92 protein-coding genes and 2 tRNA genes (2 of these 94 running past the window's edge) are annotated in these 115,343 nt (G+C 38.5%); 46 read left to right on the plus strand and 48 right to left on the minus strand.

The window, feature by feature from the left end:
• The 3 genes from E4O04_RS03420 to nifJ all read right to left on the minus strand — a co-directional run.
• On the minus strand, positions 1–102 hold the beginning of the coding sequence (locus E4O04_RS03420) for a hypothetical protein (RefSeq protein WP_253707688.1). It extends 321 nt beyond the left edge of the window; the window shows 102 of its 423 coding nt (coding positions 1–102); its start codon is at positions 100–102; its stop codon lies beyond the left edge, outside the window.
• 9 nt (positions 103–111) lie between these two features.
• Positions 112–876 carry a ParA family protein gene (locus tag E4O04_RS03425; RefSeq protein WP_253707689.1) on the minus strand — a complete coding sequence of 255 codons (765 nt, stop codon included), beginning with the start codon at positions 874–876 and terminating at the stop codon, positions 112–114.
• A gap of 255 nt (positions 877–1,131) precedes the next feature.
• Complete coding sequence (gene nifJ / locus E4O04_RS03430) at positions 1,132–4,692, minus strand: pyruvate:ferredoxin (flavodoxin) oxidoreductase (RefSeq protein ID WP_253709896.1); 3,561 nt, start codon at positions 4,690–4,692, stop codon at positions 1,132–1,134.
• Between the two features lie 228 nt (positions 4,693–4,920).
• Here nifJ and E4O04_RS03435 point away from each other — a divergent pair, with 228 nt between their 5' ends.
• The 3 genes from E4O04_RS03435 (at position 4,921) to E4O04_RS03445 (ending at position 10,727) form a co-directional block, all read left to right on the plus strand.
• Positions 4,921–5,859: a tetratricopeptide repeat protein gene (locus tag E4O04_RS03435; RefSeq protein ID WP_253685507.1), complete on the plus strand. Its 939-nt coding sequence runs from the start codon at positions 4,921–4,923 to the stop codon at positions 5,857–5,859.
• A gap of 18 nt (positions 5,860–5,877) precedes the next feature.
• Complete coding sequence (gene greA, locus E4O04_RS03440; RefSeq protein WP_253709899.1) at positions 5,878–8,601, plus strand: transcription elongation factor GreA; 2,724 nt, start codon at positions 5,878–5,880, stop codon at positions 8,599–8,601.
• A gap of 71 nt (positions 8,602–8,672) precedes the next feature.
• Positions 8,673–10,727 carry a vWA domain-containing protein gene (locus tag E4O04_RS03445; protein WP_253685503.1) on the plus strand — a complete coding sequence of 685 codons (2,055 nt, stop codon included), beginning with the start codon at positions 8,673–8,675 and terminating at the stop codon, positions 10,725–10,727.
• A 51-nt stretch (positions 10,728–10,778) separates the two neighbouring features.
• On the opposite strand, the gene E4O04_RS03450 is transcribed toward E4O04_RS03445, so the two are convergent.
• Both E4O04_RS03450 and E4O04_RS03455 read right to left on the minus strand, forming a co-directional pair.
• The gene (locus E4O04_RS03450; RefSeq protein WP_253685501.1) at positions 10,779–13,580 is read right to left on the minus strand and encodes an ankyrin repeat domain-containing protein; all 2,802 of its coding nucleotides are present in this window, start codon (positions 13,578–13,580) and stop codon (positions 10,779–10,781) included.
• A gap of 109 nt (positions 13,581–13,689) precedes the next feature.
• Positions 13,690–15,300, minus strand: a complete 1,611-nt coding sequence (locus tag E4O04_RS03455) for a CTP synthase (RefSeq protein ID WP_253685499.1) — start codon at positions 15,298–15,300, stop codon at positions 13,690–13,692.
• 178 nt (positions 15,301–15,478) lie between these two features.
• Between E4O04_RS03455 and E4O04_RS03460 the strand changes: the two genes are divergently transcribed.
• The 8 genes from E4O04_RS03460 (at position 15,479) to E4O04_RS03495 (ending at position 23,287) form a co-directional block, all read left to right on the plus strand.
• Entirely contained in the window at positions 15,479–16,537 is a 1,059-nt protein-coding gene (locus tag E4O04_RS03460) for a pyridoxal phosphate-dependent aminotransferase (RefSeq protein WP_253685497.1), read from the plus strand.
• 69 nt (positions 16,538–16,606) lie between these two features.
• Complete coding sequence (flhF, locus tag E4O04_RS03465; RefSeq protein WP_253685495.1) at positions 16,607–17,944, plus strand: flagellar biosynthesis GTPase FlhF; 1,338 nt, start codon at positions 16,607–16,609, stop codon at positions 17,942–17,944.
• Position 17,945: 1 nt separating this feature from the next.
• Entirely contained in the window at positions 17,946–18,839 is an 894-nt protein-coding gene (locus tag E4O04_RS03470) for a MinD/ParA family protein (protein WP_253685493.1), read from the plus strand.
• A 42-nt stretch (positions 18,840–18,881) separates the two neighbouring features.
• Positions 18,882–19,556, plus strand: coding sequence for a hypothetical protein (locus tag E4O04_RS03475; protein WP_253685491.1), 675 nt, complete (start codon positions 18,882–18,884; stop codon positions 19,554–19,556).
• A 24-nt stretch (positions 19,557–19,580) separates the two neighbouring features.
• Positions 19,581–20,369, plus strand: a complete 789-nt coding sequence (gene whiG / locus E4O04_RS03480) for an RNA polymerase sigma factor WhiG (protein ID WP_253685489.1) — start codon at positions 19,581–19,583, stop codon at positions 20,367–20,369.
• Between the two features lie 8 nt (positions 20,370–20,377).
• Positions 20,378–22,348 (plus strand): FapA family protein, encoded by a 1,971-nt coding sequence (locus E4O04_RS03485; RefSeq protein WP_253709902.1) that lies wholly within the window; start codon positions 20,378–20,380, stop codon positions 22,346–22,348.
• Positions 22,329–22,667, plus strand: a complete 339-nt coding sequence (locus E4O04_RS03490) for a hypothetical protein (RefSeq protein ID WP_253685485.1) — start codon at positions 22,329–22,331, stop codon at positions 22,665–22,667. Before E4O04_RS03485 ends, E4O04_RS03490 begins: the two co-directional genes overlap by 20 nt.
• Positions 22,664–23,287: a hypothetical protein gene (locus E4O04_RS03495; protein ID WP_253685483.1), complete on the plus strand. Its 624-nt coding sequence runs from the start codon at positions 22,664–22,666 to the stop codon at positions 23,285–23,287. Before E4O04_RS03490 ends, E4O04_RS03495 begins: the two co-directional genes overlap by 4 nt.
• Here E4O04_RS03495 and E4O04_RS03500 read toward each other — a convergent pair.
• Positions 23,284–24,171, minus strand: coding sequence for a DUF4349 domain-containing protein (locus E4O04_RS03500; RefSeq protein ID WP_253709905.1), 888 nt, complete (start codon positions 24,169–24,171; stop codon positions 23,284–23,286). The two genes, E4O04_RS03495 and E4O04_RS03500, sit on opposite strands and share 4 nt — an antisense overlap.
• A 150-nt stretch (positions 24,172–24,321) precedes the next feature.
• Between E4O04_RS03500 and E4O04_RS03505 the strand changes: the two genes are divergently transcribed.
• Positions 24,322–27,900 (plus strand): alpha-amylase family glycosyl hydrolase, encoded by a 3,579-nt coding sequence (locus E4O04_RS03505; RefSeq protein WP_253709908.1) that lies wholly within the window; start codon positions 24,322–24,324, stop codon positions 27,898–27,900.
• Here the strand turns inward: E4O04_RS03505 and E4O04_RS14075 are convergent.
• From E4O04_RS14075 to E4O04_RS03515, 3 genes are read right to left on the minus strand one after another with little or no spacing between them, the layout of a single operon-like run.
• On the minus strand, positions 27,897–28,031 hold the full coding sequence (locus tag E4O04_RS14075; RefSeq protein WP_010689391.1) for a hypothetical protein: 135 nt from the start codon (positions 28,029–28,031) through the stop codon (positions 27,897–27,899). The genes E4O04_RS03505 and E4O04_RS14075 overlap by 4 nt on opposite strands.
• 5 nt (positions 28,032–28,036) lie before the next feature.
• Complete coding sequence (locus tag E4O04_RS03510; RefSeq protein ID WP_253709909.1) at positions 28,037–29,350, minus strand: PALP domain-containing protein; 1,314 nt, start codon at positions 29,348–29,350, stop codon at positions 28,037–28,039.
• 20 nt (positions 29,351–29,370) lie between these two features.
• Positions 29,371–30,261 (minus strand): DUF2156 domain-containing protein, encoded by an 891-nt coding sequence (locus E4O04_RS03515; protein WP_253709911.1) that lies wholly within the window; start codon positions 30,259–30,261, stop codon positions 29,371–29,373.
• 144 nt (positions 30,262–30,405) lie between these two features.
• On the opposite strand from E4O04_RS03515, the gene E4O04_RS03520 reads away from it, so the two are divergent.
• Together E4O04_RS03520 and E4O04_RS03525 are read left to right on the plus strand one after the other, a co-directional pair.
• Positions 30,406–31,227 carry a hypothetical protein gene (locus tag E4O04_RS03520; protein ID WP_253709914.1) on the plus strand — a complete coding sequence of 274 codons (822 nt, stop codon included), beginning with the start codon at positions 30,406–30,408 and terminating at the stop codon, positions 31,225–31,227.
• Between the two features lie 107 nt (positions 31,228–31,334).
• Complete coding sequence (locus E4O04_RS03525) at positions 31,335–32,042, plus strand: DUF2715 domain-containing protein (protein WP_253709916.1); 708 nt, start codon at positions 31,335–31,337, stop codon at positions 32,040–32,042.
• Between the two features lie 66 nt (positions 32,043–32,108).
• On the opposite strand, the gene E4O04_RS03530 is transcribed toward E4O04_RS03525, so the two are convergent.
• Positions 32,109–33,449 carry a tetratricopeptide repeat protein gene (locus tag E4O04_RS03530; protein WP_253709918.1) on the minus strand — a complete coding sequence of 447 codons (1,341 nt, stop codon included), beginning with the start codon at positions 33,447–33,449 and terminating at the stop codon, positions 32,109–32,111.
• Positions 33,450–33,585: 136 nt separating this feature from the next.
• On the opposite strand from E4O04_RS03530, the gene E4O04_RS03535 reads away from it, so the two are divergent.
• From E4O04_RS03535 to E4O04_RS03560, 6 genes are all read left to right on the plus strand, one after another.
• Positions 33,586–35,577 carry a DUF4139 domain-containing protein gene (locus E4O04_RS03535; protein WP_253709929.1) on the plus strand — a complete coding sequence of 664 codons (1,992 nt, stop codon included), beginning with the start codon at positions 33,586–33,588 and terminating at the stop codon, positions 35,575–35,577.
• Between the two features lie 109 nt (positions 35,578–35,686).
• The gene (locus E4O04_RS03540) at positions 35,687–36,754 is read left to right on the plus strand and encodes an MraY family glycosyltransferase (RefSeq protein WP_253685463.1); all 1,068 of its coding nucleotides are present in this window, start codon (positions 35,687–35,689) and stop codon (positions 36,752–36,754) included.
• A 23-nt stretch (positions 36,755–36,777) separates the two neighbouring features.
• Entirely contained in the window at positions 36,778–37,560 is a 783-nt protein-coding gene (locus E4O04_RS03545; protein ID WP_253709931.1) for a CDP-alcohol phosphatidyltransferase family protein, read from the plus strand.
• A gap of 93 nt (positions 37,561–37,653) precedes the next feature.
• Complete coding sequence (locus E4O04_RS03550) at positions 37,654–39,174, plus strand: glycine hydroxymethyltransferase (protein ID WP_253685459.1); 1,521 nt, start codon at positions 37,654–37,656, stop codon at positions 39,172–39,174.
• 91 nt (positions 39,175–39,265) lie between these two features.
• Complete coding sequence (locus E4O04_RS03555; RefSeq protein ID WP_253685457.1) at positions 39,266–39,997, plus strand: carbon-nitrogen hydrolase family protein; 732 nt, start codon at positions 39,266–39,268, stop codon at positions 39,995–39,997.
• Between the two features lie 83 nt (positions 39,998–40,080).
• A complete protein-coding gene (locus E4O04_RS03560; protein WP_253685455.1) occupies positions 40,081–40,887 on the plus strand; it encodes a phosphohydrolase in 807 nt (268 codons plus the stop codon).
• 20 nt (positions 40,888–40,907) lie between these two features.
• Here E4O04_RS03560 and E4O04_RS03565 read toward each other — a convergent pair whose 3' ends face one another.
• Positions 40,908–42,422, minus strand: a complete 1,515-nt coding sequence (locus E4O04_RS03565; protein ID WP_253685453.1) for an IMP dehydrogenase — start codon at positions 42,420–42,422, stop codon at positions 40,908–40,910.
• Between the two features lie 149 nt (positions 42,423–42,571).
• Between E4O04_RS03565 and ileS the strand changes: the two genes are divergently transcribed.
• The 4 genes from ileS to E4O04_RS03585 are packed head-to-tail and all read left to right on the plus strand — an operon-like array spanning position 42,572 to position 47,335.
• Positions 42,572–45,874 (plus strand): isoleucine--tRNA ligase, encoded by a 3,303-nt coding sequence (ileS, locus tag E4O04_RS03570; RefSeq protein WP_253709934.1) that lies wholly within the window; start codon positions 42,572–42,574, stop codon positions 45,872–45,874.
• Complete coding sequence (locus E4O04_RS03575) at positions 45,858–46,703, plus strand: hypothetical protein (RefSeq protein ID WP_253709936.1); 846 nt, start codon at positions 45,858–45,860, stop codon at positions 46,701–46,703. Before ileS ends, E4O04_RS03575 begins: the two co-directional genes overlap by 17 nt.
• A 17-nt stretch (positions 46,704–46,720) precedes the next feature.
• Positions 46,721–46,969 (plus strand): FmdB family zinc ribbon protein, encoded by a 249-nt coding sequence (locus tag E4O04_RS03580; RefSeq protein ID WP_253709938.1) that lies wholly within the window; start codon positions 46,721–46,723, stop codon positions 46,967–46,969.
• 6 nt (positions 46,970–46,975) lie between these two features.
• Positions 46,976–47,335 (plus strand): zinc ribbon domain-containing protein, encoded by a 360-nt coding sequence (locus E4O04_RS03585; RefSeq protein ID WP_253709940.1) that lies wholly within the window; start codon positions 46,976–46,978, stop codon positions 47,333–47,335.
• A gap of 2 nt (positions 47,336–47,337) precedes the next feature.
• Here the strand turns inward: E4O04_RS03585 and E4O04_RS03590 are convergent, their stop codons facing one another.
• From E4O04_RS03590 to E4O04_RS03610, 5 genes are all read right to left on the minus strand, one after another.
• Positions 47,338–48,591: an HD domain-containing phosphohydrolase gene (locus E4O04_RS03590; protein WP_253685443.1), complete on the minus strand. Its 1,254-nt coding sequence runs from the start codon at positions 48,589–48,591 to the stop codon at positions 47,338–47,340.
• Between the two features lie 63 nt (positions 48,592–48,654).
• Positions 48,655–49,944 (minus strand): cobyrinic acid a,c-diamide synthase CobB, encoded by a 1,290-nt coding sequence (locus E4O04_RS03595; protein ID WP_253709943.1) that lies wholly within the window; start codon positions 49,942–49,944, stop codon positions 48,655–48,657.
• Positions 49,941–50,603: a precorrin-2 C(20)-methyltransferase gene (locus E4O04_RS03600; protein ID WP_253685439.1), complete on the minus strand. Its 663-nt coding sequence runs from the start codon at positions 50,601–50,603 to the stop codon at positions 49,941–49,943. The genes E4O04_RS03595 and E4O04_RS03600 overlap by 4 nt, the downstream gene beginning before the upstream one ends.
• Before the next feature lies 1 nt (position 50,604).
• Positions 50,605–51,360 carry a sirohydrochlorin cobaltochelatase gene (locus tag E4O04_RS03605; protein WP_371922277.1) on the minus strand — a complete coding sequence of 252 codons (756 nt, stop codon included), beginning with the start codon at positions 51,358–51,360 and terminating at the stop codon, positions 50,605–50,607.
• A gap of 119 nt (positions 51,361–51,479) precedes the next feature.
• Positions 51,480–52,772 (minus strand): MFS transporter, encoded by a 1,293-nt coding sequence (locus E4O04_RS03610; RefSeq protein WP_253709946.1) that lies wholly within the window; start codon positions 52,770–52,772, stop codon positions 51,480–51,482.
• Positions 52,773–52,896: 124 nt separating this feature from the next.
• Between E4O04_RS03610 and E4O04_RS03615 the strand changes: the two genes are divergently transcribed.
• From E4O04_RS03615 to E4O04_RS03625, 3 genes are read left to right on the plus strand one after another with little or no spacing between them, the layout of a single operon-like run.
• Positions 52,897–53,262: a GntR family transcriptional regulator gene (locus E4O04_RS03615; RefSeq protein WP_253709952.1), complete on the plus strand. Its 366-nt coding sequence runs from the start codon at positions 52,897–52,899 to the stop codon at positions 53,260–53,262.
• Between the two features lie 15 nt (positions 53,263–53,277).
• Positions 53,278–54,147 (plus strand): ABC transporter ATP-binding protein, encoded by an 870-nt coding sequence (locus E4O04_RS03620; RefSeq protein WP_253709954.1) that lies wholly within the window; start codon positions 53,278–53,280, stop codon positions 54,145–54,147.
• Position 54,148: 1 nt separating this feature from the next.
• The gene (locus E4O04_RS03625) at positions 54,149–54,832 is read left to right on the plus strand and encodes a hypothetical protein (protein ID WP_253709956.1); all 684 of its coding nucleotides are present in this window, start codon (positions 54,149–54,151) and stop codon (positions 54,830–54,832) included.
• A 47-nt stretch (positions 54,833–54,879) separates the two neighbouring features.
• On the opposite strand, the gene E4O04_RS03630 is transcribed toward E4O04_RS03625, so the two are convergent.
• The 4 genes from E4O04_RS03630 to E4O04_RS03645 are packed head-to-tail and all read right to left on the minus strand — an operon-like array spanning position 54,880 to position 58,691.
• Entirely contained in the window at positions 54,880–55,482 is a 603-nt protein-coding gene (locus E4O04_RS03630; protein ID WP_253709958.1) for an ATP-binding cassette domain-containing protein, read from the minus strand.
• A 56-nt stretch (positions 55,483–55,538) separates the two neighbouring features.
• The gene (locus E4O04_RS03635) at positions 55,539–55,925 is read right to left on the minus strand and encodes a DUF1667 domain-containing protein (protein WP_253709961.1); all 387 of its coding nucleotides are present in this window, start codon (positions 55,923–55,925) and stop codon (positions 55,539–55,541) included.
• On the minus strand, positions 55,918–57,225 hold the full coding sequence (locus E4O04_RS03640) for an NAD(P)/FAD-dependent oxidoreductase (protein ID WP_253709964.1): 1,308 nt from the start codon (positions 57,223–57,225) through the stop codon (positions 55,918–55,920). Before E4O04_RS03640 ends, E4O04_RS03635 begins: the two co-directional genes overlap by 8 nt.
• Complete coding sequence (locus E4O04_RS03645; RefSeq protein ID WP_253709967.1) at positions 57,222–58,691, minus strand: NAD(P)/FAD-dependent oxidoreductase; 1,470 nt, start codon at positions 58,689–58,691, stop codon at positions 57,222–57,224. The genes E4O04_RS03640 and E4O04_RS03645 overlap by 4 nt, the downstream gene beginning before the upstream one ends.
• 115 nt (positions 58,692–58,806) lie before the next feature.
• Between E4O04_RS03645 and E4O04_RS03650 the strand changes: the two genes are divergently transcribed.
• Positions 58,807–58,879: transfer RNA gene (locus E4O04_RS03650), tRNA-Lys, on the plus strand.
• Between the two features lie 56 nt (positions 58,880–58,935).
• Here E4O04_RS03650 and E4O04_RS03655 read toward each other — a convergent pair.
• The 3 genes from E4O04_RS03655 to pepF form a co-directional block, all read right to left on the minus strand.
• Positions 58,936–59,916 (minus strand): Fic family protein, encoded by a 981-nt coding sequence (locus E4O04_RS03655; RefSeq protein WP_253709969.1) that lies wholly within the window; start codon positions 59,914–59,916, stop codon positions 58,936–58,938.
• Between the two features lie 189 nt (positions 59,917–60,105).
• Entirely contained in the window at positions 60,106–61,041 is a 936-nt protein-coding gene (locus E4O04_RS03660) for a M28 family peptidase (protein WP_253709972.1), read from the minus strand.
• Between the two features lie 21 nt (positions 61,042–61,062).
• Positions 61,063–62,901 carry an oligoendopeptidase F gene (gene pepF / locus E4O04_RS03665; protein WP_253709975.1) on the minus strand — a complete coding sequence of 613 codons (1,839 nt, stop codon included), beginning with the start codon at positions 62,899–62,901 and terminating at the stop codon, positions 61,063–61,065.
• Positions 62,902–63,004: 103 nt separating this feature from the next.
• Between pepF and E4O04_RS03670 the strand changes: the two genes are divergently transcribed.
• Positions 63,005–63,577 (plus strand): 2'-5' RNA ligase family protein, encoded by a 573-nt coding sequence (locus E4O04_RS03670; RefSeq protein WP_253709977.1) that lies wholly within the window; start codon positions 63,005–63,007, stop codon positions 63,575–63,577.
• Positions 63,578–63,603: 26 nt separating this feature from the next.
• Here the strand turns inward: E4O04_RS03670 and E4O04_RS03675 are convergent, their stop codons facing one another.
• The 4 genes from E4O04_RS03675 to E4O04_RS03690 all read right to left on the minus strand — a co-directional run bounded on the left by E4O04_RS03675 (position 63,604) and on the right by E4O04_RS03690 (position 66,622).
• Complete coding sequence (locus E4O04_RS03675) at positions 63,604–63,984, minus strand: PIN domain-containing protein (RefSeq protein WP_253685405.1); 381 nt, start codon at positions 63,982–63,984, stop codon at positions 63,604–63,606.
• Positions 63,981–64,205 (minus strand): hypothetical protein, encoded by a 225-nt coding sequence (locus tag E4O04_RS03680; RefSeq protein ID WP_253685403.1) that lies wholly within the window; start codon positions 64,203–64,205, stop codon positions 63,981–63,983. The genes E4O04_RS03675 and E4O04_RS03680 overlap by 4 nt, the downstream gene beginning before the upstream one ends.
• A gap of 288 nt (positions 64,206–64,493) precedes the next feature.
• The gene (locus E4O04_RS03685; RefSeq protein ID WP_253709980.1) at positions 64,494–65,729 is read right to left on the minus strand and encodes a class I SAM-dependent RNA methyltransferase; all 1,236 of its coding nucleotides are present in this window, start codon (positions 65,727–65,729) and stop codon (positions 64,494–64,496) included.
• A gap of 23 nt (positions 65,730–65,752) precedes the next feature.
• Entirely contained in the window at positions 65,753–66,622 is an 870-nt protein-coding gene (locus E4O04_RS03690) for a PHP domain-containing protein (protein WP_253709982.1), read from the minus strand.
• A gap of 97 nt (positions 66,623–66,719) precedes the next feature.
• Between E4O04_RS03690 and E4O04_RS03695 the strand changes: the two genes are divergently transcribed.
• From E4O04_RS03695 to E4O04_RS03710, 4 genes are read left to right on the plus strand one after another with little or no spacing between them, the layout of a single operon-like run.
• Positions 66,720–67,721 (plus strand): cyclic nucleotide-binding domain-containing protein, encoded by a 1,002-nt coding sequence (locus E4O04_RS03695; RefSeq protein ID WP_253685397.1) that lies wholly within the window; start codon positions 66,720–66,722, stop codon positions 67,719–67,721.
• A gap of 3 nt (positions 67,722–67,724) precedes the next feature.
• Positions 67,725–68,384 (plus strand): Crp/Fnr family transcriptional regulator, encoded by a 660-nt coding sequence (locus E4O04_RS03700; protein WP_253685395.1) that lies wholly within the window; start codon positions 67,725–67,727, stop codon positions 68,382–68,384.
• Positions 68,385–68,395: 11 nt separating this feature from the next.
• Positions 68,396–68,917, plus strand: a complete 522-nt coding sequence (gene lspA / locus E4O04_RS03705) for a signal peptidase II (protein WP_253685393.1) — start codon at positions 68,396–68,398, stop codon at positions 68,915–68,917.
• Between the two features lie 16 nt (positions 68,918–68,933).
• Positions 68,934–70,040, plus strand: coding sequence for an FAD:protein FMN transferase (locus tag E4O04_RS03710; protein ID WP_253709985.1), 1,107 nt, complete (start codon positions 68,934–68,936; stop codon positions 70,038–70,040).
• Positions 70,041–70,249: 209 nt separating this feature from the next.
• Here E4O04_RS03710 and E4O04_RS03715 read toward each other — a convergent pair whose 3' ends face one another.
• The 6 genes from E4O04_RS03715 to E4O04_RS03740 all read right to left on the minus strand — a co-directional run bounded on the left by E4O04_RS03715 (position 70,250) and on the right by E4O04_RS03740 (position 77,414).
• Positions 70,250–70,675 (minus strand): Holliday junction resolvase-like protein, encoded by a 426-nt coding sequence (locus E4O04_RS03715; RefSeq protein WP_253685389.1) that lies wholly within the window; start codon positions 70,673–70,675, stop codon positions 70,250–70,252.
• The gene (locus tag E4O04_RS03720) at positions 70,668–71,879 is read right to left on the minus strand and encodes a M15 family metallopeptidase (RefSeq protein ID WP_371921922.1); all 1,212 of its coding nucleotides are present in this window, start codon (positions 71,877–71,879) and stop codon (positions 70,668–70,670) included. Before E4O04_RS03720 ends, E4O04_RS03715 begins: the two co-directional genes overlap by 8 nt.
• The gene (locus tag E4O04_RS03725) at positions 71,860–73,983 is read right to left on the minus strand and encodes a hypothetical protein (RefSeq protein WP_253709988.1); all 2,124 of its coding nucleotides are present in this window, start codon (positions 73,981–73,983) and stop codon (positions 71,860–71,862) included. The genes E4O04_RS03720 and E4O04_RS03725 overlap by 20 nt, the downstream gene beginning before the upstream one ends.
• A gap of 148 nt (positions 73,984–74,131) precedes the next feature.
• Entirely contained in the window at positions 74,132–75,580 is a 1,449-nt protein-coding gene (locus E4O04_RS03730) for a MiaB/RimO family radical SAM methylthiotransferase (RefSeq protein ID WP_253710800.1), read from the minus strand.
• A 26-nt stretch (positions 75,581–75,606) separates the two neighbouring features.
• Complete coding sequence (locus E4O04_RS03735; RefSeq protein WP_253685383.1) at positions 75,607–76,725, minus strand: helix-turn-helix domain-containing protein; 1,119 nt, start codon at positions 76,723–76,725, stop codon at positions 75,607–75,609.
• 20 nt (positions 76,726–76,745) lie between these two features.
• On the minus strand, positions 76,746–77,414 hold the full coding sequence (locus E4O04_RS03740; RefSeq protein ID WP_253685381.1) for a LolA family protein: 669 nt from the start codon (positions 77,412–77,414) through the stop codon (positions 76,746–76,748).
• A 167-nt stretch (positions 77,415–77,581) separates the two neighbouring features.
• Here E4O04_RS03740 and E4O04_RS03745 point away from each other — a divergent pair, with 167 nt between their 5' ends.
• Positions 77,582–79,744, plus strand: coding sequence for a methyl-accepting chemotaxis protein (locus E4O04_RS03745; RefSeq protein ID WP_253709991.1), 2,163 nt, complete (start codon positions 77,582–77,584; stop codon positions 79,742–79,744).
• 26 nt (positions 79,745–79,770) lie between these two features.
• Positions 79,771–81,933, plus strand: a complete 2,163-nt coding sequence (locus tag E4O04_RS03750; protein ID WP_253709994.1) for a methyl-accepting chemotaxis protein — start codon at positions 79,771–79,773, stop codon at positions 81,931–81,933.
• Between the two features lie 24 nt (positions 81,934–81,957).
• On the opposite strand, the gene E4O04_RS03755 is transcribed toward E4O04_RS03750, so the two are convergent.
• The 6 genes from E4O04_RS03755 to E4O04_RS03780 form a co-directional block, all read right to left on the minus strand.
• Positions 81,958–82,560 (minus strand): class I SAM-dependent methyltransferase, encoded by a 603-nt coding sequence (locus tag E4O04_RS03755; protein ID WP_253709996.1) that lies wholly within the window; start codon positions 82,558–82,560, stop codon positions 81,958–81,960.
• A 91-nt stretch (positions 82,561–82,651) separates the two neighbouring features.
• Complete coding sequence (locus tag E4O04_RS03760; RefSeq protein WP_253710008.1) at positions 82,652–84,676, minus strand: urocanate hydratase; 2,025 nt, start codon at positions 84,674–84,676, stop codon at positions 82,652–82,654.
• 37 nt (positions 84,677–84,713) lie between these two features.
• Positions 84,714–85,025, minus strand: a complete 312-nt coding sequence (locus E4O04_RS03765; protein WP_253685371.1) for a YbjQ family protein — start codon at positions 85,023–85,025, stop codon at positions 84,714–84,716.
• A 124-nt stretch (positions 85,026–85,149) separates the two neighbouring features.
• Complete coding sequence (locus E4O04_RS03770; RefSeq protein ID WP_253710011.1) at positions 85,150–86,499, minus strand: YjiH family protein; 1,350 nt, start codon at positions 86,497–86,499, stop codon at positions 85,150–85,152.
• A 168-nt stretch (positions 86,500–86,667) separates the two neighbouring features.
• Positions 86,668–87,342 (minus strand): class I SAM-dependent methyltransferase, encoded by a 675-nt coding sequence (locus E4O04_RS03775; RefSeq protein WP_253710012.1) that lies wholly within the window; start codon positions 87,340–87,342, stop codon positions 86,668–86,670.
• Between the two features lie 237 nt (positions 87,343–87,579).
• A complete protein-coding gene (locus E4O04_RS03780) occupies positions 87,580–88,827 on the minus strand; it encodes an ATP-binding protein (RefSeq protein WP_253710014.1) in 1,248 nt (415 codons plus the stop codon).
• Positions 88,828–89,099: 272 nt separating this feature from the next.
• Here E4O04_RS03780 and E4O04_RS03785 point away from each other — a divergent pair, with 272 nt between their 5' ends.
• The gene (locus tag E4O04_RS03785; protein ID WP_371922278.1) at positions 89,100–90,557 is read left to right on the plus strand and encodes a S41 family peptidase; all 1,458 of its coding nucleotides are present in this window, start codon (positions 89,100–89,102) and stop codon (positions 90,555–90,557) included.
• Between the two features lie 405 nt (positions 90,558–90,962).
• Here the strand turns inward: E4O04_RS03785 and E4O04_RS03790 are convergent, their stop codons facing one another.
• The 5 genes from E4O04_RS03790 to E4O04_RS03810 all read right to left on the minus strand — a co-directional run bounded on the left by E4O04_RS03790 (position 90,963) and on the right by E4O04_RS03810 (position 102,271).
• Positions 90,963–91,838 (minus strand): PD-(D/E)XK nuclease family transposase, encoded by an 876-nt coding sequence (locus tag E4O04_RS03790; RefSeq protein ID WP_253685361.1) that lies wholly within the window; start codon positions 91,836–91,838, stop codon positions 90,963–90,965.
• A gap of 229 nt (positions 91,839–92,067) precedes the next feature.
• Entirely contained in the window at positions 92,068–94,731 is a 2,664-nt protein-coding gene (gene mutS, locus E4O04_RS03795; RefSeq protein ID WP_253710803.1) for a DNA mismatch repair protein MutS, read from the minus strand.
• Positions 94,732–94,744: 13 nt separating this feature from the next.
• Complete coding sequence (locus E4O04_RS03800) at positions 94,745–95,272, minus strand: OmpH/Skp family outer membrane protein (RefSeq protein ID WP_253710018.1); 528 nt, start codon at positions 95,270–95,272, stop codon at positions 94,745–94,747.
• A gap of 10 nt (positions 95,273–95,282) precedes the next feature.
• Positions 95,283–97,772, minus strand: coding sequence for an outer membrane protein assembly factor BamA (gene bamA, locus E4O04_RS03805; RefSeq protein WP_253710020.1), 2,490 nt, complete (start codon positions 97,770–97,772; stop codon positions 95,283–95,285).
• On the minus strand, positions 97,754–102,271 hold the full coding sequence (locus E4O04_RS03810) for a translocation/assembly module TamB domain-containing protein (protein ID WP_253710022.1): 4,518 nt from the start codon (positions 102,269–102,271) through the stop codon (positions 97,754–97,756). Before E4O04_RS03810 ends, bamA begins: the two co-directional genes overlap by 19 nt.
• A 32-nt stretch (positions 102,272–102,303) precedes the next feature.
• On the opposite strand from E4O04_RS03810, the gene tmk reads away from it, so the two are divergent.
• From tmk to E4O04_RS03840, 6 genes are read left to right on the plus strand one after another with little or no spacing between them, the layout of a single operon-like run.
• Positions 102,304–102,945 (plus strand): dTMP kinase, encoded by a 642-nt coding sequence (gene tmk, locus E4O04_RS03815; protein WP_371922262.1) that lies wholly within the window; start codon positions 102,304–102,306, stop codon positions 102,943–102,945.
• Positions 102,946–102,948: 3 nt separating this feature from the next.
• Positions 102,949–103,557, plus strand: coding sequence for a hypothetical protein (locus tag E4O04_RS03820; protein ID WP_253685351.1), 609 nt, complete (start codon positions 102,949–102,951; stop codon positions 103,555–103,557).
• Between the two features lie 53 nt (positions 103,558–103,610).
• Positions 103,611–104,240, plus strand: a complete 630-nt coding sequence (rpe, locus tag E4O04_RS03825; RefSeq protein ID WP_253710028.1) for a ribulose-phosphate 3-epimerase — start codon at positions 103,611–103,613, stop codon at positions 104,238–104,240.
• Positions 104,237–105,199 (plus strand): tetratricopeptide repeat protein, encoded by a 963-nt coding sequence (locus tag E4O04_RS03830; protein WP_253685347.1) that lies wholly within the window; start codon positions 104,237–104,239, stop codon positions 105,197–105,199. The genes rpe and E4O04_RS03830 overlap by 4 nt, the downstream gene beginning before the upstream one ends.
• On the plus strand, positions 105,196–106,248 hold the full coding sequence (locus E4O04_RS03835; RefSeq protein WP_253710030.1) for a hypothetical protein: 1,053 nt from the start codon (positions 105,196–105,198) through the stop codon (positions 106,246–106,248). Before E4O04_RS03830 ends, E4O04_RS03835 begins: the two co-directional genes overlap by 4 nt.
• 3 nt (positions 106,249–106,251) lie before the next feature.
• A complete protein-coding gene (locus E4O04_RS03840; RefSeq protein ID WP_253685343.1) occupies positions 106,252–107,352 on the plus strand; it encodes a tetratricopeptide repeat protein in 1,101 nt (366 codons plus the stop codon).
• On the opposite strand, the gene E4O04_RS03845 is transcribed toward E4O04_RS03840, so the two are convergent.
• The 3 genes from E4O04_RS03845 to E4O04_RS03855 form a co-directional block, all read right to left on the minus strand.
• A complete protein-coding gene (locus tag E4O04_RS03845; protein ID WP_253685341.1) occupies positions 107,349–108,485 on the minus strand; it encodes a sigma 54-interacting transcriptional regulator in 1,137 nt (378 codons plus the stop codon). The genes E4O04_RS03840 and E4O04_RS03845 overlap by 4 nt on opposite strands.
• Before the next feature lie 101 nt (positions 108,486–108,586).
• Positions 108,587–109,225, minus strand: a complete 639-nt coding sequence (locus tag E4O04_RS03850; RefSeq protein WP_253685339.1) for a DbpA RNA binding domain-containing protein — start codon at positions 109,223–109,225, stop codon at positions 108,587–108,589.
• Positions 109,226–109,314: 89 nt separating this feature from the next.
• A complete protein-coding gene (locus E4O04_RS03855) occupies positions 109,315–109,710 on the minus strand; it encodes a rhodanese-like domain-containing protein (protein ID WP_253685337.1) in 396 nt (131 codons plus the stop codon).
• A gap of 152 nt (positions 109,711–109,862) precedes the next feature.
• On the opposite strand from E4O04_RS03855, the gene E4O04_RS03860 reads away from it, so the two are divergent.
• The gene (locus E4O04_RS03860; RefSeq protein ID WP_253685335.1) at positions 109,863–111,275 is read left to right on the plus strand and encodes an aminopeptidase; all 1,413 of its coding nucleotides are present in this window, start codon (positions 109,863–109,865) and stop codon (positions 111,273–111,275) included.
• 210 nt (positions 111,276–111,485) lie between these two features.
• Positions 111,486–111,568, plus strand: a tRNA-Leu gene (locus E4O04_RS03865).
• Positions 111,569–111,636: 68 nt separating this feature from the next.
• Here the strand turns inward: E4O04_RS03865 and E4O04_RS03870 are convergent.
• The gene (locus E4O04_RS03870; protein ID WP_253685333.1) at positions 111,637–112,656 is read right to left on the minus strand and encodes an endonuclease/exonuclease/phosphatase family protein; all 1,020 of its coding nucleotides are present in this window, start codon (positions 112,654–112,656) and stop codon (positions 111,637–111,639) included.
• A gap of 150 nt (positions 112,657–112,806) precedes the next feature.
• On the opposite strand from E4O04_RS03870, the gene dnaX reads away from it, so the two are divergent.
• Both dnaX and E4O04_RS03880 read left to right on the plus strand, forming a co-directional pair.
• Entirely contained in the window at positions 112,807–114,636 is a 1,830-nt protein-coding gene (gene dnaX / locus E4O04_RS03875; protein WP_253685331.1) for a DNA polymerase III subunit gamma/tau, read from the plus strand.
• Positions 114,584–115,343, plus strand: partial view of a methyl-accepting chemotaxis protein gene (locus tag E4O04_RS03880; RefSeq protein WP_371921918.1) — the beginning only. It continues 1,577 nt past the right edge of the window; the window shows 760 of its 2,337 coding nt (coding positions 1–760); the start codon lies at positions 114,584–114,586; its stop codon lies off the right edge, out of view. The genes dnaX and E4O04_RS03880 overlap by 53 nt, the downstream gene beginning before the upstream one ends.

Below are 115,343 nucleotides of genomic sequence, written 5' to 3' on the forward strand. Positions count from 1 at the left end.
AATTTTTTCAAGCAGCTTTTTTGCCTGTTTAGAAATCGGTTTAAGTGAATCTTTTGCAAACTCTTCTTTTAAGGATTTGTATAGTTTTTCATATAGTGTCATAATTTACCCCTAAAATTTTTCAGGACGAATTTCTTCGTCCATAATGACGGAACATAAATCACATACGGATTTATGAAGTTTTAGAGTCTGTCCTTTGTTTTGAATTATTTCGCCGGCATCGGCGAATTTCCTTATGTTTCTAGTGAATGGGAATGTAATATCTAATACTTTTGTTCCGAAAGTTTCATTTTGTTTAAAAAGTTCTTTATACTGGTTTTGTAAACTTTCAGGATTTTCATCATAACGGCTTTCATGGCCGTTAAAAAACAAGAACCATTTATCAAAATGGTCCGTTTCCATTCTGAGCTTTTGCCCTAAAAAAATTGAAGAGTTAAAATCAAACTGAGAGTAATTTATCGGTGTTATAACATAATCGGAAGCGTTCACAGCATTCAGTACGATGTTGTCGTAAGTTGGTGCCGTGTCAATAGTTACTACATCATAGGAATTTTCAAGGCTTGGGATAAGTCTTTTCAAGACATTTACAGACATAGCTCTCAAGTCTACAAGTCTAAGACTGGAGGGGATTATATCAACACCTTTGTTTGTATGGATGGTAAAATCAAGAAGAGATTCACCTTGCAAAGCATAGGCGATGTTTTTTCTTTCACTTTCATTACCATCTTCTAAAAAATAGAATGACATTGAATTATTAATGTCCATGTCTATTGTCAATACTCGCTTTCCAGCTGCTTTTAAAGCCATCGATACTATAATTGCAACCGATGACTTCCCTGTTCCGCCTTTAAGGCTGGAAAATGTTACTACTACCACAAAAAAACTCCATAAATAAAGAAAGGGCACGCAGAACGTCTCTTGGGTTGTCCTACGTGCCGCTTCAGCCGAAAACCGGCCAAAAAAGTAACCCAAGAACCTTTTTTGGATGGTTTTTCTAATGAGAGTTTTTTTCAACTGTTTTTTCTACTTTTGTGGAGTTTTTATTTTGATGGTTTTATAATTTTATATCTGATATAGAGTTAGGGGAAAGGAAAACTTTTATCCGAAAAAGTTTTCCTTTCCCCCTAAGTTTTAGAAGGGCCTGTCAGCCAAATACTTGTATTCCTGCCACTGCCTCTTAGCCTTAGCAACAGCCTTATCCAAGAGCATCTGAGCTCTTGCTGGATCGGCGTTCTTTAAGGTCTTGAAGCGGACTTCTTTGTACATAAAGTCGGCAAGATTAAAGTCGGGTTCCTTGCTGTCAAGCTGGAAGGGGTTTTTGCCCTGCTCGACGAGTCTCGGATCGTATCTGTAAAGGGGCCATAAACCGCATGTTACAGCTTCTTTTTGGTTTGTCATACCCTTGGTCATGTTGATACCGTGGTTGATACAGTGACTGTAAGCGATGATAATCGAAGGTCCGTCATAGCTTTCGGCTTCGCGGAAGGCTTTGATTACCTGGCTCATATTTGCACCCATCGAAATGTGGGCAACATAAACATAGCCGTAGCTCATAGCCATCATGCCTAAGTCTTTTTTGCTTATATCCTTACCGGAAGCTGCAAATTTTGCAACGGCACCGATAGGAGTTGCCTTTGACATCTGTCCGCCGGTATTTGAGTAAACTTCAGTGTCCATTACAAGAACATTGATGTTTTTGCCTGAGGCAAGAACATGATCCAAACCGCCGTAACCGATATCGTAGGCCCATCCGTCTCCTCCGAGGATCCAAACGGAGCGCTTGATAAAGTGGTCGGTTAAAGAATCCAATTCCTTGGCCAACTCGTCTTTTGAACCGGCCAGTTCTTTTTTGAGCTCTGCAACGAAGCTTCTCTGATCTTCGATAGCGGCATCATCTTCTTGAGTGTTATTGAGAATCTTGTCGATTACGCCGGCTGCAATTCCCTTTTCCTTTACCTTAGCGGCAACTTCACGGGCATAAACTGCAAGCTTATCGCTTGTTAATCTCATACCGTAACCGAACTCTGCTGCATCTTCAAACAAGGAGTTAGACCATGCAGGTCCTCTTCCGTCGCATCGTTTTGCATAAGGTGTGGTCGGCAAGTTTCCGCCGTAAATTGAAGAACAGCCTGTTGCGTTTGCAATAATGGCTCTGTCTCCGAAAAGCTGTGAAAGAAGTTTTACGTAGGGAGTTTCACCGCAGCCTGCACAAGCTCCGGAGAACTCGAAGAGCGGGCGCTTCATACCGATACCCTTGGGAACGCTCAAGTTAAGTTTCTTTACATCCGGATCCGGAATATCGTTGAAGAAGAAGTCCCAGTTAGCAGCTTCCTGCTTTCGGTTTTCAACAAAGTTTTCCATGTTGATAGCCTTGATTTCGGGATTTTCCTTGGACTTTGCAGGACACTGTTGAACGCAAAGGCCGCAGCCTGTACAATCTTCAACCGAAACTTGAATTGTGAACTTGGCGCCTTCAAATTCCTTGCCCTTATAATCGCAGGATTTAAAGCCCTGAGGTGCCTTTGCCAAGAGAGAGCCGTCATAGGCCTTCATTCTGATACAGGCATGAGGACAAACAACAGTACACTGACCGCACTGAATGCAGAGATCGCTCTTCCATATCGGAACATGTTCTGCGATAGCTCTCTTTTCATATTGAGTAGTGGCTGTGGGGAAGGTTCCGTCTTCAGGCATTTCGCTTACCTTGATATCGTCGCCTTTTTGGATAGCAACCTTGCCCAAAACATTCTTTACAAAGTCGGGTGCATTGCCTGTGATTGCAGGGTGCATCTTGAGCTTGCTTGTTGCTGTCTTGGGATAGTCAACCTTTTCAACTCCTTCAAGAGCCATATCTATGGTTTTGATGTTCTTTTGAACGATTTCGGGGCCTTTCTTTCCGTAGGATTTTTCAATGAATTTTTTGATTAGGTCTACGGCTTCGGCTTCAGGCAAGATTCCGAAGATTTTGAAGAAGGCTGTCTGCATAACAACGTTGATTCGGTTGCCCATGCCGGCATTTTCTGCAATCTTGATAGCATCGATTACATAGAATTTTGCTTCTTTTTCGATAATCTGCTTTTGAACCTCGATGGGCATATTATCCCAAATCTCGTTCTTTCCGTAAGGAGCGTTCAAGAGGAAGGTTCCGCCTTTTTTAAGGCTGTGGAGCATATCGTAGGTTTCAAGATAGCTGAACTTATGGCAGGCAACGAAGTCTGCATTTGTAATTAAGTAGGGCTTTCGGATTGAGTGTTTTCCGAATCTCAAGTGAGAGATCGTAAAACCGCCCGATTTTTTACTGTCATAGGAGAAGTAGGCCTGAGCCTTGTTGTCTGTAGCTTCACCGATGATCTTAATTGAGTTTTTGTTGGCGCCTACAGTACCGTCTGAACCGAGACCGAAGAACATAGCCTGATGCATGTCCTTGTCTTCAAGCTTGAAGTTGGGATCGTACTTGATGCTTGTGTTTGTAACGTCATCTTCGATACCTACAGAGAAATTATTTTTCTTTTCGCCTTCAAGGTTGTCGAATACTCCCTTAACCATGGCCGGTGTAAATTCTTTTGAACCGAGACCGTAGCGCCCGCCGATGATAACGGGATAGTGGGTAAAGGGGCATTTTTTTGCAGCCTGCATTTCGCCGATTGCTGTTCTTACATCTTCGTAGAGGGGTTCACCGAGAGAACCGGGTTCCTTACATCTGTCAAGAACTGCGATACCCTTTACTGTTGCAGGAAGGGCTTTTACAAAGTGTTCGGCACTGAAGGGTCTGTAAAGCCTTACTTTTAAAAGACCGTATTTTCCTCCCTTTGCATTGAGCTCATCTACCGTTTCTTCAACAGTGTCGGCTCCGGAGCCCATAATGATGATAACCTGTTCGGCATCCTTTGCTCCGTAATAGTCGTAAAGGTGATATTGTCTTCCGGTAAGTTTTGCATACTTATCCATTTGTTTTTGAACAATTTCGGGAGTAGCAAGGTAGTATTTGTTTACAGCTTCTCTTCCCTGGAAGTAAATGTCCGGGTTTTGTGCAGTTCCGCGAAGCTCGGGATTTTCAGGGGTTAAACCGCGCTTTCGGTGAGCTCGAACAAGTTCATCGCTTACCATCTGGCGCATAATATCGTAAGAAACTTCTTCTATCTTTTGAATCTCGTGAGAAGTTCTAAATCCGTCAAAAAAGTGGAGGAAGGGAACTCTTGCTTCTAAAGTAGATGCATGTGAAATAATGGCAAGGTCCATAACTTCCTGAACCGAGTTGGATGCCAACATAGCCCAACCTGTCTGGCGGCAAGCCATTACGTCTTGGTGATCTCCGAAGATAGAAAGAGCACTGCAAGCTACGGCACGGGCAGCAATGTGGAAAACAGTGCTGGTCAATTCGCCGGCTATTTTGTACATATTCGGTATCATCAAGAGCAAGCCCTGAGATGCGGTAAATGTTGAGGAAAGGGCTCCTGTGGTTAAGGCACCGTGTACGGCACCTGCAGCACCTCCTTCGGATTGAAGCTCAACAACATCGGGAACAGTGCCCCAAATATTTTCTCTTCCGCGGGCTGAATATTCATCAGCGACCTCACCCATCGGACTTGACGGTGTGATCGGGTAAATGGCAATTACCTCGCTTAAGGCGTGGGCAACGTGACCGGCAGCAGTATTACCGTCGATCATTACAAGTTTTTTTTCTTGGCTCATAAAAACCGTCCTTATAAAAGTATTAGGGATTATTCAAGTCTATTATATAAAGGAGAAAATATGATTTAAAAGCATACTGCATATAACGAAAATGAACATTCCCGATTGCATACTTTAACATAAATTGTATATTTTTTCAAGAGAGTAAAGCATATTATAGAAAAATGAGTTAATATGCACAATTGACTAAAATCGTTTTTTTATGTACAATAATAAATTGAGGATATTATGAGTGAGAGACCCGTACAGAGTAAATTGAATAATGCATTAAACATCCTCAAGCAGGGAGATCTAAGAGGGTCCTATGCCGAGCTTGAAAGGTTATTAAGGGATGACTTGGAGAATGCAGAAATCGACTATACTCTAAAGGGCGTGCGGTTTTGGGAGGATAAGCTTGAAAAAGCAAAAAAAGCTTCGACTCCATTAGAAAGGGCTGAGATGATGATTTCTCAGTGGAAGCCTTTTTTAGCTTATATTCACCGCCAGGGAGAAGAAAAAGAATCTATCATATATTCTTTAAAATGTGCCGTTTTTACGATTGCTTTGGAATTTTACGCAGACCTATTTAATGAAGAGTCAGAGCTGCCCGATGCAGAGCCTTACCGTAAAATAGGTCTTTGTTATAAGGTTCTCGGAAACTATGAAAGGGCCCTTGATTTTTTGAGGTATGCCGCCGAGATAGACAAGAATTCGGGAGCGGTTTTAGCAGATTTGGCCGATTGTTACGCCCTATATGGGGAAATAAAATTTGCAAAAGCTTTTTTTCGGGAAGCCTTTTTTATAAATCCTGAAGGGATTGAGCTGCAATTTCTTGAATCGGAAATTATTTGCAGGCTTATTCATAGAGTTTATAATCTTGGCTATAAGGTTGAAGATATCGCTTATTGGCTGCCTGTTTACGGCGTTATTGACGGGGTCTTTAATGTAAAGCGGGAGCTTAGGGCTTTTGAAGTAGGGCAGCTAAAGCAAAATATCTTTTTGATGGAAGGCGAGGTTCAAAATGCCTCTCAAGAACAAAAACATAAGCTTGTTCCGCGTTTAATAAATCATTATTTTTGGCTGATAGACCATTATGTGAGTGTAAATGAAAGCAAGTCAAAAATAGATGACCTGCTTTTGCGGATAAAAGTATTAGATCAAAATATATATAATTGCTATATGAGATAGCAGATTTTCGGAGGATTTATGTCTGATATACAAAAACAATTGATAGAGATGCTCAATGAAGAAAAATGGACCAGAGCAGCTATAGGCAACTACACAACAAAGAATTTTGAAGATCTATATAAATTAGTATCTACGGCAAAAAAAGAAAATGTTGTGGATGAAATCAAAGAAATATGTGATGAGCATTTAACACATACGAAAAACAGTATAATAGCCCTTTATATTTCAAGTATAATTTCTCTTTCAAATCAGCTTTTGGATGATTCAAATGTTGTAAGCTTAATCGGAATATTTACCGACAACCACAGAACGCAAATAGTTGAATATCTTTGTAAAAAGGTTCTCGAATACGGAGAATCTAAATTTGCCCTCCGCACCTTGGCTGAATGTTACAAGGCTGCAGGAAGTGAAGACCTTTATGATATTTGGGAGCGCTTGGTAAAGGTTGATTATGATGAGGCTGAGATTGCTAAACTTTTAGCCGAAAAATATGAAAAAGACGGCAATACCGAAAAATCGATAGAGTACTACAAAAAGGCCTTGTACCGCTTTATCAACCGCAAGCAAATAAACGGTGTAAAAGAAATCTGGTCAAAACTTGTAACCTTAATACCTGATGAAATTGACTTCTTCTTCCGCATACAGGCTAAGATTACCGGTGTTATGGATAACAGCCGTAATTCCATATTGATGCAGGATGTTTATCAGTATTACAGGGAAAATGAAAATTGGAACATCTGTATCGATATTTTAAAGCTTATTCTTTCTTACGACGAAAAGGACAACTGGGCTCGTGAAGAAATTACCGAATGTTTTAAAAATAAGTATAAAGATCACAGCCAGCTTGCAGAATGTATTAAGGTATCAGATATAACCCAGCCTTGGAGACCTGTTTTTGATGCTATAGCAGACTTTGAAAAGCATATTTCGTTTGATACGGGTTCCTTCGTATTCCACCGTACATGGGGTGTGGGACACATTAAATCAATCAAAGATGATGAACTTTTAATAAGATTTGCAAAAAAACAAAAACAGGGAGAAGAAAATATCCACTCTATGAGTCTTAAAATGGGTATTACAGCCCTCCAAACCTTGGACAGAGAGCATATATGGGTATTAAAATCTACAATAAGCAAGGAAATTCTTACAAAAAAAATAAAGAGTGATCCCGAGTGGGCTTTGAAGATTATAATAAAGAGCTTTGACAATAACTGCGATATGAAAAGGATAAAACAGGAGCTTGTTCCTTCCCTTTTGACAGCTGGTGAATGGACCAGCTGGAATACAAAGGCTAGAAAGGTCTTAAAAGAGAATCCTATGTTCGGTATCAATCCGGATAATATCGACTTTTACAGCGTAAGGGAGCGTCCTATTGCCGCTGAAGAAAAACTTTCAAACGAATTTAAGGCTCAAAAGAACTTTTTTGCCAGAATTGAACTTCTTAATGCCTATGATACCTCGGAAGCCTGCGATGACGAATCCGATACCTTCAGAGAAATGCTTGATTACTTTGAAGGCTTCTTAAAAGCCTTTAGTCAGGTAAATGAGCAAGTTATTTGTGCCTATATTCTTGTTAAAGAATTTATTGCAGACAAGCAGCTGATCTCGGCCGTAAAGCAATATAACTTCGCAGAGCTTTACAGCCGTATTGAAGATCCGATGGAGGTCTATGCTCAAATAAAGGATAAGGTTTCGATAAAGGGACAGACCCTTCGTCAAAAATTCTTAAAGTACATAAAAAATCTTATTCCTAATTGGGAAAAAGAATATATAAGACTCTTCCCCACGGTTTTATCTTCAGAGATCTTGGATGCTCTGATAGAAGCCGGTTCTACCGACGATGTAAAGAATTTGGTCAAGGATTGTTTTGAAAACTACCGAATATACAGAAGTGCCGTTATTTGGTTCTTTAAAAATATTCAGGAAGAGGAATGGTTTAAGGAACTTGGTATCAGCGTAGAACAGCAGCTCATAGTGCTTATCCACATTCTTGATATTACATACCGAGAAATTGCATCGAGAAGAAATACAACCGAAAACCGAAAAATCAATCATCAAGTACATACAATCCTATTCGGTAAGGATGAGCTTTTGCAAAACTTCATAATTGAAAGCGATGTGGATACAATAACAAGGCTTTATACCCTTATAGGGGACATAAAAGATCTGGATCCTGTGATTAAGATGAATATTAGAGCTAAAATTGTTGAAAAACATAAGGACTTTAAATTCTTCGATATTGAGGAAAAGAGTGTTACAGCTCACGGCTTGATTGTTACGGCTAAGATGCTTGATCTTAAGAACAAGGAGCTTATCGAAATCAGAGATGTTAAAATTCCGCAAAATGCGAAGGACATCGGTTTTGCTCTTTCGCTCGGAGACTTGCGGGAAAATGCCGAGTATAAGGCTGCAAAAGAAGAGCAGACCCGCTTAAACAATGCTCTTACAAGATTACAAGATGAACTTGACAGGGCTCAAATTTTTGACCCCACCACTGCAACTGCAAAGAAAGTTTACTTTGGAAGCCGGGTAAAAATCTTAAACAATTTGACAAATAATGAAGAAGAGTATACAATTTTAGGACCATGGGAATCTGATCCTGCAAACGGTATCATTTCTTATATGTCGCCTTTAGGAAACGGATTGTTCAACCGCAAAAAAGGAGAAGAGGTTGAATTTGAAGTCAATGACGAAAAAAGGAGCTATAAGATTATAGATATTTCTATCGCGGATTTGAAATAATTTAGTTGAGACTTGCAGGTTTTGGTTTAAGGCCTGCAAGTCTTCTAACTGCATCCCGAAAGGAGGAAAAAATGTTTAAAAGAGTTTCTCTGTGTTTGTTTTTGTTTGTTCTTTTTACGCCCATCTTTGCTCAAAATACTGCAAAGACAAATGCTGAAATTGTCATCTTAATGGATACGTCAGGAACTATCCTTCCCTACTATGAAGACATTAATAATCGTGTCTTGACTGAAATTAACGATAAATTTGTAAGAAAAGGTGATACTGTTCATGTTTTATCCTTTAATGCAGATGCACGTTATGAAATGTCGCAAAAAATTAACAGCGAAAAGGATATGTCCCGAGTCGTTTCAAGGTTTTTACTTTTGTACCAGTTGGGAAAAAGCTCGGACTTTTTGACGGGACTTCAATACGCCCGCCAATACGGTTCAAATTTACCGGATAAAAAAGAAAAAATACTGATTATAATTTCAGACGGAATCTTTAATCCTCCTGCATCAAGTCCTTATAAAAATTATACTGATGATCAGATAAAAAATGAAATAGGGCTCCTTGCAGGAAGTATCAGAAAAAAAGGCTGGAAGGTTTATTATGTTAAACTTCCTTATCCTGCCGATGCCGTAATACGGGGATTGGACGGTGAAGAATTTTACAATTCCGGCAGCGGATATGCAGGAGGAAGCAGCGGCGGTTCCGGGGCTCAGGGTACCGGCAGCTCTGCAGGAGGAAGCTCATCCTCAGGAACCTCAGGTTCTTCTTCGGGAGGAGGCGGTTATGCGGGAGGTTCTTCCGGCTCAGGAAGTTACGGCGGTTCGGGTACTTCTCAGGGCGGCTCAGGTGATGCAGGAACAGGGCAGGGAAGTCTTACCGATGTTTCAAAAGACTTTAAAGAAGCCTCCGGTGCTGCAGGCAGTGAACTTTCTAAGGATAAGAATGACAAATTTACAATTACGGAAAATGCGGAAAATTTACCTTTTATCCATTTTCCTGATGGCGGTCTTGAAGCTCAGGGTAATAAACTTGATTTTTCCTTTGAGGTAACGAATAACTCCGATGAAGATGTAGAGCTTCATTTAACTCATATTGTGATTGATAACGGTGCCAATATCAGTAAAATACCTGTCGATTCACAAAATACAAAGGTAAAATCCGGTGAAAAGGATGTAGTGATCCGGGTTTCGGCCCTTCTTCCTCCGGAATACAAGGAAGGTAATTATAATCTTATTATGAGGCTTGAATTTGCAGATGGAAAGCGAGTTTTACCTCAGGTTATGGAAACTTCCTTAGCAGTCTTCCCCACAGGTTTTCAAAGACTTAAAGATTCAAATGCTCTTTGGTTTATCCTTCTTGCAATTATCTTGCTTCTTCTTCTGATATTCTTGATTGTCTTCTTTGCAAGGAGAAGAGGTTCAAGCTCATCTTCCAATCAGGCCCGCTATGCTGCAGGCAGTCAGCCGAATTATCAGGAAGAGGATAAAAGATATCCTCATCAACTTTCTGAGGAAGATGATCATGCAAGCCGCTTAAATGCTTTTAACTCTGCATCGAATACTTCAATATATTCCGAAAATAAAAACTTTGCAGGAGATGGAAGTTCGATGTATTCGGCGGATAATTTGGATCGCATAGCCGCTCAAAAACAAGATGATGAAGTACTTCGCAGGCGTGTCTTAGCGGCTTCTTTTGCCGCAAAGGAGCCGAGGGGCACCTATATGTCTCCGGCTAACTTTTTTGAAACAATCGAAATAAAACGCAATCAGTCGGGCATGACCGAGATTTATGTTCTAAACCAAAATAGGAATATAGGAAGGCGTAATATTCACATTATGAAGCCCGGCACAAGCTTGACCTTGGGAGGAGGTAAGACAGATCATTTCTTAATTTTCTTAGTTCCATTTCCTTCTCATCTGGCTCAGGTTAGGTATGACGGACAAGATTATCATCTGGCTATTCTTAAGCCTAAGTATTTCCCATATGAGCAGTCAAACATTGTAAATAACTGTATAGGTAAAACCGTTACCCTCGTATCGGATAAGGGATACCATGTTTACTTTACCTTTAGGGAGTATGAAAGCCCGACGGAAAAATTAAACAGTATTTTAACATCTATAAAGTACGATAAGTAAATGTTTGGATTATAAAAAACCCGTAATCTTTAAGATTACGGGTTTTTTATTTTATTCCGTTTTTAAAAGTTCTGCTATTTCACTTCTATTCCATCTGAGGGCAACCTGATAAGGTGTTTCTCCTGCCGTATTTTTTACATCAAGCTTGATACCGGGTAGTGAAATTAAGTCTTTGACAGTTTGTACATCTGCAAATTTGGCTGCGTAGTGCAGCATTCCTTCTCCAAGTGTATCCGTCTGCTTTAATGAGAATTCGGCGGCTATCGGCGCAAAGTCGGGATGATTTGTAAAAATCTCTGTTATAGCAGAAACTCCCTTATTGTTGACTATAAAAGGATCTGCTCCTTCTGCTAAAAGTGCCCTTGTTATTTCTTTTTGATTGTTTTGAACTGCAAGTAAAAGAGCTGTTTCTCCGTTTTTGTTTCGTTTATTTAAAGGATATCGTTTTTTCATAACTCTTTGGAAATAATCGAGACTTATCCTTTCCTTTACCGCTATATGAAGGGGTGTGTCTCCGTCAGTATCGGTTAAAAGGCTGTCATTGCCCAGCACAAGATCTACAGTTCTTATGTTTTTATTCAGGGCGAGGACGAAGGGAGTTTTTCCGTAGGCATCTCTGGCTAAGGGGTTGCCGCCTGCATTCCTTACAAGGCTGAGGCTTTCTTCCGAAATTTCTACAGCCTCATGCAGGGCTGTCCTTCCGTACATATCCTGTTGAACGGGTGAGGCTCCGTTTTTTAGCAATAAGCCGATAGCTTCGATTTGATTTGCAAGTACGGCTTCGGATAAGGGAGAACGGCCTGTTTCATCCGCAGTGTTTATGTCCACCTTGGCTTTTAAAAAGATATTTATGAATTTTATTTCACCCTGCTTGGCGGCTTCATGTAAAACCGTCTTTCCTGCAAGATTTTTTGCATTTATAAGCCTTACATATTCTTCCGTATCCTTGCTTAAAATAAAATCGGCGGATTTATATGCTGACCATCTTACAGCTGCATGTAAAATCGTATTTCCCAAAAAGTCTCTTGCATCCAAGTCGGCTTTTTTTGATCCGCTGCCTAACAAGGCTTTTACGGCCTCGGGACTGTCGGTTCTAACTGCGTTAAATAGAGGTGTTTCATTATTTGCATTTCTTGCATTTATATCCGCTCCCTTATCGATTAAATAAGGTATCATCGGTAAAATCTGCCATTCTGCAGCAAGATGAAGAGGCGTGTTTCCGGCTCCGTCTCCGGCACCTATTGTGTGAGAGTTTATCATCCAATCTTCTCTGCCTTCACCTAAGGTCAGGGCAAATTTTAAGGGGCTGTCTCCGCTCAGGTTTGCGTAAAATATATCTGCATTATTTGCTATCAATATTTCTCCTGCTTCGCGGTAGTTTTTTTCGGCAGCTATATGAAGGGGGGTATTTCCAAGTTTATTGCGTGTATTTATTAAACTCTTTTTTTCTACCAGATAATAAATAATATCTGAACTAGCCCTATGGCTTACTGCTATGTGAAGCGGGGTCGAGCCTTCGGAATCTCTTTCGGTAATGTTTTTTTCGGTGACTACGTGCTCTACCATGGGTAGACCTGCGCTTATGGAATGGATGAAGGCAGATTCGCCCGACTTGTCTTCGGCATGTATATCGGCTCCATGATTGATCAAAAAGTCCACTTGCTGTGTTTGATTTCTTTCGATAGCCAAAATAAGAGGGGTTTGTCCTTTTTTATTGCGTTCATTTATATCGGCTCCGGCTTTTAGCAGCTGATCGAGGATGTCATCATTCATACCGATTCGTGCAGCAATGTGAAGAGGCGTTTCTCCATAGTTATCTTTAAGGTTTGGATTGGCTCCGGCAGTAATAAGCTCGCTAAATAGTTTTGAGCGAGAGGCCTCCGGCATAACTAGGTGGAGGGCTGTGTTTCCGGATGAGTTACGGCTGTTTGGATCGGCTCCGGCTTGTAAGAGTAAGATTGCGGCCTCGATATTTCCGTTATAAACGGCTTCCTGTATTGCCGTTGAGCTTGAAATATCCTTTACATCGATAGGAACCTTGCTTTTAATTAAAAATTTTAAAAATCCCGTATAACCCTTTCTTGCAAAAATATGGAGCAGGGTTTCGCCGTCAGCGAAACGCATTGAGTAGTTTCGGGCAAGGGTTGCCGTTTCAAATTCATTAAAATCCTTTCCCATTGGGTGTATGCCTGCAAGTAGAAGTATGGAGGCAATTTCGGCTGAAGCTTCAAAATCGTTGTATTTGTATGCTATACCAAGGGGGCTAAGATTTTCTTTATTGTATTTGGTTTCAAGGGATTCTATAGCTAGAATTTGCTCCGTAAGCTGCTTATCTATAGCCTTTACTGCAAGGTGCAGGGCTGTATCGTGATTTTCATCTTTTTGCTTTAAGGTCTGAGCCGTCAAAATCAAGTTAGGAACATTGTTTTTGCAGGCTATATAGAAGGGCTTTTCGCCCTCATTATCTTTTGCAAATATATTTGCATTGTACTCAATGAGAACCTTAACGGCATCATAAGATGCATTGCTTAGAGCTGCTGCAAGAGGTGTTGACCCCGTATTATTTTGTGCTTCTATGTCGGCATCCATGTTTATTAATAAGCGCACAATCATGGGATCGTTTTTTACGGCGGCAATATGTAAAAGACTGTTTCCCTCTTCATCCTTCATATTTAAGGCAGAGCTGTTAAGTCTTTCCTGTAGTTCTTCCGATTTTCCTGCCTTTATAAGATCAATCAGGGTTTCTTCCTTAGGTTCAGGAGCGGTTTTACATGACATAAAATTTACCGTAATCAAAATCAAAATAAATGCAGATATAAATATTTTTTTTGTTGTGAGAATTATGTTTTGCATAAGCGTATAGCCTCCCCGCTTTAATATCGGCTTTAATCAATACCCTCTTTAGAATGGAATCCTTTATAAAGAATTCCTTTGTCAAAGGGTATTTGAGGCTATCGGCCGGCTATCGGCCGGTTTTGTTGTCGACTGCTGCCTTGATAAAGTCTCTAAAGAGTGGATGGGGCTTGTTGGGCCTTGAGGCAAATTCCGGATGGAATTGGACAGCCACAAACCAAGGATGGCTTTTTAGCTCTACGATTTCCACCAAATTGCGTTCAGGATTAAGCCCCGAAAAAATCATATCCGAGTTATCGAATTTTTCTCTATAAAGGTTGTTAAACTCGTATCTGTGGCGGTGTCTTTCTTGGATTTCGTGGGATTTATAGGCTTTTTCTGCAAGGGAGCCTTCGGCTATCATACATCGGTAAAGCCCTAAGCGGAGGGTGCCGCCGATTTTTACATCTTTTTGATCGGGCATTAGGTCGATGACCGGATTTTTAGCGTTTTTATCGAATTCGGAAGAATTGGCTTCTTCAATGTGCAGGGCATTTAAGGCATATTCTATGGCGGCAATCTGCATACCTAAACAAATTCCAAAGTAGGGGATTTTATTTTCTCGGGCAAATTGGGCCGTTAAAAGCATACCGTTGATGCCCCTGTCGCCGAAGCCTCCCGGCACGATAATTCCGTCTGCATCCTTTAAAAAGTTTGCTGCATCTTCTTTGCTTTCTATCTTTTTGGAGTCAACCCAAAGAAGTTTGATTGAGGTTTTATGATAAATACCGGCTGCCGTAAGTGCTTCGGCAACGCTGAGGTAGGCATCCGGGAGTTCTACATATTTTCCTACTAAGGCTATGGTTATTTCTTTTTCAGGCTTGTAATAAGTTTGAACCATTTTTTTCCATTCTTCTAAATTAGGCTCTTTATTTTCAATATTGAAGAGTTTGCAAAGAACCTTGCCGAGGCCGGCCTCTTCTAGCATAAGCGGAACTTCGTAGATAGATTTTGCTGTTAAGTTTTCGATTATCGCATCCTGAGGTATATTCGAGAAAAGACTTAGTTTTTCGCGTGTCGATTTTGAAAGATGTTTTTCGCTTCGGCAAATTAAAATGTCGGGCTGAATACCGAAGCCTAAAAGCTCTTTTACACTGTGCTGCATGGGCTTTGTTTTTATCTCGCCGCATTCTTTTAAGTAGGGTAAAAGGCCTAAGTGAACGAACATGCAGTTTTCTTTTCCTACAGTGTAGCGGATTTGGCGGATGGCCTCGATAAAGGGGAGGGCTTCGATATCGCCCACAGTGCCGCCTATCTCGGAAATAATAAAATCCGCTCCGGTTTGTTCGGCTGTTCCTATAATGCGGGACTGGATTTCGTCGGTAACGTGGGGAACTACTTGAACGGTTCCTCCGTTGTAGCCTCCGGCCCTTTCCCTGTCCAAGATGGCAAGGTAAACCTTTCCGGCGGAGGTGCTGTTAAATTTGTGCAGGGGAACATCGGTAAATCTTTCGTAGTGGCCGAGGTCGAGGTCGGTTTCTCCCCCGTCTTCGGTAACGAAAACTTCACCGTGCTGGTAGGGGTTCATGGTACCCGGATCTACGTTTAAGTACGGATCAAATTTTTGATTGACTACGGAATATCCGCGGCTTTTTAAAAGCATTCCTATAGAAGCTGCCGTTAGACCCTTGCCTAAAGATGAAACAACACCGCCTGTAACAAAGATAAACTTGGATTTCATAATTTTTCCCCTCGACCAAAAAAAAACGGTTGAGCTTTTTTTTAGCCTCTCAACCGTGCTTTAGTATAGCCTATTTTTGACTTATTCGCAAGAGGGGTATTGCGGTTAAATTTAATCCCTTTGCCATTATCTTAAAAATCTGTTATAATCCTTACCATACTAAAAAAGGCAGGCAGTTTTGGAACACGGCGGGGTTTTGTCCTATAAAAAAAGAGACGAGGTTTTAATCGATTTTAGCAGCAATATCAATCCTCTCATGGCACCTAAGGGTTTAAAAAAGGCTTTAAGTGCATCGTTTGATAATCTCTTGGTTTATCCCGACATTCGCTACCGTTCCTTAAAAAAGATCACGGCTAAGTACTTAAAATGCGGGTGTGAAAATATTGTTTTGGGGAACGGGGCTGTAGAAATAATCGATAACTTTTGTTTTCTTTTTAAGAGGGTTATCGTTTTTACCCCTTCCTTTTCGGAATACGGCTTGCGAGCCCTTGTTCATAAAAAGCCGTTAGTTGAAATTCCTTTTCTTTCAGATTTTTCTATCGATATTGCAGGGCTTGAAAAAAACTTGAGGGCCGGCGACCTTCTCATCTTGGGAAACCCGAATAATCCAACGGGCTTGCGTATTGAAAAGAACCGCCTTTTACAAATTTATAATCTTGTACAAAAAACAGGAGCTTTTTTACTTTTGGATGAGGCATTTTACGAGTTTTGTCCGCCTGATTACGACAGCATAAATCTTTTTAAAAAAGCCGGATACAAAAATATCTGTATAATCAGGGCTGCAACCAAATTTTTTGCTCTGCCCGGTATTAGGCTGGGCTATGCCTGTACTTCGCCTGAGACGGTTTCCGCCCTTTCTAAGATTGAAATAGTCTGGCACATAAATGCCTTTGCTGAAGCTGCCGCCCCTGCAATCTTTTTTGACGAGGATTTTATAAAAAAGAGCAAGGCCTATATTCAAAAAGAAAGAACTTTTTTGCTCGAAAATATCGAAAAATACGGCACAAGCGGAGCGATAAAATTACAAGCCTATAAAAGTCATTGCAATTTTATCCTTCTTAAAGTTTTAAATGCAAAAGATGAAGATGCCTTAAAATTCTTTGAAAAAAAAGAAATTTTGGTAAGAACCTGCACAAGCTTTAAAAGCCTCGGGGATAATCATATAAGAATTGCTGTACGCTCTCATAAAGATAATTGTAAATTTATTAAGGCAATTAGCTCTAAAAGGTCAAAATAAACATATTGTATCTGTATTGTAAAATTTATAAAAATGTTTTATAATGGCTTCGGGTGGTATAAAGTTTATATGGAAACATTTGTCGAAGAAGCTTCAACATACGAAAAGTGTATTCAAAAAATTCACGAACAGTACGGACCGAATATTGTTGTTACTCGACGCGAAGTAAAAAGCTATGAAGGTTTTTTTAATCTTTTTAACAAGAAGACGGTAAGACTTACCTTTACTATACAAGATGGGGCCTTTGTGCCCAAATTATCCGATGAAGAAGAAAAACCTGTTCAACTAAGGTCCAAGCCCCTAACAAATTACTCACCTATGAACGTTGAAGAAGAACGCCTAAAAATAATCAAGCTTGCTGCATCTCAATCGGAAGAAATGGCCGAAAAGATGATGCCCTACATAGAAAAGCTTGAAAATCAAACATCCTACGCGTCAAAATCCGATACTGAATATAAGGAGCTTAAAAATCTTGCACAAACAGTGGAAAGGCTGGTAGAAGAAATAAAGCTAAAAAATTCGCCTTCCCAAGAGCATGAAAATATTGTAAAAATTGCAGAAATTTTACAAGAAAACGATTTTACTCTTAAATATATACGATCCATAAAAGAAAAGATATCCAACAATTTGAGCTTGGCAGAATTAAACGATTTTGAACTTGTCCAAAAAAAAGTACTTGAGTGGATAGCTTCCTCCATACAGATAAAACTTGAAGATGTAAATAAGGATGATTCCGCTAAAAAGCAAAAGCTGATTGCCCTGGTCGGACCTACAGGTATAGGCAAGACCACAACTCTTGCAAAGCTTGCTGCCTACTACATTTTGGCTGTTTCAAAACTTGAAGGCCGGTCTCTTGATGTGAGGGTTATTACCCTTGACCAATTTAGAATAGGTGCCGCCTTTCAAATAAAAAAATACTGCGAGCACATGGGCATTCCCCTTATCATAGCTACCGATCCTCTGGATTTACATAAATATCTCGATCTATATAAGGATTCTGCCGATATTATATGTATAGATACGACAGGGCGAAGTCCGGCCGATCCTGAAAAGATACTTGAAATGCAGAAGTATTTCGATGAGATAGAGCCGGGCCGGATTGAAACCCATCTTGTAGTAAGTGCCGTAACTAAGGCTGCCGATATAAGCGAAATAATAAAACAATATTCCGTTTTTGACTTTTCGAGCCTTATAGTTACAAAACTTGATGAAACAGCTCATGTAGGCAGTATTATCAGTGTATTGGATGAATACAAGATACCCGTCGCCTATATAACCGAAGGCCAAACAGTACCCAAGGATATAGCTAAGGCTTCAAAGCTTGCTTTTCTAAGAAAACTTACAGGGTTCTCTTTGGATTATATCAACGAAAATTTCAATGATGAGATTTCTATAGTATGGAGCTAAGATGACGGATCAGGCAGAAGATTTAAAAACATTGATGAAGAATAAAAACAGCAGTGATAAGGCGGTGCTTTCAGACCTTCCTCCTAAACGAAAGACAAGAATAATTGCCGTAACCAGCGGAAAGGGCGGAGTCGGAAAAACAAATATTTCTACAAACATGGCTATTGCTTACGCCAAGATGGGAAAAAACGTTATTGTAATAGATGCGGATCTGGGGCTTGCAAACGTAAATGTCATGATGAACATAATTCCGAAATTCAATCTTTATCATGTAATGAAAAAACAAAAGAAAATGTCGGACATCATCATCGATACTGAATACGGAATAAAATTTATTGCAGGAGCTTCAGGCTTTTCAAAAATTGCAAATATGGAAGAAGCCGAAAGGTCCGATTTTATTAAAGAATTATACACCCTTGCGGAAGCCGATATAATAATAATAGATACAAGCGCCGGGGTTTCCAAAAACGTTCTCAGTTTTGTAGCCGCCGCCGATGAGGTTGTAATCGTTACTACTTCGGAACCTACAGCAATAACCGATGCTTACGGAATTATAAAAATAATAGCAACTGAAGTTGAAAACTATGATTTAAACCTAAAAATGGTTGTAAACCGTGTAAATTCCGCTCTTGAAGGCAAAAAAATAGCCGAACGGATGATACAGATTGTTGCCCAATTTTTAAATTTAAAAGTCGAGTACTTGGGCTTTATTTATAATGACCCGGCTGTCGAACAGGCTGTTTTAAAGCAAAAGCCCTTCTTTATATATGCTCCAAAAAGTAAAGCGGCAGGTTGTTTGCGCCACATAGTTGCAAAACTTGAAAAAACGGATTATAATGAATATTCAGGCTTTTCCGGCTTTTTACAAAAACTTTTTGGAAGAAAGTGGGAATAAACTTAGGTCCTTGAATTTTAAAAATAGGAGGTTATCAGGGTCGTGGCAAAATTTAGAATTCCCATTATATGTGCAATAGCTGCATTGGCTCTGTCTTTCCTATTGGGCCTGATAAGCGGGGTGCGCTTTTCTACGATACTTTTGCGTTCACTTATCATCTCTTTGATAAGCGGAGGCTTTGTTTTAGGAGCTCAAATTCTTCTGGATCATTTTGTGCCGGACTTGTTTCAGTCTCTTGACTCACAGGAATCCGAAAAAAAAGAAACCGGTAAAAATTTGAATATAAGTATCGATGAACCGGTGGAAGTACCGTTTATGGATGATGAAGAAAGAGCCGATTTAGACTCCGGCATGGTAAATGCTGAACCGGTAGATGAAAATTCGATATTGGATGATACTAATGAACCGAGTGATGAGGATCTAATCGACGAAGATTTTGCGAGTATAAAGGATGACTCACAAGCTTCTGCATCAAAAAATGTTTTTTCAGACGGAACCGAAAAAAAACAAGAAAAAAATACTGTAAAAGAATTGGAAGAACTTCCCGACTTGCAGGATTTTATACCTGAGGATGAACCGGAGGAAGGCGATGATCAAATGGATTTTACTCAGAGAGGAACAGCTGCATTTGATGTATCGACGGATTTAGCAGGTTCAGGAATGGATACGAATACAATGGTAAATGCTATTCGTACCGTGCTTAAACGGGATTCATAAATTAGAAAATAAAAGGTGTGGGTAATGGCAAATACGGATTATGAAAATATACCTGAAGAAGAACTTTGGGATAAATACAAAAAAACCTCAGATCCTAAAATCAGAGAATATTTTATTTTAAAGTATGCTCCATTGGTAAAATATGTTGCCGGAAAGGTCGGAATAGGGATGCCTACAAATGTAGAATTTGACGACTTAGTCGGTTACGGCGTTTTCGGCCTCTTGGATGCTATAGAAAAATATGATCTCGATAAAAACGTTAAATTTAATACCTATGCCGTTAATAGAATAAGGGGAGCTATCTTTGATGAGCTGAGATCTATAGACTGGGTTCCCCGCTCGGTACGCCAAAAAAGCCGTGAAATTGAAGAAACGATAGCCGACTTGGAAGCTCGTCTAGGCCGCTCTGCCTCGAACGAGGAGATAGCCGGAGCGATGGGCTTGGATATTGAAGAATATAACTCTCTCTTGCTTAAAATATCTGCAACAAGCGTTATTTCTTTGACGGACTTGAGGTTTTCGAATGATGATTCGGAAGAATTCTCAGTAGGAGACATAATTGAAGCACCTTCTTCTTTAAACCCTGATGTAATTGTAGAACGTGAAGATATAAAGAGGGTAATAGTCGATGCTATTAAAGAATTACCCGACAGAGAAAAAAAAGTTTTAATTATGTATTATTATGAGGACATGACTCTCAGGGAAATAGGAGAGGTTCTGCATGTAACAGAATCTCGAGTATCTCAGATACATACAAGTGCAAATATAAAGTTAAGAGCTAAGCTTTCTAATGTTACAAAGGGCATAAAATAGGGGGGATTATGATTAGGCTTAATCAAATACAGGAAAAAATGTCTGAAATGCACGAACTGGATTCCGGCCGTTTTTTTGTTGATATAAGCGGAGAAACCCTTGATGAAGCCCTTGCGAATGCAGCGATACAATTAGGGATGCCTGTTTCGTCGATAGACTATGAAATCTTACAAAAAGGTGCTTCCGGTTTTTTTGCTATAATTCCAAAAGAATGGAAGATAAGGGCTTATGAAACCATAAAGGTAAAGAAGCAGCAAAATATCGAAGAGGAGACAGTTGAAACTGAAGATATAATTGAAGGCGAGGTAATTATCAATCGGGACGGAATGGGATATGTCTTCTGTGCTGCCGATGGTATTTACTTTAAGGTAACACCTCCTTCAGGAACAGGCCGCTCTTTCGATATAAAGGCTGCCAGAGACAGGTTTAGGGACAGAGCTCTCCCCATCCCTGAAGACGATGTTCTTTCTGCAATATTGGATGAAAAAAACGGTGAATATGTCAGAGTAGCTCCTTATAAACGTATTCCGGGTAATGACGCTGCAATGGCTGTCAACATAAGCGATGATGAAATGAGGGCTTACCTTTATGTAACTCCGCCGACGGCCGGAGGTGTAGATCTTTCGGCAGACACTATTATCGCATTTTTAAAGAATAACAGAATAATTGTAGGAATAAATGAAGAGAGGGTAAGGCAATTCCAAGACTCCCCTGTTTACCGTGAAGATTATCTGGTGGCAGAAGGTATAGCCCCGCAAAACGGTGCCGATGCAAAGATTCTTTATAACTTTGAGGTAGATAATACTCAAGTCCGCTTACAGGAAACCCGCTCAGGCCAGATCAATTTTAAAGAATTAAATCTTATTCAAAATGTTGTCGAAGGACAGCCTGTGGCTCAAAAGGTTCCTGCTCAAAGAGGAAAGCCGGGTAAGACCGTTACGGGAAAGTATCTTGATGCTCTTAACGGAAAAGATATTGTAATGCCTGTTGGTAAAAACACAAAGATTGCCGCTGACGGCCTAACTATAGTTGCTGAGGTAAACGGACAGGTTCTTTTAGTAAAAAATAAGATTACGGTACAGGAAATCTATGTAGTTGAAGGCGACGTTTCAATCAGAACCGGAAACATTACCTTCTTGGGTTCCGTCTTTGTAAACGGAAATGTTGACGACGGCTTTGTTATAAAGGCTTCAGGAAATATAGAGGTTAAGGGCTCGGTCGGAAGGGCAGAGCTGGATACCGAGGGCGATATAGTTGTAAGCCAGGGTATTATGGGCAAGGAAGGCGGTGCCATAAGGGCCGGAAAATCTATTTGGGCTAAATTTATTCAAAATACAGATGTTGTTGAAGCCGGAGACATGGTAATTGTTTCGGATGGTATCATAAAATCGAACGTAATGGCTAACCGTAAAATTATATGCCGCGGAAAGAAGGCCGATATAATAAGCGGTAATTTAAGTGCTTCCGAATCCGTTTCGGCAAGGAATTTAGGAAGCGTTTCAGGAGGAAACGATCTTGTTGTAAGTGTAGGCTTTGACCCGAAAAGCAAGGAGCGCTTAAACTTCTTGCTGCAAAAACAAGAAATGGATCAAAAAACCTTGGAGGACTTAAAGCTTAATCTGATGAGCCTTGAAGAGCTTAAATCAAAGCGGGGAGAGCTGCCCAAGGACAAGGAAGAAAACTATAACAAGATGAGCGAGTATAAGTATACTCTCCAAACGGAAATTCATGAGGTACAAAAAGAAATAGCCCAAATAAAAGAGTACTTAAATACATTGAAGAATCAGGGCCGGGTTTCCGCTTCCGGACACGTATATCCGGGAGTACGCATAGTTATAAGGGATACTGTCGAGGATGTAAGAATGGATTGTAAGGCTACTACATTCTATCTCGACAAGGGAATTGTGCGTTACGGAAAATATCAAGAAGAAAACGAAGAGGATGTTAAGAAGGTTCCAAGTGGCTATTCAACCAATTGATCTACAAACTCTATATGCTCAAATGGCTAAGGTCGGGAAACAGCAGGGCGCCGAACAGCAGGTCGCTTCTATGGTTCGGGATGCCCAGCAGCAGCAAAATAAAATCGATGCACAAAAAAAACTGAGCTCTGTTCAGGTTGTAGACTCCGACAGCAATAAGAATCTTAGAATCAATAAGGACGGCAGGTCTCCCGATGAGGAAAATAAGGGAGGCGAAAATGCAAAAAAGCAAAACACTCCTCAAACCGACCAAGAACTAAATAATGAAGAATATATAAAAGACCCTTCTTTGGGCCAAAGAGTGGATATTTCGGGATGATGACTATTATTGCTATCGTGTTGTTAATATTAAATCTCTTGATGATGTTCATTTTTTATTTAAAACTTAAAAATCAATTTTCGGATAGGGCTTCAGTCAATAATATAAAAAATGAAACGCAAAAACTCGTGGCTCAGATTGCCTTTCAAACGGATCAGTCCGTTACGATAATGGAAGACAAGATTAAAGAAGTGAACGGCCTTATGTCCGAATTGGACAAGCGTATCCTGCTTACAGGAAGAGAAGAAGAAAAACGGAGTGCAGCCGAGAGGGTCTATCAAAGCCTGGCTGAAACCGCTAAGGCTAATGCCTTATCAGGGTTTGATCCGGAAGTTCTTGTAAAAACTAAAAAGCCCGTAATTTCAAATGAGAATTTACGGGATACAAGTCTTTCAGAACAAGTAAGTAAAAAAGAAAATTCACATATTGAAGATGAGCCTATTAAGATATATACAAAACAAATTCTTGCTCCCAAAGCCGGGATTGTTCCCGACCAAACTGCTTCAATGAAAGAACAGATAATTGAAATGGCTAAAAAGGGACTTTCAATAGAGCTCATAGCCGAAAAAATTCCCCTTCCTACCGGAGAAATTGAGCTCATTATTTCGATGAATACTTAATCCAAATCTTGCTTCATTTTGGCTTTTTTGCTGCGTCTTTTTTTGATGATGATTATCAAAATTAGTGCAATTATAAGTATAAATATCCAAAGATAAAGAATACTGATTATTATATCGCTAAAAAGGCTTATTCCGTCTTCTAAGGCATCAACGGCTTTGCTAAAAAATGAAGGTTTTTCTATATCGCTGTTTATTTGATACATTGAAATATTTAAGGTGCTGTAATTTACGGATTTTTGTAAATAACGTAAACGGCCTTCAATTGCCTCAATGTCTGAACGTAAATCTTGAATTTGGTTTTGTACTTCTAAAATATCTTTTACCGTTTTAGCCTGAGTCAAAATTTTTAGATAAGTTTGTTCGGTTTCCTTTTTTACTTTTAGGCGGGCAATGCTGTCTACGAATTCTTCCGTAACATCTTCAACCGTAATAGTTTTATTATCCAATTTTTTAATTCCCGCCGTAACTTCGTTTAAAAAATTATCAAAATTTTCTTTTGGTATTCTAATACTGATTGTCTGTCTGATACCGGAATAAAAATGTTTTTCATCTTCTTGACTTATGTAGGCTTGATATTTCAATACAAGGTTTTCGATTATTTCCCTTGTTTTTTTTATATCATCAGTTTCAAATTCTATAAGACCTGTTTTTATAAGTTTTCTTTCGATATCTTTATCATTTAAGCCGGCGTCATTGACATCTTTTATTTTTTGATCGGCTGTTATTTCAGAATCATAACTGATTGATTTACTTTTGGCCTCTGCACTATAACCGTTGTGTCGGCTTTCTTTGCTATCGCCATAAGAATCTTTTTTTGCACTACAAGAAGTAAAAACAACTAATACACAGCTTAAGCATAAAAATTGTAAAATTCGTTTTTTCATTTTACCGGCCTCACTTGTCAAAAGTTTAACACAATTTGCTTTATTTTACAATGGGAACCTTTGCGCTCTCTGTGTCTTTACGGTTAAATAAGAAAATGTATTACCGATTTCCGGCTTGCGTTTTGAGCCTATTAATGTTATACTTAATTCATGGATATAAACTCTTTTTTTCAGGCAATGGAATTTCATATAAATGGAGATGTCCGTAAAAAGTGTAATTTAAAGTCTTCTCTTTTTTCTTCATGCGGAAATGCCGTATTTGAAAACATATCTGAAGTTCATAGCTTCGTTTTTAATTTTAATTCTCTTGTAAAGGAAGGCCTTTTTGGGAAGGCTCAAAAGCATTTGCAGGCAGGGGAATTGAACGCTATGGGAATTTTTGATGAGGTCCTCCATTATGTTTTAAGGCTTTACCGCCAAAATATTGATGCCGATTTTTTTGTAAAAGGATATGAATTTATCGATAAAGAATTTAAGAGCAAAAATTTTCATAGTCTTGATTTTTTACTAAAAGATTTTTGTAAAGATTTTCCTCCTAAGGATGTTTATACCGATAAAATTTCCTTGGATGAATGGTTTGAATCAAATGATGAATTATCAAATGTACCGAACAAATTGCTCGCCTTTGAAGAACTTATCCTACTCTGCCTTGCAAATAGAAATCCTGCAAACTCAAAGTTTGAAGTTTTATTTAATGACTCCAATTTAAAAACAATCGACTCATACGGTATTTTTTGGGAAACGGCAAAAAAGTGGTCAAAAAAAAATAAGCCTATAGGGAGCAGATTAGGAAAGGACCAAGGGCGGCTGGATATTCTTTCTTTTTTGGAAGAGCCTATAAAGCGATGTCCCAACAGCATTTTAGGTCAGCTTAAATATATAAAAGAGCATTGGGCTAGGTTTACTCAAAATCTTTTGTTGAAAGTCTTGGGTGCAGAGGATCTTATCCGTGAAGAGGAAAAAGCCGGCTGGGCTCCGCCAAAGGGCGGAAGCTTTGATGTCCCGGCCCCCACCTTTGAAAATTTATTAAAAGAGTATGAGGCCTTTACAGCCGATAAAAATTGGATGCCCAACCTTGTTCTAATAGCAAAGAGCACCTTAGTTTGGCTGGATCAGCTGAGTAAAAAATATTCTGCTTCCATCACACGTCTAGACCAAATTCCCGATGAAGAGCTTAAATTCTTTGCGGATGCAGGAATAACGGGACTTTGGCTGATCGGCGTTTGGCAGCGCTCTGAGGCAAGCCGCCGTATTAAAGAAATTTGCGGAAATTCGGATGCGGCCGCAAGTGCATACAGTATCTACGACTATGACATTGCAGAGGAACTTGGCGGCTGGTCGGCTCTGGCTAATTTACGGGAAAGAGCCTGGAAATTCGGAATCAGAATGGCGGCCGATATGGTTCCCAATCATACAGGCCTTGATTCCAAATGGATTATGGAAGAGCCGAATCTTTTTTTGCAGACAAGGGAATCACCCTTTCCTGCGTATAATTACGATACCGAAAACCTTTCCCGTGATGGGAGAACAAGTGTTTATCTTGAAAGAGGCTATTATTCGAAAACCGATTGCGCTGTAGTTTTTAAACGTGTCGATAACTATTCCGGGGATGTACGCTATATCTATCATGGAAATGACGGCACGGGTCTCCCATGGAACGATACGGCCCAAATAGATTTTTTAAACAAGGAAGCCCGCGAAAAGGTTATCCAAAAGATTCTCCATGTTGCGCGTAATTTTCCCATAATACGCTTTGATGCGGCGATGGTGCTTGCCAAAAAACATATCCGCCGTCTATGGTATCCGGCCCCCGGTTCAGGCGGAGATATTGCGAGCCGCTCCCGCCATGCTCTTTCCATATCGGAATTTGAAAAAAGAATCCCCGAAGAGTTTTGGAGGGAAGTTGTAGACCGCTGTGCAAAAGAAGCTCCCGACACCCTCCTGCTTGCCGAAGCTTTTTGGATGATGGAAGGCTACTTTGTGCGCACCCTCGGAATGCACCGCGTATATAATTCCGCCTTTATGAACATGCTCAAAAAAGAAGAAAATGCAAAATACAGGGAAACAATTAAAAACACTCTTGAGTTCGATCCCGAAGTCCTTAGACGGTATGTAAACTTTATGAACAACCCCGATGAAGAAACCGCCGTAGCCCAGTTCGGAGACGGAGATAAATACTTCGGCATTTGTACAATGATGTCGGCGATGCCTGGGCTTCCCATGTTCGGGCACGGCCAGCTCGAAGGCTTTACCGAAAAATATGGAATGGAGTACAGAAGAGCGTATAAGGATGAGGCTGTAAACCGGGGCTTGCTTGAAAGGCATAAAAACGAAATATTTCCTCTTTTAAAAAAGCGCCGTATTTTTTCGGGGGTTGAAAAATTCAGACTATTTGATTTTTGGAATGAGGGAAACGTAAACGAAAATGTCTTTGCTTGGTCAAACTTTTTTGACGGGGAGCGTTCATTGATATTTTATAATAATGCCTATGAAAGAGCTTCGGGCTGGATTAAGCTTTCAGCTGCCTTTGCCTTAAAAAACGCAAAAAACGAAAAGGAATTAAGACAGGAAACTCTTATGACCTCTCTTAATCTAAATTCAGGAGAGGCCTATTTTACGGTGTTTTATGAACAGCGCTCTTCCTTATTCTTTTTAAGAAAAAATTCCGAACTTGCAGAAAAGGGCTTTTTTGCAGCCTTAGACGGGTACCAATGCCAAGTCTTTTTAAATATATATGAGCTGAAAGATGATGGAGGCTATTATAAGGTGCTTTATGAAAAAGCAGAGGGTCGAGGTTTTAAGAATTTGGAATTTGAAATCAATAAATGTAAATACGGAAGCCTTTACAATACTATTCAAGACCTATGCTCTAAGGAACTCTTCCCTCAAGTTTCAAATTATTGCGATATCGGTGAAAAAGGAAAAAAGACACTTGAAGATGTATCGAAAAAACTTTATCCGAGGTTCTTGGATTTTTTTGATGCCTTTGAAGAAGTGTTTTTTGAAACCTTTCCTTACGATGAAGAAAAAGAAAGCTTAAAAAATCTTAAAGAAAAAAGCAAGACCTGTGCATTGTGCTTGAAAAAAGCTATGGATTGCTTTTTATGCCTTTGCCCAAACGAGCCTTCGTTAATTGATGAAAATATTAAAACTGAAGAAGTTCTCTTATTTATAAAAGATCTTAAATCATTGGTGTTTGACAGTAAAGAGAGTGTTCTTTTGTATACGGCCGGGCTTTTATTGTCGGCCTTGTTTAAATTATTCCCTGAAGAAAAAATTAAAATGTTCCGTCTTGACTACGTCCTTAGCGAACTGCTTTGCTCTTGCGGACTCTCAGAAGCCGATTCAAAAAGTACCTTATTTTTGTTAAGCCGCTTATTTTGTTTGACCGAAAAAGAGGAAGAGTTTTTTGAAAATTTAGGTTCAAGCATGAACTGTATTAAAGCTCTTACGGACTTTTGTTTACATGATGAAGTAATAAAAAACTATTTAGGCTTAAACGAGTGGGACGGGGAAGTTTGGTTTAATAAAGAATCTACAGAGAGGCTGATTCTGATACATATTTTATTTAAACTTTTATGGGAAGAAAGGCCGGAAGATAGTGTGCATAAATGCAATATTTTGTCTTTAAACTTTTATGCGTGTATTTATTCGGATATGAGCAAGATGTTTTCTGCTGCCGAATATAAGCTAAAAAATATTATTGATTTTTCAAATGAAAAGACCTAGTCTTTTTCGGCGTTTTCTTCGGCATATTTTTTAAATTCCTCCTCACTCATCTTATCTGCATAAATAGGGTAGAGGGCTTCTACCAGTTCTTCAAGTGTGGGGAATTTGGCTCCATCAAGTTTATATGACATAAAAACTACCTCTCCATATATTGTAGCATATTTTCAATTTCTTTTTTAGAGGCCTGTATCTTTTTTATATTTTTTATAGGCCTGTCTAAGCCCTTCATGTATTCCGGTTGATTGGTTTTTTCGCCGCAGGCCTCTTCAATTATGTCGGCTTCAAAGGCCGGATGATCTTTTGAAATCAGTACAAGGGTTTCCGGTCCCTTATTTTCGAGAATTTTGCTTTTTATTGCAGCTCCATAGGCTGCAGCTGTCGAAGTATCTATCATAATACCATATCTTTGATAGGCTTTTCTAATAAGCTCCTTATAATTTTTTGACTCTACCTGCTTAGGAAAAATCAAAGCCTTCATAATTGCAGGGCTTATTTCAAAAATTTGTTCCAAACGCTCAATATTTGAGGGGCTTACAGGATCTGCTGCACTTCTTTGGCCTAAAGGAATTTCCATTGTTTTGCAAAAGCAATCCCCGTCCTTGTTTACGGATAGTTCAGGCGTAGAATCGGTAATAAAACCGTTGAGAGAAAGGCCGCTCTTCCATGCAAAAAGGCCTGCTGAAAGGTTTCCGTAATTACCGGAGTGGAGGGCATAGTAAATTTCGCCGAAACTATGCTTTTTAAAACGGGTAAAAGCAAAAAAATAAAAGAAAATTTGTGGCAAAAGCCGTCCTATGTTTACCGTATTTGCCAAGGTTAGCCCATATTTTTCTACAAGCTCCCTGTCAAGATATACTGACCTTTTTAAGTTTTCGACATCTCTTATGTCTCCATCACACTCTACAGAGTATATCGAACCTCCGTTTTCGGCCAAATATTTTTCGGGGATTCCGCAAGCATAACCCCTGGGATGAATCAAGAGGGTCTTCACTCTTTTTTTGTTGCCGAAAGCGGCTGCCATACTTTGCCCGTTCTTTTTTGTGCCAGTTCCTAAAACTATGGCGTTTTTATCGGTTATGGTTAAAATATGCTCAAGAACTGAGGCGAACCATAAAAAGCCGAAATCTCTGTGGCAGCCGGTCGGTCCGTGAAAAAGGTCCAGCAAAAAGAGCCTTTCATCCAATTGCCTTACTCTGGGACTGTAGTTTCCGAAGGCGGAGACGGCAATACGCTCCGAAACGGCCGGGCTGAATTCCTTTTGAAGTATTGCAGAGGTTAAGGTTCCCGCAATAGATGTAAAACTTGAGGTTTCGTTAAGGTGACAGGTCCAATCGCTTAAGTCCAAGGCTTCTTTCGGTATATAAAGCCCTCCGTCAGCCGGCATACAGTTTGTTACAGCCTCATAAAAGGATACTATCTTATTGTTGTTTCGTGTACTTACTAAATCCATGTTTTCCTATTGTATCATATTTAAGATAAAATTCTATACTTTTTTATGAATTTTATCGGTTTATATGTCATTTTTGCTTGTCTCAGGCCCTCATTGCCTAAATCCTGCTCTCTGTTGATAAATTCTATATGCTCAGGCAGATAACCTGCAAAGGCATAATTAATGTACTGAAAGCTTCCCTTGTAAGATGCCAATGCCTTTTCAAATAGAACCACTGCTGTTTTATTGTTTTGTGTTATTTCTGCAAGGGTCCAAGCTACAGGCTCATCCCAAACATAGAGAATAATGCCCATCATTGATGTGCGGCTCAAGATAGAAAGGGCTTCCAAGGCTGCTTCATAGTCGGAATTTTCAGGATTTGAGTCCGGTTTTGTACTATTCCATTCTTCAAGTACTTTTTTGGCATCTTCTACATTTTCAAGAGTGAGAGGTTCAATTTTTATTTTGTCGTAGGATTTTTCAAATTTGTTTACATGGGTCTTTTTTTTATGAAAGTCCTTACCCTTTAGCTCGGCTAAATTCTTTCTCAAATAAATATAGTCAAAATTGTCTCTATCTTCTTCGATTTTTAACTCTTTTAGAAAAGGAAGGTTGAATGCATTGATGTTGTTATCTAAAAAAGATTTTGAAAGAATCATCCATCTTTTGTATTTTGCCAATAATTCCTTTGTTATTTCGACATCCACTGTACAGCAGGGTGTAATAAAAAAGCTTTCACCCTTATACTCCCCTATTATTATCAATAGTTTGTCGGTTTTTGCTGCTTGATATTTATAATTATGCCTAAAAAGATATAAATTCAAAAAAGTCAGCTCCGATATTCCGTCAGGAAGTCTTTTTAAGTAAAATTCCATTTCGGCCTGCATGTCCAGAGAAATGGGTTTAAATTCAGGATACTGCGGTATACTCATGTATATATCCTACTATTTTTAAGCAAAAACGGCAATAGATATAAAAAATACTTAGAACTGATTGAAAATATGTTAATACCGGGCTATACTTATAGAAAACATACAATTATGCTTTTAAATAAAATTTTATCTTGGAGGATAATTATGAAAAAAATTATTTTTATTATTTTAGCTTTTGGCTGTATGCTTTCCTTGTCGGCCTTCGATGTTATGGATATTTCCGGCGATATAGGATTAGGTTATATGAACCATAATATGGTGACAGTATATAATGATTCGCTTAAAACTAATTTGGCCGGAGGCTTGGAAGCGGCCTTAGGTGAGGGAAACCTTACCATGGATGCTCCAAGGTCTGTTGATTCATATAATGCCTTAGCCCTAGGTTTAAAACTTAAAGTAAGTTACGTGTATGCTAATATCAGCGTAGGCTTTCCCTTTACACAGGTACCTACAGGTGATGATCCCTTAGGAGAAAAATTAAAGGCAATGGGTGCTACAAATAGGTTAAACAATTCCGTTATTGTAGATAGTCAGATAGGCTTGGGTATTAATATTTTAAAGAGCTTACCGGTTAATATTTTTGTGGGCGGAGGTCTTGGTATAAATTATATTCAGACAAAAAGAAAGCTTCCCGATGAATTTGTACAAACTATAGTAGATCCTATTACTGGAAATCCTGTAGCAAAGGAACTTAACGAGACACGAAGCATAGCTATGTCCGGCTTAGGATTTACTGTTGCATTAAACTATTATTTTACAAAGAATATAGGTATTTCCTTTGATATCAAAGATACCGTATATTTTATTCCGATGTCAAACAAGAGGTATTACAAAGGAAAAGCAATAAACGGAAGCGGTTTTACTTATACAATTACCAAAGAAAAAAAGCAGGATATCCAATCCCTTATAAAATATTCATGGGCTAATAACCTTGCATTAAGGTTGGCTGTTGCTTTCAAGCTTTAAAAAAGGTTTAGTTTTAATAAAATTGTAACAAAGTCTGACTATATGCGTTTTAGAATTGGTTCTGCTTATGATTAAGCAGGTAAAATGTGTTTTATAGGAGGTTTATTATGAAGCACAAGAAGATAATTTTTGTTTTGATTATTTCGGTTGCATTTGCTGCTTTTGCATTTGCAGATTTTGCAATTTCTTTCGGCCCTGCCTTTACAAATTATTTTGTACACACTAAAAATGAGGGCAAGTTTGATGTATTTCATGCAGATATACAAGAGTCAATAAAAAATGCCAAAGATGAAAAGAATAATGCCGCAGGCGTTGCTGTAGATCTAAGAGCCGGATTTCTTTATTTAATGGCCCAAATTGCCTTTCCCGGAAAAAACCATAGCGATCTCATAAAGGGTTCGACTTCACAAAAAGATGAGTTTTTAAAGACAAATGCCTTTATCCTTGATACTCAGCTTGGTGCCGGTTTAACCTTGTTTAAGAAAACACGTTTTAACCTCTTTTTAGGAGGCGGACTTGGATTAAACGCTATGAAGGCAACTCAGTCTGTTTCTATGTACGGACAAGAGTTTAAGTATGAAAAATTAGATGTTATGTTCGGTTTAGGTGCAAATATTTTGGCAAGTTTTTATTTTACCGATATGATAGGTATTTACGGCGGTATTGCCGATACTGTTTATTTTGCTCCTTTAAAAGTTCAAAAAACATTTAAAGTTGGAAATGAATCATATACAGTTTCCAACACTGACGGCAACATAAAGGATATTATTGCTAACAGTGTAAACTTAAAGTTAGGTCTTTCTATCAGGTTATAGATTTTAATTATTTTGCACAAAAAGGCAGCCGGTATGAGCTGCCTTTTTTATTGAACAAACAAAGTTTTATTTTAACGAGTTTAAAACGCTTGAAAGTCTTGTTTTGTCGTATAAGTCCAGCGGCCGTCCTTCAGAAAACCTAACAGCTTCTTCAGTAAAGGTTCCGGCACTCATACATATCCCTGTCCCGCCCTTTACTTCTTTTAGCCGTGCATGAAGCTCTCTAAGGAGCAGCTCTCCTACCGTTCCCTGAGATCTAAAAAACCTAAAAATAACCGTATCCGAAAAACGCGGTGTATCTATTTCGGCTACTATATCGGTGTAGGCGGCCAATACTGAAATATCCAGTATTTTTACCTTTGCCTTCGGATAAAAACGGGCTACTATTTTGCGGCAAAGAGCTACGAATTCGCTTTGACCGGACATCAGATATATCTGTAAGTTCTTGTTTTTGTTTAACTCTTGATATCTCATTATCAAGGTTGCTGCATCTTTGTATCCCGGGCTTATGTTCTGGATTTCTTTTAAAAGATGGAGAGCTTGACCTATTTCTTGAGTTTTTATATAGGCTTGAGCTAATCTGTACTTTAGTTCGTTGGAAATATCCACCGGTGTTCCGGTATGCTTTAAACCTATTTGGAAGTCTTCAATTGCTCTTTCTAACTGATCGGCCTTTGCTCTTATCATACCTGTATATAATGAAGCCTGAGGTCCGAAAACAGGGTCTACCCTAAGGTGGTTTAATATCTTTAGGCAGCGGTCTGTTGCCTCCGTTTCATAAAAACATTCGCCCATTGCAAACAAAACTTCCTTATCATCGGGCTTAAAATCCAAGGCTTTTTTTAACGCGGGCAAGGCCTCATTGTATTTATGCAAATGCTTAAACGTATATCCAAGATACTTTGTTGCCAAAAAACTGTTTGGTTCAATTATTAAGGCTCTTTTGAAAAATTTAACGGCTTTTTCATACTCTTTTTCGAGATAATAGATATAACCTAAATTATAGCTTACATCAAGATTTTTAGAATTGATTGTCTCTGCAAGAAGGAAGCCTTTTTTTGCCTCAGGAATCCTATTTGTTTTTAAGGCGCAGGTACCGTACCTGATAGCAACATCCAGCTGCTTACTCATTTCAAGAGGCTTCATCCTATCCAATAAGGCAGAGTATGCAGTGTATGCTTTTTCCCAGTCTTGGTCTTGATAATAAATATCTCCCATTATAAATAGACCTTCAACGTCGTGAGGATTTTGAGCTAAGCGGCGTGAGGCTTCTTTCATTAACACTGCCCTGCCTTTAACTTTTTTTCTTCCCCCTGAAGACGATGTTTTGGTTCTTGTGGCTATGAGAACAATAATAACAACAGCAATAACAATAATAAAAAAGGAAATAATAATAGTTGATACCATTCTCTCATTATGCGTTTTATTTTGAGATATGTCAATGGAAGGTGAATTGAATTTTTAATAATACTGTAAAATCTACCCTAGTCAGCAACTCTTGTATGTGATATAATAGTGATGATATTGTTTCCTTGGAGGAGGTATGAAAAAATTATTTTTTATGTTAATTTCATTAATGTGTATGACTACAGTATTTTCTGATTCGGTAATCGGGTTTAATGAGGATGATATTCCTTTAAAAAAGGTAACCCTTTATTCGTCAGGAGTTGCTCATTATGAGCATGAAGGCAGGGTAAGCGGCAGCGGAAAAATAGAGATGCTGTTTTTACCTTCCCAAATAAGCGATGTGTTAAAATCTATTTTTGTAAAAGATCCTGCCGCAAAGAATTTATCGATAAATTATCAATCGGAAGACACCCTTAAAAAAACTATGCAAAGTTTAAAGATAGATTTATCTGCAAATAACTCTATTTTTAAGATCCTTAACTCGCAGAAGGGAGCCGAAATTGAAGTTTATACGCCGAGTAAGATCATCGGTAAAATTTTAAGCGTGGATAAAATTGAAGAGTCTAAGGCTGATATAATTTTGTCGATTGCTGCGGCAGACGGTGTTAAGATAATATCCTTAAAAGATGTACAATCTTTTAAATTTACGGACCCTCAGCGGAATGATGACTTACAAAAGGCATTGAGTCTAATTTTAGAAGCCTCTGCAAAAGAAAGGAAGCTGATTTCGATTGATATAGAATCGACAGGAGAGCGTAATATAGGGGTGTCGTATGTTATGGAAGCTCCTATTTGGAAGCCGACATATAGGCTTGATATGGGCAATACAAGTGCAGCATTTCAAGCTTGGGCTGTAATAGATAACTCCACGGATCTTGATTGGAAGGATGTAAAACTTACCCTTACAAGCGGCCGTCCTGTAGGTTTTAAACAAAATTTGTATGAACCCTATTATACTCACCGTGAAACTATTCCCATCCTTGCAGGACAGGCAGCCAGCCCTGAAACCTTTGATTCCGCTTATGATAATTCTGCCGATTATAAGGTAGAAGAAAGAAAAGCTCCTATGAAAATGCAAAAACAGCCTTATTATGAGAGTATTGAACTTTCTATGACTGAGGCTGAAGAAGATGCTTATTTTGAAAATCAGACTGTTGCCACGAGTACTGCTGGGGAAATGTTTGCTTTTACCCCCGTTAAGCCCGTTAATTTGCCGAGACAAAAAAGCACGATGATTCCTTTAAGCCTTGCTTCTCTTCCGGCTCAAAAATATTCGGTTTTTTCTAATATACCCTATGGGGCTGATGTGCATCCTAAGTTATGCATCAGTATCGAGAATAATTCCGGACTAAAGTTTCCTGCCGGTGCAATTACGGTTTTTGAAAATGGAGAATATTCAGGTGATGCCGTTTTGGAGTTTTTACCCGAAAATGAAAAACGCATTATAGCCTTTGGGGATGATATAGATGTGAGAGGAGCAAAAACTGAGGACTTTGAAGAACATATTCATAGTCTTAAAATCGTAAAAGGAGTCTTAACAAAAAAATATAAATCATCTAAAAACTCTGTTTATACTGTTAAGAATTCTGCATCAAAAGAACGTTCCATTATAGTTGAACATTTTATAAGTTCAGGTTTTAATCTTGCAGATGAAAAGAAATTGTTGGAAAAGACTTCAAACAAGTACAGGTTTAATATAAAAGTTAAAGCTGGCTCGCAAGAAAAACTTGAGGTAGTTGAAGAAAGGTTTTTTGAAGAAATTCTTCAAATTAATATGATGGATAATAATTCAATGATAGCTATTTATTCCAATTCTAAGCTGCCCGAAAAGATAAAAAAAGCCTTTAAGGATGTTTTAAATGAAAAGGTAAAGGTTGATAAGGCTCAAAGTGTCTTGTTTAATTTACAAAATGAGCAAAAAAATCTTAATGCCGAACAAGATAGGATCCGTAAAAATATTCAAGCTGTCGGATCTGAGACCCAACAGGGAAAGATGTTTTTAGATAAACTTCTGGAGATAGAAAACACCTTGGAGAATTTAAAGAAAAAAATCAGCCAAAGTGAAAAAGAACATTCTAATCTGCGATCTGCGTTTTTAGATTATGTTGAAAAAATTAATATAGAATAATTATTTTTTCTAATTAAATAGGTTCTCTGCTATTATTGTTAAGGCTTGATAATTTAGCTGTATTGTTGTATAATGTCGTCACGGAATGTGATTAAGGAGAATACCGGTTTTGGCTATAATCCAGTTTGTTTTTTATATAATTCTTCTTCCCTGTGTATTATCTGCCGTTTTTGTTTATATGTCTATTATGTTTTCAAAAAAACATAATTTATATGACAAAATAGGCGGACGCAAGATACATTCCGGTAATATTCCGAGAATAGGAGGAGTAGGTTTCGGCTTTGCTTATCTAATTTCAAGCCTGATATTACATTTCCGTTTTCCTGAATTGAGACTATTGCACCTAAATTTCTTTTATATCGCCTTGGGCGGCCTGCTTATTTTTATAATGGGCTTGTGGGATGATATAAAAAATTGGAGAGCTGTTTTTAAGCTGTTGGTCCAATCGCTTGCTGCTATAATAGTCTTATATGGAGGATATACATTTAAAAAAATAAGCTTTGGACCAATAGGATTTTTTTGGTACATGGGGCCGGAAACATATATAATAACTTTCTTGTGGATAATAGGAATAACCAATGCAATAAATCTTGTTGATGGAATTGACGGTCAAGCAGGATGTTTAGGTGTTTCTGTTCTCCTAACCTATGCTGCGATTTATTATTCTATAGGTATAAGTTCTATGATTATATTCCGAGTGCTTATACTTGCATTCTCAGTCGTAGGCTTTTTATTTTTTAATTTATCACGGCCTAGTGCAAAGATTTTTATGGGTGACTGCGGCTCACAAATTTTGGGTTTTGTTTTGTCTATTTTGCCTCTTATACCGACTCCGGCTGGCTATGAGGCTGCGGGAGTACAATTTGCAGCTGTTATTTTAATGCTTCCCATCTTTGATACTGTTGCAGCAATATGGCGCAGGCTGAGGGAGAGACGCCCTATAGGTGAGGGTGATAAATTTCATCTGCATCATAAGCTTATGCTTATAGGTTTTAGCCCTAGAGGGGCTTTGGGTATTTTTATGATATTACAGCTTATAATAAATCTTTTTGCCGGAATGGCTATAATTTTGCAAGGGTTTAATGCTCTTATTGTCCTTATAGGACTTATTTTGGTAGGTTTGTTATTTTTTACATTGATTCATTATGAAAAAGAAAGAATTGTAAATAAAAAATAGAATTCGGAGTTGTTGCTTTAGTTATGGAAAAAAAAATCGGCAGATTGGTTTTGTTTTTTTGGCTGTTTCAATTTTCAGCCGTTTTTGCAATTTATAAGATATTTAATACGGATACTGAAATTTTTAGTGCTTTTTTAATACATATAACTCTCTGGCATTCCTTACTTTTGTTTTTTTTAATTTTATACAAGGGAGATTTTATAAATGTTGGGACTAATCTTGTGCTTGAGAAAATCAATCTTGCAAATGGAATTACCCTATTCCGCATAAGCTCAGTCCCCTTAATAGCTTTTCTTTTAAAGCAAAATTCGATAGAGCAGATAAAAATAATCTTAGCTGTTGTTTTAATCTTGGTTTTTTTGACGGACTTTTTTGACGGCTTTATAGCCCGCAAATTTAATCAGGAAACAAAGATCGGGCGTATGCTGGATTCCATGAGCGATTACTCCCTGCTTGCCCTTGTTTCAATTGTATATTACCAACTAGGTTTGGTGCCTAATTGGTTTTTCTATTTGATCTTTGGAAGGCTAATGTTTCAAGCCTTGGGAATGGTTTTTTTTATTCTTTTAAAATTCCCGGTCGAAATAAAATCTACAAGGGGAGGTAAAATAACAATAGCGGCAACTATGATCCTTTACAGCCTCAAAATGCTGCAATTTTTTATTCCCTTTTCTGATAACTTTAAGCAGTTATTTTTAATTGGCGAATATGCCTGCGGCTTTATTATTTTTGTATTTTTGTTTGAAAAGATATTTATTTTTTATGATCATTATAAAAAATATCGAAAAGGGAATAAAGAAAGTTAGCTCCCGGCAGGTAAGAATACTAGAATATAATTTTATAAATTGTTATAATAACAGAGTAATAGTATAAAACACACTTTTGATAGGAGTTACAATATGAAAGAAGGTTTAAAAAAATACCTTGAAAAGGAAGGCTCAAATGCAAAGCTGCCTATGGTTGCATATTTGGCCAATTTGGATCAGGTTGCATCCGTGTATCCTGAAGTTGCATCAAGCATTGTAAAAGAAATTGAGAATCAGCGAAGTCACTTAAAACTTATCGCCAGCGAAAACTATTCTTCATTGGCAGTTCAAGCTGCTATGGGTAACCTCCTGACCGATAAGTATGCAGAAGGTTTCCCTGAACATAGATATTACGGAGGATGTGAAAACGTAGATGCCGTTGAAATGGCAGCCTGTGCCGAGGCTTGTAAGGTATTTGGAGCCGAACACGCCTATGTTCAGCCTCACTCCGGAGCTGACGCAAACATCGTAGCCTATTGGGCAATTTTAAATGCAAAGGTTGAAGAACCCTTTTTAAAGAAATTTGAAACGGTTGTCGAAGGAAAGGTTAAGAAGATGAGCCTTGAAGGCTTGAGCCATGAGGATTGGGAAGAATTGCGCCATGCTCTTGGAAACCAAAAACTTATGGGCTTGGACTACTATTCGGGCGGTCACCTTACCCACGGCTATGTTCAAAACGTTTCTTCAAAGATGTTTAGAACATGCTCATATACCGTAAACAAGGAAACAGGCGAGCTTGATTATGCCGAGATCGAAAAAAGAGCAATGGAAGAAAGGCCCTTGATTCTTTTGGCCGGATACAGCGCCTATCCCAGAAAGATTAACTTTAAGAAATTTAGAGAAATCGCCGATAAGTGCGGAGCCGTTTTGATGGTCGATATGGCTCACTTTGCAGGTCTCGTTGCAGGAAAAGTTTTTGAAGGCGAGTATAACCCCGTTCTTTGGGCTGATGTGGTAACAACTACAACCCACAAAACTCTTCGCGGTCCCCGCGGTGCTATGATTCTTTGCAAAAAAGAATTTGCCGAGTTTGTAGATAAGGGATGCCCTCTTGTAATCGGCGGACCCCTTCCCCATGTTATGGCTTCAAAGGCTGTTGCCTTCCGCGAAGCAAACAGCAAGGAATATCAGGACTATGCCCACAAGGTAAGAGACAACGCTGCCGCCCTCGCTGAAGAATGTATGAAGCTCGGTATGAAGCTCCAGACAAACGGAACAGACAATCACTTAATGCTGATTAACGTAACAAAATACGGCTTAAACGGACGTCAAGCTGAAACTGCAATGTCCGAGTGCGGTGTAACCCTTAACAGGAACAGCTTGCCCTTTGATCCGAACGGTCCTTGGTGGACAAGCGGTTTACGCGTAGGTACACCTGCCGTAACAAGTCTTGGAATGGGCCCTGCCGAAATGAAGCAGATCGCTTCAATCATTGACAGGGTATTGAAGGCTTCAAAACCCGGCGTAACAAAGAGCGGAGCTCCCAGCAAGGCCAATGTTGTGGTTGACCCCACTGTAAAGGCCGAGATACAAAAAGAAGTAGATGCTATTTTACATAAATTTGTTCTTTATCCCGAATTGGATTTAGACTTCTTAAAGAGCATCTATTGCTAAACAATAAAAGAAGATTTTTCTTTTATTAAGATAAGGGGCTCCGAAAAGCTTTTGCTTTATATCGGATGCCCCTTTTTTTATGGAGGAAGATATGAAAATTGGACTTTGTGCATCGGAAAATAAAAATAATGATATTGATTTTAACATAGCTCAAATTGAAGGTTTTATAGAAAAAACAAAATCCGAAAAACCTGACCTTCTTCTTTTCGGAGAAAGTTTTTTACAAGGCTTTGACTCCCTTTCTTTTGAATATAAAAAAGATATTTTGACGGCTCTTCAAATAAACTCGGAACCCATTGCAAAAATCCGTTCAATTGCTCAAAAAGAAAAAACGGCCCTAGGTTTCGGCTTTATCGAAAACGATCATGGTGCTATTTTCAGCTCCTACATGATAGCCGGAAAAAACGGGGAGATAATTTGTCTTTATAAAAGAGTTTCTCAAGGCTGGAGAATTGAAGGGGCTTGTGCCGATTATAGGGAGGGGAAAGAGTTTTTTGAGTTTGATTTTGAGGGTAAGCGGCTGGCCCTTATTGTATGCGGAGATCTATGGGAAGATGAACTTTTAGAGCCGATTATCAGCCTCAATCCCGATGCCTTTTTATGGCCGGTATTTTGCAGCTATACAAAGGACGAATGGGAAAACGGTGAATCCTCCGCCTATGCCGAAAGATCGGCAATTTTGGAACCCCCGGTTTTATTTATAAATTCCCTTGTAAAGGAAAACGCTCCTGCTGCAGGGGGCGGCGCCTTTGTATGGCATCAAGGTAAACTCGTAAAAGAAATACCGATGGGAGAAACAGGCCTTTTGGTATACGAAATTTAATAAAATCTTAATGGAATTTTAAATTTTCTTTTGTTATATTATTATAAGTATAAATACTTGGAGTTATGATAATTGGAGTTGTTATGAAATCGCCTAAAGAAATTAATGTTGAGAAATTGCTTTTAGACTATGTTAAAGATAATCCTCTTGTCTCTCAGCTTTTACATATTTTGATTGCCGATCCTGAAATCGAAGCCTTGCAGGACTATGCCAATTCGGTTTCCATTGTAAGATTGGGGTATAATGATCACGGTCCTGTACACATGAAGATAGTTACCTTAAATGCTCTTAAAATATTGGATCTTTTAAAAAAGGCCGGGGTTCAGACGAGCTTACAAAAGGAAGGTTCAGGTTCCTTGGATGACAGCTACTGTGCTGTGGTGCTTGGAGCCTATCTCCACGATATAGGGATGTCCCTGACCCGCCAAGATCACGAGCTTTTTTCGATGACCTTGGCCCTTCCCATAATTGAAAGAACAATGGATAAGATGGGGATTACGTCCTTTACACGAAGGGCTGTGATAAAGGCTATGGCTAGCGAGTGCATAATAGGCCACATGGCAAGCCGAAGGATACATTCGATTGAGGCCGGAATAGTTTTAATAGCCGACGGCTGCGATATGAAAAAGGGCAGAGCCCGTATTCCGATGGAAATGAATACAGAGGCTAAGATAGGGGATATACATAAGTACTCTGCCAATTCAATTAAGTCCGTTTCCATTGCTGCAGGAAAAGAAAAACCCGTACGCATAGATGTTTTAATGGACAGTGATGTAGGCTTTTTTCAGGTAGAAGAAGTCTTGATGGGAAAAATAAATATGAGCCCTGCAAAGCCCTTTATCTCCCTCTATGCACAGTCGGGGGATAAGGAGGCTAAGCAATATCTTTAATAGTTGGATCCGCTCTTTATTTAATAGTTTGAGCTTGAAGAGTGGCTCATGTCTTTTAAGACTACATCGTGGGGGCCGCCCTCAATGATACTTGCCGAAGAAACTAATGTTATTTTGGCATCGCGTTGGAATTCGGGAATACTTAAAACTCCGCAATTACACATAGTCGAGCGGATTTTGTTTAAGGTAACAGCAACATTGTCGTGAAGCTTTCCTGCATAGGGAACATAGGAGTCTACGCCTTCTTCAAATGAAAGTTTTTTCTCCCCGCCCGAATCGTACCTCTGCCAGTTTCTGGCTCTTGCGGAACCTTCTCCCCAGTATTCTTTCATATAGTTTCCGTTAATTAATACCTTGTTTGTCGGGCTTTCGTCAAAGCGGGCAAAGTAGCGGCCGAGCATACAAAAGTCGCTTCCCATAGCAAGGGCTAAGGTTATGTGATAGTCAAAAACGATTCCTCCGTCAGAGCAGATGGGAATATAAATACCCTTCTTTTTAAAATACTCATCCCGGGCCTTGGCAACTTCTATTACGGCAGTGGCCTGACCTCTTCCTATACCCTTTGTCTCACGGGTAATGCAGATTGAGCCGCCTCCTATTCCTACCTTGATAAAATCGGCACCTGCATCAGCTAAAAAGTTAAAGCCGTCGGCATCGACAACGTTTCCGGCTCCTACGGGGATTGTATCTCCGTATTTTTCTTTTACAAATTGAATGGTTTGCTTTTGCCAATCACTGAAGCCGTCGGAAGAGTCGATACAAAGCACATCGGCTCCCGCTTCAACAAGGGTGGGCACACGCTCTTCATAGTCTCTTGTATTTATACCGGCTCCTACCATGTAGCGCTTTTTTTCATCGAGAAGCTCGAGCGGGTTTTCGGTATTGCTTTCATAATCCTTTCTAAAAACAAAGGCAACCAGCCTGCCGTCTTTGTCCAAAATGGGAAGAGAATTAAGTTTAAACTCCCAGATAATATCTTGGGCCTTTTTTAAGCTTATCCCTTCTTCTGCAACATGGAGGCGTTCGATAGGGGTCATAAATTCTTTTACTTTTTTATTTAAGTCTGTGTGACCTATGCGGTAATCCCTGCCCGTAACTACGCCTAATAGTTTTCCGTGCCCTGTTCCGTCATGTGTTACTGCAACAGTGGTGTGGTCGGTTCTGTCCTTTAAGTCTAAGACATCGCTTAAAGTTTGCTCGGGTGTGAGATTTGAATCGCTTTCTACAAAACCGGCCCTATAGTTCTTTACTTTTGCAACCATCTTAGCTTCGTTTTCTATAGATTGAGAGCCGAAAATAAAGGAAAGGCCGCCCTCTCTTGCAAGGGCAATAGCCATATTATGATCGGAAACGGATTGCATAATCGAAGAGACCAAAGGAATATTTAAACTGATTTTAGGTTCTTTACCTTTTTTATATTTTGTTAAAGGCGTTTTAAGAGAAACTGCCTGAGGAATGTGCTCGACTCCCGAAAGACGCGGGACCAATAAATATTCGCTGAATGTATGCGACGGTTCATCATAAAAAAAAGCCATAGATCACCTCAAAAATAAATTTGTTAATATTATAGTTTTTTACAAAAAAAATCAAGGACTTTGAATTTTTCGTTACTTCTAGGCGTTGTATAATTTAAAAAAAAATAGTATAATCCTTGACTGTAATTTTTTTATTTTGGAGTACTTTAATGTATAAGCCTGTAGACCCTAAGGTTGATTTTGCAAAACAAGAAGAAGATGTCTTAAAATTTTGGGAAAAAAATGACGTGTTTAAAAAATCCGTTTCCTCCCGTGACGGACGGGAGAATTATATTTTCTTTGACGGCCCGCCCTTTGCCACAGGGCTGCCTCACTTCGGTCACTTTGTTCCCGGAACAATTAAGGATATTATTCCGCGATATAAAACGATGAAGGGTTTTAAGGTTGAACGCCGCTTTGGGTGGGACTGCCACGGCCTTCCTGTTGAAAACTTAATCGAAAAAGAACTCGGACTTAATTCAAAAACCGACATAGAAAAATACGGTATAGATAAATTTAACGAGGCCTGCCGTGCAAGCGTTTTGCGTTATGTAAAAGAGTGGAAGCAGACAGTTACTCGCTTAGGACGATGGATTGATTTTGAAAACGATTATAAGACCATGGATCCCGGCTTTATGGAATCCATTTGGTGGGTGATGAAAAGCCTTTGGGAAAAAAGCCTCTTGTATGAGGGCTACTATATTCTTCCCTATTGTCCGAGATGCTCTACTGTTCTTTCAAACCATGAGCTTAACTTGGGAGGTTACAAGGATGTCCACGACCCCGCAATAACGGTACGCTTTAAGACTCTTTCTCCCGTAAAGACTTCTCCTGCCGCTAAGGCCTTTGAAGGAAAAAATGCTCTTCCCGCCGAAACCTACTTTTTGGCATGGACAACCACTCCTTGGACTCTTCCGAGCAACCTCGGCCTTGCTGTGGGTGCCGATATCGATTATGCTTTAATAGAATATGACGGGGCTCACTATATAATTGCCGTTCCACGTCTTGAAGCTTATTTTGCAAAGAACGGAAAAGAAGAAGCAAAAGAGTATAAGCTAATATGGACAAAGAAGGGTGCAGAGCTTGAAGGCTTACGCTATGAGCCCCTCTTTCCTTATTTTAAAAACTTGAGCGCGGACGAAGACGGAAAAAATGCTGAGGCAGGGCAGGGAGCTTTTAAGGTTTTAATAGGCGACTTTGTCACAACCGAGGACGGAACAGGCATTGTTCATACGGCTCCCGGTTTCGGTGAAGACGATAACAGAATATTTAAAGGTACCGGAGTGCCGACTGTCTGCCCCGTCGATGCGGAATGTAAATTCACTCAAGAAGTACCCGACTATCAAGGTCTTTTTGTAAAGGATGCCGACAAGCAAATTATGGAAAGGTTAAAAACCGAAGGCAAACTTTTTAAGCGGGCTCAAATTTTGCACTCCTATCCTCATTGCTGGCGATGTTCAAGTCCCTTGATATACAGGGCTGTTGCAAGCTGGTTCGTTTCTGTTACAAAGATAAAGGACAATCTCCTTAATGCCAACGCAAAAATAAATTGGCAGCCCGGCCATATAAAGACAGGCCGCTTCGGAAAGTGGCTTGAGGGAGCCCGTGACTGGGCTATCAGCCGAAACAGGTATTGGGGAAATCCCATTCCGATTTGGAAGTGTGAAGAATGCGGCGAGAAGATTTGTGTAGGAAGCAGGGAGGAGCTAAAAGAACTTTCAGGAGTCTTCCCCGATGATATGCACAAGCATTTTGTCGATAAGATAACTATTCCCTGTAAAAAATGCGGCGGAACGATGAAGCGTGTAAGCGAAGTTTTGGATTGCTGGTTTGAGTCCGGCTCGATGCCCTATGCACAGCAGCACTATCCTTTTGAAAATAAAGAATACTTTGAAAAAAACTTCCCGGCCGATTTTATTTCCGAAGGCTTGGATCAGACCAGAGGATGGTTTTATACCCTGACGATTTTGGCGGCAGCCCTTTTTGATGAACCTGCCTTTAAAAACTGTATCGTAAACGGTCTTGTACTTGCCGAGGACGGGAAAAAGATGTCCAAGTCCTTACGCAACTACACCGACCCCAACGAGGTTATAAAGCAATTCGGTGCTGATGCCCTCCGTCTCTTTTTGATGAATTCGAATGTCGTAAAGGCTGACGACTTAAAATATTCGGATGACGGAGTACGAGATGTTCTTAAAGGAATTTTAATTCCTTTTTGGAACAGCTACAGTTTCTATATAACCTATGCCAATATCGATGGAGTAAAGCCGCCCCGCAACGCAAAGGTTGACGGAAAGGACGAGGGCGTCGAAGAGTTTTTGAGTAAGCTGAATAATCCTTTAGATCTGTGGATTTTATCGGTAACCGAAAAGCTGGTTGCCGATGTAACGGAAGCCCTCGACAAGTATGATCTATCGCAAGCCATTCCGCCGATGGTCGAATACATTGACCTTTTAAATAACTGGTATATCCGCCGTTCACGCCGCCGATTTTGGAAGAGCGAAAATGACGGGGACAAGGCTCAGGCCTACGAAACCCTATACCGTGCCTTAAAGAAATTCTCCCTTGTTGCCGCTCCTGTAGTACCCTTTATTACCGAAAGCATTTGGCAGAATTTGCGGACAGAACAGGATGCTCTTTCCATCCATCTTGCAGACTACCCTGAGTACAACGGCAAGATAAGAAACAGCGAACTTGAGTTTAAGATGAAAACCGTGCAAAAAGCCGTTTCGATGGGAAGATCCTTACGTTATCAGTTTAACTTAAAGATAAGGCAGCCACTAAAGGCCGTAGAAATAGTAACCCTTAATCCTGAAGAAAAAAGAGTTCTTTTGGAAATGGAAGAAAGCATAATTGAAGAGCTCAATGTTAAAGAGGTTATCTTCCACGAAAAAGAAGATGAGCTTGTCGAGTATTCGGCCAAGGCTAATTTTAAGGTCCTCGGAAAAGAACTGGGCCCTCTTATGAAAAAAGCCGCTGCCATTATCGAGCAGATGAATTCAAGCGAGATTCAAAATATAATGGAGGGGGCCACCTTAAGTATCGACATTGAAGGAAAATCGGTTGAAATAACAGCCGATAAGATCGTAATAAACAGGATCGAAAAAGCTTCTTTAAAAATAGTAAATGAGGGAACCTTAACCGTAGGCCTTAACACAGAGCTGACTGAAGAACTTTTAATGGAAGGTTATATCAGAGACTTGGTAAGAGGTATTCAAACCCTGCGTAAGGAGTGCGGTCTTGATGTTACCGACAGAATTAAACTTTATCTTTCAGCCTCTCAAAAAAATGCCGATAATAAAGAATTAGAAAAAGCCTTTGAGCTTTTTAAGGACTATGTTTGTGATGAAACCTTGACTGTGCAGTCTTCTTGGCTTAAAACCGGAGATTTGGCAACATCAGGCTCAATTAAAACAAGCCTTGTTGAAGCCGGCGATTATGAATGGGAGATTGGAATTGAAAAGAATAATTAGAAATACCCTTGCTGCACTCATTTTTACTTTTGTTTTTGCCTCATGTAAAACCGCACCGCCTCTTCCTGGGATTGTAAGACCCTTCGGTATGGTAGGCGATAATGCAGATATGTATATTTATATGCCTATTGAGAAAAATAAAAGGATAGCAGAACCCATTTTGACTTCGGTTGGGGGAGATGCTATGAAGCAGGCTCTTAGCAGGACAACAGCTGTTTATTCGGGTGTATTTTTAAGGAGCGGTTTGCCCGAAATAAGGATTTGCTCCACCGGTAAATATCCGTACGGAGTAACTGACAGTATTTTTAAGAAAAAAAACGGCTGGGAGCCTAAAAAAACAAAGGAGAGGTATAAGTATTATAAATCATCCTATGTTGATGTTTCAATTCCGTCTCCGCAAATAGCCTGTTTGGTTATGGGCCCTGATGACAGACAAAATATGGAAGCCTTTTTAGGAAAATTGAGTAATCCGGAAGAAGCCGTGTTTTCTCAACGTTTTGATACCCTTGTCAATTCAGGTTCCCATGATATAGGCATCTTTGTAACAAACGGAGACTTTTTTTTAGGACAGATAATAGGAGTCCGGCTCGGCCTTCCTGTAGGTGTGATAGAGATGTACTTAAAAAAGAATTCGGAAGTTGAAAATGAATATATATACGATTTAAGTATTGAAACAAAGAATGTAATGACGGCTTCCTTATTGAAATTATTTTTTAAAAAGCAGCTTAAGGCTGATATAAGGCTTGAAGAGAATAAACTGATTATAGAAAACAGATCTGTTACTGAGTCTAGAATTATCGAAATAATAAAGTCTTTATATAATTATTAAGCTATAGGAGTTTAAAGATGCCAACTTATGAGTATGTATGCGATTCTTGCGGTCATGATTTTGAGGTTTTTCAAAGGATGAGTGATGAACCCGTGTCTGTCTGTCCGGAGTGCGGTAAGCCTGTAAGAAGGGTTATTTCGGGAGGCTTAGGAATTAATTTTAGAGGATCGGGTTTTTATGTAAATGACTCCTCTTCTGCCCCAAAAGCTGCATCAGGCGGTTGTTCAAGCTGTTCCTCATCGTCATGCGCAACATGTAAGCACTAGGGTTTTATGGGTAAGATACAAAAAGGGCATTCCCCTAAATTTTTTTGTGAAAACTGCGGGCAGGAGGTAAAACGGAACACAAAGGTTTGCCCGCATTGCGGCCGTTTTTTTGCTTCGGTAAGATGCCCTGCTTGTAACTATATGGGTCATACCGATGAATTTATAAACGGATGTCCCTCTTGCGGTTTTGCTGTCAGCTCCGATGCGAATAAGAACACAAAAAAATATCACAGGAATAAGTTAAGAGAATACCGCTCAAAGTATAAATCCAATAAATATGATGATCCCCTTCCTTGGTGGATTTACAGCATTGTTATAGGTTCTTTAGCCCTCTTATTAACCTATATTTTTTATTTTAAGGTCTAGGTTTACTCATCTACAAAGTGAGCCTTAATAGCTTGAATTCTTTCCAAAACCTCAAAAAAAGCTTCTACTATTTGAGGATCGAATTTTTTCCCGCTCATATTTTTTACTTCGGCAAGTATATCTTCCTCTGTCCAAGAATCTTTGTAGGAGCGTTTTGATGAAAGGGCATCATAGACATCGGCCATTGCTACAATTCTTGCCCCAAGAGGAATCTCTTCTCCGCAAAGGCCTTGTGCATATCCCGTATTTTTATCTATTTTGAGAGCCTTTCCTGTCTGCAAATCTATATTGCCGGGATATCCTGTACCGTCCCAGTTTTCATGGTGACGGAGCGCTATTTCCATTGAAAGCTTATCAAGATTGGATTCATCTGCATTAAAGAGGCGGGCTCCCAGCCATGTGTGAGTTTTCATAGTTGCAAATTCTTCATCGGTCAGCTTTCCGGCCTTTTTTAAAATCGTGTCCGAGATTGCAACCTTCCCGACATCATGGAGCATTGATGCTATTTTTAGGGAGTCCCGATATCTTGTCTGCTCAGACATAGGTATTCCGTTATTAAAAGCCCATCTGTCATAAATTTCGACGGAGTAGTTTGCTACCCTATTTACGTGCATTCCGGTTTCTTTGGGATCCCTAAGCTCAGCCATCTTGATCATGCGTAAAACCATCGACCTTGTTAAAAAGGCATGTTCAAGGGCTATGCCCGCATTTGAAGCAAAATGGCTTAAGTAGATTTCATCATCATGGGAAAATGTGTCCGGCTTACCGTCCTTATCGAGGGCATTTAGAACTTGAAGAACTCCTAAGAGCATTCCCGACATAGAAAGAATTGGAATAGTTAAATTGGAAACGGTTTTATAACCTGTTTTTTCGTCTGTAGCTTTTCCGAACTTAAAGGGTAAAGAGGGATCGATATTGTATACATCAGGAACATTGACCAGTTTTTTTGTATTTGCTGCACACCCTGCGATGGTTGAATTGCTTATGGGAAAATCAAAAAAAATGTAAGGGAGTTTTTTTCCTGCCGGTAGTTTTTTTTGTAAGGTATCATTTTGAGCATACCTTATGGCAAGTCTGTCTCCTTCAGCTATATATATTGAGCCGGCATCGGCATTTACAACACTCCTAGCTTCAGTAAGTATTTGTTCCAACAGAACATCAACGTCTTGAACACTATGTATCAAGGATTCCGTTTCAAGGATTTTGACGAGAATTTCTTCTTTTGACAACTCTTTGTATTTATTTTTCTCTATCATAATCACATTGTATTATATTCTAAAGAAAAAGTCTATAATTTTTGATAAAATAAAATTTTCATTCTATCTTTGTATAAGATTATAAAAATTTTCAAGCTTATATATAAAATGAACGTTTTGAAAAAGGCCTAGGCAATTTTTGTATACATAGCAGTCCTCAAAGCTTAAATTTGAATGTGGTTTTTTGACTATAGCAATAGTTGGTGCTGTAGTAAGGGCCTTTGACTTATGATATTCGGCCGCATTTAAAAGGGTTCCCTTTTTTCCTAAAATACAGTCTTGGGTAAACTCAAGCTGCTTATATCCGAAATTGTGCAGGCTGCGTGTACTTTCAACCGAACCTTGAAAAATTCCGCACATTTTAAAACCGTCACGGTCTTCAAAAAGATAGGAGAGAGCTTCGCCTTCAGCCAGTATGCGTCCTCCGGTTTCGGCAAATTTTTTGACAGCCGTTTTCATCGGAATGTTTTTTGAAAGAGCTTCCTTGTATTTATTTATTTGTCCGCTGCCGAAATATAAAAAATCACAGTCAGGCAGTTTTGCATCTTTGAGAGGAGAAAAATAACTGACCTCAGTGCTTTTTTCAAGTAAAAATATATTTTCGGAATAGTATAAATTAAAGGCCTCATCCATTGCGATTGCAGTGCGTGTCTTCGTTTTTCTTATGTCTATCTTGGTACCGGTTTTAAGAGGCTGAAATAAGTTTAAAAATTTTTGAATGTCTATATTTTCTTTTACGATTTTATATAAGACTTCTAAAAATTTTTCGTCCTTGAGCCTTTCATCTATGTCGAGACCAAGTCCCGATTCTTCAATTTCGAATTCGGGGATTTTAGGAAAAAAACCCAAGACTTGCAGTTCAAGGTTATCTTCTATCATCTTCTTGTAAATAGGATAGAGTTTAGGATTGGTCTTATTAAGTATAATTCCCCTTATTCTGTTTTTTGAAAAATCTATCATCCCTTTTAGTTTAGGAATAATTGTAAACATTTCGCCTTGAGGTGCATAGACTAATACGATACCGCTTCCGATTTTTTCTGCCGTATCAAAGGATGAGTTTTCCGGAGTAGTGCCTATTCCGTCAAAACAGCCCATTACGCCCTCAATCAGAGCATATTCCGAATCGGAGATATTAAGGGAAAATTCCATTCCCTTTTGCCCCATCATAAAGGGGTCGAGGTTTCCGGCCCGTTTACCTGAAATTATTTCAAGAATCTTCCGGTCAACTTGATCCGGACCCGTTTTAAAAGCCGAGATGTTAAGGCCTTCTTTTTTTAAAGAATAAAGAAGGGCTGAAGATACAATGGTTTTTCCCGAATTGCTGTTCGGTGCGGATATCATTATGCCTTTCATTTTATTTTATGGGCGATCATTAAGGATATATAATCTTCATCTTCCAAAATTTTTTCTTTTTCATTTTTGGAAAGGATTGATTCATGTTCCATTGTTGCTCTTTTTACGTAAACATAGTCAAAGCCGTTTTTTTCAAATTCTTTTATGGCAAGATTTTTTTGCTTAGATGTTTTTAGAAGAGCTATAGAGGTAGATGTATTTAAAATTGATGCACTTAAGTGGTCTGTGATTGTAAGGATCTCTCCTTTTTCGGCAAGAGGAATTTGTGCTCTTCCTGCTGCTGCTACGGAAGAAGGAATTCCTGAAATAATTTGCAAATTAATTCCAGGAATTTTAAAATAGGGCATCATATAAAGAAAGGTGCTGTATATCATAGGATCGCCTATGGTCAAAATAACCGAGTTTGAATTTTCTTTTGTTTCTTCAATTATACTTTCTGCCTTAATCTTATAATCCTCTCTTGGAACCGAACCCATCGGAAAGTTAAGGGGAATAACCTTTTTATCGTTTATGAATTCCCTTACCGTATCTAAGGCCATGTTTTTTCCCTTGTTATTGGGGGCAAAAATAAGATCTGCGTTTTCAAGGGTTTTGACTGCCTGTAATGTAAGATATTCCGTAGCTCCGGGGCCTGTTCCTACTGCAAAAATATTTTTCATTTTAACCTCTGCTGCAATTGATTGTATTTTCTAAAGATTTATAAATTATTTCTCTAATCATCGGGAATTCCCCCAAGCCTTTTAGATTGGCATTAACTTCGTATCCCTCGTTTTTTAAAATGGTGTACCAGCTGTCTTCTTCATCTCCGGCCATATCGTTGTGGGCATGGTCGCCTGCAACCATCATAAAAGGATAAAGCTCAATTTTTTTTATTTTGCGTTCGGCAAGAATAGGTAAGATATCTTTTAGTTCTACGGAGCCTTCAACTGTTCCTATTAAAACATTTTCAAGGCCTTGAGAATTTAGTTTATTTTGCATGATCTCGTAGAATTTATCTGCCTCATGTGAAGAACCGTGTCCCATAAAAACTATTGCCGTATCATCTTCGGGCTTTTTTAATTCGAGAGCTTTTATAATTTCATCCAAGTCTGCATTTTCATGTAAGAGGGGTTGACCCAAAATCGTATTTTCAAATTGCAGCTTTTCATATTCTTCTCCGGGAATTATATGGGTGGGTTGTATGTAAATTTCAGAGAAGCCTTTTTCTTTTAGTTCTTGGATAATTTCTTTGGGAGATGCAACATTGATAGAGTCTCTTTTTTTAAGAATGGCTCTAACCATGTTTGAAGTATAGGCTTTAAAAATTTCATAATCTTTAAACCTGCCGGCTGCTTCCTTTTCGATAGTATCAATAGTTTTTTTTCTTGTTTCGGCATAGCTTGTACCAAAACTTGCAATAACGATGGCCTTTTTCATTTTGTTTCCTTTAAGTGTTTTCAATCAACTATCCAACAAGTATAATTAGAATGGACTCAAAAATCAAGACCGATGAAAATTTTAATATAAGTTTTTACGATTGAGGTGCGTTTGAATTCTTATTGATTGTCTATATAATCGGGAAGTCTTTTTTCGATGCTTGTTACGGTTTTGTTTGAGAGCATGACGGTACAGCCGAGTATCAAAAAAATACCTGAAAGCATAAACATAAGACCTATTCCTCTTCCGCACCCCGTTCCCAATAAACCGGCAATAAATGTTTTTCCGAGTAAACCGCTGGGCTGCATAAGAGGTTCAAAAATATAGTCTGCAAGATAGCCTGCACAGATATAGGCAATGGGTGTAACGGCTTTTAAGATTGCATTTACCAAGGCTCCAACCCTGCCTAAGACGGCTGGTTCTATTTTCATTTGGAAGACGGACATAAACAATGTGTTTGCATAGGGAACGGGAAGCATAAAAATAAAAAAACCTAAAGCAATAATTATCCATTGCAGAGACAGTCCTGCAATGAGGGGCCCCAAACCACATAAAATTAAAACCAAAAACATTCTTTTGATTTTTTCATCGGTATTTGGTATCAGTCCGGAGCAGAGACCTCCTATCAGCATTGCAAGGCCTATTAAGGCTTGAACGTTTCCATAAATCTGAGAATTATAATTGCTCATGACCAAGGGCCCGATTAAGATCATTGAAATGTTCACGATAAAATTAAGTAATCCAAAAAAAACAACCAAAGAAATAAATCCTGTTTTTTGTTTAAGGTAAGTGAAGGCATATTTTATATCTTGGAGGGCAATCTTAAATAGAGAGCCTTGAGCCTTTTCAATTTCAGGTTGAGGAATTTTTACGGCAGCTATAGTAAAAAGAGCAAAGAAAAAGGTTACGAAATCGATCATAAATAAACCGCCTAACTTAATCACCGGATATAAAAAACCTGCTAAAACGGGGCCGAGTAAATTTTGCACTGCATTAGAAAATTGCATTAAGCCGTTTGCTCTTGTTAAATTTTTTGAAGGGACGAGCATAGGAATAGAAGCATTAAATGCCGGGTTTTGAAAATTGCCTAAGGTTCCTGATAGAAAAACCAAGGGGTAGACCATCCATATTTCCAATTTTTCAAAGGCAAGCAAGAATACGATAATCAGTTTTAAGGCTGCATCAATTGTATCGGTAAAAATAATAACGGCTTTTCTGCTTTTCCTGTCTGCTATTGAACCGGTCAATGGTGCAAACAATAAAGCCGGTAGGACCGTACATACTGCACTCATTGCAAAAGATGCTGCACTCCCCGTTTTTTGAAAAATCCATATTCCGAGTCCGAAAGCGGAAAGAGCCGAACCTAACATCGAAATAAATTGTCCGAACCAAATAATTATAAATGCCTTCATTGTGTTTATCCTTGAATTTAATTTTATGTTTTTTTAGTAAATTGTCAAGTATTTTTAAATTTCCTCTTGACAAAAGTTGTTATTCTGTATATATTTAATATATACAGAATAACAGGAGGCGAAGGTGAATATTTTTTTGAATAACTCTTCGGGAGTTCCTCTTTACGAACAGCTTTCGGAAAGTATAAAGAATCAAATTTTAGACGGCTCCCTAAAGGAAGGGGAGACTCTGCCTTCGATGAGGGCCTTGGCAGCTTCCCTCCGTGTGAGCATCATCACCACAAAGCGGTCTTATGAGGATTTGGCCCGCGAGGGCTTTTTGTATTCGGTTCCTGCAAAGGGGTATTTTGTTGCCGATGTAAATTTAAAAAAAATAGAAAAGTCGATTAAAAAAAATATTGAAGAAAAATTAAAAGAGGTTTGCAGTCAAGCAAAAAAAATTAATCTAAATGCTGAGGATTTATATAAAATCCTCAGGCGTATTTATTAAGTCCAAGGAGTTTTTATGATATCTGATGAGGTACTAAAAGTTGAAAAACTTAAATTTTCGATAGGGCGGGGTAAAAAGGCTTTTTCTTTAGATGATATTTCTTTTTCGATTCCGCGGGGCTGTGTTACGGGCTTAATAGGAGAAAACGGGGCAGGGAAAACAACCCTTATCCGCCTTCTTCTCGATATGTATCAGCCGGAAAGCGGAAAAATCTCCCTCTTTGGGGAGAAATTAAAAAGAGAAAATATAGAAATAAAGGAAAAAATCGGTTTTGTTATAAACGACAGTTTTTTATCCTTGTTGCTCACGCCTAAAAAACTTGGAAGCTTTTTTGCGGGTGTTTACAAAAATTGGAATCAGGGGCTTTACGAAAGGTACCTAAAAGATTTTAAAATTCCTCCTTCAAGGTTTTTGTCGGGCTTGTCTTCGGGAACTATGCAAAAGCTTCAAATTGCTATAGCTCTCTCCCACGGGGCCGAGTTGTTGATTTTGGATGAACCTCTTAATTTTTTAGACCCTGTTTCAAAAAAAGAATTTTTAGATCTTATAAGAAATTTTATGCTTGACGAAAATCACTCGGTTTTAATTTCGAGCCATCAAACAAATGAGCTTGAAAAAATTTGCGATGAAATTGTTTTTATAAGTGAAGGGAAAAAAGTTTTTGATTCTTCTTTAGAAAATATAAATAAAAATTACGGGCTTTTAAAAATAGATGAAAGGACTTTTAAGTCATTGTATAGTAATGAATATATAGGTTATAGAAAAACCGATTATGCTTATGAGGTTTTGGTTTCGGATAAGGAAAATCAAAAATTTAACGGAATGGTTTGCGAAGATGCAAGCCTTGAAGATATTATGTATTTTTATACAAAGGAGAAAATCTAAAATGAAAAAAATTAGAGCGATTATATTTAATTCTATGCATAGTATTGGTGTTTTAATTGGAAGTATTTTCTTTTTAATTGGAATTATCGAGATTCTTATAGGAGCATTGATACCTGCTGCTCGGAATGTTATCTTTTTTCAAGGCTTAGCGTTTTTATTTATCGGAACTATGATTCCCTCTCTTTCCTTTTATGAATCTATTACAATGTGTATATTAATGCCGATACGTGGGAAAGAATATTTTATTGCAAATACTATTTTTTCTTTGTCGGTTAATTTTTTAAGTGTTTTTATTTTAAGTCTTATTTTATATATTATAAATTTTTTTCTACCGATTGAAGATTTTAAACTTCTTATTTTAATTATGTTTATTTACTTACCTGCTGCCATATCTTTTAACATGATTTTATGTGCCGTTTCAATTAAAGGAGGGCTTTTGCGCAGTATAATTACCTCAGTTATAGCTTGCGGATTACCTTCTACAGTTCTTCCTTTAGTAAGTATCGGATTAAATACTTCGCATGATAAACTAAAAGCTTTTTTTCAAATAATTCCGTTCCCATTTTTTCTTCTTGCAGTTTATCTTGTTTCTTTAGTTCTTATTTTAATTTCTTTCTTTTTAGGAACAAGGAATTTTAACAAATTCAGAGTAAAAGGTTTTATGCTTAGGAATAAAAACCGCTAGGTATTTCTATATTGAAGAAAGATTTGCTTTTAGCGGTTTTGGATAGATTAAAGCTCCACTATCTTATCCGCAATTTTTTTTGCGAAGGGCGCATCGTGAGTTACGCAGACTGCGGTGCGCTTTTCTTTTTTGACAATCGATAAAAAAAGATCGGCAACCTTGTACTTGTTTTTTTCGTCAAGGGAGTCGAAGGCTTCATCAAGGAGAAGGAGGGGGGCAGGATAGCTTAGGGCGCGGGCAAGACCTGCACGCCGCTGCATTCCGCCTGAAAGTTCGGCAGGTAAGAAGTTTTCAAAGCCTGAAAGCCCCAAGGCTCTTAAATAAAAAAGAGCCTTTTCCTTATTTTCAATTTTTGAAGATTTTTTTGAATCCAAAACATATTCTATATTTTCTACGGCCGTTAGATGAGGAATAAGACGCATGTCCTGATAGGCCATAGCATAGCTTCCACGGACGGGTCGGTTTTCTATGATTCCCGATTTTAACTCAAGGCTGCCTGAAATAATTTTTAAGAGAGTGGTTTTGCCCGCCCCAGACTCTCCTAAAATGCAGGTAATTTTTTGTGCAGGAATTTCGATATTGAGGTTTTGAAAAACCTTGTGCTTAGAGTAATAAAAAGTTCCGTCGTGTATTGTAATCGGTCTTTCCATTTTTCCTCTCTGTTTAGCCGAAAAGTTCAGCTTTACTGAACGGCTTAAGTACTAATTTATCTCTGCTCGGCTTTGCGGCAGGTGCGGCTTGCGACTATATCTATTCCTGTGTTAAGCACGTTTTCAATTATCACATCTCCCATTTTTTTGGGAGCTTGAGTTTTGACTGTATTTATTTCTTTCATTACATCGAAGATTAAGGCCTTGGGGATGGGGCTTGAAGTTTTTACGGGAAGAGATGGGAGAACTCCGCCCTCGATTATTACGGTCGAGCTGATGTTTCTTCTAGGGTCTTTAATTTCCTGCATCGCGTAAAGTTCGCCGCCCTTGCATAAATTTCCTGTAACGGTAATTTCTCCCGACTCTTCTTTAAATACCGAAAGTTTACAGCCCCGCGGACAGGACACGCATGTAAATTTTTCTTTTATCAATTCTCTACTCATCTAAAATTACCTCCGCAGTTATGTCTTCGGTCAATCCCTTTAAGGTAATAAAATTTAAGGGAATGTTTATCATTTCGGACGGAACCAGCTGAGCCGTTTTCTTTTGTGCAAGAATTTTTTCGCCCGACTTAATTATAAAGCGGGCGTTTCTATAAACCGAATCCGTCCGCATAAAAAGGGAAGCTCCGTCGATGTTCGAGGTGTTTATTCTGTTCGGAACAATGTAGCGGATTCCTTTTTTGGCTATTGTCTTAATAAAAGCAGCTTCCTCTTTTTGCGAGGCCTTATTTTCAAGCTTCTTGTTTTTTTGAGCAAATAGGGCTGCGTTCTTTCCGGCTGTTCGGCTTTCCTTTGTAACAAAGTCTACGATGTCGTGCACATGGAGAACATTTCCGCAGGCAAAGATACCGCTCGTTTCCGTTTCCATTCCGTTATCGACAAAGGCGCCGTTTGTGATCGGGTTGAGGGCTATGCCTGCCTTTTGCGTAAGTTCGTTTTCGGGGATGAGCCCGACTGAAAGAAGAACCGTATCGCAGGAAAATTCTTTTTCGGTTCCGGGAATTTCTTTAAAGGAAGCATCTATTTGCGCTATCGTAACTCCCGTAACCCTGTCCTTGCCGTGGACGCAGGATATGCTGTGGCTTAAAAAAAGCGGAATCCCGTAGTCTTCAAGGCATTGGGCTATGTTCCGGTTTAGGCCGCTTGAATAGGGCATTATTTCTACAACGGCCTTCACCTTGGCTCCTTCCAAGGTCATACGGCGGGCCATGATTAGGCCGATGTCGCCTGAGCCGTAGATTACGATCTCTTTGCCGACTGAAAGACCCTCGATGTTCATAAGGCGCTGGGCCATGCCGGCGGTAATTACGCCCGATGGACGGTAACCTTTTAGGGAGATGGCTCCTGCCGTGCGCTCGCGGCAGCCCATTGCAAGGACTACAGCTCCCGCCCTTATTTTTTTTAAGCCGCCTTCGTTTATGAGAGTAATCTCTCTTTCTTTGGTTAGGTCGATTACCATGGTATTGAGGAGGATATCTATGTCCTCTCTTTTTACCATCTTTATAAAGCGTTCCGCATATTCGGGGCCGGTTAATTCTTCTTTAAATTCGTGGAGGCCGAAGCCTGCATGAATACATTGGTTTAAGATGCCGCCGAGTTCAAAGTCTCTTTCTATTATGAGAACGGAAGAAGCTCCATTTTTTTTGGCTTCAAGGGCTGCTGCCAAACCTGCCGGGCCTCCGCCTATTACGGCGACCTCGTATTTGTCTTTGCAATTATTGCTTTCTTTTATATTTATCATTGTGCACCGCCCTTTAGTTTTCCGTAAACAATCGGAGAGTTTCTTCTATCCTTTTGAATTTTCTCGATAGGGATTTTTAATTCGCGTGAAAGGATTTGGAGAACGTGGGGCTCGCAAAAGCCTCCCTGACATCTTCCCGAGCCGGGGCGTACCCGCCTTTTTATGCCGTCAACCGTGCGGGCTCCCGCAGGCCGGTGAATTGCTTCAATGATTTCTGCCTCGCTTACTGTTTCGCAGCGGCAGATAACATGGCCGTAGAGAGGATTTTCTTTTATAAGAGCGTCCTGCTCTTTTGGGCTCAGATCGGCAAAGTGTTTGATTGCTTTTCTCTTTTCGTTAAAGTTTTTCTTTTTGTTAAAGGGAATTTTTAAGTCATCCGCTTCTTTTTTTACAAGCTCCGCAACATATTCTCCAATGGCGGGAGCCGAGCTTAGTCCGGGCGATTCGATTCCGCCTGCGTGTATAATTCCCTTGGAATTTTTTGAAGCATAGATCATAAAGTCGCCAGTGTCGGGTCTTGCCCTTATTCCTGCAAAAATGCGGATGGTGTTTTTAAAATTGAGAGAGGGCACTGTCTTTAAAGCCTTTTCTTCTACCTGAGCCAAGCCTTGGGCTGAAACGGATGTGTCTTCTGCATCTTCAATATTTTCTGCGGAAGGACCGGCCAAAAAATTCCCGTGATAGGAGGGGAGAACCAAGATGCCCTTTCCCATCTTTGAGGGGGCCTGAAAGCAGATATGGTTTACAAGATTTGTATAGTTTTTATCGAAGAGGCGGTACTCCCCGCGGCGGGGTAGAATTTTAAAATCTTCGTCGCCTGCCATTTTTGCAATCTTATCGGAGTAAAGCCCTGCAGCATTTATAACCAGCTTGGTTTTAAAACTCTTTTGTTCCGCCTTGCCTGATAAGGTTTTGATGATATATCCTTGGTCTTCTCTTTCAATTGAGATAACCTCGTTTTCGGGAAGAAAGTCTACACCGTTGGAAACGGCGTTTTCCATAAAGGCCGCCGTCATGTCGAAGGGGCAGATGACTCCGGCTGTTCCGCAGTAGAGGGCCCCCAATGCCTCTTTTGAAATATTTGGTTCTTCTTTTAAAAGCCTTTCCCTATTCCAGATTTCTAAGCCCTCAGCTCCGTTTTTTATGCCTCGTTCGTAGAGGACTGAAAGTTCTTTTTGTTCTTCTTCGTTAAAGGCGATTACAAGAGAGCCTAATTGTTTAAAGCGCAGATCCAATTTTTCTTTTAAGCTGCGCACTAAAAAATTACCCCTCACATTTAGCCTTGCCTTCAATGAGCCTTCCTTTGCGTCGTAACCTCCGTGGATAATTCCGCTGTTGGCCTTGCTTGTACCACAGCCGAATTCCAATTCTTTTTCGAGGACGGCGATTTTTAATTCGTATTTGGAAAGCTCCCGTGCAATGCAGGCTCCTACAACTCCTGCTCCGATTATTATTATGTCGTACATATCCTTTGATAATATCACTATTTTGAGGCTTAGTCTATATGAAAAAAAATCAATTTTTCTACGGTATAGCATTGACTTTTTTTTTATATTCTTATATAATCAAAACTCGTTGTATGGGCCATTAGCTCAGCTGGTAGAGCAACAGACTCTTAATCTGTGGGTCGCAGGTTCGAAGCCTGCATGGCTCATTTTTTTTGTTTAATTGAACCTCTAAGAACATTAGTTTTTAGAGGCTTTTTATTATCTATATATCCAATATTTGCCAATAACCGTTTTTGTCGGCCCCGATGCGCTTGATGATACCGGCTTTTTTTAGTTCCGAGATCTTTCGGCTTACGGTTACCCTTGATTTTCCCAATTTTTCGGCAAGTTGTTCATATGATATTTCAGGATTTTCTTTTAAATATTTTAGGATCAGATTTACAGTCTCATTTACAGTCTCATTTACAGTCTCATTTACAGTTCCTTTTTTCCGGTTGTTTTTTATTGTTTTGACGATTATTTCAAGCATAAAATCGATAAAAATACCTAAATCGTTTTCATCCGTACTTTTTTCGAGGGCTTTATAATATGCCGCTTGATTTTTTAAAATCATGTTTTCAATGGGAAGGTGAATAAATATAGAATTCCAATCCGCAAGAATTCTCGAATGCCATAAGCGTCCCATTCTGCCGTTTCCGTCTTCAAAAGGATGAATAAACTCAAACTCGTAATGAAATACACAGCTTTTTATGAGGGGATGATAGTCGCTGGTTCTAAGCCAATCGAATAAATCACTCATTAAAAATGGAACACGATCGGCAGGAGGCGCTATGTGACTTATACCGTTTTTTCCGGCTATACAGACTCCGCCTTTTCTAAAATGTCCCGGATTATCCAGAAGTCCCATAGTCAAAATTCCATGAGCTTTTAATAAGTCTTTTTCTTTATAAGGATCGAAAGACATACATTTTTCATAAACCTTAATTGCATTTTTTACTTCTTGAACTTCTCTTATGGGAGCGATAACATGTTTTCCCTCAATTAAAGCAATAACCTGCTCTTCGGTTAATGTGTTACCCTCAATTGCAAGAGAACCCTGTATTGTTTTCATCCGGTTTATTTTACGCAGTCTTACACCATCTTCTTGTTCCAGTCTTATTTTAAAGCGTTCGATATCTGCGGATATTTGAGAAATCAAATTTATGGCATTTGACGTAATTTTAAATGGGGGTTCATAACTCATATTCTTTTATTATAAAGGATTTTTAAGATATAGTTAAGGGCATATCTAAAAGCCTTGTTGGATTTTAGATATGCCCGTCGAGTTTTTCATAAGTCTTTAGCTGTTGAATGACTTATGAAAAACGTCGCAAATTAAATTCAAAGAAACCTTCTAAAAAGCTGAAGTTTTTAGAAGTTCCCTTAAGTAGTTTTAGCGGTAATTGTCTGTCAAGGCTTTAAGATATTTTTCAGTCAGACTAACGGCTTCGTTAGTTAGAGTTTCAATCTTGTCATCGGCTGTGTGCATGAGCTGCCATGTAAAAGGGATGATTTTTTCGAAGGGGGAACCTTTAGGCGGCTTTTGGTTTTTTATTACCATGTCTGTGAGTTCACCCATGGCTGTTTTCTTTTGATGGAGGCTGCTCAATGGAGAGGCTGCTTTTTCCTGAGGGAGATAATGTAAAAGAGTTGCGGCTTCTTCCCGCGGGAGAACGGTTATGACTTGGGCATAGAGGCCCGCTGCGATAAAGCCTGCATTGTCGCTGTAAGCCGTCAGCATTGAAAGCCATTGATTCGGACAAGCCCTTTGAGCAAGGAGGCCTGCCCGCTTATGAAGCTCGTCGAGCCTTTTGGTTTTTTCTTTATCCCGTCCGAAAATGCCCGAACGTGAAAGGATTAGGGTATCGCCTCTTCCGCACATGTCAAATACAAAAATATCATCCTCATCCATTTTAAGTTTTTTCAATCCTGTTCCAAGTGTGTAAGATCCTTGCTCTCTAAGACCGGCTGCTCCTGCTTCTTCACCGTCGGTAAAGATAATTTTTATGTTGTGGGCCTTTGTGTAAGCGCATAATTTTTTTGCAAAGTTCATGAGGATAAAACAAGAGGCGGAATTGTCGTTGGCTCCTTGGGTATTTGGAGCCCTGTCATAGTGAGCCACGAGGGTTTTCATCTTAAAATTCTTATCGTAAAACTGTGCAGGGTATTTTATGATGATGTGTTTTTTTTGTGCAAGGTTCACTATGCTGTGCGGAACCTTATTGGCGTTTAACCACTGCGATATAAAATCACAGCGGTTAAGGTCTTTTTTTAAAAAGGCTTTAAATAAATCGGAATTGAGCAAGGTTTCTTCATTTTCCTGAATCATTTTTGTTAAAGCCTTTTATTCTTATTTTTTTAATTCTTCAAGCGCTTTTTCAAGTTCGTCTACAATCTTTGCAAAGTTATCACAGGCTGCTTGTACCGGAGCGGGACTTGCCATGTCAACGCCTGCAAGTTTGAGTGACTCAATCGGATAGCGTGAGCCTCCCGATTTTAAGAACTTAAAGTAGTCTTCTCTTTCTTTGTCGCCGCCTGAGCAAACCCTTTCGGCGAGAGCCATTGAGGCGGAAATTCCTGTTGCATATTTGTAAACATAGAAGGCCCTGTAAAAGTGCGGAATCCTCATGCCTTCCAAATCGCTTACATCTTCGAATACCATTTCGGGACCGAAGTAAAGTTCCAAAAGTTTTTTGTATTCGCTTCGCAAGTTTTCGACTGTAAGAGGTGTGCCGCTTTCGACAAGGGCGTGAGTAATCTTTTCGTACTCTGCAAACATTGTTTGTCTGTAGAGGGTTGCGAGGATATCCGATGCTCTGACGCTTAAAAGATAGGCTCTCATTTTCGGGTCGGTTGTAGTCTTAATCATGTGCCTGAATAAGAGCTCTTCATTAAAGGTAGAGGCAACCTCGGCTTCAAAGATTGTGTAATGGTAGCAGGGATAAGGATTGTTCCTGACTGAGTACCATGAGTGCATGGAGTGGCCGCCCTCATGTACAAGCGTGAATACGTCACGGATAACATCTTCTTTGTAGTTCATCAAGATATAAGGAACGCTGTCATATCCTCCTGAAGAGAAAGCACCAGAGCGTTTGCCTTCATTTTCATACTTGTCTACCCAGCCGTTTAAAAGACCGTCTCTGATTGTTTTAACATATTCTTCTCCAAGAGGTTTGAGGGCTTCAGTGATGATGTCGACAGCTTCATTATAAGGAGTAACTTTTTTTACCTCGTTTACTAATGGCATGTAAACGTCATAGTGGCGGAGCTCTTTAACGCCCAGATGTTTTTTTAACATACCATAGAATTTATGCAAGGGTTTTAAATTTTTGTGGATTGTGTCTACGAGGTTGTCATAAACGGCTGTAGGGACCTTGTCGACATAGAGGGATTTTTCTCTTGCAGAACCATAGCCTCTGATTTTTGCAAGGGCTACGTTTTGCTGGACCTGTCCCGTATACAAACTTGCGATTGTGTTTTTATGAGCGCCGTATGTGCCGTAAAGCTGCTTATAGGCTTTTTCGCGCAAGGCTCTGTCCGGATCCTGCATAAATTTTGAATAAGAAGATTGAGTGAGTTTTACATCTCCTTCTTTTGTTTTAATAGAGCCGAAGTCAAAATCTACGTTCGTTAAAACCGAAAAGGCCTGACTGGGCGTGCCGTGGGGCTCGCTTAGAAGGCTTAAAATCTTTTCTTCCTTGTCGGAAAGGGTGTGGGGCTTTAAGTGCAGGGTCTTTTCCAAGGAAACCTTAAAATCGGCAAAGTCCTTTCCTGTGGGGCTTGAAGGATCAATCCATGAGCGGATTTTTTCTTCGGGGATTTCCATGATGGCGGGCATGAGCCAGCTGGTTGCAGCCGAAAGCTCCGTAACTGTCATCATGTATTTGCCCAATCGCTTGATGTTTTCAGGATCGCCCTCGTTTGAGGATTTTTGTAAAAAGGCATAGTTCCCGACCTTTTCTGCAATTCTATCAACTCCTGTTGAAGCCTTGAGGCAGGCAAGCAGGGTTGCCGCATCGATTGTTTCAGGCTTGGAAAAGGCTTCCTTATATTTTAAGATTTCTTTTCCGCCTTCGGGAATGGCAGCAAGGGCCTTTTCCCATTCTTCATCATTCTTAAAAAGTAATTCGATATTCCATTTGTCGCTCTTGGCGATCTCGGAACGTTTAGGTGTAGTTGAGTTTTTCATGACTCTACTATACAACAATGCCGATAAATAGGCAAGGGTCTTAAATTTTTTAATGTATAATCTCTTATAGAACGATTTGCAATTCTATGTTATAATTGCAAACATGAAACAAAACAATATTCCGCAACAGACGCATTTTATTGGTGTCTTGTTACCGGAGGATATAAGTCTTAGGCTTGAAGATTGCCGGCAATATATGAACAGGGCTTACGGGTGTAAGTCAGGGCATGGTACTCCAATCCATGTTACTCTTGTACCTCCGTTCAGATTGCAGAAAGATCATTCAACCGATAATTTAATAAGAGCAATTGAAAACGAAGTCTTGCCTAAGGGCTTAGGTTTTACGGCTCATATGGATAATTTTGATGCGTTTGGAGATAGAACTCTTTTTGCAAAAGTAGTTGCAGATGAAAATTGGACAAAGCTTCGTGATGAAACCGTAAAAGCAATTTTGAATGCCTGTCCGGGCTGTACCAAAAAAGACCGGAGACCCTTCCGGCCTCACGCCACCGTTTCAAATCGGGATATTCCACCGGGGATAACGGCAAAGGCTCTTGAGGTTATGAATGAACTGAATATTGTTGAAGACTTTCCGGTTGATAACATCACGATTTTTGAACGGAAGGGCAATAGGTGGGTAGCTGCTGTTACTATCGAATTGGCTACATCTAATTAAAAATAGCTATAACCATGATTATTACCTCACATCGGAAAAAGCTTAAGTTGCGGAATAGCCGTTTGCATCAGTTTAAAATGTTTATCGTTTGTCCACACTTCGCAACCATATTTTATTGCAAGAAATGCAATCATTGCATCTTGGAATGGAACAACAAGTCCGTTTTTCTTAAGTGCTATAAACTGTTTTGCAAGTGTAATCCAATCATTTTCTGCAAAATTCAAATAATAAAAATCTGCAAGGGATGTTTGTATTTGTGCAAATTCATCAGCAGATTTACTTCCACGTAAAAGTTCTGCTTTTATAACACCACATATTGCAATATCATTTTCAGAAAATATTTTTTCAGCAGTGATTGTAGGCTTATTCCAAAAATCTATAATAATATTTGTGTCTACTAAAATCATATCAAGCTCGCCTCACGTAATTCGATAACTGTATCCTGATCAAGGTGAATCTTTCCGGCTAATGCAAAAAAGGCTTGTTTAGTTTTGGGTTTTGTTTGTTCTGTATGATTTTTCGTAAAATTACCTTGCTCTGTTTCAAGCAGCTTGATAAATGCTGATACTGAAGCTAAAAGCGGTTCCGGCAGCATTTTTACTTGTTCAATAACTGTTTCGTAAGACATTAATTTTTCACTCCTATTTAAATTAAAATTATTTATAATTCCTCAGTTTTTATAATCAGTATAATATTCTTTTATCTGCTTATCCGGAATATCAACTCTATGTTGCAACAACTTTTTATCCGAGTCGGAAATCGCCCAGTTCGATTACTCTTGCACAGTAATTATTTTGTCGACTACTCTTATTATTTGTATATCTATGGTATTATAGCATATTTATAAGGATTTAGTAAATAAGAAAATTTAGAGACAAAAAACTTATATATTATAGAAATAGGGAACGTTTGAGAATTAACTCTTTTTAAAAATTCCCATAGTTTCGATGTGATGGGTTTGAGGATAAAAATCAAATAGAAAATGTTGTTCCAACTTGTAGCCTGATAAAAGAAGTTTCGCAGTATCGCGGGCGAAGGTTACGGGGTCGCAGGAAATATAAAAAATTTGGCCTGTGCCGCTTGAGCAAAGCCAAGACAGGGCTTCCTTATCTATGCCGCTTCTCGGGGGGTCTATAAAAACCGTATCGAATTTGAGCTTTGATTCCTTTGTCTTTGCCCAATTTTTTCCGTCGAGGCCATGAAAAAAGATTTTAGGCTCTGAGCTTTTATCTTTGGAGATTCCTTTAATTCCCTTTGATGCAGAATTTTTATTTAGCTCAAAATTTTCCTTAGCATAGGCGAGGGCGTGTTTATTATGCTCAACAAGATGAATCTCTTTTGCCTTATCATGCGCAAAGAGAGAAAAGGTTCCTACACCCGAATAAAAGTCCAAAACTCGATCTGAAATTTTTGAATGTTCAAAAATCGTGTTTATCAGTTTTTGGGTCATTTTTAAATTCGATTGAAAAAAGCCCAAGGGGTTAAATTTTATCTTCTTTCCTGCAATCCGCACCTCACAGTCTTTTGCGTTTTTTTCGGTAAAAATATTTTTTCCATCCGAAAAAATGTGGACTCTGGAATTCGGTTCAGATTCTTTTAAATCGGATTTTAAAAGATTTCTTATTGCAGGTACTGCAACAGGACAATCCCTTATCTTTACCGAATCGGAGCTTTTATTTTCTTTTAAAGAAAGCGAGCCGTCCCCGTCAACGTAAAACTGAAAGCGGGATCGATATTCCCAATCCGGGCCGTTTACAAAAATGCTCTTTTCAAGAAGAGGTTTTTCAAAAGGAACTTTTCCCGTTTTAGATTTTTCGGTAATAGAATTAAACTTGGAACTCAAGGTCCTGTCAAGGGCTTCAAGCGCCATTGATTTACGCAGAAGGCGCTGATACTCGTCATCGGCTGTTTGAAGATTACAGCCTCCGCAAGCATAAAAGTGAGGGCATTTCGGTTCTACCCTGTGGGGAGAACTTTCTAAAATTTTTTCAATTTTTCCCTCGGTATAATTTTTATGTTCTTTTACTATTGAAATTTCCAAAACCTCATCGGGAAGTGAATAAGGAACAAAAACGGTCTTGCCGTTCTTTAAGTCTGCTATACATGAGGCTCCGAAAACCATCTTTTTTGTTTTTACTATTTCTTTTTGCATAATTTTAATCTTCTAATAAAGGCCTATTTTGCTATAGGCAGAGGAGGAAGGTCAGGATGAAGTGCCCTTAAATTTTCATAAAATCGGTCTTCAATCTTTATACTGTTCTTTGATGTTTCTCCGAGTTTTCTGTCCTTTCGGATTGAGCCGTGAAAATCGCTTCCCGCAGTTATAGGCATATCGAGGGAGGCCGCCAGTTTTTCTAATCGCTTGCAATCATTGTACTTTGTCGAAGAATTCCACGCTTCAAGCCCTACAAGGCCCTGTTTTTTAAAATCGGCTATAACATCGGGAAGAGAAGACCAAGATAAATACAGAGACATTGGATGGGCTAAAACAGGGATTCCCCCTGCCGATTTTACGGCCGAAATTGCCTCAGCAAGGCCGGCATTTTCTTTTTCTTCAAAAAAAGGCCTCCCTTTGGCAAAATACTTATCAAAGGCTTCCTGATTTTTTTTGACCATTTTATGGGTTGCCATGTAGGCTGCAAAATGGGGCCTTCCTAAGCCCTTATCTCCGCCTGCAAAGTCTCTGACCTTTTCATATGAAATATCAAAGCCGGCCTTTTTTAACTTTTCGGCCATTCTCTGATTCCTATTGATCCTTTCATCCTGCAGATCCTGTAAGAGCATATTAAGCTCATGAGAATTTTTGCGTAAATCAAGCCCCAACAAATGAAGCTCTCCGGGGCTCCACTTAACGCTTATTTCTACACCGCGTATAAAAATTATGCCCTGTTTTGCGGCTTCTGCAGCAGCCTCATCAAGTCCGCTTAAAATATCGTGGTCTGTTAAGGCAAAGGCCGAAATTCCGGCTTTTTTAACGGCAGCTGCAAGTTCCGTTGGGCTAAGGGTTCCATCCGATGCTGTTGAGTGCGTGTGTAAATCCACCATAAACAAAGATTATATCAAAAAAAAGAAAGAAGGACTAGGTTTTTCTTAAAAAATATGTTAGAATATTAGAACGCAAGTTTTATATTGGGAGGCCGTAATGCCTAAGGCTATTAATTACAAGGCAAATTCAGTAGTTTATTTCTCGGGAGACTTTGATGAACGCGTTTTCCTCTTAAACACGGGCAGCATAGCTCTCACATCTATAGACATTGAAACGGGAGAGCAGGTTACCGATTATATAAAGACCGGAGAATTTTTTGGAGTAAAATCCGCATTGGGCAATTATCCAAGAGAAGAAAGCGCAATGGTTCTAACCGACTCCATAGTTTATTCTTTTACAAGCAAGGAATTTGAAGCCTTTGCACAGACAAATACCCGTATTATTTTACAGATGATCAAGGTTTTTTCCCGTCAATTAAGGACTATCCATAGACAGCTGGCCTCGCTTTTGGATAGTGAAGAAGAAACAAATCCTGAAGAGGGCCTTTTCAATGTTATGAATGCCTTTTATTCCTCCCAACACTATAAGGCTGCAGGACAGGTAGGGGCAAGGTATAAGGCTATCTATCCTAACGGAAAGTATATTTCACAAGTAGACCAGATTGTCAGAAGTACGTCGGAAGTTGCAGGCCGTTCTTTTGGAAATGCAGAAGGGCACAATAATGATGCCGTTCTTACTCATCACGAAAAACCGGCTGCAGTTACTGACGGCACTGTTCATCTTGCGTATAATAAGGCTGAAGATCTTTTTGAAAAGGGAGAATTTGAAGCTGCCTATGATCAATATCATGCCGTAATCGAAGCCGGGGCCGGTGATGAGATTACCGATAATGCTTACATCGGAGCCGGAAAGAGTTTGCACTCTCAAAAGGAATATGTACGCTGCTTACAGCTCTTAACGGGCTTTATTTCCCAGCATCCCAAGTCTTTAAAGATAGGAGATGCCCTTATGTATCTGGGTATGTGTTATATGGATATGGAAAGACCCGATAAGGCAATTGCTTTTTTTGATAAGGCTGCCATCTTGTCAGGTGCCGATATAATAGGTAAAATTAGGGAACTGCAAAAAGAGTGCAGCAGCCGGCTGCAAGGAGCGTAAACTATGTCGGATCTTTTTTCTTCATTTTCAAGATTTGCAAAAAAATTTCCTAAAGGTTCTGTTATATTTGCAGAATTTGAACCCGGGTCCTCATTCTATTTAATACAGTCAGGCCGTGTTCAGCTTATAAAGATTATAAACGGCTTTGAAAAAAACCTTGATATTCTGCAGCCGGGAGAAATTTTCGGAGAGATGGCCATATTGGATAACTCTCCCCGTTCAGCCTCAGCCATAGCTTATGACGATGTGATGGCCCTCGAATTCAATAAAGAAAACTTTGAAATACTAATGAAGGGAAATCCGGCCATTGCTATGCGTCTTTTAAAGACCTTTGTAAGGCGAATCTATGCCCAACGGCGCCGATTTATGATTTTAACTATCGAAGACAGACCTGCAAGAATTGCAGACGTCTTTTTAATGCTGGATGAAACCCAGCCCAGCCTTGACCGCACTACGGAAATGCGCTCCTTTGATACGACCATTGAAGAGGTTTCCCGTTGGGCTGGCCTTTCAAAAGAAGAAACAGAGGATAGTATGCGTAAGTTCATAGATCAAGGCCGTATATCCGTTTATGATGATAGAATTATCGTACAAAACATGACCGACCTAACCCGTTATGTTAATACACGCCGGTCAAAAGAACAAAATCTATATGTATTATAAGGCAGGATCCTGTGAATAATAAAAAAGATTATTATCTTCCTTTTTTGCTTACTGCAATAGTTATTATTGTAGACCAAGTTACTAAAATTTTAGTTGTAAAATATATGTCCGTAAATGAAGCTATTCCGGTAATCGGAGACCTTTTGAATTTAAGGCTTGTATACAATACCGGGGCAGCCTTCAGTCTTGGAGCCGGTTTCGGAGAAATTCCAAGAAAGATATTCTTGGTTTTTTTACCATTTTTACTCTTAGTAGCCCTTACCGGGGCCTATCTAAGATCGGCGGAATTGACAAAGGCTCAAAGATGGTTTATATGCGGCATAATAGGCGGAGGCTTCGGAAACCTCATAGACCGTTTTTTTAGATCTGAAGGTGTTGTAGACTTTATAGATGTAAAATTTTTCGGTATTTTGGGCATGGAGCGCTGGCCTACATTTAACGCTGCCGACTCTTTTATAGTTTGCTGCGGAATAGGGCTTTGTATAAATTTAATTTTAAACGGAATAAAGCAAAAAAAAGTACAAGACAATTGATATCGGCCTTTCTTTTATGCTTAAACATTTAAAATTTTTTTTCTTTTTTTTAGTTCTTCTTATTTTTTCTTGTACGCCTGCACGAACCGAATATTCTAAAACATGGCTTTCTCTTGGAACGGTTTGCAGGGTGCGTATCCTGACCTCCGAGCCTAAAAAAAAGGCTGAAGAAGTTTTAGAAAAGATGTATGAAACTCTGCTGAGGCTTGATTCAATCTTTAATGCAAACACCGATAAGCTTTCTGCAGAAAATAATAACCTAAAGGGCTTGATTAATACAGGGGAATCGGAACTTGAGCGCTTAAACAAAGCGGCCGGTCTTTCTCCTATAGAGGTTTCGCCGGAATTATACGAGCTTTTGCAAATTTCCCTTATGATGGCTGAGCTCACCGATGGTGCCTTTAATCCGGCTATCGGCCCCTTGGTAAAGCTTTGGAACATAGGCTTTGAAAATGAGGCCGTTCCTTCACCTGACGATATTAAAAAGGTCCTTCCTCTTTTAGACTATAAAGATGTAATCCTAGGTGCCGGAAACAAGGTGTTTTTGCAAAAAGAAGGCATGAGGCTGGATCTTGGCGGTATTGCAAAGGGCTATGCCGCCGATAAGATTGCAAAAATAATTTTAGATTATGGTATAAAGGATTTTTTAATAGATTTAGGCGGAAATATTCTTGCCTCAGGTAAAAATCCGTCGGGAAAAACTTGGAAGGCTGCTCTTAGGAACCCTATAATCGGTAAGAATAATTCTGTTGTCGTTATGGATCTTCAAGATGCTTCACTTGTAACATCAGGGAACTATGAAAGATTTATAAAGAAAGACGGGGTGCTTTATCATCATATCTTTGATTCAAAGACAGGTTATCCTGTACAAAACGATTTAAATGCCGTTTCCATTATGAGTGAAAGCTCTGCCCTTGCAGATGCTCTTTCTACTTCCGGCTATGTTTTAGCTGAAGGAAAAACAAGAGCTCTTTTACAAAAATTGGCGGCGGAAGAGTTCCCTCTTATCGGCAGACCTAAAATGCCCGCCTGTTTTTTATTTTATAAAGATAATTCCATTTCGGTTTTTGGGAATGATGAGATTTCTGTTGAAATTATAGATAAGGATTTTTTTATAAGGTAGAATAAATTCTTGATCAAAATCAACAACCCCGACGCAGAGCGTCAGGGTATTAAACCCTCCGCACGAATAAAGAAAAAGAACCCCCGAAAGGAGGATACGGGGGGTCTTTTTGAAGTAGTATGTGTATCTTTTCTGTGTGTGGATATAATCTATCAAATTAAATAAAAACTGTCAAGTATTTTTAAGAAAAATATGTATTTTTATTCATTTTACTGCTTTTTTATACGGTTTAATCTAAAATCTCTATCTACCCTGTATTCTACATATTTTATTTTTCCTTTTTCCACAGCATCTTTTAATGATCTTTCAACGGCACTCAAAGATGATGAGCCTGTCTTTACTTCTATAAAGCTTATATCTTTGATGGAGCCTTGAGATGATCCGTTAAATGCTATGTAGTCTATCGGCTTACCGATAAAATGTATCTCGGTGGGATCTGCAGGAAAACCGGGAAAAAACGGTGCGAGCTGCTCTGAAAGCTGTCCGTTTAATATTGCTCTTGAGCGTTTTACGGCATCCTTTCTGGCTTCTTTTAAATTCTTTAGATTCAAACTCCTTTCTTTATATTTTCCGATAATAAGTCCAACTAAAAAGGATATTGCAATTATAAATATTCCTAAAATAATCTTAATCAATCATTTCCTCCAGGTATTTTGGTTCTTGAGGTTCTTCTATATTTTCTTCCTCAATATGATTTTCTTGAGCTTTATCACCGATACCGTAAAAGGACATCAGATTATTGGAAAAGGATAAGGTAAATTTTACTAATTCTGCCATTTGAAAAATATCTGCAAGCTGCGGTGGTATTTTTTTATCAAGTGTAATTGTTTCCGTTTCAGGCTTTTGATATAACTTCTTTGTGTCCTGTGCTATAAATGTATTAAATTCCGAATATAGAACAAAATTCCGGATATATAAAAGTTCGGGGCGGTATTCAAAATGCATATTATCCCAGAGGGTCCATTTACCGCCCCAGATAAAACCTTCACTTTCAAAAGCATCTATTACGGCCTTAGGAGGTATCCATCTTCTGTAGGGCATTATTTTCATCCAATAATCATTCCTGGCCGCTTCCCAAAACCAATAGATTTTTTTGTTTCTGTAGTTTGCCGGTAAAAGATCGATAGCCGAGCCCCAGCTGTGGTTGCTAAGTTTACCGGAGTCTGCTATAACCCTCCAGTTAAAGCTCCAACACTGGTTTAGTTCTTTTAAAAATTTTTTAACTTCCGTGTTTGTTTTTTGGGCTTCATATATTTTTGCTTGAACACGCCTTAAAGGCCCTACAACACGTTGATGCACCCAGACATCATAACCCAAGAAACGTGATCGGCGTATTTGCTTTATAATCTCTTTGCGGTTTTTCCCATTAAATAAAAGCATAAAAAAGGTGTAATTTGGAGGAGGGGTTACTTTTCGATTCTTTATTAGACTTTCAGGTTTTAATGCCGATATAAGGTCTTCAGAAAAGTCTTTAGGATTTTGTATTTCATCAGAATAAAAATAAGAAATTATAGGGGCCCATCTTTGTTTGTTTTTAAGATCTTTTTTCGGTAAAAGTCTCCCATCTGCCCAATACAAATTTTGATTTCTTATCGTTATAAACCAATCGTTTAATTCCGAATCAAAGGAAATATTCTTTACAAGATCCGGATAGGCAGTTTGGATAGCTTTTAGACTAAGCCATGGATTATCAAGGTTAAAATTAAAGGTATCAAGTTTGTTTCTATTTTGGCATGGTACAATACTTAAACAAGCTATAAAAAAAAATAAAATAAAAAGAAACCTTTTAAAATTGTCTAAAATTGTTTGCATTTTGGTGCTATCTAAGTACTGAGTCAACAAGAGCCTTAAAATCTTTATTTTCAGGTTTTACCGGTTCTGTTTTACGGATAATAAAGACACCGTCCTCGTTTACTATTGTTTGCTCTTCGTTTACATCCAGCAAAGGAACAGGTTCACTTTCTCCTACTACATCCAGAGTTCCCAAGATGGGACTGTCGTCATATTTTCCCCACATTGAGCGTATAGGGCTATAATCGTCAGTAATGTATTCAACCTTTTTAGCTTCTATTTTTTCCAGTTCCGAAATAGGGACATCAAGTTCCGAAAAATCCAAACCCGAAATAGTATATCCTAAATCGTTTAAGCGGAGCATTGGGTCATCGATATCTTCTATTTCATCGATTACTTCTTCAACAGTTTCAACTTCCTCTATCTCATCGAGCTCTTCAACCGTTTCAGCTTCTTCTGCTTCATCTAGTTCTTCAATAGTTTCAGCTTCTTCTGCTTCATCTAGTTCTTCAACAGTTTCAACTTCCTCTATCTCATCGAGGTCTTCAACCGTTTCAGCTTCTTCTACTTCGTCAAGCTCTTCAACAGTTTCAGCTTTTTCTATCTCATCGAGTTCTTCAACAGTTTTAACTTCCTCTATCTCATCGAGTTCTTCAACAGTTTCAGCTTCTTCTATCTCATCGAGTTCTTCAACAGTTTCAGCTTCTTCTATCTCATCGAGTTCTTCAACAGTTTCAACTTCTTCTATCTCGTCAAGTTTTTCAACAGTTTCAACTTCTTCTATCTCGTCAAGTTTTTCAACCTCAGAGAGCCGATCGGGCGATTCTGACGATTCGGCAGCCGGTGTTGGCTTATCGGAACCATCTTTTTGCGTTTTTACCGCTTCCATCAATAGATTTATCAGCTCTTCAGCTTTTATATTTTTTAGGTCTTGGCTGAGGGATTTGTTTATTGAGGTTTTATTTATAATGTCAAATATTTCTTGCCAACTATTTTGCAAGAAATCATCTATTTCTTTTCCCTTTGTCTCAAGCGCTTTTTTTCCTAAGCCCTTCTTTATTTCCGCATTTACCTCATGCCTATGATACTCAAGCTCTTTTTGAAGTTCTGCCCAATTTTCTTTTTGAGATGTTTTTAAATAGTTTTTTAGGATGGACCAATGCAGTTGTTGAATTTTATTTTGTGCAACAAATAGTTTATTTCTCTTTAAATTTAATAATAAAAAGAACATTAAAAAGATGGTTACAAATACCGTAAAAACCAAAAAATATTTGACGGCCATGGGAAACATAAAAACGTTCTTTTCGGTTATACGGCCTATATAACCAAAGTCGGATTTTTTTGTGATAAGAACCCAGCGATCCTCTCCTTCAAGGCCTATTATGCGTAAAGTTTGAGGTACCCTTTCCCAGTCATTAAGAACGACTTCTTTTAATTCCGGAGAAACAACATTATGGTTACCTGTCAAAATACCTATTATGGTATGGGCTTCATCGGACAGGAGGGCTAAACCGTCACTGATTGAAAGGATATTTTGCGAAACCAAATGATATAAAAAGCTGTTTCCTGAGATATAAAAAACGGCCGTTCCCCTATATACATCATAGGTATCGTAAAAAGGCAAACAATATAGAATCACATCAAAAGCTGTTGAGGCCGTAATTTTTACTTCCGACTTGTCTGCAGATGCTATATGCTGGTATGGAATCAAATTACCTGTATCGTTATACTTCTTATATGAAAGCATTGAGTTTGTCTTGTTTAGAATGTCTTCCGGAAAGGTACTAAAGTGGATTTTTTGGTATTGGGAGTCGATTATTCTCAATCCTGCAAATCCGGGGATGGTCGATATTATTTTTGCAATAACGTTATTTCTTTCTTCTATGTCGGATCGGTCTTGATCTTGCTTTACAGCCGACATTAATGATTCTTCACGAAGAAAATTTTTAAATAGCTCGGTATTTGTTTCATTCCATGCTATAAAAGCTCTTTCGATCTCTTCCAGGTTTTCATTGACATGCCGTAAGATGGCCGGCTTATATATTTTTGTTTCCGTAAAAGACTCATAATCTGAGGCTGTTAAAAACAAAAGACCTGAAAATACAGCTAAAGAGATGACTAAACTTATAAGAACTTTTAAACTCGTACGCAATTTAAATCTCCAATACCTATTTTATCATATTTATGAAGAATTAGTAAACCCTCTAAAATATTCTAAGGCCGAATTAATTATACCTCATTACAGTATCGGCGTGTTTTTATAAGGCTTTATAAATTATGATATTTTTTATGGATAAGTTTTAAACGGCTAGAGCTTCCAAATCAAAACCGTTTCTGGCTAAGATTTTTGCTTTTACAATGGAGCCGGGGACTATGGTATTTCCGTCCGTGTCTTTTTTGTCTAAGTCAAAGCTTAAAATGACGGCTCCGTCAACTTCAGGTGCTTGAAACCAGGTCCGCCCAAGGGCTAAGAATGTTGTATCCTCTTCAAGTTCCGTCTCTTCATCCTCATTAAATTCAAAAAGCCGATCTGCCGGAATAAGCTCTTCTACTAAGACCTCTATTTCTTTTCCTATAAAAGAATCAAGTTTTTTTTCGGTTATGGAGGTTTGGATATTTTGTATTTCGGCAAGGCGGAATTCGGCTGTTTTTTGTGAGACTCTTCCTTTAAAAGAGTATGAAGGAGTATCTTCTTCCCTTGAATATGTAAAGCCTCCCGACCAAAGAGGTTCTAAGTTCTTTAAAAAGGCGATAGTTTCATTGAAGTCCTCATCCGTTTCACCCGGAAAGCCTACCAGAAAAGTTGTCCGTATTTGAGGTTCTCCATATGGACTGTTTGCTTTTTTAAACGCTTCCCTTATATTCTTTACGATATCAAGGTAAACTTCGGCAGAGCCTTTTCTGTTCATAGCCCTTATTATTTTTTGTGCCCCTGATTGAAAGGGAATATCGAAATAGGGCAAAAATCTTTTATCTGCCGTCATTATAGGAAGAATGTCAAGCGGAAAATGGTCCGGATGAATGTAGAGTAATCTTATCTTAAAATTGCCGTTTATTTCAGAAATGCTCTTTAAAAGGAGGGCTAAGCCGGAGTAGTTTTTTTTATGCAATTCAGCCTTTTTTAGGTCATCTTTTCCTGTTTGATAGGCGGCTAGGTCTTGTCCGATCAGGTTAAATTCATAAAAGCCCTTTTCTAAAAAGGCTTTTATTTCATCACAGATGTCTTTTACAGATCGGCTTCTTAACCGGCCTCTGATAAGGGGGATGGCACAAAAACTGCAAAAATTATCACAGCCTTCGGTTATTTTGATATAGGCAGAACGCGGAAAGTTAAGTATCTTAGGTCTTTCCCCTCCGCAGACTCCTGTTTGAGGCGGAACAAGGGCTTTTTCGCTGCTTTTTTCGGGCAAGGTATGTTTAGAAAACATAGTCTCTATTAATTGGGGCAATAGATAAAGGTTTCCGTTGCCAAAAATACCGTCTGCTTCAGGTAAATCCTTTTTAAGCACCTCGGCATAACGCTCTGCCAAACATCCTGCTAAGAGAATCTTAGCCTTAGGGTGGGCTGCCTTAGCCTGTAATACGGCATTTATCGATTCTTCCTTTGCAGAATTAATAAATCCGCAAGAATTTACTATGATAAGATCGGCATCATCGGGGTTGGAGGTGTTTTCCCACGATAAATTATCCATTATCCCTATTATAAGCTCTGCATCAACCTGGTTTTTTGCACAGCCGTGCAAGTCCATAAAAAATTTTTTTTGAAGCATCTATTTTAATCGACATCTACAACTATGAATTTAAAGCGTTTGGTTTCATCGTCCCGTATCCACTTGAGGTCTTTTACGATAACTTCTCCCGGCCGGCTGACTTCCAAATCTACTGTTTTACCGCCTGCAACTACTTGGAGTTTTACTGCATTTCCGTTGGATGCCCAAATTCTTAGACCGTTATTGGCTTGAACGGTAAGCTGTTCGGCTTTTTGATAGTATCTTTCTTCCCTGTTAGCTCTGTCCGCCTCATGTCTGAATAGGCAGTAGCCCCTAAATGTAGCATTTAGGGTTACGGGATAGGCAGACCCGCTTTCAAACAATACCTTGTAAGCAGCAGATGCTTGAGAGTCTCCTTCGGAAACGACTAAGTCCGTTCCTGCAGAGGGTGTTCCCTGTGCAATATTATTTCCGGTCAAGATAGATACCAGAGCTCCGGATTCTGAGTTACTTTTATCGATATCTTCTAAAGTAATTTCTATATCCGGTGTCAAATCATTATCAAGATCTATTTTTACTGTCTGTCCTAAGCTTATGATTTGATTTCCCAATCCGGTTTTTAAGTTTAATTTAGGGCTTATTTTTTCTACCTCAATCTTGTGTTCTTTATCTTTTATGCTTAATTTTAAAACATCACCCTCAAATACTCTTTGTTCATACTTTTGCTGATTTATTTCATATGTTTTTGCTTCCCTTGTTTCCCGGACTTCGGTTACAGCATTTTCCCGGCTGCGTTTTTGCTGTATTGCCGGTATCCAGCTTTTAATTGCAAAAAAAACTACTATAATTATTAATGCAATAGCTGCCAATACACCAAAGCCTATAATAAGGGGTTTAGACAAAGCAAAGCCTCTTTTTTCTAATAGGGCATCGGGGGGCAAAGAGGTTTCCTGTATTTTAATCTGTTTATAAAGATTGGTTATTTCTTCGGGGTCAAGGTCCAGATATTCACAATAATTTCTCAAAAAACCTACGATATACGGCTCTGCGGGGAAAACGCTATAATCATCGCTTTCCAAGGCTTCCAAGTACCTTTTGGCTATATTTGTTTCTCTTGCAACTTGGTCAAGCTCAAGATCTTTTTTTATTCTTGTTTCGGTGAGTAATTTTCCGATTTCGTTCATTATTTATCTCCCATACCAAATTAATCGACAAAAAGAAAATCATTAAAGGATTTTGCTGTAGAAGGAGCATCAAAAACAAAGTTTCTGCTGCCTACTCCTGCGTTTATTCTGTAATTATAAAAATCGAATGTAATTTTACCGCCTGAAACAGGTATTGCCTCAATTCGGCGTATTAATTTACCGTCAGGATAAATCATAACGCGAAGAGTTTTGAAGGTCTCGGTTGCAGATTTTCTATTCATCAATAATATTATAACGTTTTCAGAGGAGCCTTCTTCCAAGGGCTGCGGAGCCGATGTCGCATCGTATTGAATTGTGTAACCTCTTTTCATAAGGGAAAGGCCTTGAGGGGTTGCCAGTGAAGAACCTCCGGCATTGCTTTGTTCGACATCCTGAGTCAAAATGGTTCTGTATTGGGGCAGGTAAATTGAAAGAGTGTTTCCGTTAAAAACTATGCATTGCTCTTCAGGAACCCTAAAATCCAAGCGCAGCTTATCGGGTCTCTTAAACATGGCCGTAGCCTGTTGTGTTGAATTTCCTGAACTTATGCTCATATCTACAATATAATCCTGTATTTGAGCATACCTATCGGAAACTGAAGCAAACAAATCGCCCGCGGTAGTTATATTTTGAGAAAAACAAAGCGAACCTATAAGAATAAATAAAATAATACTTATATTTTTTTTCATGTACCCTACAGTAAAGCAAAAAACAACTATAAAGTCAAGTAGAGGCATTTAAAAAAATATATGTACTATCTGTAACAAGATACTTGTTTTTTTGTTTTGGTAAACAGTGTATTTCATTTATAATATATAGATAAATTATTATAGATTATATTCTGAAGGAGAATTATATGAAAGGAAAGGTTCTAGGAACCAAACAAAAAGAAAAAATGTTTTCCATAAGATGGAAGATAATTTTAATTTTAGTTGTTATTATTGTGGTTTTTAGCGTAGTAACTGTAGGTTTTATAGGTACTACCCTTAATCGGAACAGTATTAAGCGGTTTAATAGGATTGTGCCTAGAGATCTTTCCTATATATCGAATTCTTTTCAACTTTTTTTTAATAATTCAAAGGCTGTTTTAAATAGTTTGGCTGAAGATGAGGCCGTTAGAAATGCTGATGATTCAATTTATTCTTATATCTCGTCAACGAAAAAGGTAAAAGCTTCCGATACTATCAAAAGTGAAACCGAAAAGCAGCTTGTCAAAAGGTTTAAAAATATTTTTTCCAACTTTCCTGAATATGTTGAAGTTTATATGGGAACAAAATGGGGAGGATATGCTACAAGTTTTGATGGAGAAATGCCGGCCGGCTACGACCCCCGCAAGCGGATGTGGTATCAAAAGGCTTCTGAGGGAAAGGGTGAAACGATAATAACAAATGCCTTTTTGTCTACGGTTGGGGATACGGTCGTAGGTCTTTCTAAGAGTGTCTATTCGGAAAACAGCGAATTTTTAGGCAATGTCAGCATTGAAGTTACCCTTAACACTCTAACGGATATTCTTGTAAAATCAAAACTCGGTAATACAGGATATTTTATGCTTGTTCAGGGAGACGGTACTATTTTGGCCGATCCAAGGCATGTGGATTTTAATTTTAAAAATATTTCTGAGGTCGGTGTTCCTGATTTTGCCAAACTCCAATCTGAGAAACCGGAAAAAATCTTTTTTGACGGAAAATATTGGCTTTCAAAAACACACACAATTGAAGGTCTTGGATGGACAATTGTAGGTCTTGTGGAAGAGGATGAGGTTTTTGCTGAATATTATTCTCTTATAAGATATATTTTTACCCTGAGTTTAATTATTTTGTTTATTTTTATATTTATATCGGCCATAATAATTCTTCGAATTACTGATCCTATAAAGAAGGTTTTAAATGTTTTAAAGGATATTTCTGAAGGAGAGGGAGATCTTACTGTTAGACTTCCGGTAAGGGGAAGAGATGAAACTTCTAAGTTATCGGAGTACTTTAACAAAACCATTACCAAAATAGGCTCATCAATAAAAACTGCTTCGCTTAATGCCGAATCAATGCGTAGAATAAGCCAAAATTTGGCAGGTAATATAACTCAGACTGCCGGCTCAATAAATCAAATAACTTCAAATATTGAAGGAGTAAAAGAAAAAGTATCAAACCAGTTTTTAAGTATTGACGAAACTGCAGCCTCTCTTAAAGTTCTTCTTCAAAATATATCCAAGCTGGATGGGCACATAGAAGCTCAATCTGCAAGTATGGCTGTTTCTTCTGCAGCAATGGAGCAGTTAATAATGGATATCAAGAGTGTGGGGGATATTCTGGAAAAAAATAAGGGCCTTATAACTAAGCTTGAAGAGGCTTCAGGTTATGTAAAACATTCTTCGATAGAATCTGCAAAACTTACAGCCGAAATGAGCGAAGAATCTGAAGGTCTTTTAAATGCGGGAAAGATTATTCAACACATAGCAAGCCAGACGAATCTTCTTGCCATGAATGCCGCCATTGAAGCAGCTCATGCAGGAGAAGCCGGAAAGGGCTTTGCTGTTGTTGCAGATGAAATAAGAAAGTTGTCTGAAGAATCCAGTGTTCAAGGAAAAACGATAACAACCGTTTTGCAAAATCTTAAATTAAAGATAGATAAGATTGCATCCGACAGCATAAAATCCGAAGAACTTTTTATGGAAAACTTTAGGCTTACGGAGGCTGTAAAAGAGCAAGAAAATATGATAATGCAGGCAATGAGAGAAGAAATAGCAAGAGGCGAGGAAGTATTGAAGGCTATTTCGGATTTTATTGAGGTAACTGCATCTGTTAAAGAAAGCTCAAGCGAAATGCTTATGAGCAGCAATACTGTATCGAAAGAAATGCAGAACATATCAAAGATAAGCGAAGTTATTACGACCGGAATGAATGATATGTCTGTAGATGCTGAAGAGATAAATAAGGCTATTACCGAAATAGATTCTATGAGTCAAACCCACCAAGACAATATAAATGATCTTGCGGAAGCAATTAAAAAATTCAAATTCTAGAAAATGATTTGGAATATAGGAGAACTATGATGATGAGCACCAATAATACACAAAAAAAAGAAAAGATGTTTTCGATCAGGTATAAAGTAATACTGTTTTTTATATTTACTATTTTAGTCTTTACAAGCTTAACAGTATACATTATCGGAAAGAATATTAAGACTGAAAATTTAAGGAGGGTAGACAGGGTTGTTCCTCGGGATTTGGAATATATATCGAATTCGTTTACAATCTTTTTCGATAATGCAAAATCTGTTCTATTATCCATTTCACAAAATAAAGATGTCAGGTCTGCTGACAGTTCAATAAATTCTTTTGCCTTGTCGGAAACTAAAACAAGCTTGAAAAATATAAAGCGAAGTGAAACCGAAAAAAACATAGTAGATGTGTTTAAAAATTTATTTTCAAGTTTTCCTGAATATGTTGAAGTTTATATGGGAACAAAATGGGGCGGTTCGGTTACCAGTTATGACGGAGAAATGCCTGCTTTTTTTGATCCCCGTAAACGAAAGTGGTATGAAGATGCAGCTGCTGCGAATGGAGAGACTGTAATAGCCGAAGCTTTTGAATCTACAGTCGGCGATACAGTTATCGGTCTTTACAAAAGTGTTTTTTCGCAAGAAAATGAATTTTTAGGCAATGTAGGTATTGAAGTTACGCTTACCACTTTGACCGATATGATTTCCAAGTCCAAGCTTGGGACAAACGGGTATTTTATGCTTATTCAAGGGGACGGTACAATACTGGCTGATCCTAAACATAAGGATTTTAACTTTAAAAATATTTCTGATGTGCCAGTTCCAGATTTTGTAAAGCTTAAAGATTCAGTAAATGTAAAAATATTTATGGAAGGCAAATATTGGCTTACTTATACAAAGGTTATAGAGGGGCTTGATTGGCGGATTGTAGGACTTATTCAGGAAGATGAGGTTTATGCGGAATATTACTCGGTCATAAACTCAATCCTCAGTATAAGCCTGGTTGTGCTGTCGATATTTCTCATAGTTTTTGTAGTAATTGTTCTTAAAATTACTGACCCGATAAAAAAGGTTCTTTATGTGTTAAAAGATATTTCGGAAGGTGAGGGTGATTTAACTGTCAGGCTTCCTATAAAGGGTAGGGACGAAACTGCAAAATTATCCGCCTATTTTAACAAGACTATGTCAAAGATAGGAGCTTCCATTAAAACGGCATCAAAAAATACCGATATAATGCGGAATTTTAGCGAAGAGCTTGTAGGAAGCATAGCTCAGACGGCCGGTTCCGTAAATCAAATAACTTCCAACATTGACGAAATAAAAGAAAGAATTTCAAAACAGTTTTCAAGTATTGATGAGACAGGTTCTTCAATAAATGTTCTGCTTCAAAATATCGAAAAATTGGATTCTCATATTGAAAATCAGGCTGCAAGTATGACCGTTTCGTCTTCGGCAATGGAACAGCTTATACTGGATATTCGAAGTGTCGGGGATATTTTAGAAAAGAATAGAGATTTAATTACACGGCTTGAAGAAGCTTCCGTCTATGTAAAACAATCTTCGATAGAGTCTGCAAAGCTTACAGCCGAAATGAGCGAAGAATCCGAAGGTCTTTTAAATGCCGGAAAGATTATTCAGCATATTGCAAGCCAGACGAATCTTCTTGCCATGAATGCCGCCATTGAAGCAGCTCATGCAGGAGAAGCCGGAAAGGGCTTTGCTGTTGTTGCAGATGAAATAAGAAAGTTGTCTGAAGAATCCAGTGTTCAAGGAAAAACGATAACAACCGTTTTGCAAAATCTTAAATTAAAGATAGATAAGATTGCATCCGACAGCATAAAATCCGAAGAACTTTTTATGGAAAACTTTAGGCTTACGGAGGCTGTAAAAGAGCAAGAAAATATGATAATGCAGGCAATGAGAGAAGAAATAGCAAGAGGCGAGGAAGTATTGAAGGCTATTTCGGATTTTATTGAGGTAACTGCATCTGTTAAAGAAAGCTCAAGCGAAATGCTTATGAGCAGCAATACTGTATCGAAAGAAATGCAGAACATATCAAAGATAAGCGAAGTTATTACGACCGGAATGAATGATATGTCTGTAGATGCTGAAGAGATAAATAAGGCTATTACCGAAATAGATTCTATGAGTCAAACCCACCAAGACAGCATAAACAATCTTGCAAAAGAAATGAAGCAGTTTAAGGTTTAGAAACTTTTGCCGGTGCAGCTGCCTTTATTCCTTTGTGATGACGGCAACTGCACAAGGAACCCTGCCTTCAATCAAACTGTATTCTGTATTTTTATACCCGGCATCGAAAAAAAACCGACGGTAGGAATCGTATGTGAATTCTATTTTAAATATGCTTCCTTTTTTTCCAAGAAGATTTGCAAGGCCTCTTTTCTTATTAGAAGTTTTGGTGTTCATATATGTAGGGATGATTATTTTCCCCTTTACAGAACAGACCCTTTCCAGCTCTTTTAAGGCTTTGTACGGATCATCCAAGAGGTGAATAACATTTGCGGCTATAACCTTGGTAAAATTTTTATCGGGATAATTAAGGTGAAGGATATCGGCTTCACAAAATTCGGCATTTGTATAGGCCTTACACTTTTTTCTTGCCTTTTTTAGCATGTTCTTTGATATGTCTGTTGCTATGAGTTTTTTGCATCTTGAAGCGACACCAAGGCTAAGCATGCCTGTTCCGCAAGCACATTCCAAAACAATGTCTTGGTTTGTAATCATAGAATTTATCTTTTTACAAAGAACCTCATGAACTTTGCTGTTATAAAGATTTGCAAAAATATCATAAATGCCCGCAACCTTATCCCAAATCATAAGCCCTCCTAATAGTAAGTATACGATATAAGTTTCGGCAAAAAAAACGCAGGGCTTATTAAAAAGTCCTGCGTTTTTATAACAGCCGTTTTTATTTTTTATATTTTTGCTCGACCAGTTTTTTTATGAACTCATTCTTAGCAACGTAGGGAATCGTGATGTGGCCGTTAGAATAATTTTTGTTGTATTCGATACTGGTGGTGATGGAGTTTTCGTTGCGGGCCCAGTTTCGGCGGGCGACGCCTCCCATTACGTCCCACATAATTGCGGACTTGATAATCTCGTCAACTCTTTCGCTTCCGTCAAGTACGAGGCCGAAGCCGCCGTTAATGGATTTTCCGATACCTACACCTCCGCCGTTGTGAAGGGCTACAAGGCTCATTCCTCGGGCTGCGTTTCCGGCATAGCACTGTACGGCCATGTCTGCCATTACGTTACTTCCGTCCTTGATATTGGAGGTTTCCCTAAAGGGAGAGTCCGTACCGCTTACATCGTGGTGGTCGCGTCCCATCATAACCGGTCCTATTTCGCCCTTGCGAACCATCTCGTTAAACTTTAAGGCTATGTCTCTTCTTCCCTCGGCATCCTGATAAAGAATTCGGGCTTGAGTTCCTACAACGAGCTTGTTCTTTTTGGCATCGCGTACCCAGTAGTAGTTGTCTCTGTCCTGACCTCGGCGGTCGGGATTGATGCAGCTCATTGCGGCAGCGTCGGTCTTATCCAAGTCTTCAGGTTTTCCGGACAAACATACCCAGCGGAAGGGGCCGTAACCGTAATCGAAGAGTTCGGGTCCCATAAGGTCTTCTACATATGAGGGGAAGATAAATCCGTCTTTTTCGTCAATTCCGTTTTTGGAAACATCCTTTGCTCCTGCATCAAATACGGCTTTTAGGAAGGAGTTTCCGTAGTCGAAGAAGTAGGTTCCTCTTGAAGAAAGAATCTTGATAAGCTCAAAGTGGTGCTTTAATGTAGAATCTACCCTCTTGCAGAATTCTTCGCGGTTTTCGTAGAGGAGCTTTGTTCTTTCTTCAAAGGTCATCTTTTCGGGACAGTAGCCGCCCTCATAGGGTGCGTGACAGGAGGTCTGATCCGAAAGGAGGTCGATGTGAACATTTTTGTCTACACAGTATTGAAGAAGGTCTACAATGTTGCCGTGATAGGCTATTGAGATGGGCTCCTTCTTTTTTAGGTACTCGTCAACCTTTTTAAAGATTTCATCAAGGTTATCGGACATTTCGTGAACCCAACCTTGTTCAAGACGGGTGTTGATTCTCGATTTATCGACCTCGGCAAAAACACCGACGGCATTTGCTATTTCGCAAGCCTTGGGCTGGGCTCCGGACATTCCGCCCAAGCCGGAAGAAATAAAGAGTTTTCCCTTTAAGTCGCCGTCGCTTGCAACTCCGAGTTCCTTGCGGCCGGCTGTGAGGATTGTATTAAATGTTCCGTGAACGATACCCTGAGGACCGATATACATCCAGCCGCCGGCTGTCATCTGGCCGTAGTTGGCAACTCCCATTTCTTCTGCAATTTCCCAGTCCTTATAATTATCGAACATGCCTATCATAAGGCCGTTTGTAATTATAACCCGAGGGGCTTCAGGCTTTGAGGGGAAGAGGCCTAAGGGGTGCCCCGATTCCATAACTAGGGTTTGATCTTCAGTTAATTCTTCCAAGTATTTTTTGATGAGCCGGTACTGGAGCCAGTCATGGCAGACCGAGCCCGTTTCACCGTAGGTTACAAGCTCGTATGGGTAGAGGGCGACATCGAAGTCAAGGTTGTTGTCTATCATAACCTGCATAGCCTTTGCTGCAAGACATTTGCCCTTGTACTCATCTATGGGTTTTCCGTAAATGTTTCCGTGAGGCCTATAGCGGTAGGCATAAATTCGGCCGTAGGTAAAAAGCTCATCCAAAAATTCGGGAGCGAGCTTTTCATGAAGTTCTTCCGGTACATAGCGTAGGGCATTTTTTAAGGCTATTTCTGTTTGAGACTTTGTCAAGTTAAAACCCCGGCTTGGTGCACGCCTGATTCCCTTTTCAAAAACAGGATCGGGAGGAAGTGTTGCGTCAAGTTTAATGGTCATCGCAGATGCGATTTCTTTGTTTGTAATCATAATTCTTATCTCCTTAAAAATAAATATTGTAGTTATTTTATACGAATTTTACTGCAGTTCCGTAGGCCGTAACTTCTGCAGCACCCTGCATTACGGCAGATGTTGAAAAGCGTAGGTTGATAACTGCATCTGCATTCATTTGTTCTGCCTTTTTTATCATGTGTTCAATAGCGATTCCTCTTGCTTCATCCATCATCTTAGTATAGGAGCCCAGCTCACCACCGACGAGGTTTTTTAAGCCTGCTCCGAAGTCTTTAAACATATTTTTGGATTGGACGGTACTGCCGAAAACCAAAGCAATGGTTTCTATATTTTTTCCCGAAATAAAATCTGTGTTTACAACTATCATAACTTTTCTCCTTTTAATAAATATTATGTTAAGAAGAATTATATCATAATAAGTTTAAATTTTAAAGAGCTTAGAACTTATAAAAATTATATTGGTTTTAAGCTTAAAGAACAAGGAGAGCCGCTTACTTTGCTATTAAATACGTAAAGATATACACAAAGGGGGCCGTCAGCAGAATCGAAAGGATAACCCTTTCAACCCAGATGATAAGATAATCCTTTATCTTTAATGGGATTTCCGTGCTCATCATACAGGGGATTGAGGCCGAGAAAAATAAGATTTCCGAAACGCAAGCGACGGCGACGACCAGTCTTGTACCTGCCGAAGCACTTGCAACTAATGGAGCAGGCAAGAACATTTCTGCAATGCTTGTGGCAAGAGCCTTTGCTGCAAGAACGGGTTCAGGCAGTTGGATCAGCCATGTAAACGGCACGAAGATATACCCGATTATGTCAAAGACAGGGGTATACTTTGCAATAATCAGGCCTAAACTTCCGATTGCCATAAGGGAAGGGGCAAGGCCTATTGCAAGTTTTATACCGTCAAGCAAATTTATTTTTACATTTTGAAGAAGGGAAGGTGCGGAGTTGCAAACCTTTACAGCCTCTCCTAAGGCGATCTTAAATTTATTTCCCTTTACATCGGTTTCAATGTCGCCTTTTCTGTCTTCATAATAGGAATCGGCTTTTTTGGATAGAGGATATATTCTTGCCGTAATTGCCGTTACTATAAAGGTAACTATAACCGTTGTCCAAAAATAGAAGTTCCAATATTCCATAAAGCCGAGAGTTTTTGCTACGATTATCATAAAGGTTGCGGATACGGTAGAAAAACCCGTTGCGATTATTGCAGCTTCCTTATTGGTGTACTTGCCTTCTTTGTACACGCGGTTTGTGATGAGTAAGGCTATCGAATAGCTTCCTACAAAAGAAGCTACTGCATCAATGGCACTTCTTCCCGGAGTTTTCCAGACAGGCTTCATTACGGGGCGCATAAAGACCCCGACAAATTCCATTAAACCATAACCGACAATAAATGCCAAAAAGACCGAGCCTATAGGAACGATGGTTGTAACAGGAACAACTATTTTACCGTAGATAAATGGAAGCATTCCTTTTGCTAAAAGAGCTTCGGGGCCTACATTGAATACAGTCATAATTGCAAAGGGAATTGCAAGAATATTGATAATTGAAAATACCGTCTTTACCTTGGTCTTTTTCCATGAGCCGGTTACAAAGGGAAAAACTACGCCCACACAGCAAAGCAAGAGGCCCCAGTATGCTGCATAATAGGGAATCTTTTGAATCAATCCCACAATGTGATCCAAGGGAATAGTCTTTTTTCCTCCGATTGCAATCGGGATAAAAAACATAAAAATTCCGATCAAACTATAAACTACAAAGCGGATTATAGTCTTCGGATCCGTCTTTCCTTCGAGAACAGCCTTGTTCTCGTTCAGTTTTTCGTCACTCATCGTGAACCTCCTATAAAACTTTTGCAGGAAGCATTAGCTTCCGAAAAAAGTTTTTTCACGCAGTTTGTTTACAAACTGCATACAATAATGCGATGTTTTGTGCTTTGCACAAAACTCGACAGATAAACAGTGAGGCTGTATTGCTGCCGAACTGTTTATCGTGTCTCCTCAAGTTTTTATGATTAAAAATAGACTTGACTCATCTATTTCTTTAATCTCATATTCAAGGCCGGATTTTTTACCTAAATCGTCAAAATCTTTTTCGGTGAAGGTTCGGGCCTTAAATCCGTCTTTGCAGATAATGATACCGTCCTTTGTTTTTTCTTCATCTATTTCTCCCAAAAGTTTTTTATCGGCTTGCTCTTTAAACCAGTCTAAACGGATATTCCAAAATTTGGAGCTATAAGTACTAAAATAAGCTCTCCCATTCTTTTTTAAGGCTTTTATACATTTTTGTATAAGCTCTTCAGGTTCTCCCTTGATTGCCGAAAGCCCGTTTTGTAAACAAAGAACCATATCGAATTCTTCTTTAAAATTCATTTTATAGGCATCCATTGTTTCAAGATAAATATTCGAACCGTCTTTTAAAAATTCTTTTGCAAATTTAATTGAATCTTCCGAAATATCTATTCCCGTTACAGCCTTTGCATAGGGATAGAGTTCTTTTAAGATACGCCCATATCCGCAGCCGATTTCAAGGACGGATTCATTGCCTGTCAACTGTTTTTTGATAAAATTGATTTCCTCATCTAAATATTGCTTTACACGAGGAATCGCCGTTTCATAGACTTGGAACAACTTTTGCGAATTTAAACTTTTTGCATAATAATTTTCTTTACACATAAACTACTCCCATGAAATTTTCTTAATATTATTCTACCCCCCCCCCCCCCCATTTTGTCAAGTATTTTTTTTATTTTTTGTAGAAAAACTACTATCATTAGTATAATCTCCGCCTTAGAAAACTGTCAAGAGTTTTTTTTTGATTAAATGAAATTTTATTAAATTTGTAAAATTCTCAAATTATTCCACTGTAAGCTCTGTTTCGAGGCCGGCATAACCTAAATAATGCATAATTTATTACAATGTTGTTAAGATGTTTTCATTAAGTAGAAAATCCAGCAGGCCGACAACCGATATACCGTTTTCTGTCCGCCACGGTTTTATGACATCTTTTACGACAATTATTTTTTTGAAGTTGTCGGCAATATGCATAAGCGGGCGGGATTCCTGTTCGGTCTTTTCCGGTGTTGCGATATTTAGGGCCGATTGAATATAATATCGCTCATTTCCTGCATTACATACAAAGTCAACTTCGGTTTGAAGACGTTTATTGTTTTGGCGAATTTCAACAACACCGATATCTACATTGTAACCTCTAATAATCAGCTCGTTATAAAGGACATTTTCCATCAAATGATTTTCTTCTTGCTGACGAAAATTTAATTTTGCGTTACGTAAGCCTAAGTCTGCAAAATAATATTTTTGCGGTGTATTGATATATTTTCTTCCCTTAACATCATAGCGGAGAACTTTTTTTACAATAAAAGCATCTTCAACGGCATCCAAATACGAATTTACCGTATTTAGCGATAATTCTTTTTCACCTTTACTCTTAAAAGTATCATGGATTTTTTGAGGATTTGTTAATGAGCCGACAGATGATGCTAAAATATGTATAATTGAATCAAGAATATCAGCCCGTTTAATTTTATTCCGTTCAACAATATCTTTTATATAAGTATAATCGAATAGTTGTTTTAAATATTCTGATTTTTCCCTGTCGGTGCTCATTGAAAGATTTAAAGGCATACCGCCATAGTGCAAATATTCTGCAAAACCCTCATATTTATCACCGCCCGTTGCTGCATAAAATTCACGAAACGATAAGGGGTTTATATGGATTTGATCGCCCCTGCCCCGCAGTTCCGTCATAACATCCGATGAAAGAAATTTGGAATTGCTCCCCGTTACATATATATCGACATTCTTTTCATAAAGGAGGCCTGTCAATACCAATTCAAATTCTTCTACCAGCTGAATTTCATCGAGAATAAGATAATAATTTTTTTTATCCTTTAAAAATGAACGGATATATTCGTCAAAAGCCAGAGGGTTGCGGTGAAATTTTTTGTTTGTAATTTTATCCAGCTCAATTTTGATAATGTGATCTTTGGGCACGCCTGTTTTTAGTAAATAATTTTTGAAAATCGGGTCTAAAAGGTAAGATTTTCCGCACCGTCTAATTCCCGTTACCACCTTGATTAAACCGTTTTCTCTTTTTCTTATCAGTTGTTCTAAATAAGTATTCCGCTTAATTTGCTTCATATCCGCCTCACTGAAGAAAAATGACAAAAATGGCATTTTTCTTCAGTCATATAATAGCATTCTACAGGAAATAATGCAAGAGCTTTTAAGTTAAAATTCCGATAAAACGGACAATCGAATGTCCATTTGCAAATTGCTTTTTTTCAATTCTCTTACAATTTATAACAGGCTGTTTCAAACTTTGTATGTTTACAATCTATTTAACTCATGCTAAAATAACAACTATGAAACGGTATTATAAAAAAATAGTATTTATACTTTGTTTTACTGTAATGTATTTTGGCTGTTCCGATACTAAGGTCCCTAATAGAAATTTAAGACCGGAACAAAATAAAAACCACATTATAAGTTTAGCAGAATTATATTCATATATTAAAGAGTATTCTCCTTTTTTAAATGATGGTATTTTAAATAATCTTAATGAAAAATATTTTGAGCTTTCAAATAAAATTATGTATGAAAGCGATAAATATAAAATTTATACATACTTTGAAGAGTTATTAGCGGTAATTAATGACGGACATTCTGCCGTTTTCTATGAAAAAGGGTCAAACTCACCCTTTTATTTTTTACCTGCCGGAGCGGACTATGCTGACGGGAAATACTATCTTTCATATAAAGAAAACAATATAGAAATACCCTTAGGTTCCGAACTTATAAAAATTAATGATGAAGATGTAAAAAAATATTTATTAAATAATATTGCAAAATATATTCCTGTAAAAACTCCTCATGCTTTTGAAAATAGTATGATAAAACGTCTTTTATATTCTTCACAAAATAAAAAAATAAAATTTACATTTGTGGTTGATAAAAATGAAGTTAATTTGGAACTAAAATATTCGATTCCGAGTGAGAAAATCGGCAATATAAAATTTAATAAAATCCCTGATTATTATGATAAACTGAATAAGATATATTCAAGCCATAATTTTTCGATTTATAATATTAAAGAAAAATATAGTTTGATACAAATACATAATTTTTTGGATTATCATATTATAGACGAATTCATTGAAAAAATTATTCCTTTGATAGAAAATTCCGCTCATCTTATTTTAGATATTCGAAAAAATAGCGGCGGTAATTCAAGTATCGGATTTGCAATTATAAAAATACTGACAGGAAAAACCGATACTGAAATATCTTCCATCGATATTAAAAATTTTCAGCGTCAATTAACGCCTTTTCTGATTACCTTAGCTGCAATAAAAGATAAAAATTTAAAAGCGGTAAATCATGATACACTTAAAAAATTAAGTCCATTTATTAAAGACGGCAGGGTAATGAAAACTCATCAATTGTTAATGCCGGTAAAAGAAGATGAAATATTACAACAAATAGATGACTTTTTTATGAAAAATAATGAAATGGAAGAATTAGAGAAAAAACTTGTCTTTGCTGCAAATAAGTGTAAAATCGAGAATAAAAATATAACGGTTTTTACATCTTACAAAAGCGGCTCGGCTTGTGATGACTTTGCATGTTTTTGTAAAGAACTAAATATAAGATTAATCGGTACACATACTAAGGGTGCTACAGGAAATATCGGCATATTTAATCTTACAAATAATTTTTCATTTTCCATATCATTGCAAAAAACAATGTATAACGGCATGGCAATTAACAATAAGGGTGTATCGCCTGATATTTTTATTATTGATACGATTGAAGATATTAAAAATCAAAATGACCCCTGCTTACATTTCGTTTTGGAGGGAGGATATTGATAGGCCTGTTCGGCTGGCCCTGTCCAAAAAACTGTGTAAATGCGTTTTTTTTAATTTTTGAGCTTTCATATTTTACTCCGATGCAACTACTCCTAATTTTATTCTATCCGGGTCTTCAAAATAAACGGCATAGTGCTCATCTCCGCCTGCATAAGGATATTTTTCGTCATAACTTAAGGTTTTGAGCCGGCTTCTTGTAAATGAGAGCCGAAATTCTGCGAATTATATAGAGCCCTTAACTCTACCCAAATCCTCTGTTTCCTACCTCAACTAAAGAGTAACCCAAAAACTTTGTAACCAACCGGGTTCTTAGGGCTTTGCCCCTAAGCGGAATTTTGGCGAAAGGAGGGGTGTAGGGGAGGAAAACACCTTTCTCCGAAAAAGGGGTTGTCCTCCCCTAATTGATTAGAGTTGTTCTATCTCCTCTTTACTCAGTCCTGTAACTTGGATTATTTTGGGGATTGAATCTCCTAACTGTTTTAACATTCTGGCGGTTTGCTTTACTCCCTCAGCTCGGCCCTCGACTAAACCTTCTTCTAAACCTGCGGCACGGCCTTCCTCTAATCCCAGTCTTCTAGCTTCATTCCTTTCACATTCGACATACATCTCGTATTTTTCGTTAGAGAGTTCTATTGCCATTCGCCTCTCTTCATCCGTTACCCTAAAGAGTGTCGCTTCTGCCATTCTTATACCCTCCTCCAATCTGCACAATTCTTCCAACATTCCGCTTTTTTTATCTTCTTCATAGTTGGCCAAAAACCTTATCCAAAAATCTTTTAGATTATACTCTTCAAGTCTCTTTTTCATAGTATAAACTATTAGCTCGTTTAATTCAACATAAAGATATTGGATTACAGAACCCTCAGGCATCTTTACAAGCTCTGCGTTTTTAGGAACATCGCAGCCAAAGACAGAGAGGCTTATTGCATACAAAAAATCGTCTTCGTTGGGCTCCGATTTTAAAAAACGTGAAGCTAACCGCATAAGATACATTTGACTCCGTCTGGGATAGTTGGTTTTCCAAAACTGCTGCATTTCAAGGTCTACAAGAAGACCTGTGTCGGTTTTAATTAAAAAGTCGAGGCGGTAAGTTTCACCCGACGGTCTGTCCCGAATCAGTTCGGTGTTTAGGATTTCGGCTTTTTTGATCTTACCGTAAGAATCTTCCAAAAAAGCGTTAAGAAAGCTTATAAGAGCCTTGTTGCCTTCCTCGCCTTTAGAAAACATCAGCTTAAATACCCAATCAGTTTTGGGATTTAAAAAAGTTTTTTCATTGTTCATACAAACTCCTTAACAGGCTTTATCTTCTTCTCTGCCTTCATATAATTATAGGGCTCTAGGTTGAATAAATAGTAAAATTTGAAAAAAGAATTTTAGAAAGTACGAATAAAAGAAAATGCGAATGTCGAACGATTGGAAGTACGAATGTCGAATGTTGGAAAGTTCAAATGCCGAATGTCAAACTTCGTCATTCACACTTTGTCACTTGCCATTCGTACTTTGTCCTTTGTCATTTCCCCGAAAGCCTGTTTTTCCATGAGGCGATTAGCTGGAGGGCTTTTATAGGGGCTGTTTCATCGGGATTGGTTGATAAGATTTCGTTTAAGATAAGCTCTTCTTCCGGGAAGAGGGATAGGCCCTTTGAAACCGGACTTGAGGCAGTTTTTTCTTCGGAGCCGACGGCTGTGATGCCGGAAGGGCTTGCTGCTTGACCGGCTCTTTCTTTTTGGAATTGGCTTCGCATGTATAGAAGGTTTTCGGCCCTTGTTAAGACGCTTTGAGGGATGCCTGCAAGGCCTGCGACATGGATGCCGTAAGAGTTTCCCGCAGCTCCGGGCACGACCTTTTTTAAAAAGACTATCTTTCCTTCCGCTTCAAGCACATCCAATTTTAGGTTTATGATTTTTTCGTGCTCCAAACGGGTAAGCTCGTGGTAGTGGGTTGCAAAGAGGGTTTTTGCCTTTATGGTATTAAGGAGGTGTTCGCTTACGGCCTGAGCTATGGCAAGACCGTCCTCCATCGAAGTTCCTCGGCCGACCTCGTCCATGATAACAAGGCTGTTCCGCGTTGCCGAATTGAGGATGTAGGCCGTTTCTATCATCTCGACCAAAAAGGTCGATTCCCCTCGGGCAAGATTGTCCGTTGCTCCCACTCTGCAAAAGATCTTATCTACGGGGCTTAAAACGGCCTTTTCGGCCGGAACAAAGGAGCCAATCTGGGCTAAAAGGCAGATTAGTGCTGTCTGCCGTAAAAAAGTGCTTTTTCCCGCCATGTTGGGCCCTGTGATGACCGCAAAGGACGGAATTGTTCTATCTTCTTGATTTGAAGCTTCTCCCGACAGGAGTTCAATGGAATTGGGTACAAAGTCTCCGGCTCTAAGATGGTTTTCGACTACAGGGTGCCTGCCGTTTGTTATATTTAAGATACCCGAATTATCGCAAAGTTCGGGTCTTGTCCAAGCATGCAAAATTGCGGCCTGTGCAAAGGACTGGTTCACATCAAGCTCGGCAACTTCTTCTGCAAGTTTTTGTAAAAAGCGGTGATGAGAGCCTATTTCGGCACAGACCTCATCAAATACTTCTTTTTCGGCATCGATAAGCCTTTCTTCCGAGTTATTTATATTGTCTTCAATTTGTTGTAAGGTTTCGGTGGTAAAACGGTCTGCATTTGAAAGAGATCGCTGACGGATAAAATAATCGGGAACGGCCGATATATTGCCTAAAGAAACTTCTAAAAAATAGCCCATCATTCTGTTATATTTTATTTTTAGATTATTGATACCGGTTTTTTTCCGCTCATCGTCCAAATACTTTTCAAGAATCCCGTGGGCATTTTCTTTTATGTTTTTTATCGAGTCTACCTTTTTTGAAAAACCTTTTTTTATAAGTTTTCCGTCATTTAAGGCTATTGTGCACTCATCATCTATCGAATTTTCCAAAAGGTTGCAGATTTCGGTAAGCAGCTTTTTTTCTTCATCGTTAATCTGCAAAAAATTAAGCTTTTTTTCTTCTATGAGGCTGCCCATCCTTATTACGGAATTAAGACTTTGTTTTAGGGCTAAAAGATCCTTCCCGTGGGTCTTTTTCATGGCAATGCGGCCCGAAAGACGCTCAATATCGAGTATTGAAGAAAGAGTTTCCCTTATAACCGCTGAAGCCTTTCCGTCCTTGAAAAGACTGTTTACCTTGTCGAGTCTCTTATCTATTTCCTTCTTTGAGCGGAGCGGATAGCTTATCCTCCTCCTTAAAAGGCGGGTTCCCATGGCCGTCTTTGTGTAATTTACGGATTCAAAGAGGCTGTATGCAGGGCTGTTATCCCTTAAGTTGGTCAAAAGTTCTAAATTTTTCCTTGTGGAATCATCCAAGGAAACAAAGTCGCTTTCGGCATAGATTTTAATCCCCGAAATATGGGAAATATCCCTGCCTGAAATCTCTTCCAAATATTGAAGCAGGAGGCCGGCAGGCGGAACTTCAGGCGAATCGATATCGAGTAAAAAGCCCTTTAGGTTTTCGGTTCCGAAGGCTGCGCAAAGCCTTTTTTCGGCCTGATCGGGGTTAAAGCTCCAATCGGGATAAAAGTTTTGCATCATCGAGGGAAATTCCGAAAGAATTTGCTTTAAGCCGGGAAATTCGCTTTGAAGTGACTGCTGAATTAAAATTTCCTTGGGGTTGATTCTTCCGATTTCTTTTAAAAACTGTTCTTTAAAGTCTGTTTTGGGGAAGGAAGTAGCAAAAAAATTGCCTGTGGTAACATCTATATAGGCAAGGCCTGCATAGTAATCGAGACCGCAGGTTCCTTCCGTTTTTTTGTTTGAGCAATATACGGCCGCAAGGTAGTTATTGCTTCCCTGTTCCAAAAAGTCGTCTTCGGCAACGGTGCCGGGAGTGATAACTTCAACAACCTTGCGCTCGGTCAAGCCTCCTGCTACGGGCTCCGTAACTTGCTCGCATATTGCAATTTTTTTCCCTGCACGCAGGAGTCGGGCTATGTATATTTTTGCGGCGTGATAGGGTATGCCGCACATAGGTACATCGGCTCTTTTTGTGAGAGTCAGGTTTAAGATCCGGCTTACTTCAACAGCCTCATCGAAAAACATCTCATAAAAATCGCCGAGCCTAAAAAAAAGTATTTCGTCCTTGTATTGTGCCTTGATGCTGAGGTATTGCCTCATCATGGGCGTTTGAGGCTTATTCACTTTGTTTTCTTAATTCTTGGATAACCTTGTCGGTAATATCGACAGTAGGGCTGTACCATATGATGCCTGTATTATGCTCATAGCTTAAAACCATTGTGTAGCCTTCAGATTCGGCTACTCTTCGGACTGCCTCATATAAGCTGCTGTAAAAAATATCATCATTGATAAGATTTTTTCTGAGCATATTCAATTCGTCATTGGAAGCCTTTACATATTCCATCAATAAGGTAATTTTGCTCTTTATTTTTTCTTCATATTTTTTTACTTCAGAGTCTTTTCCATCTGCTTCTGCATTAACTTTTTTTTGCCTAAGCTGTACAATTTCAGCCTCAAGAAGTTTTTTTTGATTTTCAAATTTTTCCTTTTTTTCCTGATAGTCCCTTGCTGCCTTTGCATCCCGTCTAAAAGTATCGAAAATAAGTCCGGTGTCTATAACTGCAAAGCGGGTAATCTGCTGTGCATAGATTCCAAGAGACAACAATAACATAATAACAATAATTAGGGTACTTTTTTTATTCATATTTCAACTCCTATAAATTGGGTATATTGAATGAAAGAACGAATCTCCAGTCGGCATTTTTACCGTTAGCCCATACCGGTTTACCATTTATTGATTTAAAGGTGTTGGCAAACATCAAGCGTAAGGGGAATTGAGGTATTGAAAAGCGCAATCCCGGGCCAAAACTGAAATAGTAATCGTTTATACTTAAGGATTTTAAATCCTTTAGGTCATGTTTGACGGCTATGGCATCAAAGAAGAAGTCAAAGGATAAAATTCCATGGGCTAGGGGCCATCTGAATTCTATCCAGTTATTTTGCATAACAGTTCCGGCTCCTTGAGGTCCCAAACCTATCCATCCTCTTCCCTTAAAGGCTCCGTCAATATAAAACATTCGGTCAAAGCTGATTGGTTTTTTCTCAAGAGGGATCTGGAAAGAGAAGCCTGAGTAGAACCCTAGAACAAATTTTAAATTCCATATATCGCTTACAGGGTAATCCAATAAAGTTACATAAAATTCGCCCTTTGTGTCGGATTGAAAAAAGTACTCATCTTCAATTTTGGGGAAAAGGCCGAAAAAACTTATTTCTTGGCTTAAAAACCATCCCTTAGAAGGATCATGTGCAAGGTCTCTATCATCCAAAGATAGTTTTATCTTTAATGAGTTGCTCAAGCTCCATCTTTCCTGCTGTGTTCTTATTTTTTCTTCGGCAGGTCTGTAAAGCAGGCTGTTGTAAAAATTCTTTACGAGGCCGAAATTTACCCCGCCTCTCAATGTTATAACCGCAAATTTAGGGAACCATCTATATCCTGAGTTCATGCCTATTCCAAACTCAAGGCGGTCATACTTCATTTTAAATGCTTCAGACAGAGAAGGATTTTCATTAAACTGTTCAATGGTTACGTGCGGGTCAGGAACATTGTTAAGGGGATAAAGAATGTCCTGATAAGTATATAAATTTTTATGCGCTACCGAAAAATCAAAGCCTACTGAAAGGGGTTTACCTAAAAACCAGTTTTCCGTAAAACCTAGGGTTAAACTTTGTATGTCGCTTGCGGCATTTAAATTAACCGACAGCTCTCTTCCTGTTCCAAATAAGTTTTTTTCTTCCCACTGTGCAAATACTGACATTGGAAAGGTATCAGGATCAGGCGAACCTGAGAAAGTAACGCCGAATTGGATTCCTGCTGTAGATTGTTCTTCAACATTGACTATAATATCGACAAGGTCAGGTTCTGAACCGGGGAGAACATCCGGTAAAACAGCCGAAAAATATCTTAGATTGGCTAAGTTTCTAAAACTATTTATTAGTTTTGTTTTAGAGAATACGTCTCCTTCCTTTATGAGAATTTCTCTTAAGATAACATTGTCCTTAGTTTTTGTGTTCCCTTTTACTATTATGTTTTCTACATGGCTTCTTTCTCGTTCAACAATTATAATTGTATAGGAGACTTCTTTAGTTGACGTATTACGGTTTTCTTTTTTATCTATATAGTTACTTGTATAACCGTTTTCAAAATATAGGTTGGCTACATCCCCAAATCCGATTTCAAATTTCTTCAAATTAAAGATATCGCCTTTTTTAAGTTTGAATTTTTCGCTTAATTCCTTGGTTGAAAAAATATAGTTGCCTTGAAAGTCCACTCCTGCATAGGTAAACTGTTCTCCTTCCATTATTACATAGGTAAGGGTAATTTGGTCTTTTTGCGGATCGGATTCGGTATCTACATCTTTTTTTATTGTTTCAACATGGGCATCTATATATCCATGTTCGCCGTAAAATAGTTTAATTGCACTTTTATCGGCTTGAAGGGCGTCTTCTCTAAAAAAGCCCTTTTGCAGTAACCATGCTTCTTTGGATACAAGTACCTTTTTTAAGGCTTTTTCCGGAAATTTTGAATTTCCTTCAAAAAGTATCTTAGTTATTACAGACATTTTGCCTTCTTTTACAAAAAATTCGACATTTATGCTGTTTTTCTCTTTATTTTCAGAGGTTTTACTTGATATTTCTGCTTTTGTAAATCCTTTTTCTATATAAAAGTCTTTTAAGGCTCTTTCAGCATTTTTTATATTAACTTCATTAAAAATGTCGCCCTTCTTTACCTTGATAGCTGAAAGTAAGTCTGCTTTTCTGATATTGTTGTTGCCTGTAAACACAATATCCTTTACGGCCGGTTTTTCCTTAACTATAAATTCCAAAAATACGTATTGATATTTGTCGTCTGCCGGTATCGCCTTAGGAACGATATCGGTAAAATAATCCAATGCATAGATTTTTTGTAAGATTTCCCAATATAGCTCATCAGAAAAAGGCTTTTTTTTGTATGATTTGAAAATTTCATCTAATTCTGAGCTGTCGATATTTTGTAAACCTTTGAATTGAATCTCTAGAACCGGTTTTCCATTATACCATCCCTCAGGTTCTTGAGCAAAGCAGTTTAAAGCAAATAAGATTAGCATGAAACCTATAATTTTTTTCTTCAACATTTTTATCCCCTTAATCAATAAGAAAATTTCCATGATAGTGTCAATCCTGTATCTGATACAAACAGAGAATCGGGTCTGCTCGGAGCTATGTGCCATCTAAGCAGGACAAACGGAGTATTCATTTCAAAACCTATTTCCGGTTGAAACAGTAAATTTCCGTAAACCGGTTTTCTAACAACATCTGTTTTTGCAGAAAGCGGATCGTAATAGCTAAGATGCAGCATTGCATCTGCATATATGGCAGAACCAAAATACTTACCAATGTAAACACTTGTATTATCAAAATAGTTACCGATTGTCAATGGCTTATCCTTTGAAGATCTAAATAAATTTTCCAAAATAACATTTTGTATGAGTAGACTTCTTACGGAAAATACATCTATATGCAGAAAGTCTCTGACTTCTTGCTCAACCCGCCTCATGATACCCATATTTGCTAAAATATCTGAGGCATTTCTCAAGGTTTCTTTTAAAACATTGCTGTTTTTTAAGTCTCCTAAGGCCACCTGACCCATCAAGTTCATTGTATCGGAAGCCGACATGGCCATTGGAGGGGAGGTTGAGATTACAGGTCTAAAACGCTCAAGGTCAAGATGCTGATCCTTTGCCGTCAAATTTATTGTAAGAGGCTGGCCGTCGGGCATTTTATCCTTTATTTCGGCTCTTACCGATATTATGGGTTCAATTTGCTGAAAAGGTGAGTTAAGAATTTTTAGTTCTCCCTCTTTTATATAAAAGTTTCTTTTTATATAAAAAATTTCGCCTGTACGTATCTTTGCGGATCCCGACATTTCGAATTTTCCCAGTCCCGTATCAAGGTTTAGGTTAAAAGGTTCATTTTCAGTGTAAGCCAAAGCTCTTAAAAAAGGTAACTCCGTTGATGGAAATCTAAATTCCGATTTTTTTCCCAAATTCAAATTTAAATTCATGTAAAAAGCCGGTATGCCGGTGCCGGTTGATGCTTGTTCGCTTTGCTTTTGTAGATCAGCAAACGGAATTGAAAAATAGCCCTTATCGAAATAGGCATCGCCTTCAAGGGTAATAAGTTCAGGGTTTATTTCAAGTCTTATTTTGCCTTCAGCCCTTCCATCAGCGTGAAAGGCTATGTTTTTTGTTCTTATCAAGGCCTGCGTATTTTCAAGGATTCCGCAGTCTACGGTAGTGTAATAAGGAATCCAGCCGATAAATTCGGATGAAGCTTCAGCCCATAGACTTCCGATTTTTCCGTGTAAAACAGTGTATGGGACGGATATAATAGTGCCGTCAAATTGTATGGGAATTTCTACAGGGCCGTATGTGTCGGGAGAATAGGCCGGCGATGTACAAAATAGCTTTTCTCCTTTCAGACTTCCATAGAATAGAGGGTCCTTCTGAGTACCGCTTATTTGGATATTGCCTTGCACCTTACCGCCTGAAAATTTGATAATATCGTTATTGGGTATAATGTTTATTACCTTTGCAAGATCGATACCTATATTTGATACGGAAAGATTTATATTATCCCCGGCCAGCATTCCGTCAATGTTTAGATGGAATGGAAAAGATTCATCTATGTGAAGGGAGACAATTCCGTCATCTGTTTTAAAACCGTATATTTCGTCATTGTTGCCGGCATACAAAGCTATAATACTGGGTTCTTTTACCAATGAAGCTTTGATGCTTTCCTCTCCTTTTTTACCTGCGAGAATCCAATCGGATATCTTCATCTCAATGTTAAAATGGGAAGTCAGGCTAAGAGTTTTTTCGATTATGTTTTGGTTTTCCGTGTTTTTTTTATCTGCTGTAGATAGAAAATTAAAAGAAAAAGAAGCCCTTGTATCCTGGGTTTCTTTATTGCCCTGTTTTTTTGGTTCCATCTCATATAAAAATGTAAGGGCTCCTTTTTGCTCTGAAGGATTTATAAAGGCTTCGATGTTATTAATCTTATGCCCTCCCCATTTAAAGGATGATTCATAAAGATTCATCTTATCGTTATCGATAAAGGCTGCAGCCCTTCCTTCAATATTTTGACCGTTTAGATTAAACGATATATTTTTTAAGTCGGCTTTTACCGAAAGAGAATCTTGGTTCCCGAGAAAAACAAATTCGGCTTCGATTTTATTTTCAGGCCTTTGTTTTTTTAAAAAACGTTTAAGCGATATATCTGTTATTTTACATGTTCCATCAAAGTAAATTTTATCCGAAATGGTAAATAATGAGTTGAATATAAAGTTTTCCTTTTTATTTTTATCCGCAAGAGAAAGATTGGCTGCATATTGACTAATATTTTCATCTGAAGAAGGAATTAAATTAAAGGCTGCAGTTCCTTCAAGCTGTTTATTCTTTATTCCTGCTTTTACGTTATGAAAAAAAACTTCTGTAGGTTTTGCATAGCCTTCAGCATAAAATTCAAGGCTTTCATCAGTTTTTGTAATATCGGTTTCAAGATATTCCAATTTCGCATAATTGCAGGTAAGCCCCCAATTTGTATTATTTTCATATTCAAAGGATGTATCAGCAGAAAAAAGAGAATCTATAAACGGAACGGGAAGCTCTTTTACCTGCATAGTTCCTTTTAACTTTTTTTCGGCACCCTTTAGAATATTTATGTTTAGATCATAATCTCCGTAAATGCTTATCATTTCATCAGTCAAGAGGCCTGAAACCTTATAACTTATATCGTTTAAGGTTAGAAGTGAATCAAAAATCATGCTATCCTTTTCAAAGGATGAATTTATGTTCCCCCGTAAATTCATATTATTAAAGAGAATATCAATATCGCTTATATTAAGAGAAGATTCGTTTCCTTGCAGCGAAAACAAGCTGTAAAATCCGTTTTTTGAATTAGATGCAAGAACAGCTTGTATTATATTATACGAAAAGTGTTCAAAGTCGCTTGATATATAAAATTCGCTTGTCATTTGAACAGGGGCGATTGAAGCTTCCAATAAGCTTTGCCCGGGAACTGTTAATCCGGAAAAAGAGAGTGCTCCATTGTAAATATTTTCAATGCTTATGGAGTCGATAGTTCCATGAAGCTCTAAATAGCCCGGATTTTTGTTGGATGATCCGGCTTTTGAAGGATGAGTCCATGTACCGTCAATACTGAAGCCTCCGGTAGGATCTTTTCCGGAAAAATATATATCGGTTTTTTCCGTTTTTCTCTCCAATAAGCCTTGTATGTTCTCTAAAGATGCCTTACCAATATCGGCACGGGGAATTTTTAAAAATATTTTATTTTTGTTTGAAGAGACATTTAGGCTCATAGCCATATTTTCACCCGATTGTAATTTAAATTTTGAAATATTTAAATAAAAGTTAGGTAAAATTTCTTTTATTTTGTAAGAGCCTTGGGCAGATAAATTTATATCGGAATTAGTTAATTTTAAGTTTTGAAGTTTTATAAGGTTTTCGTCTCCATCGGCCTTAAAACTGAGTATGGATTTTTCAATTTTGTTGCCGGCTATTTGAAATTTCGGTAGTTTAATTGAAAAGGATGTATCCCATAAAAGTTTTTCGGGTTTAGCAAAACTTAAATTAAAATGTCCTGTAAAAGCTGCATCTTTTAATTCTTTAAGAATATCCATTCCTTCGGAAGGAGAAATGACTGACAGAGGTTTTAAGTCATTACACTCAAGATTTATGCTGCCTATATTTTCCAACATATTCCAAGAACCTTTTACATCAATAGGCTGAATGTCTTGAAGGGTTGTAACTGAAGCTATCTTGTCTAAGTATGATGCAAATACCGAAAATTTATTTATATAAATGTTTCCTATTCTTATGTCTGAAAAGTTTAGTATCGAAGAGGCTGAAACGGTGTCGGGATAAAATGAACCGTTTATATTTATGATTGTACTGAACCCCGGAAAATTTGTTTGTATAAAGCTGTTATATCTAAGACTTGAATTTATATAAAAATCAATTTTACCCGAATTCAATGTAAATTTCCCGCTTGAAGTATAGAAAGATGCGTTTGAATTTTTATTACTGTAATTTAAGGCAATATTTTTTAATTCTATCTTTATAGGTTTTATATTTTTAACTTTTTTTAAATTATCTTCAATAATTTTTAATATATCTGCCGAAAATTCTATATCGGCTTCTTTTTTTTGATTTTTTGTTATCTGATCATCGATATTTCCTTCTATTTTGATTTTTTTTAAAATATTTTTATTTTTTTCAATGTTAAAATCTATAAGTCCGTCATAAACACCTAAGGATGCCGCTACAGAAGTAAAATCTTTTTTGATTAATGAGATAAGCCTGTAATCTACATAAAGCAGTGAAAAGTGCGCTATTTTGTTGCCTGTTTCGGCATTGTAAATATTAACATCCCTTATTTTGATTCTATCAAAAAAGGAGGGAGATATAGATGCATAGGTAATTTTTATTTCAAATTCGTCTTCCACTGCCTTTATAAGATTATCCCTTACATATACCAGCTGCTCTTCCAAAGCCTTAGCCGCCGGATGAAAAACTATCAGTGAGCTTACAACTATTGCGAGAAAAACGATAATTTCTATGATGCGCCTTTTTTTTATATTTTCCACTCGACTACTATTATATCAAAAAAAAAAATGTTATGATAGGCCTCATGATATTACCCAACTTTGTTGTATTTGAAGGAATAGACGGCTCAGGGACTACGAGCCAGATGAGGCTTTTAAAGGAAAGGTTTGAGTCTGAAGATAGGGGCTCTCTTGTTTCATTTACCCAAGAGCCTACATCAGGCCCTATAGGAACTCTAATCCGCTCGGCGCTTCAAGGTTCCTTTGAACTTGCTCCTGAAACTATGACACGTTTATTTGCAGCAGACCGATGCGAACATATTTACGGTTTGCAAGGTATTCTAAAACAGGTTAATGAGGGCAGGGCTGTTTTTTCGGATAGATATCTTTTTTCAAGTCTTGCCTATCAAGCTGCTGACGGGGCTGCCGGCCTTGCAAAATTGCAAAATGAAGGCTTTCCCCTCCCGGAATTTCTATTCTTCTTTGATCTGCCTGTCGATATTTCTATGGGCCGGGTAATGGGACGCAGTAATGTCCTCGAAATATACGAAGAAAAAACTTTTCAATACAAGGTTCAAGACGAGTATAAGAAAATTATAGATGAGTACAAGTTAAAAGAGCCTAAAATGAACATAGTTATAATTAACGCCGTTGAACAAATTGAAGAAATTCACGAGAAATTATGGAGTATTGTAAAAGATTTGCCGAAAATATAATCGATGAAAAGGCGTTTCTTTTTTGTAATTTTATGTTTTTTTATTTTCTCTAATCAAATTTTCCCTTATTTTGTAGAATATAAGGAACAATACTATAAACTCTACCATATTCATTACGAGCAAGAGCCCGATGATATCGTCGAAAATATTTATTGGCTTGAAAGGGCCATAAATGCAGATTTTTGTAATCCCCTCCATGCTTTGGCTAAAATCACTACCAAAAAAGAATGGGAAAAATACCGGTACATGTTTATGATGCACCTCAACCTTAAAATGGTCGAACAGCATTTAAGATTGGGAAGTAAATTCGATAAGCAGGCTGCATACTTTTATAACTATCCTTGGAAAGAACAGAACATAGAAAGTCTGTCTAAGGCTGAAGAATTTTATGAAACGGCTCTTGTTTATTGGAATGAGGCAAAATTATGGGCCGAAAAAGCCAATATGAGGGAATTCCAATTTTTATTTTTAGACAGTCTTCCTTTTTGGGAAAATGAAAGAGCCCGCATTGCTTCCGGAGATTTAAACTATGAGAGGACGATAAAAAGGGAGCTCCTCCGCCTTCAAAAGGTCAGGGATGAGTTTATGAAAATGGATGATACTACTTATTAATTTTTAGTATTTACCTATTTACATATATTTGTTTGTTTGCTAATATGGAATATATGGATAGGTGTTTTAAATTAAGTCCTTCACTTTTAAGTGCAGATTTTTCAAAACTAGGGGAAGAATTGACCTTTATAGAAAAAAACGGCGGCGACTGGGTTCACATAGATGTTATGGATGGGCAGTTTGTGCCTAATTTAACCTTCGGACCTCCGGTAATAAAGGCCATACGGCCTTGTTCCGGGCTTGTTTTTGACGTGCATCTAATGGTCAATAATCCCGAAAATTTAGTCTCAGCCTTTGCAGATGCAGGTGCAGACTACTTTACCTTTCATGCTGAAGCATCTATTCATGCAGACAGACTTATTGCCGATATCCGTTCTCATGGAATGAAGGCCGGAGTAAGCATTGTACCTACTACACCTGTCGGAATGCTTGAAGAAATAGCTCCCTTGGTAGATCTTATCTTGGTTATGAGTGTTAATCCGGGATTCGGAGGACAAAGGCTTATACCGTATTGTTTAGAAAAAGTTAAGCGGTTAAGGTCATTGCGTGAAGAAAAAAAATATAATTATTTGATTTCTGTCGATGGTGGGATCGATTCAAAAAATGTGGGGGCGGTGATCGATGCCGGTGCCGACGTAATTGTGTCAGGTTCAGCTTTCTTTTCAGGAGATTTAAGAATATGAAAAAAATTGTAATTTTATTTTTTTTACTTTTTACCGTAAATGCCTTTACACAAAATTATACAGATTATATGTCATCCGGCTTGGATGCCTATGCCCGGTCTGACTGGTCGTCTGCACTCTTTTCCTTTCAAAAGGCAATTGAAGTTTCAAAAAATTCTTTGGATGAGCCTATTTACTGGCTTATAATGGCAAATGCCTCAGCCCGCAATTATCCTGTTGCCCTAAAAGATGCCGAAACTTTTTTAAAACGCTTTCCTAATAGTCCTAAGGCAGCAGAGGTTATTTATCAACAAGGCAGAATATGCTGTCTGTCTGCGAAGCATGATCAGTCCATAAATATTTTATACGGCTTTTTAAGAAAATACCCGAATCACAGACAAACTGCCTCGGCTTATTACTGGATAGGCGAAAACCTCTACATGGCAGGACGCCTAAAAGATGCCCGAACTATTTTTTCGCGTGTTATAATAGATTACCCCTCTTCAGCTAAGGTTGAACCTTCCAGATATAAGATTGCCCTTATAGATCAGGCATCTACACAGGATGAACTCTTAAAACTTTTAAAAATAAGTCATGAAGAGCTTTTAAAACTTTCGGAAGAATCGGAAAAAAATAAAAAAATTTATGAGCAGACTATTGCTGCATATCAAAGACAATCTTCCGATGCCGGTGGCGATATCAGGATTGCAGATCTTTCGGAACAGCTCAAAATAGAAAGAAAGCGGAATGAAGAACTGCATGACCAACTTGTAATGTTTCAGTTAAAAAATCAAGAGCTTTTGGCAATCTTAGCAAAGATGGATGCTAAATACACTTCAGAAATGGCTGCGGATGGTGAATCTCCTGCTGCAGATTATTCCGATCCAAAAGCCAGACGGGCTGCAATTGAGGCTCTAATAAAAAAAGCTAAAATTTTGCAGAGTATGTATAACCAACTCTTGGAGGAAAAAGGCCAATGAAAGGAAAAAGGTATTTTATAATTTTATTATTAAGTTTGACAACATTTTTTATACATGCTAAATCACTGCCTGATTACGAACTTTTAAAAGATAATCTTAAGTTGGTGGTTTTTAGAAAGACCGGAAATTTTTGTCTCTATAATCTTTCTGTCAGAGGAAAGGGAAAATACACTCCTCTTTATGATGACATATCCCTAGGCCGTACCAATAAATTCTATGTTTATAAGGATAATAAGGTTTATGAATTAAAAAAGAGATTGGGAAAACCCGTCACCATTGAGGCTGATGAAGATTCAATAAAAATTGTATATGATTTTGATGATTCTTTTTATGTTACTCAAACATTATCCTTTACGGAACAGACTTACGGTACCGGCGGCTCGCTTCTAAAGATCGAGACTATAGTCGAAAATACAAGCGGCGGTACGGCAGAATTTGCGCTAAAGGCTCTTTTTGATACCAAGCTCGGAGAGAACCGCAAAATTCCCCTTTATACGGATCTAAGAACCGGAATTTTCAGAGAAACGATTTTGGAACCTAAATTTGAAAAAGATTCTGCCGTTATTTCTGCAAATTCCGATTTAGCTTGTCTGTTTTTAATAAACCATTCAGAAGCCAAAATGCCGGATCAAATTTATGCGGCTAACTGGGAAAGGCTTCAGAGTATTAAGTGGCTGCCGAAAACCGTTCAAGGAAGATTATTCAGTACTCAATATTCGCATAATGATTCTGCCTTGCTTTTTGTTTGGCCTAACGAAATATTAGAAAACGGCAATAGCTTAAGGGTAACAATGTTTATTGGCTGCTATGACTTTCTAAGAAAAAATGACGGGAATGTAAAAGAGGCGGATTACGAAAATACTAATACCAATATTCCTGTTCCTCAGGATAAAACTGCAAATCCTAAAAATGAAAAAGATTACCAATATATACAGACCCTGTTGGATAAAATTCTTGAAGTTGAATCAAATCCTGATATGGCCTCTGACGAATATATTGAAGATTTAATACAACAGACAGATAATGCAATACAAAATATACAGGAATAAAAAATGGCTATTTCCGTTGTAGATCAAGGTAAAAAATTATTATCTAAAAAGAAATACAATGATGTTATCTCTTTATTGGAGCCCCATGTTGTTGAATACAGGGACTCTTTTGCCTTTCATTTTTATTTAGGTTTGGCATCTTTTTATGCAGGGGATATTCAAGGTGCTATGGATTATTTTTTAAGGGCCAGGCAAATAAAACCGACGGACTCCGATTTGCTGTCAACCTATGCTGCTATGGCATTAAGGCGCTCTCTTACAACAGAGGCTGTCGAATACTATTTACAAGCTCTTGAACACAACCCCAATTGTAAACTTGCAAAAAAAGGCTTGGACATTATCCGTAAGAATAATTCGCCGGAAAAATTGGGCAATTTTGTTCAGTCGGGTAAAATAAAGACTCTTTTTCCCAGACCTGGCCATGAAGAAAAAAAAGGAAGATTTATTGCTATAGCCCTTGTTTTAGGTATTTCGATTATATCTTTGGTTTTTATTGTTCCATATATCAGCAAGACAAGGCAGTTTTCAGACAGCCAGAGAGCTAATTTGGATGAATTTAAATTGGACAGTAATGAAAGAAAATATGCCGTAGATATGGAAGGTTCATATATTTATGTCTTGACTCAGAGTCAAATATTACAAGCTTATTCGGATGCCCAAGCATATTTTAAAGCTCATAGAGATAATGCTGCCCAAGTCGAGATAAACAGGCTTCTTTCATCTAACGCCTCTTTTTCAATAAAACAAAAATCCAGACTTTTGATGGACTATTTTGAAGAGCCCGGCTTTGATAACATACAGGATATTTATTCTTATGCTCAGGTAAAACAGGAGCCTCTCCTTTATCTTGATTGTTGGGTAGTATGGAAGGGGATGCCTGCCAATATACAGACCGGTACATATAGTACAGCCTTTAACCTCTTGGTCGGTTATGATACAAAGCAGGTATTGGAAGGCGTTGTTCCGGTTTTTTGTGATTTTGTGTCAAAAATAGATCCGGATAGGCCCGTTAATGTCTTGGGGCAAATAATTATAAAAGACGGTACGGTTTGTCTAAAAGGAAAAGGTATTCACCAAACCCAAAAACCCGCCGAAAACGACTAGAATTTTATATGACGATTTTCTATCTTTTCTCCCCGGCCTGCAAGAGTGCAGGCCCTGTCCAGGCAGTTGAATAATTCTCTTATGTTTCCTGGCCAATTATGAAAATTCAGCTTTGTTTGAGCTTCATCGCTTATCGTTTTTTCTGTTTTGGCAAGATAAGCTTGAACAATGTATTTTATGTCTTCTTTTCTGTTCCTTAGAGGCGGTATTTCATGGTGCAGAACATCCAGCCTATAGTAGAGATCTTGGCGGAATTTTTTTTCGTTAATCATTTTTTGTAAATCTTCGTTTGCAGCTGCTATCAAGCGGAATTCTACCTGCTTTGATTTTGTCGAACCGACGGGTCTTATAAGGCCCGATTCTAGGACATGCAGAAGTTTTGCTTGGATATCCATTGAAAGGGTTTCCATCTCATCTAAAAAAATTGTCCCTCCGGAGGCTTCAAAAAAGGCTCCTTCTTTTTTAATTGCGCCTGTGAAGCTTCCTTCTTCGGTGCCGAATAGAAAAGATTCTGCTAATGATTCCGGTATACAGCTGACATTTATCGGCATAAATTTTTTGTCTTTGACATGCGATAGTCTATGTATTAAATTTGCCGTCAATCCCTTTCCTGAGCCTGTTTCTCCTGATAGGAGGACCGGCAGGTTTGAGTTAGCTGCTCTGTAAATAAACTCTCTGAGGTCGCATGCTTCCTTGCTTATGCCGATTATTTCTTTTTTTATTATTTGTGTATTTTCGTCTTCTTTCGTGTAGGTAAGTTCCTTTTCCTTACAAAATTCTTCAAAAAAGAAATTTTCAATTTTGTCATATACGCCTTTTAAATCTTTTGGAAGTTCAAAAACTTTCGATACATGGGAGTTTAAGAGATTATATTGTAAATCATTTTGTTTACAGTGTATTATAATAAATACATGGATATGAGGGAATTCGTTTTTGATTAATGCAGGGATATCGGGTAGAAAAAGACCGCCTGACTCTGCATCTATAATTACAAAATCAAAATGTTTTTCTTTTAAAAGATCTACTATTTTGCTGCTGTCAAAAGTTAAAGATACATTCCACAAACTTCCGACTTCTTTAATAAAATGCTTGGCATCTTCCTCCGAATATGCCGCGTAAACACAATTTTTCATACCATATTTTAGCAAATTTATTTTTTTCTTACAAGTCTGCTAAAAAAGTATTGACAGTCTGCTAAAAAAAGCCCCTCTTTTTAAGAGGGGTTTTTTGAGGTCTATAATTCGCTTTCAGACTGATTCTGGTTATTTTCTTCTTCTGCGTAATTTTCTACATTCTCGTCATTAAAGGCTTCAGAATCTTCAAAATTTTCATCTTCATCCTCTGGTTTCCTTGAATGACTAACCGTTAAATTCTTGCCTCGGTAATAGCTGTTGTTAAGCTTCTCTATGATGCTCTCAGCTTCATCCTGCATAACTTGGACAAAGCAGTAGTTATCCAAAATTCTTATGTCGCCGATGTGTTCACGTGAAATACCTGCTCCCTGAATCAACAAGGTTATAATATCTTTTGGAAAAATTCCTCTTTTTCGGCCTACGCCGATAAAAAGACTTGTTGACTCCTCTTCTGCCAATATGACTTTAGGCCTTGACGGTCTTGCAGGGTTTTGTTTAAAAGAACCTTTTCCAGAGCCGTTTCGGCTGTCTTTTTTATAAACGCGGCTGCCCCCGATTCCCGCTTGTTTAATAAGGTAAGCGGCAACATAAGACCGCATCGTGAGCGGGACTGCTTTTTTAAAGATGCGGCGATATAGGTTTAATTCTTCAGGGTTTTCCTGTGTTTTTATCGCCTCGATAAGATCTTTTAAGGATGAAATTAATTGTTCTTCATCTTCAATTCTAATTTTGTTTGACACGATATATCTCCTAAGGGGCTATATTGCCATATAATCGCTTTTTAGGCAAGCCCTTTTTAATGAGTTTTTTCTAAAATCAAAAAGGACCTTTATTTTTCCAGTTTGTAGTTATATTTGCTTACGCCATCAGCATCGAATATCTTTTTAAATCCATGCTTTGCTAGAATTTCGGCTGCTGCTCGGCTCCTTCTTCCGCTCCTGCAGATTACTATTACATTTTTTTCTTTCCAATCGGAAATTTCGGAAATGCGGCTTTCGATTTCTTGTACGCTTATATTTATTGAGTGCGGGACATGGCCTGCCTTATATTCATGATCTTCACGGACATCGATTATAAGATAGTTTTTTACTTCCTTTTCATCTTTTATAATAGCTTCCAGACTGGAACCGCTCATTCGGGTAATATTTTCAGCAGATTTTGTAGTACAAGAAGCCGAAAAAATGCCTGCGATTAAAAACATTAAAAGTGCACCTATTTTTTTCATTTATTATTCTCCTTAATAAATACAAATCTATATAAATTCTTATTATCTGTCAAGTTCTGCCGGCATTGCCCGCTTTTCTAAAATAAAAAAAAGATATATACTTTATACGATAAATAAAGCTGCCTTGGGCAGTAAAACTAAAGAGGTGTGTTATGGATTTATCTTATAAGCAGAAATCTGCTTGGGAAAATTTGACTAAGGCTGAACTTTCCGAACTGGGAAAACTTTCGGATAGTTATTTGGATTTTTTGAACAATGGAAAAACTGAAAGAGAATGTACTGTAGAGATTATAAAGCAGGCTAAAAAGCACGGCTTTAAGTCTCTTGAAGAAGTAATAAAAAGCGGCTCGGCAAAAAAAGGAACAAAGGTTTATTTAAACAATAAAGAAAAGTCCGTAGTTTTGATGGTTTTGGGTGATGACATCACTCAGGGTATGAACATTATCGGAGCTCACATAGACAGTCCCCGTCTTGATTTAAAGCAGATGCCCCTTTTTGAAGAATCGAATCTCGCATTTTTAAAAACTCACTATTACGGCGGTGTAAAAAAATATCAGTGGACTACAATTCCTCTGGCTATTCACGGTGTTATCTTCACAAAAGAAGGTAAAAAAGTCGATATTTGCATAGGTGAAGACGAAAAAGATCCTGTTCTTTTCATTAATGACCTTTTGATACACCTGTCTAAAAAACAGCTTCAAGAAACAATGTCTGAAGGTATAACCGGAGAACAGCTTAACATCCTCGTAGGAAATCAAAAGCCGGCCGTTAAAGAAAAAAAAGATAAGGATGATAAAAAGGAAGAGTCCAAAAACCCTATAAAGGACAATATTTTAAAAATCCTTAATGAAAAATACGGCATTATTGAAGAAGATTTCAGGGTCGCGGAGCTGGAGGTTGTTCCTGCCGGAAAGGCTCGAAATGTGGGCTTTGACAATTCTCTTATTGCAGGACACGGCCACGATGACAGGGTTTGTGCTTATACAACCTTAAAAGCTATTTTGGAGGTTGAATCTCCTCCAAGGACTGCCGCAGCTCTTTTTGCCGATAAGGAAGAAATCGGTTCCGTAGGAAATACGGGTATGCAGGCCCTTTATTTTGAAAATATGGTTGCAGAAATAGCCGCCTTAAACAAAAACTACAGGGATATCGATGTCAGAAGGGCCTTTGCCAACTCATATATGCTTTCGGCCGATGTTTCTGCAGGTTTCGACCCTGCCTTTCCTTCAGTTTTTGAAAAGATGAACTCTGCCTATGTAGGCAACGGTATCTGTATCAATAAATATACAGGTTCGGGCGGCAAAGGCGGCTCAAACGATGCCAATGCTGAATTCTTACAAAGAGTGAGAAAAATCTTTGACGACAATAAGGTTGTATGGCAGACTGCCGAGCTGGGAAAAATAGATGCAGGAGGAGGCGGAACAATTGCCTATATTATCGCAAAATACGGTGCTGAAGTTGTAGACTGCGGGGTTCCTGTTCTTTCAATGCATGCTCCATATGAAATCATAAGCAAGGCCGACCTTTATATGGCCTATAAGGCTTACAGCGCTTTTTATAAATAAATTAAGTACATTCTGCAAATAGTATGTAACTTATATTTACTAGTTTTGTTGGATATGTAAGCTCGGTTTCGTAATCCTCCTTCGTACGGGACCGAGTTGGCCCGCGAGAGCGGGCTCTTTTTTTTGTAGGCTCCTCTTACAAAGTTAAAATTCAGCTTAAAAAAGGGCTTTACAAAGTTTTATTTTTATGATAGAATAAACTTTCAATGAGCCGGCGTGGTGAAATGGTATACACGATAGACTCAAAATCTATTGGGGGCGACTCCGTAAGGGTTCAAGTCCCTTCGCCGGTATTAACCGTTCATTTTTATAAATGAACGGTTTTTTTTAAGCGGTACAAATGGCACCGCTTAAAAACACCTTACTGCCTTTTGAGAATTATGCCTATGGGCAGATGGTCCGAGTACCCGGTTCCTTTGCTCACGGAGTACTTTTCAGGTTTTCCGGACATATCGGTCAGCGGCCTTGAGTTAATTACACAAAAAAAGCTTAGATCAAAGTTTTTTCCATCGCTTAAATTATCCGAATAGAAAAAATGGTCGATTCCTTCCCATGTTCCCTTGTAAAAGTAGCTTCCTGAGGGCTGGCTTTCTTCTTGAACTGCGGCTTGATAGGCCTCAATATTCCAGCAGTTATCAAATTCGGATAAAAGAGAAAATTCCTCCAGCGTCTGATTAAAGTCGCCGCATATTATAAAGGGTGTCCGGGGTTCTTGAGTTTTTAATTCCGTAAGCCTTTTATAGGCTTGTTCTTCCTGCTGCCGCCTGATAGAGGCGCTGTCTGAGTCTCCTGCCTTGGACTTCCAATGAACATTTAACAGCACCAATTCGTTATCCCCCGCAGAATTACCTATTTGAATTCTGGTTTCGATCATCGGGCGCAAGATTTTTTTACCTGAGTATACATTAAAAACCTTTATTTCGGTTATAGGAAATTTTGAAAGCAGGGCAGTGCTGAATGCTCCTCCGTTTTGGGGAGGAATAAAGACTGCGTATTTGTACGAGTTATTTATAGGGAAGATTTTACAAAAATCATCTATGACGGTGCGGCTTTCAATTTCTTGTAAGATAAGAATATCCGGTATGTCTTTTTCCCCTAAACCAAGCCCCAGGCATGAAAGATTAACAGCCTCTTTTAGCCGGAAAAGCCTTTCTGCATACCTTTCCTTAGACCATTTTGTTTTTGAACCCTTGAATTCCTTAAACTCGTGCCCGTCTTCTACAGCGTCAAAGAAGGTCTGAGCATTATAGCTCACAATGGAAATCTCATCCTTGCCGATGCTTTGTAAGCGGAATATATTTGTACAGCCTGTACAGGCGCACAAAAGAACACAAAAACATATAAAAATAGATAAAGTCAAAATTTTTTTAAATTTTTTCATAACTATCACCTCTACTATTGTTGTATGTTTTTTTGTAAAAGAATATCAAAAATACTAAAATAAAATATCTTTTTTTCAAGTAAGATCTAATAGAAAATTGAATGGTTTGCCTAGTTTAATTTTGAGTGAATTTGTGTTATACTGCTACATATGGAATATCAAGTAACAGCGACACGGAGAAGGCCCCAGCGTTTTGAAGATTTGCTGGGCCAAGAATTTGTTGCCGCAACATTGCAAAAATCGATTGAGGCCGGCAAGATAGCCCATGCCTATCTTTTTTCCGGTCCCAGAGGCTGCGGAAAGACAAGCTCGGCTAGAATTTTAGCCAAGGTGCTTAACTGTGCCGAAGGGCCGAGGCCCACTCCTTGCGGTCATTGTACCTCTTGCGAAGAAATTACGGCCGGCTCATGTTTGGATGTAATAGAAATTGACGGCGCTTCAAATACGAGTGTAAATGATGTAAGACAGATAAAGGACGAAATTTTATTTCCTCCGAATTCTAACAGGTATAAAATTTATATAATTGACGAAGTGCACATGCTCTCGACAAGTGCTTTTAATGCCTTATTAAAAACAATAGAAGAGCCGCCGCCCTATGTTGTGTTTATTTTTGCCACTACCGAAATTCATAAGGTTCCGGCTACGATTAAAAGCCGCTGCCAACAGTTTAATTTTAAGCTTGTTTCGATAGAGATCTTAAAGAAGGCCTTGGGAGAAGCAGCCGCAGAGATGGGCATAGCCGCAGATGATGAGGCCCTTTATTGGATTGCTCGTGAAGCAACCGGAAGCGTGCGGGATGCTTACACCCTTTTTGATCAGGTAGCAGCCTTTTCGGACGGGCATATCACCTTTGAAAAGATACACGAAAAACTCGGCCTTACAGGTGTCGATTCAATAAATAAACTTGTGTCGGCCTGTGTTGCAAAGAACAGCCGGGAAGCCCTTTCTATCTTGGATGGAATCTTGCAGGGAGGAATCTCGGTTGAGCAGGTAGTTTCGGATTGTGCGGATTATTTTAGAAGTCTTTTATTGGTAAAGCACGGCATTACAAAGGAAGCCCTTATAGGACAGAGAGCCGACCGCTTTCCGCAGGATATCTTACAGGGCTGGGAGGCTGTACAAATAGAAAGAGCTTTAAGCATAATGCTCCAACTTTTTAAGGATCTCAGGTTTTCTATCGATCAAAGATATGAATTGGAGCTTGCCGTTTCGCGTCTTTCGTGGCTGAGCGATTATGTATCGCCTGCCGGTTTAAAAGCCGCCTTTGATGCAGCCCAAAGCCTTATTTCAGGACGGCAGGTAAATGCCGAACCTGTAAGACCTATGCCCCGCTTTGAAGAAGCTCAGCCAAAGGAAGCTCCCCAATCTTTTAACCATGCGGGCAGTTTGACCGAACAATTTAAGGCCGTCTTAAAACGCGACAATAAATTGGACGGGTTTTCGGAAAAAAAAAATGAAGAGAAACAGCCGGTTTCAAATAATGCGCCTTTGTCTTTTGAAAAAAAAGATGAGGAAAAAGAAACCGTACTTCAGACTGCCCGCATAGTAGAAAATAATTTTAATACTGTAGAGGATTTAAAAGAACCGTTAATCGAGGCTCTTTTAGAAAAGAGCGGGATCTTGTCTTCTGCCGTAGGTCAAAGTAAGGATTGGCTTTTAAAGGAAGACAGCCTTACGCTGTTTGCTCGCAGCTCTTTTGACTATACGCTGATTCAAAAACAAAAGGATACGGTTATAGACTCTATTTTTGAAATTACAGGAAAGAGATTTAAATTAATTATAAAGGAGTATATTCCGCCTCAACCTGAAAATAAAGTTGAAGAGACGGTTAAAGAGCCTGAAAAAATCCGAACCATAACTGATGTTTTTATGGGAAAAGTAGTTGAGTGTAAAAATTTGGTATCGGAAACTGAAGAAGGAGATGAAAATGATGTTCAAAATGTACAGATCCCTGCTCCAATGCAGGAACAAAATGCGTGAAAATTTTAAAAGCAAAGAAACAAGATCTATTAAATTTTTGTTGACCCTTTGCCTTTTTTTATCGGTAAGTTTGGCGGTTTTTTCTGAAGAAGTAAAAAAAGGTATCTTAGACATAAGAAAGACAGATTTTGGTTCTTCTCCGGTTTTAATTTTAAACGGCGAAATGGGTTTTTACAATAATAAGCTTGTTTTTTCAAAAGAGGATATTGAAAAAACCGGAGTATTTATTCGATGCCCTATGGAATGGAGTAAGGCTGTTCTTTCAGACGGCACGAGGCTTTCAAATTTGGGATACGGAACCTATACCTTGAAAATTTTACTGCCTCAAACTTCTCCTAAGCTCACCTTAAAAATTACGTCGCCCGTTTCGTCCTGGGCCTTGTTTATTGACGGAGAGGAAGTTATGCGGGCGGGCAGTCCTTCTTCTTCAAGAGAAAATTCAAAAACCGGCATAAAGGATATTGTCTATGACATCCCTCAGGGCCTTACTGAAATTTATATTGCGCTTCAAGTTTCAAACTTTGCCCACGCCCGCGGAGGAATTTATCATCCGGTAAGTATCGGTACAAAAGAAGCTGTAGAGAATTCCGTTTTATCCAAACGCTTTGTGGATATATTTGTTTTTGCTTTCGGTATTGCAATAATCCTTTATCACTTGGCTCTTTTTATTTTTCATCCCCATAATAAAAATCTTTTGTATTTTATAT

Source organism: Treponema sp. OMZ 799 (assembly GCF_024181365.1).
Lineage (GTDB): Bacteria > Spirochaetota > Spirochaetia > Treponematales > Treponemataceae > Treponema_B.

What these genes read in the sequence shown, in the direction of transcription:
- E4O04_RS03740 (WP_253685381.1), bottom strand. Translation starts at nt 77,414, where the DNA reads ATGAAAAAAAATATAAGTATTATTTTATTTATTCTTATAGGTTCGCTT.
- E4O04_RS03455 (WP_253685499.1), bottom strand. Translation starts at nt 15,300, where the DNA reads ATGAAATCCAAGTTTATCTTTGTTACAGGCGGTGTTGTTTCATCTTTA.
- E4O04_RS03525 (WP_253709916.1), top strand. Translation starts at nt 31,335, where the DNA reads ATGAAGCACAAGAAGATAATTTTTGTTTTGATTATTTCGGTTGCATTT.
- mutS (WP_253710803.1), bottom strand. Translation starts at nt 94,731, where the DNA reads ATGATGAGGCAATACCTCAGCATCAAGGCACAATACAAGGACGAAATA.
- E4O04_RS03510 (WP_253709909.1), bottom strand. Translation starts at nt 29,350, where the DNA reads ATGGATTTAGTAAGTACACGAAACAACAATAAGATAGTATCCTTTTAT.
- E4O04_RS03595 (WP_253709943.1), bottom strand. Translation starts at nt 49,944, where the DNA reads ATGAAAGGCATAATGATATCCGCACCGAACAGCAATTCGGGAAAAACC.
- E4O04_RS03645 (WP_253709967.1), bottom strand. Translation starts at nt 58,691, where the DNA reads ATGTACGACATAATAATAATCGGAGCAGGAGTTGTAGGAGCCTGCATT.
- E4O04_RS03830 (WP_253685347.1), top strand. Translation starts at nt 104,237, where the DNA reads ATGAAAAAAATTGTAATTTTATTTTTTTTACTTTTTACCGTAAATGCC.
- E4O04_RS03745 (WP_253709991.1), top strand. Translation starts at nt 77,582, where the DNA reads ATGAAAGGAAAGGTTCTAGGAACCAAACAAAAAGAAAAAATGTTTTCC.
- E4O04_RS03560 (WP_253685455.1), top strand. Translation starts at nt 40,081, where the DNA reads ATGAAATCGCCTAAAGAAATTAATGTTGAGAAATTGCTTTTAGACTAT.
- E4O04_RS03840 (WP_253685343.1), top strand. Translation starts at nt 106,252, where the DNA reads ATGGCTATTTCCGTTGTAGATCAAGGTAAAAAATTATTATCTAAAAAG.
- E4O04_RS03855 (WP_253685337.1), bottom strand. Translation starts at nt 109,710, where the DNA reads ATGAAAAAAATAGGTGCACTTTTAATGTTTTTAATCGCAGGCATTTTT.
- E4O04_RS03550 (WP_253685459.1), top strand. Translation starts at nt 37,654, where the DNA reads ATGAAAGAAGGTTTAAAAAAATACCTTGAAAAGGAAGGCTCAAATGCA.
- pepF (WP_253709975.1), bottom strand. Translation starts at nt 62,901, where the DNA reads ATGAAAAACTCAACTACACCTAAACGTTCCGAGATCGCCAAGAGCGAC.
- bamA (WP_253710020.1), bottom strand. Translation starts at nt 97,772, where the DNA reads ATGGAAATTTTCTTATTGATTAAGGGGATAAAAATGTTGAAGAAAAAA.
- E4O04_RS03680 (WP_253685403.1), bottom strand. Translation starts at nt 64,205, where the DNA reads ATGTCTTACGAAACAGTTATTGAACAAGTAAAAATGCTGCCGGAACCG.
- E4O04_RS03545 (WP_253709931.1), top strand. Translation starts at nt 36,778, where the DNA reads ATGGAAAAAAAAATCGGCAGATTGGTTTTGTTTTTTTGGCTGTTTCAA.
- E4O04_RS03800 (WP_253710018.1), bottom strand. Translation starts at nt 95,272, where the DNA reads ATGAATAAAAAAAGTACCCTAATTATTGTTATTATGTTATTGTTGTCT.
- E4O04_RS03630 (WP_253709958.1), bottom strand. Translation starts at nt 55,482, where the DNA reads ATGGAAAGACCGATTACAATACACGACGGAACTTTTTATTACTCTAAG.
- E4O04_RS03670 (WP_253709977.1), top strand. Translation starts at nt 63,005, where the DNA reads ATGAAACAAAACAATATTCCGCAACAGACGCATTTTATTGGTGTCTTG.
- flhF (WP_253685495.1), top strand. Translation starts at nt 16,607, where the DNA reads ATGGAAACATTTGTCGAAGAAGCTTCAACATACGAAAAGTGTATTCAA.
- E4O04_RS03590 (WP_253685443.1), bottom strand. Translation starts at nt 48,591, where the DNA reads ATGATAGAGAAAAATAAATACAAAGAGTTGTCAAAAGAAGAAATTCTC.
- nifJ (WP_253709896.1), bottom strand. Translation starts at nt 4,692, where the DNA reads ATGAGCCAAGAAAAAAAACTTGTAATGATCGACGGTAATACTGCTGCC.
- E4O04_RS14075 (WP_010689391.1), bottom strand. Translation starts at nt 28,031, where the DNA reads ATGTCATATAAACTTGATGGAGCCAAATTCCCCACACTTGAAGAACTG.
- E4O04_RS03860 (WP_253685335.1), top strand. Translation starts at nt 109,863, where the DNA reads ATGGATTTATCTTATAAGCAGAAATCTGCTTGGGAAAATTTGACTAAG.
- E4O04_RS03520 (WP_253709914.1), top strand. Translation starts at nt 30,406, where the DNA reads ATGAAAAAAATTATTTTTATTATTTTAGCTTTTGGCTGTATGCTTTCC.
- dnaX (WP_253685331.1), top strand. Translation starts at nt 112,807, where the DNA reads ATGGAATATCAAGTAACAGCGACACGGAGAAGGCCCCAGCGTTTTGAA.
- E4O04_RS03695 (WP_253685397.1), top strand. Translation starts at nt 66,720, where the DNA reads ATGCCTAAGGCTATTAATTACAAGGCAAATTCAGTAGTTTATTTCTCG.
- E4O04_RS03625 (WP_253709956.1), top strand. Translation starts at nt 54,149, where the DNA reads ATGAAAAAAATTAGAGCGATTATATTTAATTCTATGCATAGTATTGGT.
- E4O04_RS03505 (WP_253709908.1), top strand. Translation starts at nt 24,322, where the DNA reads ATGGATATAAACTCTTTTTTTCAGGCAATGGAATTTCATATAAATGGA.
- whiG (WP_253685489.1), top strand. Translation starts at nt 19,581, where the DNA reads ATGGCAAATACGGATTATGAAAATATACCTGAAGAAGAACTTTGGGAT.
- tmk (WP_371922262.1), top strand. Translation starts at nt 102,304, where the DNA reads ATGATAGGCCTCATGATATTACCCAACTTTGTTGTATTTGAAGGAATA.
- E4O04_RS03530 (WP_253709918.1), bottom strand. Translation starts at nt 33,449, where the DNA reads ATGGTATCAACTATTATTATTTCCTTTTTTATTATTGTTATTGCTGTT.
- E4O04_RS03710 (WP_253709985.1), top strand. Translation starts at nt 68,934, where the DNA reads ATGCTTAAACATTTAAAATTTTTTTTCTTTTTTTTAGTTCTTCTTATT.
- E4O04_RS03610 (WP_253709946.1), bottom strand. Translation starts at nt 52,772, where the DNA reads ATGAAGGCATTTATAATTATTTGGTTCGGACAATTTATTTCGATGTTA.
- E4O04_RS03580 (WP_253709938.1), top strand. Translation starts at nt 46,721, where the DNA reads ATGCCAACTTATGAGTATGTATGCGATTCTTGCGGTCATGATTTTGAG.
- E4O04_RS03565 (WP_253685453.1), bottom strand. Translation starts at nt 42,422, where the DNA reads ATGGCTTTTTTTTATGATGAACCGTCGCATACATTCAGCGAATATTTA.
- E4O04_RS03820 (WP_253685351.1), top strand. Translation starts at nt 102,949, where the DNA reads ATGAAAAGGCGTTTCTTTTTTGTAATTTTATGTTTTTTTATTTTCTCT.
- E4O04_RS03775 (WP_253710012.1), bottom strand. Translation starts at nt 87,342, where the DNA reads ATGTGTAAAGAAAATTATTATGCAAAAAGTTTAAATTCGCAAAAGTTG.
- E4O04_RS03770 (WP_253710011.1), bottom strand. Translation starts at nt 86,499, where the DNA reads ATGAGTGACGAAAAACTGAACGAGAACAAGGCTGTTCTCGAAGGAAAG.
- E4O04_RS03620 (WP_253709954.1), top strand. Translation starts at nt 53,278, where the DNA reads ATGATATCTGATGAGGTACTAAAAGTTGAAAAACTTAAATTTTCGATA.
- E4O04_RS03790 (WP_253685361.1), bottom strand. Translation starts at nt 91,838, where the DNA reads ATGAACAATGAAAAAACTTTTTTAAATCCCAAAACTGATTGGGTATTT.
- E4O04_RS03690 (WP_253709982.1), bottom strand. Translation starts at nt 66,622, where the DNA reads ATGGTGGATTTACACACGCACTCAACAGCATCGGATGGAACCCTTAGC.
- E4O04_RS03500 (WP_253709905.1), bottom strand. Translation starts at nt 24,171, where the DNA reads ATGAAAAAACGAATTTTACAATTTTTATGCTTAAGCTGTGTATTAGTT.
- E4O04_RS03735 (WP_253685383.1), bottom strand. Translation starts at nt 76,725, where the DNA reads ATGAACGAAATCGGAAAATTACTCACCGAAACAAGAATAAAAAAAGAT.
- E4O04_RS03765 (WP_253685371.1), bottom strand. Translation starts at nt 85,025, where the DNA reads ATGATAGTTGTAAACACAGATTTTATTTCGGGAAAAAATATAGAAACC.
- E4O04_RS03730 (WP_253710800.1), bottom strand. Translation starts at nt 75,580, where the DNA reads ATGGACTTGCACGGCTGTGCAAAAAACCAGGTTGATGCAGAGCTTATA.
- E4O04_RS03700 (WP_253685395.1), top strand. Translation starts at nt 67,725, where the DNA reads ATGTCGGATCTTTTTTCTTCATTTTCAAGATTTGCAAAAAAATTTCCT.
- E4O04_RS03640 (WP_253709964.1), bottom strand. Translation starts at nt 57,225, where the DNA reads ATGATAAATATAAAAGAAAGCAATAATTGCAAAGACAAATACGAGGTC.
- E4O04_RS03470 (WP_253685493.1), top strand. Translation starts at nt 17,946, where the DNA reads ATGACGGATCAGGCAGAAGATTTAAAAACATTGATGAAGAATAAAAAC.
- E4O04_RS03780 (WP_253710014.1), bottom strand. Translation starts at nt 88,827, where the DNA reads ATGAAGCAAATTAAGCGGAATACTTATTTAGAACAACTGATAAGAAAA.
- E4O04_RS03750 (WP_253709994.1), top strand. Translation starts at nt 79,771, where the DNA reads ATGATGATGAGCACCAATAATACACAAAAAAAAGAAAAGATGTTTTCG.
- E4O04_RS03685 (WP_253709980.1), bottom strand. Translation starts at nt 65,729, where the DNA reads ATGCAAAAAGAAATAGTAAAAACAAAAAAGATGGTTTTCGGAGCCTCA.
- E4O04_RS03495 (WP_253685483.1), top strand. Translation starts at nt 22,664, where the DNA reads ATGATGACTATTATTGCTATCGTGTTGTTAATATTAAATCTCTTGATG.
- ileS (WP_253709934.1), top strand. Translation starts at nt 42,572, where the DNA reads ATGTATAAGCCTGTAGACCCTAAGGTTGATTTTGCAAAACAAGAAGAA.
- E4O04_RS03835 (WP_253710030.1), top strand. Translation starts at nt 105,196, where the DNA reads ATGAAAGGAAAAAGGTATTTTATAATTTTATTATTAAGTTTGACAACA.
- E4O04_RS03755 (WP_253709996.1), bottom strand. Translation starts at nt 82,560, where the DNA reads ATGATTTGGGATAAGGTTGCGGGCATTTATGATATTTTTGCAAATCTT.
- E4O04_RS03535 (WP_253709929.1), top strand. Translation starts at nt 33,586, where the DNA reads ATGAAAAAATTATTTTTTATGTTAATTTCATTAATGTGTATGACTACA.
- E4O04_RS03655 (WP_253709969.1), bottom strand. Translation starts at nt 59,916, where the DNA reads ATGAGTTATGAACCCCCATTTAAAATTACGTCAAATGCCATAAATTTG.
- E4O04_RS03435 (WP_253685507.1), top strand. Translation starts at nt 4,921, where the DNA reads ATGAGTGAGAGACCCGTACAGAGTAAATTGAATAATGCATTAAACATC.
- E4O04_RS03585 (WP_253709940.1), top strand. Translation starts at nt 46,976, where the DNA reads ATGGGTAAGATACAAAAAGGGCATTCCCCTAAATTTTTTTGTGAAAAC.
- E4O04_RS03445 (WP_253685503.1), top strand. Translation starts at nt 8,673, where the DNA reads ATGTTTAAAAGAGTTTCTCTGTGTTTGTTTTTGTTTGTTCTTTTTACG.
- E4O04_RS03635 (WP_253709961.1), bottom strand. Translation starts at nt 55,925, where the DNA reads ATGAGTAGAGAATTGATAAAAGAAAAATTTACATGCGTGTCCTGTCCG.
- E4O04_RS03555 (WP_253685457.1), top strand. Translation starts at nt 39,266, where the DNA reads ATGAAAATTGGACTTTGTGCATCGGAAAATAAAAATAATGATATTGAT.
- E4O04_RS03660 (WP_253709972.1), bottom strand. Translation starts at nt 61,041, where the DNA reads ATGATTCAGGAAAATGAAGAAACCTTGCTCAATTCCGATTTATTTAAA.
- E4O04_RS03760 (WP_253710008.1), bottom strand. Translation starts at nt 84,676, where the DNA reads ATGATTACAAACAAAGAAATCGCATCTGCGATGACCATTAAACTTGAC.
- E4O04_RS03485 (WP_253709902.1), top strand. Translation starts at nt 20,378, where the DNA reads ATGATTAGGCTTAATCAAATACAGGAAAAAATGTCTGAAATGCACGAA.
- E4O04_RS03845 (WP_253685341.1), bottom strand. Translation starts at nt 108,485, where the DNA reads ATGAAAAATTGTGTTTACGCGGCATATTCGGAGGAAGATGCCAAGCAT.
- E4O04_RS03605 (WP_371922277.1), bottom strand. Translation starts at nt 51,360, where the DNA reads ATGAAAAAGGCCATCGTTATTGCAAGTTTTGGTACAAGCTATGCCGAA.
- E4O04_RS03785 (WP_371922278.1), top strand. Translation starts at nt 89,100, where the DNA reads ATGTATTTTGGCTGTTCCGATACTAAGGTCCCTAATAGAAATTTAAGA.
- E4O04_RS03515 (WP_253709911.1), bottom strand. Translation starts at nt 30,261, where the DNA reads ATGAGTATACCGCAGTATCCTGAATTTAAACCCATTTCTCTGGACATG.
- greA (WP_253709899.1), top strand. Translation starts at nt 5,878, where the DNA reads ATGTCTGATATACAAAAACAATTGATAGAGATGCTCAATGAAGAAAAA.
- E4O04_RS03675 (WP_253685405.1), bottom strand. Translation starts at nt 63,984, where the DNA reads ATGATTTTAGTAGACACAAATATTATTATAGATTTTTGGAATAAGCCT.
- rpe (WP_253710028.1), top strand. Translation starts at nt 103,611, where the DNA reads ATGGATAGGTGTTTTAAATTAAGTCCTTCACTTTTAAGTGCAGATTTT.
- E4O04_RS03450 (WP_253685501.1), bottom strand. Translation starts at nt 13,580, where the DNA reads ATGCAAAACATAATTCTCACAACAAAAAAAATATTTATATCTGCATTT.
- E4O04_RS03600 (WP_253685439.1), bottom strand. Translation starts at nt 50,603, where the DNA reads ATGAAAAATATTTTTGCAGTAGGAACAGGCCCCGGAGCTACGGAATAT.
- E4O04_RS03870 (WP_253685333.1), bottom strand. Translation starts at nt 112,656, where the DNA reads ATGAAAAAATTTAAAAAAATTTTGACTTTATCTATTTTTATATGTTTT.